We start from the raw sequence: 94,047 nt of genomic DNA on the forward strand, positions 1-94,047 counted from the left end.
CCATCGCCGAAGAACACGGGTGAACGCCCCCGCGCCACCCTGAACTACCTCACCCCACGAGAAGCCTTCGAACGCCTCCTCGTTGCTTCCACCCCTTGACACCAAGCACCGCCCAACACGGATATCATTAGTACTCGAACCGCCTCCTTCACTTCACCCCGGGGCCCGGCGGTTCAACGTTGACTCCATTACGGTGGACGCCGGTCTTCTTGATGCTGCTGATCTTCTGCCCGGTGAGCGTGTCGATGTCTGTGACTGTACTAATGGCAACCGTTTGTCCACCTATGTGATCCCCGGTGAGCGGGGCGGGGGTGGGATCTGTGTCAATGGGGCGGCCGCTCACCTGGTGAGCCCTGGCGACATTGTCATTCTCATTGGCTACTCCCAGATGAGCGACGAGGAGGCCCGCACTTACCTGCCGAGTGTCGTCTTCGTCGATGAGTGCAACCGGGTCGTCGAGCGCGGCCGCGAGCCGGGGGACATTCCTGTCGACTCTGACGCCGCCCGGCTCCAGGGGCTTGTGCCGTCTGGGATCCCCCTGACGCGCGCCCGGGTGTGAGCGTTGCACATTCTTTCCTCCCCCAAGGAGCGAAGAAGCGCGGAATCCTGCGGATCTGTCCGGAATCCGGGCGCCCAGGAACGGGATGAATGTGCGAACGGGGACGCCATTGCACATTCATCCTTGCCGAACCGACCCCCTGCAACGAGGAATCGTTGAAATACCAACGATCCCCCACAGGCCGGCGCAAGAAGAATGTGCAACACCACCAAGAACCGGGCCAATGAGACCTCAGGACGCCAGGGCCACAAGCAACAACCAGCTCAGGAGGCCTTGGCCGCACATGGTGTGGGTTCAGGCGGTAATGATGTGGAAGCAACGTGGGGTCGGCCGGCGAGTAATCGGGCGAATGATTCAGTGAGGACAACGGCCGCCAGGGAGGTGGGGCGCCCGTGCGGCCCGGTCCCCTAGGCGATAGCCCAACCCTTCGACCTGGCAGTAGCGGGGGCGCCCGTGCGGCCCGGTCCTGTAGACCACCATGGCGGGCAGGTCCTCGGCGAGGAGTCTGCGCAGCCGCGCCTCCGGCTGCCCTGCGGCTTCGCGCATGAGATCGAGTGCCTCACGGCCGGCCAAGTCCCTGCCGGCAAATCGCCGTACTGCCGCATCCGCCATCCTGTCCACGACCCACCCTACGGAGCACCCCGAAGAAGGAGGGTGGGCGCGGGAGATAAGGAGGCGGTGCGGCGCAGGCGGGTGGCGGAATGGACGCCCGGCTCATTGCCCGCCGCGGGCGGTCTGGCGCAGGCGGTCAATGACGCGGCGCTGAATGAGGGCGATGAGGTAGGCCTGGAAGCCGACGCCAATGAGCACCATGAACCAGATCAGCCCCGTCCAAACCCCCGGCAGGAACCAAACCAGGGCCAGCGGGGCGAGAACGACGAGCAGGCACAGCCCGGTCAGGCCCAGTGCTCCGACGGCCAGTCGGGCGGCGTTGGCTATGTGGCGGCCCAGGGGGGCGGAGAAGAAGGCCGTTAGGGGCACCAGCCACACAACCACGCCCAAAAGGACGACACCACCGGCCAGCACCAGCCCGGACAGCGCCCCGCCACCTGCGTCGGCCAGCAGCAGGTACTCCCACAGGCCCAGGGCCGCCAAGGCGAGCACCAACGGCCACCACAGGAGGGACTGGCCCAGGGCGCTGCGCCAGGCGCGCCACCAGGAGCGCACTATGTAGGTCTCCTCGTCGCGGGCCATCTCCATGGTCACTCGCGCGCAGGCGCTCAGGGCGGCGCCGGCTGTGAGCACCGGCAGACAGGCCAGGAGGGTGAGGGCGTTAACAATGACCAGGTCGGCGGCGGCGTTCCAGGCCCGGTAGACCGGGGAGTCGATCCTGAGCAGACCAGCCATGAGGGCTCCTTTGGCGTGGATAGTGCGGTTTGCGCGCCGGGCGCGGGTGAGACGCGGCCCGGTGCGGGTGAGACGCGGTTAGAGGTCGAGGCTGCCCGCGCCTGCGCGCCCCCGAGTCCCCGGCGTGGTGCCGGGCTCCGGGATGCCGGCGTGGGCAGCCTCTTGTCGGAACTGCGGGTACTGCTCAGCCCTTGACGGCGCCGGCGGCCACGCCCTCGATAATGTGTCTCTGCCCGAAAAGGTAGAAAGTGACAATCGGGACGATCGCCAGCACCAGCATAGCCATCTGGGCGCCCATGTCACGGTTCCCATTGGAGCCGATGAGCATCTGGATAACAATGGGGATGGTCTTGTACCGCTCATCTTGGCCAATGACGAGGTTGGGCAGAAGGAAGTCGTTCCACACCCACATGGCGTTGAGGATGGCCACGGTTACGGCGGTGGGCCTGAGCAGCGGCATGACCACCCTAATGTAGGTCTGCAACGGTGAGCAGCCATCGATGTAGGCGGCCTCCTCAATCTCGACGGGGACTGACCTGACGAAGCCGGCGAACAGGAATACCGACAGTCCACCCCCGAACCCCAGGTAGAGCACGATCATGCCCCATGGGGTGGCCAGGCCCAGCATGTCAGCGATCTTGACCGTGGGGAACATGACCATCTGGAAAGGCGCGATCATGGAGAAGGCGAAGGCGTAGTAGATCAGGGAGGTCCACCAGGTCTTGACCCGGGTCAGGTAGTAGGCGGTCATGGCGGTGAGCAGGACGATCACCAGGACCGAGCCGACCGTAATGAACAAAGACCAGCCGAGGGCCGGGGCGAAACCGGAGAGATTGAGGCCGGTGACATAGTTGTCGATCCCGGCGAAGGTATCACGCGTGGGCAGGGCGAAAGGATCGGTGGAGATGAAGGCCCTGCCCTTGAAGGAGTTAATGAGGATGAACGCCAGCGGCACCACCCAGATCAGGGACAGCAGTGCCAGCAGGGCGACGATTATGGAGCGTCCAGCACTGAGCGGGGCTTTGCGCGGCGCGCTGGGGGCTTCTGCGGGCGCGGTCTGAACGGCGGCGCTCATGCGTCGACCTCCTTGGAACGGGTTGCGGTCAGCTGAAGCAGCGCAATGGTGGAAACAATAATGAAGAAGATGACGGCCTCGGCTTGAGCAGTGCCCTCGTGGCCGACCTTGACATACATGGTGTCCACAATATTGAGCGCCGCCATCTGCGTCTGCTTGAGTGGTGCTCCGTTGGTCAATGCAAGGTTCTGGTCGTACATCTTGAAGGTGCTGGCCAACGTCAAGAACAGGCAGATCGTGATTGAGGGCATGATCATGGGCAGGGTCACGTGCCGCAGCGTGGCCCATTTTCCGGCGCCGTCGATCTGAGCGGCCTCAATGAGCTCTGGGGGCACGTTCTGCAGGCCGGCGATGTAGATGACCATCATGTAGCCCACCAACTGCCAGTTGATGAGGAGGATGAGGCCGGCCAGGCCCAGGCGCCAGTCGTTGACAATGGTCTGACCCCAGCGCTGGAGGATCGAGTTGAGCATGACCTGCCAGGTGTAGCCCAAGACAATGCCGCCAATGAGGTTGGGCATGAAGAACACCGAGCGGAAGAGGTTGGTGCCCCGCAGCTTGCGGGTCAGCAGGTAGGCCAGGGCGAAGGCGGCAATATTGACGGTAATAATGGAGATCGCCGACACCAGGGCGGTGAACACCAGCGCCGAGACGAAGCCGGATCCTTTATCGAAGGCGTCAACGTAGTTCTGGGCGCCGACGAACTTGGCGTCGGTCAGGGTGGTGAATTCGGTGAAGGACAGGTACAGCCCCATGAAGAAGGGGATGACGAAGGCTATGAGAAACGCCAGGAGCGTGGGCCCGGCGAACACTGGGAAGTATTTTTTAAGTGAAGTGGTCATTGTTGTCTCTGCTTGAGCTCCGCGTGGTCAGTGCGCACGATGGCGCCCGGCCCGGTACCGGGCCGGGCGCCATCGTCGGTGCGAGACTGGGATACTGGAATCAGGCCTTCTCGGCGGCCCACTGGGTGACGAAGTAGTCCTTGACCGCGGCCCAGTCCTCGTTCCCGGAGGCGTACTGGGCCAGGTGCTGGCCGAGCTGGTTCTTGAACTCCTGGCTCGGGAAGGTGGGGAACACCCAGTTGATGGTGTACAGGTCGTCGTTGTTCATGAAGGTGACGACCTCCTTACCCAGCGGGTCGCTGGGAGCCAGGTCAACGAAGGTGTCGTAGGGGGCGATAAAACCAAGCTTCTCCGCGGCGAGCTTGGTGCCCTCGGGGTCGGTGAACAGCCAGGTGAGGAAGTCCGCCGACGCCTTCTGCCTCTCCTCGGAGGCCTTGGAGTTAATGGTCAGATAGTTCTCCGTGCCGATCGCAATGCCGGAGTTCTCCTCGCCCTCAACGCCGATGTAGATCGGCAGGAAGTGGATGTCCTCCTCCTTGACCGTGTTGCCCTGGACTTCGGCGATCTGGGACCAGGCCCAGTTGCCGTTCTGGACGAAAGCGGCCTTACCCAGGGCGAACTCGCTCATGGAGTCGGTGACGAGCTTGGCGCTCGTGGCGGAGGGGGCCACCGTGGAGTTGGCCAGATACAGGTCGAAGATCTGCTTGTAATTGTCCGAGTAGGTGAGCTTGACATCCTTGGAGTCCTGGACGCCGGCGTCGCGGTACTCGTAGAAGAGCGGGTAGTTGGCCAGGTGGGTCTGCCAGCGCCAGTCCTCGCCGGGGGACAGGGAGGTGGAGGCGAAGGCGCCGTCAATGCCCAGCTCCCCCTTCTTGGCCTGCATGTCCTCGGCGACTTCCTTGAGCTTGGCGAAGCTGTTGATCTCCTCGACAGAGGTGATCTTGGCGCCGTCGGTGGCAATGTAGGCGTTGAGGATGGCGGCGTTGTAGATCAGGCCGTAGCCCTCGTTGGCCAGCGGCAGGCCGTAGACCTTGCCGTCCTCGCCCTTGAGGGCCATGGTCGGGTCGGAAAGGTGCCCGGTGAGCTCCAGGTCGGTCATGTCCGAGGCGTAGGCCTCCCAGGTGGCCAGGCCGACGGGGCCGTTGAGGTTGAACAGGGTGGGCGGGTTGGACTTGGCGAGCTCGGACTTCAGGGTCTGGGCGTAGGTGCCGGAGGCGGCCGTCACGACCTTGACCTCCACACCGGTCTTCTCCTTGTAGGTGGCGGCGACCTCCTTGAAGGCGGCATCCGACTCGGGCTTGAAATTCAGGAAGTAGACACTGGCCGCGTCCGAACCGCTTGAGCAGGCAGCCAGGGTCGCGGCGGTCGCCAGGGCGAGCGAGCCGCTGAGCATGGTGCGGCGGGAGATAAGTGGCATACGGGAAGTCCTCCTTTGGACGCGAGAGGTGGCGGGGCTCTCGCCCACCGGTGGGAGTTGCCGCGGGGGCATCGGATCCACGGGTAGGTCCGGGCCTCGACGGCGACGCCCAATCATTGCACAAAGTACATGTCCGTTGCTGCAAGGCAATACAGAACTGCGTCCTCAGTCACACGCGGCTGCGCCTCGGCCTACCACCACGGCGCCTGGACCGCCAATACCCCAGACCCTGGGCCCTGCGCCGTCGTCCCGGTCGGATGCCGGCAGGCCGGCGGAATCAAGAGATCGAGATCGTGGAGCCAATGACGCACTCGACCCCCGGCACCGTTCCCGGACCGGGGGTCGAGTATTGCTCGGGCGGCCCGCACCGCCTCCGGTGTGGGGCGAAGCGACCGCCTGCCCTCTCGAACAGGTAGCCGCGCGCCGCTCCTGGCGGGGGCGGTCAGGGGCCTGACCGGCGGTGAGGCTCAGCGCTTGGCCGAGCCGACGGAGCCCAGGCGCTCGCAGGCCTCGACCACGCGGGCGGCCATGCCCTCCTCGGCGGCCTTGCCCCAAGCGCGCGGGTCGTACTTCTTCTTGGAGCCGACCTCGCCGTCGATCTTGAGGACGCCGTCGTAGTTCTTCAGCATCCAGTCGGCGACCGGACGGGTGTAGGCGTACTGGGTGTCGGTGTCAACGTTCATCTTAATGACGCCGTTGCGCACCGCGGTGGCGATCTCCTCATCGGTGGAGCCGGAGCCGCCGTGCATGACCAGGTCGAAGGGGGAGTCCTTGACGCCGACCTTGGTGGCGAGGCGGTCGCCAATGCGCTTGGCGCACTCGACCTGGATCTCACCGAGGATCTCCGGACGGAGCTTGACGTGGCCGGGCTTGTAGGAGCCGTGCACGTTGCCGAAGGTCAGAGCCGTAATGTAGCGGCCGTTCTCGCCCAGGCCCAGGGCCTCGATGGCGCGCATGGCGTCGTCGGCGGTGGTGTAGAGGTTGGCGTTCTCCTCACCCTTAATGCCGTCCTCCTCGCCGCCGACGGCGCCGATCTCGATCTCGAGGACGGTGTTGGCGGCCTTGGAGCGCTTGAGCATGTCCACGGCAATGTCAATGTTGTCGTCCAGGGACTCCGCCGAGCCGTCCCACATGTGGGACTGGAACATTGGCAGCTCGCCGTTCTTGACCTGCTCGGCCTCGATCTCCAGCAGGGGGTGGATCCAGCCCTCAAGGAGCTTCTTGGGGCAGTGGTCGGTGTGGAGGCCGACCACACCGGGGTAGAGGTCGCCGACCACACGGGCGTAGGCGGCAAAGGCCATTGAGCCCTTGACGCGGTCCAGGCGGGAGGAGCCGGACCAGTAGGCGGCACCACCGTTGGAGATCTGGACGATGCCGTCGGACTCGGCGTCCGCGAAGCCCTTGAGGGCGGCGGAGAGGGTCTGGGACGAGGTGACGTTAATCGCGGGGACCGCGTACTTACCGGCCTTGGCGCGGTCAAGCATGTCCGCGTAGGACTCCGGAGTTGCAATGGCCACTGGGTGCCTCCTGTGTCAGTGATAAGACAGTGGTGCGTGGCCGATTGTCCCACGAAATCGGCTCGCTGTGGATCGAATCACGATCCCAGCTCACATCTCCCAATAGCCGGTCCTTCCCGTTTCGCCGCCCTGAGTCACCGGCTGCCGGCCGGTTCACCCTGGGCGATGCCTCTTAGCACTCTCGGAGCGAGAGTGCCAGAATCGAGGCGTCGGGGTAGAGAGGCGACAGGCGCCTTCGCCCACTCGGCCTCCGGAGGCTCCGGGGCCGTGACCACAGGAGGTGGTTGACATGGCAACATCTTCCTTCGATCCCTTCCACGACCTTGACCGCTGGCTCACTCACGGCCTGGTGCGCACTCCCGCGTCCGTGGGCATGCCTCTGGACCTCTACCGCAAGGATGAGTCCTTCGTGGCCCAGATCGACCTGCCCGGCGTTGATCCGGCAACGATCGACGTCGATGTCGAGGACCGCACCCTGACCATTCGCGCCGAGCGTCCCGCCCACGACGACGAGGGCGTCCAGTGGCTCGCCCACGAGCGCCCCTCGGGCACCTTCGCCCGCCAGCTCACGCTGGGCTACGGTCTGGCCCTGGACCGCATTTCAGCGACCTACACCGACGGCGTACTGACACTGACGATCCCGGTGGCCGAGGAGGCCAAGCCCCGCAAGATCGAGGTCATGCACTCCAAGACCGACCAGCCCATTATTGAGGCCGAGTCGCAGGCGTAATCCGCCGGCTCCCGCCGGCCGGCCCCAGCCGGGCCCGCGGAGTACGGAGTACTGGGTGCGCGGAGTGCTGCCGGATTCGAATCCGACAGCACTCCGCGCCGGGCATTGGGCGGGAGGGCCGGCGCCGGTCGAGCACCGGACGGGCCGCCCCCGCCGGAGCGGGCCACACAGCGGGCCCGCTCCGGCGGGGGCGGCCTGCCGCATTACCCGCGCCAAGCTCAGTCCGGTGCGGGCCCACCGTGCTGGAGGATCCAGGCGTGCATGGCGACGGCGGCCGCCGCGGCCACATTAATGGAGCGCGTCGAGCCGTATTGGCCTATGCGCAGCAACCGGGTGCAGCCGGAAAGGAGATCGGCGCTAACCCCCTGCGCCTCAGAGCCGAAGATCATGAGACAGCGCTCAGGCAGTGGCTCACCCTCCAGCAGGCGAGATCCCGGGCCATTGTCTATGGCCACCGGCTCGTAGCCGGCGTCGCGCGCCCAGTCCAGGAGTTCGCCGGGCCCGGGGTGGTGGCGCACGTCGAGGTAGCGGTTGGTGACCATGGCGCCGCGCTTGTTCCAGCGGCGTCGTCCAACAATGTGGACCCCGGCAACATTGAAGGCGTTGGCGCTGCGCACAATGGAACCGATATTGAGATCCTGGCTGACGTTCTCAATGGCCACATGCAGCCGGTGGGCGCGGGCGGCCAGGTCGGCGCGAATCGCCTCAATACTCCAGTAGCGGTAGCGGTCCACCACATTGCGCCGATCCCCCTGGGCCAGGAGGACGGGGTCGTAGCGCGGATCGGTGGGCCAGGCGGTCTCCCCGCCGGGCCACGGCCCCACCCCCACCTCGCGGTGATCAGCCGGGGCGTCACGGTCCAGTGGGCTGGGCCGGGCCCGGTACTCGCCCTCGGGCAGGTCCTGGCCCCCGGTTCGGTGTTCGCCCTCGGGCAGGTCCTGGCCCCCGGGCCGGCCGGCAATGCCAGGGCCGCAGGCCTCCTTCTGCGGCGCATGGGCGGCGTCGGCCTGCGGGGCGGGGACTGGGTGGCTGGCGTCCTGGTTCACAGGGGCATTCTTGCGCCTCCCGGTGCGGCCCCTGACCCGCGCGAGCGAGGGCCGTTCCCACCGCGTCTACCGCGCCGCCCGCCCCACGACCCTGGCCCGCGCGTGCGAGGGCCGTTCGGGATCATCCCCGCTCGCGCGGGGTCGACGCTCCCCTGGCCCGCGCGAGCGCGGGCCGTTCCGGTCGAAGGCACGTGGACACCGCCGGCGAGCGGCCCCCACCGAATCGGTGGGGGCCGCTCCCATTGGTTCCCCTCAGGGGCGCTCGATCATGGCCCGCAGCTGCTCGACGTAGTCCTCGAAGGCGCGCCGCCCCTGGGCGGTGAGACCGAGGTAGGTGGCAGGACTGCGGCCCTTGAAGGTCTTGTTGACCTTGATGTAGTTCACTTCCTCCAGCTTGCTCAGGTGGGTGGAGAGGTTGCCGGCGGTCATGTCCAGGGCGCCCCGCAGCCGGGGGAAGGAGATCTCGTCGCCCTCGGCGAGTCCGGAGAGGGTGGCCATGATTCGCAACCTGGCTTGGGCGTGAATAACCGGGTCGAGCATTAGCGCACCGCCTTGCGCTGCCAGAGTTGGACCAGCCCCATCACCAGGAGGCCGCCACCGCCCAGAATGGCCATAATCCACCAGGCGGCGGGCAGGCCCACGATGGTGGCCGCGGCCGTCACCACGAGGATCCAGCCGCCCAACCAGGCCATGGAGGTCTCCTCCCAGAGCATGGCGCTGGCCATGTAGATGGTTCCGACAACGAGGCAGGGGATGCCCGAACTGAGGAGCGACGTGAGCTCATTGACCTCCTCGGAAGGAAGGTCTGCGAGGACGACGCCGATGCGGCTCAGGAGGATGACGGCCAGTCCCATGGCGGCGATCCAGGTCAGTCCGTAAACCGTGCCAATGCGAGAGGTGGTGCCGCGCACGCCGCGTGAGCCGCGGCTCACGACGACGGCGGTCACGACGATGGCGGCGGCGAGGCCGGCGGCCAGGATGAAGGGACTGCCCGCCAAGGCGAGGCCGGTGTAGCCCACTGCCCAGGCCAGGCCCCAGGCGATGAGAATGAGGTCAACGCGCACCGTGACGGCCTGGCGCTGTGTCTTGATGGCGGCAAGGGCGGCGGCCGGGTCGAGCGACTCGGCCTCAGGGACATGCGTGGAGGATGACATGATCGAGCTCCTTGGTCTCTAGTTAACACTAGTTTGTTCAACAAACCACTACTAGAGTACACCAACTAGTTTGCTTTGCAAAGTGTACGACGGGCCGGAGCCACTCAGGCCAGATCGAGGTCCGTCAGCCCCAGGGCGGCGTAGTAGGGCAGGCCGGCGGCCTCGATCCGCTCACGCGCACCGGTGTCCCGGTCCACAATGACGGCCACGGCGAGTACATTCGCGCCCGCCTCCCGTAGCGCCGCTACCGCCTCCAAAGGGGAGCCGCCGGTGGTGGAGGTGTCCTCCAGGACCACCACCGACCGGCCGGCGACGTCGGGGCCCTCAACGCGACGCCGCATGCCATGGCTCTTGACGGCCTTGCGCACCACGAAGGCGTCCAAGTCCAGGCCGCGGGAGGCGGCGGCGTGGAGCATGGCCGTGGCCACCGGGTCCGCACCCATGGTCAGCCCGCCGACGGCGTCGACCTCGTCGGCGCCCAGCCCGGCCTCCTCAAGCATGTCGAGCATGACGTGGCCGACCAGCGGGGCGGCCTCGTGGTGGAGGGTGGCGCGGCGCATGTCCACGTAGAAATCGGACTCCAGGCCCGAGGCCAGAGTGACCTTGCCGCGCACCACCGCGAGCTCGCCGACGAGCTCAGCCAGGCGGGCACGCTGGGAATCATTGGTGCTCATGGGCACGATGGTAGTGCCGCCACAACCCGGGGCGTGCGGGCCCAGGGCGGCCCGTCCTCAGCGGCGGTGGGAGGCCCTCGGGCTCGTCACCCGGCGGACCAGCCAGCGTGGAGCCACGCGCAGCAGGGCGTTCACGCTCATGTAGCGCAAGGAGGGCGTGCAAATGACCTGCCCGCGACGCACCGCCGTCAGCGCGGCGCGAGCGACGTCGTCGGCCTCCAACCAGACGACCCCAGACCAGTCAGCGGTGGCCATGTCGGCGCGCTCATGGAACTCGGTGCGGGTCAGGCCCGGGCACAACACGGTGGCGCTCACCCCCGTGCCGGCCAGTTCACCGGCCAGGCCCTCAGTGAAGGTGCGCACCCAGGCCTTGTGAGCGGCGTAGGTGCCCATGGCGGTCAAGGCCGTCATGGAGGAGACATTGAGGATGGCGCCGCGCCCGCGCGCCACCATCCCGGGCACGGCCGCATGGGTGAGTTCCATGACGGCAGTGACCATGACCGCCAGAGCGCGGCGCTCCTGCTCAATATCCCCGCCCACGAAGTCCTGCCCCAGGCCGAAACCGGCGTTGTTGACCAGCAGATCCACGGGCCGGGCGGGATGCCGCCCACTGGTGCGCGCAGCGGAGTCTGAGGGGTGCGCGGCGGAGCCGTCCGCCCACGGCTCTCCGGGTGGACGCAGACGCTGGGCCACACGTTCGCGGCCCTCGGCGGTCGACAGGTCCGCGGGCAGGACTTCGACGCCAACGCCGGCAATCTGGCGAAGCTCCTCGGCCAGGCCCTCCAGGCGGAGGGTGTCGCGGGCGACGAGAATCAAGTCGTGATGGGCTTCAGCCAGCTGCCAGGCGAACTCGCGGCCAATGCCGGCGGTCGCTCCAGTAATAAGTGCAGTTCCCATGCCTCCAGGCTACTGGGAAGCTCCCCGGAGTATGCGGCGGCGCCCGTCACCCCCCATGTAATCGGTGACGGGCGTCGCCGGGGTCCCCACCCCAACAACCTTCAGCTATCGGCGGCCCGACGGCGACACCGGGCCGATGATGGCACTGAAGGAAGACTATGGACGGGCTCGACTGGAATCCTCGCAGCCCCATGAGGGAACCGGCGCCGTGGTGGCGCGCGCAGACCCAGCCCCATTGCCCGGTTGTGCTCAGCCAGTGGACTTCTAAGCCTGGCTGCGCAACCACCATACTGTATGACGTCTGATGTCGCCATTGGCGAGAAGTGCAGGCCGTGTGATGTCTGACATATCGGGCGAGATGTCGGGGGAGGCGGTCGGCTGGTCATGCTGAAGACGCTCTTGCGCTCAGCGTCGAGCTATTGCGCTCAGCCGGGAGGCGCTTCATCGCCGGCTTGGACTCGACTTGGACTCGGCCTGGACAGGGCGCGCCCTCCTGCGGGACGCAGCACCCGGCAGCCGATACCCTGCCGCCATGCGCCTGGCTACGTGGAATGTCAACTCCATCCGCACTCGCGTCGATCGCGTCCTCGCCTTCCTCCAGCGCGAGGAGATTGACGCTCTGGCTATGCAAGAGATCAAGTGCCGCCCCGACCAGTTCCCTCACGACGCCTTTGCGCACGCCGGCTATGAACTTGCCGTTCACGGCCTCGATCAGTGGAATGGGGTGGCCATCGCCTCCCGGGTGGGGATCGACGACGTCGCCACCTCCTTCCCGGGTCAGCCCACCTGGACGTCCAAAGAGGGCCGGGCCCCGGTGGTGGAGGCGCGGGCGCTGGGGGCGACGGTCGGCGCCGGCACGAGGACTCCAGTGCGACTGTGGAGCCTGTACGTCCCCAATGGCCGCGAGCTCACCCACCCGCACTACACCTACAAACTGGAATGGCTGGGGGCACTGCGCCGGGCCGCCACCTCCTGGCTGGAGACCGAGCCGGACCTGGACCTGGCACTGGCGGGCGACTGGAACGTGGCGCCCCGCGACGAGGACGTGTGGGACATGGCCGCCTTTGAAGGGGCCACGCATGTCTCGGCCCTGGAGCGGGAGGCCTTCGCCGCCTTCCAGGAGACGGGGATGCGGGAAGTGACCCGCAAGCACGTCACCAACTACACCTACTGGGACTACCAGAAGCTGCGATTCCCGCGCAATGAGGGCATGCGCATTGACTTCGTCTACGCCTCGCCGACCCTGGCCGCGCGCGTGACGGGGGCGGCCATTGACCGCAACGAGCGCAAGGGCAAGGGTGCCTCAGACCATGTACCTGTCATTGTCAAAGTGGATGAGGGACGGCGCCGGCAGAGTTAGTCGCGGATGAGGGGCCGGGCCAACAGGGCGGCCCGCGGTTGAGGGCCGCCGGCGGGGCGGCCACAAAAGCGCCCCCGGGGGCCATTGCCGGCAGGACCTATGGCCAGTCGGCAATGGCCGGCCGGCAGTCGGCCCCCTGGTGCGGTCGGCGCCGTGCGCGGGCGCCTGGTCGTTCCGTGGCCGGCACCGGCGTGTGATACTCCAGGCCATGACGACTTCTCCCCCTGGAGAGCCCCTCCCTAGCGACGCCGTGACAAACCCTGCAACAAGCGCCGCCGTGCTTGAGCGGATCGCGGCCGGTCACCCTGAGTTGCATGTGGCCATCCTGCGTCACCCCAATGCCCCGGCGAGCCTGACAAAGTGGATTAGCCAACTCAACCCCGAGGCCGCCCAGGAGGCGGCTCAAGCAGCGCAAGCAGCCGCGGCCCAAGCAGCCCAGGCGGCGCAAGCGGCCCAGGCGGCGCAAGCGGCCCAGGCGGCCCAAGCAGCCCAGGCGGCGCAGGCAGCCCAGGCGGCTCAAGCAGTGCAAGCAGCCGCGGCCCAGGCAGCCCAAGCGGCGCAAGCAGCCCAAGCCGCGCAAGCAGCCCAGGCGGCTCAAGTAGCCCAAGCGGCACAAGCAGCGCAAGCAGCCGCGGCCCAGGCAGCCCAAGCGGCGCAAGCAGCCCAGGCGGCTCAAGTAGCCCAGGCGGCTCAAGTAGCCCAGGCGGCGCAAGCGGCTCAGGCAGCGCAAGCTTTTCCAATGGCCGCCCCAGGCCCCATGCCATCGGCGGCGTCGGCACCCTCACTTGCGCCCACGGAAAACCAGGCGTGGGCTCCAGTAGCACCACCACCCGGGGTCTCCGGCACGGCACCGATGCCCCCCGGCGCGGCACCGATGCAGGGCCCCTTCCCAGGCCCCCGACACAAAAAGGGCAGGACAGCAGCCGTCATAGCCGTATTGCTCGTCGTCGTGCTCGCGGCCACCGGCGGGACCTTCTGGTTCCTGCATTCACGGGGCGACGACAACCCGTGGATCGGTTCCTGGTCCAGTACCTGGGCCGGGGGCACTCGAAAGCTGTGGAGTGTCGAGGCGCGGCGAGTATGGATCTCTCAAGACGGCAGATGGATGGTCGCCGCCAGGGCATCAGGGTCCCGCTCATCCGAGGTCTCCTACGAGGCCTACCGCCTGGAGGGCGAGAAGCTCGGGGAGCCGATCAGCATGGACACGGATGAAACATTCTCATTCTCAGAGGTAGAAGAGGTTGTGTTCCTGGCCGACGGCAGGGCGGTCATTGGCGATGAGACCTGCCAGCTCGCCAGCGGCAAGTGCCAGGAGGCTCCCTGGGACACCAACAAGTTCGGTATTGTCCTGGAGTTCCCGAACAAGAACCTTCTGGCCTACGACAGCTCGTGCTTTCTGCGCAGTACGACCAGTTCTACGACCAGTTCTTGCCGATTCTTCCTTCTCGCCCCCAATGGCCAAGAAATCTCCTCCCTGAAGGGTCGCTACAGCGACATCCAGGCGCCGATGACGTGGAACCACGGGCCGGGCGACCGTTTCATTGCAATTGCCGCGGACACCATCGACATTGTGGACGCCAACGATGGTCACGTCGTCGCGCACCTGGACGCCAGCGAGGGATTAACGCACGCAGCCTCCGACGGCATTGTCGTTGACAACAACAACAAGCTGACGGCCTACACCTGGAACGGCGACGAGATGTGGCAGGAGAGGCATGGTGACGATAACCTCCTAAGCGTCTGGCGCGTGGAGTCCGTCGCCGAACTCCACAGCTTCCTGAAAGAGGATCTCCCTGAACTCTCCCCGGACGACTCATATTACGCGCTTGACAAAGACTCCAGGTACACGTTGAGGAACGGACGCGTGACAAGCCTTGTGACCGGTCAGACCATAAAGATCAGCTCCAGCTACGAGTATATTTTTCCTTTCGCCGGCGGTCAGGGCATCGCGGCGGCCACGCTGACGTCCGAAAAGCCTAAGATCTCGTTCTGGGAGACAAGCGGCGGCAGCGAGGTCGACGTCGTCAAGGGAATGTCGTGGGTGTTCGGCTCCCAACGCCTCCTAGTCGAAGAAGAAGGCACTGGTAAGAATTCAACGTACACCGTCTACGCCCCCAAGTAACCCCGTCCGGCTCTCCGCCGTCGGGCACCATGCCGCCGGGCGGCGGGCGGTAGCACCAGGTCAGCACCGGGCCACCTGGGGCATGGCCATCCCCTCGCGGCGTGATCCCTCAGCGGTCGGGCCCCGGCACCGAATCCGGTCCTGCTCGGCATGTGACTGAGATCAATGTGTGACACTACACAGTATGGAAACTCCTCCTTGGGGATCCTCCCTCCCGGCCGATGCCGTGACGAACCCGGCGACCAGCACCGCTGAACTCGCACAGATCGCGCAGAACCATCCGCAGTTGCATGGGGCTATCCTGCGTCATCCCAATGCCTCCCCGGAGCTGGTGGCCTGGATTAACGAGTTCACCGCGCAAGCAACTCAAGCGACCCAGGCGCTTCCAACGGCCGCCCAGGCCCCTGCCGCCCCAGGCGCGGCGCCACCATCTGCGCCGTTCCCCGCAGCGCCGCCCGCGGCGCCCTGGGCCCCGGGGCCAATGCCGGCCGGAGGCCGGCCGCCGATTGGAGGGCCGGCGCCGACTTTTGCCGCTGCCCCGGCCGGAGCACCGAACCCCCTACCGTCGCCCCAGGGCCAGCAGCCATGGCCCACCGTCCCCGTTGGAGGCCCTTGGGCCGTGCCCGCGCCGACGCCGCGGCGCAAGAAGGGACCGCTCATCGCCTCGCTGGCGGCGGTCCTGGTCGTCGTGCTCGTAGTGGCGGGCGGACTCGTCTGGTTCCTGCGCTCCAAGAACAGCACCAACGCGTGGGTGGGCACAATGAGCGCGGACTGGGCGAAGGGAACCCGGGAGCTGTGGAGCGTTGACGCCGACGACGCCTGGATCTCCCCTGACGGGAGATGGATGATCACCGTCGAGGACTCGGGATCGGACTACTCCTACACCGCCTACGCCCTGAAAGGCGAAGAACTGGGGGATCCCGTGCTCCTGGACGGCACGAGAAACGCCTCAACGATGACAGACCCCATGTTCATGGCGGGGGACAAGGCGATGGTCGCCGGAAGGATCTGCGAGCTCGCCAACGGCAAATGTCAGGACGCCCCCTGGGACGCGAACGACCTGACCGCCTACCAGGAGACACCGAGTGGAACGATCTTGGCCTACGACGCCGACTGCACGCCGGATGGGACCACCATCACCTGCCCGTTCACCCTGCTCACCGCCGAGGGGCAGGAGATCGCGTCCCTGGGTAAGAGTTATACACGGGTCACGGCCCGCGGGCTGTGGGATCTTGCTCCAGACGACTATCTTGTTGGGGTCTCGAATGACTCCGTTGACATTCTCAACGCCGACACCGGCCAGGTTGTGGCCCACTTGGATGCCGATGCCAGCTATGTGCTGACAACACTGGACGGCATTGTGGTCAACAATGAGGACACGCTGGTCGCCTACACCTGGGACGGCACCAAGCTGTGGCAGGAGAAGCACGACGGCGTCGGCTTCGACCACGTCTGGACAGTGAAGTCGGTCAACGACTTCCATGACTTCGTGAAAGCGGATATGCCGCAACTCTCCTCAGGGGATCTCTATAACGCCGCTGATAAGGATTCACGCTTCGTCCTGAAGGACGACGGGAAGGTGATCAACCTGGTGACCGGCGAGACCCGCAGTGTCAGCACCCGCTCCCTCATCATCCCCCTGGCTGAAGGAGCCGGGTTCGCAGTGGTGAGCGGGACCTCCACCAAACAGGAGGTCTCGTTCTGGGCGTCGGGCCGCGGCAGCAGTTCCAGCACCCTTGAGGGTTTCGTCTGGTACCACAGCTCCCAGCGCCTGCTGCTCAAGAATGACAGCAGCACCAGCAGCGAGAAACCAAGATTCACCGCCTACGCCCCCAAATAGTCCGCCGCCGGCAAGGCAAGATCGAGGAGTTCACAGAGCCAAGATCTGGTCATTGAGCACCGGCCACACGGCCCTGTGCACCGAACTGAAGGGCTGCTCCCCCAGGAACACCGCCTGCCGGCCGGCCACCGGATCCACCCAGATAAAGGAGCCCGCCTGACCAAAATGGCCGAAGGTTGCCGGACTGTTCCCCCGGCCCGTCCAATGCGGCGACTTCGAGCCGCGAACCTCCACCCCCAGGCCGAAGTCGTTGGGCGTCTGACGTCCATAACCCGGCAGCACTCCGGCCAAGCCTGAGAACACTGGAGCACACGCCTGCTTCGCCAGCCCCGCCGACACCAGGCGCGGTGCAGCCAGCTCCTGGGCGAAGAGCGCCAGGTCGCGGGCGCTGCCCTCGCCGGAGTAAGCGGGGGACCCGGGCACCAGAACGCTGGCCATCCCCAGGGGCTCCAGCACACTGGTCTCCACCCATGTCTCCAGGGCAGTACCCGTGGCCTCCTCCAGGAGTTCCCCCACGATCTCAATGCCCCGGTTGGAGTAGATGCGCCTGGTCCCCGGCTCAGCGAGCACGGCGTCGGAGTCGAAGGCCACCCCCGAGGCGTGCGCCAAGAGGTGGCGCACACTCGCCCCCGGCAGGCGAGCCGGGTCGGCGGGCGCCCCCAGGCCCAGCAGGCCCCGCTCAACAGCCACCAGCACCGACCAGGCCACAATCGGCTTGGTCACTGAGGCGAGGGGAAGAACCTCCATCACCGCCCCCGCCTCGGCGATGACCCGCCCGCCCTGGCAGACCACCAGCGCCGTGGGAAAGTCAAAACCGGCCAGGGCGGGAAGAGCCGCCAGTGCGGCATCCCCAGTCAAAGGGCGCAAAACGGTCATGGGGTCCTTCTGTCCTTCCACGTGGTGCAGAACACGGGCTGGCGGCGCAGCGAATCCGGATCGGGAGACGGCCCCTATCGCGCACGCGCGCCGCCGGCAACTGCACGCGAGTACTCCGGCCCTGGGCGTCGTCGTCCCCGCCCATCCGCCACGGGCCCAGCCGGCCCTTCTGGTCAGTGCAGGGCCAGGCGCTGATCGTGGAGGACCGGGAGAGCCGGGACGACGGCGGCCGGCCCCATGCCCAGGGCGCGCACCATCTGTGCGCTGAAGGAGTCGACGCGGTTGTTGGTGTCGCGCAGGTCGTAGTACTCCTCAACAACGGCGTCGTAGTCGGCCAGGGCCTCCAGATGCTCCTCCACATCGGGGTAGGAGTCGACTCCGGTGGTGATCTCCCGGGGCAGGCGCGGCTTGTACTGGGGCTCCTGGGCGGCATGCCCCACGAGCAGGCCCAGCAGCGGGAAGGTGCGCTCGGGCAGCTTGAGGGCTTCAATGACGCGGCGGGGGTCGCCCAGGATCGATCCCAGGTAGGTGGTGCCCAGGCCCAGGGACTCGGCGGCCACGACAACGTTCTGCGCCGCGATCACCGCGTCCTCCACCCCCTGGAGGAAAAGGTTGACGCGCTCGAGGGGCTCCAAGGAGACCCCGGCGCGCTCGCGGATGACCGCATTGCGGTGCAGATCGACGACGAACACGAAGAGCTCGCCGCGGTCCCCGCCCACATAGGGCTGCCCGGAGGCCAAGTAGACCTGTTCGCGCACCACCGGGTCCAGAATGCGGATAATGGTGACCTGCTGCTGGAAAGCGGAGGTGGCGGCGTGCCGGGCGACATCGAGAAGGGTGGTGACTGTGTCCTCCCCCAGCGGCTCATCGGTGTAGGCGCGAATAGTGCGGTGGGCCATCTGGGCGGCGATAGTCGTATTGGTCACCGGGGTGGTGGCCGGGGTGTTGAGAGCGTCGGTGGGGGCGTCGGTACTGTGTGCGGTCGTGCTCATGCCTGCTGTCCGTCCGGTGGATCGTGTTTACCCTGATGCTAGCCGCAGGGGTCGGGGCCGAGCCCGCAGGAGTCGAGCCGGCGTCGCCCCATGCCGCTCAAGGGATGACGCGGCCATCAGGCATGCGGGGCAGGGGCGGCGGGCGCCCGCGAGTGTGTCCGCACAGGTCGCTAGCATCATTGGCGATGCCTTTTTATCACCGCGCCCCGCACGACCGCGGCCCTCTGCGCCCCGTCTCCACACCCCGGCTTCGGGCGACCGACCCCACCTCGGCGGCCGGCCGGGCATTGGTGCCCGACCCAGCGCTGGAGCGCGCGGTGGCCGGCGTGGGCTACGCGATCATTGACCTGGAAACCACGGGCCTGTCCCCGACCACCGACTCCATCCTGGAAATCGGGGTAGTCCTGACCGACGCCTGCGGGAGGGTCGAGCGGAGCTGGTCCACCCTGGTGGATCCTGGCGCCGGCATTGACGTGGGCCCCACCTTTATTCACGGGATTGTCGCCGCCGACCTGGCGGGCGCCCCCGCCCTGGATGACGTCGCCGACCTGCTCGTGCGCGACCTCGCGGGCCGGGCGGTGGTGGCCCACAACGCGCGTTTCGACGTCGGTTTCCTCGTTCAGGCCTTAGGCAGGCGGCGCATGCTCGACCGGGGTGCGCGCGTGCCGCGGGTGTGCACCATGGAGTGGGCGCGTCACTTCATCACCACACCCTCGCGGCGCCTGGTCACCTGTTGTCGCAGCGCCGGCGTCGACATTGGGCAGCACCACAGCGCGCTTGACGATGCCGTGGCAGCCGCGGGCCTGCTGCGCCACTACTTGAATGTAGGTCGCGAGCGCGGCGAGGAGCCGGTGGCGTGGGCGCGGGCCCTGGTCGCTGCGCAGGCCTTTACCGGCTGGCACTGGGACGACGAGCGCGCCAGGAGGGCCGAGGCCCTGCTGGTGCCGCGCTCCCGGCCCGGCGCCCCGCGCTAGCCCCCGCCCCCTCCTCCCCCCTTCCAACAAAATCCTCACAGCACAACGTCCACGGCTGCCGTGCTGTGAGGATTTTGTTGGAGAGAGGGAGGGGAGGGGTTCAGCTTTCCAGCGCCACCAGGAAGCCGTCGTCGTCCACCGCCACGCCACCGACGGCGCGCACCAGCGCCGCGGCCATCGCCTCAACCCGCTCGCGGGCCGCGGTGCGCTCACGACGCCGACTGCGCGAGAGCACTAGGGCGAAGGCGTCGGCCGGGTCCCGGGGAATCCAAGCCAGCGAGTACATGACGACGCCGTCGCGCGCCCACTCTTCACCGCGGATGCACAGGGGCAGGTGCTCGGCGCCCTGGACGCGGACCTCTAGGCGCCCCCAATCCTCGCGCTGGTTCTCAACATCGACGGGGGCGACGACGCCGTAACCGGTGCGGATCTCGTCAATGGTCTGCCCGGCGGCGGCAACCCGGTCGTCCTCACGCCCCCGCTCCTGCCGGGAACGCTCAGCGGTGCGCCACGCCTCATCAAGGACCTCGGCGCCAAAACGCTCCACCAGGCTCTCCAGTTGCTGACTCGACAGGGCCGCCAGGCCCGTGGCACCCCGCACCTGGATGGCGTCCAGGTGCAGGCGAACCCCTGGGGCGACCGGTGACAAGGCCGCCACGGCACCGTCGGGCGAGAGCCACACCGGCGAGAAGACAGTCAACCCCACCGAGGACATGGGATCGGGCACCACCAGGGTCACCATTGGCTTCTTCTGGCCCTCGGGGGGGTCGGCAACCAGGCGCAGGCCGCCGGCCAGCCTGCGGGCAATAGCTCGCAGCCTCTGCAATGCAAGGAGTTCGTCACCGGCGGGCTGACGCTGGGGGAAGGCGTCAGCCAGGGGATCGGCCCCCACCAGCTCAGGCGGCAACGGTCCAGAGCGTTGGGGGGCGCAGTCCAGCAGCATGACCTGCGTGGCCCACTCGGGCAGGTCCAGCATGGCGCGCATCTGCGCGTCCAAGCTCCACGGGCCGTGGAGCTCGGCCCCGGGAGAGAGCTGAAGGCGGGAGGCCCCCACCCACCCGGCGTGCGCGTCAAGGGACAGGGCCAGGGCCTCGACCTCGTCAGGGGCGACATCATCGGCCAGGACCAGCAGGTGGCGGGTGTCCACCAGGCCCACCGGCAGCATCCCGGTCACCGAGAAACTCATAGTGTCCGAGGGCAGGGAAACTGCAAAATCACCGAAACTGCTCACCGCTGTACCTCCGCGCTCGTGCCCTGTACTTGATCCCGACCGGCATCCTGGGCCAGGGGGCCGGGGTCGGTAATGCGCCTGCGATCGAAGCCCCTATAGGAGCGCGAGGCGGTCGGGCCGCGCTGCCCTTGGTAGCGCGAGCCCGAGGCCCCCTGCCCGTAGGGCGCCTCGGCGGGGCTGGAGAGGCGGAAGAAGCACAACTGGCCGACCTTCATCCCCGGCCATAGCTTGATCGGCATAGTCGCCGTGTTGGACAGCTCCAGGGTGACGTGCCCGGTGAAGCCGGGGTCGATGAACCCGGCCGTGGAGTGGGTGAGCAGGCCCAAGCGCCCCAGGGACGACTTGCCTTCCAGGCGGGCGGCAATGTCGTCGGGCAGGGTGATCCGCTCGAAGGAGGACCCGAGGACGAATTCGCCGGGGTGGAGCACGAAGGGCTCATCGGGGCCGACATCCACCAAGTGGGTCAAGTCCCCCTGCGGCTGGGCCGGATCGATCACCGGGTAGCGGTGGTTATCGAAAAGACGGAACCAACGGTCCAGGCGCACGTCAATGGAGGCGGGTTGAATCATCTCCGAGTCAAGAGGGTCCAACACCACGCGGCCGGCCTGGAGTTCGGCGCGGATGTCACGGTCGGAAAGTAGCACAGGGCGATTGTGCCAGGTCATGGCCTGCGCTACGCACACCGGCCGCACGCCCGCCGCAGGGCGGGCATGCGGCCAGTGCCGGTGTATGTGCCGCTGACCGGTTCACTCCTTGAGGGGGACGCCATTGGCGTCCACGCCCCACGGCTGGGCGCCGGGCTGGGCGGTGAGGATGAGGATGCCCTCGATCAGGCCCCACAGGGCCCCCGCACCGCAGGTCACAATGGTGACAATGATCTGGATGATGCCCTTGTTGGTGTTGCCCAGGTAGAAGTTGTGGATGCCCCACCCGCCCAGGAAGATGCCGAGCAGGCCCGCGGCCATCTTCGACTTCTGCTCCGTGACGTAGCCCTGCTGCTGGTAGCCGGCCTGAGGATAGGCCTGCTGGGCCGACTGGCCGTAAGCGTCCTGGGTGTAACCGGTCTGACCGTAAGCGTCCTGGGTGTAACCGGTCTGGCCGGAGGCGTCCTGGGTGTAGCCGGTCTGGCCGGAGGCGTCCTGGGTGTAGCCGGTCTGACCGTAAGCCTGCTGGCCCGCCTGAGCGGCGTAGGGGTCGGCGCTTCCGTAGGCCCCGGAAGCGGACTGGGTTCCGGGGGCCGACTGGGCGCCGTCAGCAGAGTTGGACCACTGCGGGCTGGTACCTTCGGGAGACGGCGTCGTCATACGATCTGCTCCTGTTTCAAACCGGCGCCGCTGGGATACGGCGCGTGCATCGGACACCATACCCAGATTCGGAGGCTTGCGCGTACCTGACCGCCGGAGACAGATCTCCCCCTTGACACGGTTTTCGCCTTGACGCCCTGGTGGGGTATGCTGCTCCAGCGCGCCCCGAGGGCGAGCACGCGGGTGTAGTTCAATGGTAGAACTTCAGCTTCCCAAGCTGACAGCGCGGGTTCGATTCCCGTCACCCGCTCCACTGCCGGGGCGGCCCGGCCGCCGAGCCGCCGCCAGCCATTCAAAAGGCCGCCAGTAACGCCTTAACCGCCACAGCGCTGGCGGCCGCATCGACAAGGAACCACGTCACCAGCCAGAACCAGGCAGGCAGGACAGTGAGTTGGGCCAGGGTTCGGTGGTCCTGGCCGGCGTCCCGTGAGGAGGCAACGTCTCGCAGAGAGTCCCACGCACCCACGAGCAGCGCCAGTCCGACTCCAACCAGCACGCCGTCGCGCCAATGCCAGCCCCACCACCACAGGGCGCCAGTCGCAATAATGGCGCACACCACGAGCACGGCGGTGCGCAGCGATCGCGACATGAGCAGCAGGACCACGAAGGCCACCGCGGCGAGGATCAGGAGGGCGCCGCTCCACCCCCGCATGGCGACGGCCACCGTCACCGCCCCGAGCAGGGCCGGCGCCGGGTAGCCCGCCCACGTGGTGAGCACCCGCCCCGGCCCCCGGGTTTTGCCCGCGGTAATGGCGTGCCCGCCCAGTTCCCGGGAGACCACGAACCCCTCGAACCTGCGCCCCACCAGAATGCCGACGAAACCGTGCCCGGCCTCGTGAACAATGGTGACCAGGGCCCGTCCCCAGCGCCTGGCCGTGGGCCAGGCCACCACCAGCACCCCCATGGCCAGGGCGGGCCACAGCTCGAACACCGAGGGCGCACCGGTACCGGAGACGCGCACAACAAGCTCATGCCACAGGTTCATTCCGTCAGAACTCACGTCCGGCAGTGTGCCAGGAGCGCCTGTGGACTCGCTATGTAGGGTCACTCCATGTCCACACCCTCCCCCACCCCCCGCCTGGTCGTGGCCGCCGCCGTCCTGGACAGCCTGTCGCATCCGACGGCGATGCTGTGCGCCGCCCGCTCCTACCCGCCTGAGCACGCGGGCCTCTACGAGCTGCCCGGCGGCAAGGTCGACCCCGGCGAGACACCGCCGGTGGCCCTGCGCCGCGAGCTGCGCGAGGAGATCAGCCTGGAGGTGCGCCTGGGGGCTGAGCTGCCCCCGCCGGCCCGCCTGGCGGTGGCGCCGCCCGCCCCGGGCCAACGCCGGGGGCCGGGCGACGACGCCCCGGCCTGGCCGGTACTCAACGGCTATCGAATGCGGGTGTGGCTGGCCGAGCCCGCCGTCCCCGGGCATGGTCCCCGGCGGGGCGGTGACCATGAGGACATGCGCTGGGTTGGCCTGGAGGGGCTGGGGGAGCTGGGATGGTTGTCCGCCGACGAGCCGATTGTGCGAGCCCTCCGCGCCCTGCTCACCTCGGTTTTCTGACGCTTCTCGCGCATTCGTCACCTTGTCGACTAGGCTGACCGCCGTGCCGAAGATCATGGGTAACTCACTGTCCGAGCATCGTCAGCGCACGCGCGCAGCCCTCTTCGAGGCCTTGTCCACGCTTATGAGCGAACGCGCCTTCGACAAGATCACTCTCTCCGATGTCGCCGCCCAGGCGGGTGTGGGCCGCACAGCCGTCTACAACCATTTCGCCGACAAGGAGGATCTTCTTCTGGCCTTTATGGAGTACGAGAGCAGGCGCTTCGGCGCCGAACTCACCCGCTGCCTGATCGACACCGAGGACCCCGTCGATCAGCTGCGCATCTACGTGCGCCAGCAGGCCCTGATCAAGAGCCACTACCACTTCCCCACCACCGGCCCCCTGTCCACCACGGTCTCCCAGGGGACCGCCGGGCGGCTGCGCGCCCACGCCGGACAGGTCACGCACATGCTCGCCCAGATCCTCACTGAGGCCATGGAGGCCGGGGCCATCCCCCGACAGGACCCGGCCCAGCTCATCCCCTTGATCCACGCCTGCGTCATGGGCGGGCGCCCAACCCCCACCGACCCGCAGGCGCGGGCCGCCTACCTGCAGGCGCTGGACACCTTCGTGCTGCGCGGGGTGGGAGCGGTCGTTCCCGACCACCCCGTGCCCACCCCGATTTGAGCCGCGGCGCCCCATTATCACAGCTTCAGACAGGCGCGGACGTGCGCCTGCGGCTCACCAGCGGCGGCCGTCCGTGACGGAATCCGTCCCGTCCGACTCATTGGCCTCCCTATTGCGCCGCTCCAGTTCCTCGCGCTTGGCGTCAGTCGGCGTTGGGCTCGGTGAGGGGGAGGTTGATGCGCTCGGTGATGGGCTCGCGGAGGGACTGGGCGATGGGCTCGCGGAGGGACTGGGCGACGGGCTGGTCGAGGGGGTGGGTGGCGTCGGGTCCGGATTCTGCTGGGCGGGAGGGACCTCGCAGGTGTCGGCGGCCTCGGTGGCCGCGGCGGTCTGCGCCTCGGCGCCGGCGGTGTCCCCGGCGTCCCGGGCCTTGGAGGCCAGGACCAGGTGGGTGGCGAAAAGGTTGGTGCGCACCATGCACTCCGGCGAGGAGGGGTCCTTGACCCGGTCTGTGCTGCCGTCGCCCCTGTCGACCGTCACCATGGAGGCCGGTGGGGCGGCGGCCAGGGCCGTCGTCAGGTCGGTCAGGGCGTCGTCAAGCCGGTCGGCCGCCAATTCGGCGGTGCCCAGGTTGAAGTACACCCGCCACTGCTCCAGCCACGGGTTGACCCGGGCCACCGTGCGGTAGCGGCTCACCGCGGTGGGGTAATCCTTGTGGACGAAGGCCTGGTTGCCGCCCATAGTCCACAGGCTCACAAAACCCAGCCACCCGGCCGCGGCCAACGCCAGTAGTGCCGGCAGGCCGCCAATGAGCAGGAGGCGGCGCCGGCGCGCCAGCCTCGCGGCACGCCAGCGGGGGTCTTCCTCGGCGCTCGGGGGGTCCGCCCTCCCCTCGCCGGCATCCGGTGAGTTGGAGGCCCGGGGGGTCTGCGGGCTCGCGGCGGTGCCGGTCGCCGGCGCCCCGCCGGCGACCGGCACCGGCGCCGCGGGGGTGTCCTTCTCTTCGCGTCCGCGGCTGTCCCTCATCGCATCCCCCTCAAGGCCGGGACCATCCGCCGCAGGGCGCGATCGGCGCGGATGAGCGCCACCGCCTCCCAGGCGAGCAGGCCAACGGCGACCAGGCCCAGTGGCCACACCACGTATTGGCGGTCGCGCTTGCGCTCCCGCCCATCGGTCAGGGCGGCCTGGACGTCCACGCTGGTGAAATCGCTAGTGGGGGCGTCATCGGCCCCGGTGCGCTGGATGTAGGGCAGGCCCAGGGCCGCCGCCACATTGGTAAGTTCCTCGGTGTCGGGCACGGAGACGGCGGCCTCACCGGTGGCCGGGTCCTCAATGTAGTTGGCATTGGGGTCGGCGCTGCCGTCGAACTCGCGCATGGAGCCGCCCTCGGGGGTGCCGTAGCCCAGCACCGCCCCGCCGTCGACCAGCTCGGCGAGCATCTGCCAGCTCAGCCCCTGGGCGGCGACCTCCTGGGCCGCCTTGCCGTCATCAGTGGCTTCGCCGTCGGAGAGGATGTAGACCAGCCGGACATCCTCGGGGTCCTCCTCAGCGGCGTTGGCCAGGGTCTGGGCCAGCAGGGGCAGGGCGCGCTCCAGGGAGGAGCCCGAGGAGCGCTGCGTGATCTCCTGGTGCAGGGAGCCGATCCAGGAGTCGACGGCGTCCACGTCGCTGGTCAGCGGCAGCTCGCGGGCGGCGGTGGAGTCCAGGGCCAGGATGGAGAAGCGGGCGTCGGGGAAGGCCTCGCGGACGGCCGCCAGGTCCGAGCGCACGCCGTCGAGTCGGGTTCCACCGCCCCCGGCCCAGTCCTCGGCGCCCATGGAGCCGGTGCGGTCCACCACCAGGTAGATCTCCACATTGGAGACCTGGGTGGCCCAGGAGGCGTTGACACTGGGCCCGGCCAGAATGAGCAGCACCGTCAGGCTCAGCGCCACCCGCCGCCACAGGCTCATCCTCGCGCCCGGATCGGAGCCGCGGCGCCACAGCCACTGGGCGCTGACCCACAGCAGGGCCCCCAGGACCAGGGCCAGGAGCACCAGCAGGGGCCAGGGGATCATGGGGTGCAGGCTCATGCGCGCCTCCATGCGGTCAGTCCCAGCAGGGTCAGAACCCCTAGGGCCAGGGCAGTCACCCACCGCTGGGGGGTGTCGGTAATGCGTACCTCGGAGTCGGCGGTGAGTTCATTGGCCTGATCCTGCTCCAGCTCCTTGACGATTGAGCTGGTGGCGTCGACGTCAGTAATCTCATAGAAGCGGCCGTTGTGCGCAGTGGTCACCGACTCCAGTTCGGCGCGGGCCCCTTCCACGTCAATGCCCGACACCCAGGGGTCGGACTCGAGGTCGGCGGCGGCGAAGAGGGAGAAAAGCCGGATGTTCTGCTCGGCGAGCAGGTCGGCGGCTTCGGACAGGGAGTAGACCTGCGTGTGGCCTAGGTCCACGACCTGGTTGTCGGTGGCCAGGATAATGGAGCGGGAGCGCTCCTCCACGGGCTGGTCGAAGGCCAGGGTGCAGGAGGCCAGGCCATCGCCGGCCAGGGAGGAGCCGGAGACGCTGTCGGACAGCGCCCCGGGGAAGGTTTCGAAATAGCGGTCCAGGTCGGGGTTGCCGTAGTAGGGCGAGAAGTCGAGGACTTCGCTGAGTTCGTCGAACTGGTCCTGGAGGAGGTCGTAGTCGTCGGTGAGCGGCACCATGGTCTGGGCGGTGGAGTTCCAGACCACCAGCGCCACGCGCTCGCCGTCGAACTCCTTGATCAGTGTGCTGAAGGTATTGAGCACCTCGGCGTCCACGGTCACCATGGAGGTGGACACATCCAGGCACAGGACGATATCGCGGCTGGCCAGGGCCTCGGAGTGGACCGAGCGGGCCACTGGGCGCCCCGCAATCCCGGCGGCGCCCACCAGGCAGACCATGATCATGACCCCCAGGAGCACATGCAGGCCGCGGCGCAGTGCCAGGCGGCGACGCACCAGGGGGGAGGCGAGCAGGGGGCCGGAGTTGGCGACTTTGCGCGCAACCCGATCCTCGCCGCGCCGGGCCCCACCGGGCAGGGCGCCGCCGAGTGCCAGCAATACGAGAATGAGGACCAGGACCAGGACCAGTCCTGTGAGCCAGGGCATCACCATTGGGTCACCACCTCCTGGGCGTGCTTAATGGCCGCCTCCGCTGCGGCGTCGGGCTCCCGGTCGAAGGAGGGCTGCTCCCAGATGGCCAACAGCTCACCGACTCGCCCCAGGGGGTTGGTGTCCAGGGGGCGGCCGTCGTGGCGCACCCGGCGCAGGCGCTCCTGGACCGAGCGCGGGCCGGAGGTCTGCGCCATGTCAAGGATCTCGGTGACAGTGGCCGACTCAATGTCCGCCCCGGAGCGGGCGGTGGCGAAACCACGCATAATCTCGGCCAGCTCCAGGTGCAGGCCGCGCAGGTCGGTCTCACCGGCATGGAAGCGGGCGGCGGCCTTCTTCACCCGCGCACCCCACTTGCGCCGGTCCCTGGGGGCCATGGGGATGTCGCCAACCTCTAAGGCGGTGTCCCGGCGGGTGACCAGGAAGGTCCGCAGCAGCCAGGTCAAGGCCGTCAGCAGGCACACGACGGCAACCACCAGCATCCACACGGGCATGAGGACGGGGTCGACGTAGGAGATCGTCATGGTCGTCTCACCTCCGGCCCCGGGACATGGCCAAGCGCTGGCGCCCCAGGATCTGGGCAATGGAGTCCACAAGGGTCTCCTCAGAGCCAATGGCGGTGTGCTCCAGGTGGCGGGCGTCGAGCAGGGCGGTGATGGCGGCGCGGCGAGCGGATTCGACCTGGGCGAGCCGGGCGGCCAGATCGGCGTCCTCGCGCAGGAAGGCGGGCAGTTCCCCATCAACCTCAACATCACGGGTGCGACCGGCGCCCGGGCGCAGCGGCAGATCATCAGCGATCTGGATGACAATGAGCTCGTGCTGGGCGGAGAGGCGACGCAACCAGTCGGTGGCGTCGGGTCCGGGGTGGGCGGTGTCGGTAATGAGGACCACGAGGCTGCGGCGCCGGTGCCAGGTGCTCACGCGCTCCAGGAGCACCGGCACGGCTGAGGGCGGGGCCTGCCCCGACTCGGCCCCCATTGCATCCAGGGCGTCGTACTGGCGGGCGAGTCGGGCCAGAAGGGTTTCGGCGTGCTCGGCGCCGGCGCGCGGAGGGCGGGTGACAATACGACCGGCGTCGGCCGCCACCAGGGCAATGGAGTCCCCCCGCATACGGGCCAGGTAGGCCATGATCTCAGCCACCGCCATGGCCAGGAAGCGCTTGTCCTCACCGCTGGGCGCCTGGGCCGCCATGGTGCGCCCGGTGTCCGCGGCCAGGACCAGCGGCAGATTGGATTCACGCTGGTAACGCTTAATGACGGGCAGGCCCAGGCGGGCCGAGGCCTTCCAGTCAATGTCGGAGACGTCGTCGCCGGGCCGATACTCGCTGAGGTCGTCGAAGTCCTGGCCGTGCCCGATGAACACGGATTTGTGGCGCCCATCGAGCATGCCGGTGGCCCGCCGCAGGGTCGGCAGGGCTATGCGTCCGCGCGCACGCGCCAGCCGCGAGCCGCGCGAGGACGGCACGTCGGGCAGGGGCGAGGCTGAGGCGGTCATGGCGGTGGGTTCACGGGGTGGGGACGGCGGCGAAGATCGCGTCAATGATCGACTCCGGGGCGACGTCGTCGGCCAAGGCGTCATAGGTGAGCACCAGCCGGTGGCGCAAGATGGCGTGGCGCAGCAGGCCGACGTCGTCGGGGGTGACATAGGTGCGCCCGGCCTGCAGAGCAATGGCCTGGGAGACCTTCATGAGGGCAATACCGCCGCGCGGGGAGGCCCCCACCCGCACGTGCCGCTCAATGCCGGGAACCGGGCGCGGGCCGCCACCGCGGGAGGTGTTGACCAGGGCCACAATGTACTGCTTAATGACCGGATCGACGTAGACGCGTTCAACAGCGCCCTGAAGCCACTCCACGTCCCGGGTGCTAATGGGCTCGGTGGTGATCGGTTGATCGAAGGCCCCCTGGCTAATGCGGTCCAGGATGTCGGCCTCCTCGGCCGGACGCGGGTAGGTCAGGACCTCCTTCATGAGGAAGCGGTCCATTTGCGCCTCGGGCAAGACGTAGGTGCCCTCCTCCTCAATGGGGTTCTGGGTGGCCAGAACCATGAAGGGGTGGGGCAGGGCGTAGACGACGCCGCCAATGGAGGTCTGCCGCTCCTGCATGGCTTCCAGCATTGCGGATTGAGTCTTGGCGCTGGAGCGGTTGATCTCATCGAGCAGGACAATATTGGCGTGGACCGGCCCCAGCTGGGTGGTCATCTCCCCGGTCTGGTAGTTCAGGACCTGGGTGCCCACAATGTCGTTGGGCATGAGGTCAGGGGTGCACTGGATGCGGTGGAAGGAGCCGGAGACGGCTGCCGCCAGGGTCTGGGCGGCGGTGGTCTTGGCCAGGCCGGGCACGGATTCCAGCAGGACGTGCCCGCTGGCAATGAGGGCTGAGACCATGGCGATGCGCAGGCGCTCCTGGCCCACGACCCGTTCAGAGAAGATGCGCCTGACCCGTTTGAGCAGGTCGCCAGCGCGCGCCACGTCCTCCTCCGGGGAGGCGGTGGACCGGGAGGTGCGCTCCGCCTCGCGGCGCAGCTCGCTGCGCGCGGGCAGGGGGCCGGTGTCGGGGTAGGACGAGCCCCGTGGCGGCGATGCCGGCGGCGCCACCGAGGGGGGCAGCTCACTGAGCACGGGGGGCGCCGTGCTCGGGCTCGAGGTGCCGTAGTGCTGCTCAGGCTGGGTGCTCATCGTCCTCCTCGTATGGGCCGGGCCGGGTCAACCGGCGCCAACCGCAGGCTATTACGTCGGCCGGCCCACCCCCAGCCCATGACCATGGGGATAAGTGCCCCTTGGTCAGGAGCCGGTCAGGAGCCGAGCGACACGTTGGTACCCGACAGCGTCAGCGCAAGCCCCTTCTGAGTCACCTTCACGGCGGTGATTTTCAAACCGGCGGGCAGGAGCTCGGGGCCGATCTCCACTGACTCATTGCCGGTCAGCCCGGTGAGGGCGCCGACGGCGAAGTCGGGGATATCGACGCTCAAACCAGAGCCTGCCACCGTGATCGAGGACACGGACAACAGGAGCCCGCCCTCGGCCGTCACCGAGGGGGTAATGCCGACTTGCAGTTCGACGCCGAAGGAGGACTCGGCCAGGATGGTGCCGGGATCGGTGTCGGTGCTCAGAGTATCGGGCTTCAGCGTCAGAGGTGGCAGGTTGGTGGAGATGCCCGCGGCCAGGGAGGTGGCATCATCCCAGCTAATGGTCCCAGTGCCGGAGAACTCCTGGGCGGTGTAGGGCGCCTTCAAGCTCAAGTCGGTGACGTGGACGCTGAACTCTGAGAGCGTGATCGACGAACCGCCGGTGGCTGGGGCGCTCCCGCCCCCGGATTCCAGAGTCAGCGAGTCGGCGTCAATGCTCAGGGTCTCCAGGGTGCCGCGCAGGATCTGGGGAGTGATCAGCCCCTCGGTGGTGATCTGGGCGTCCTGGGAGAGCCCGGGCAGGCCCTGGCGAATGGTGGCGGACACCTGGGAGCGCAGATACATCTCCAGGCCCCACCCGGCCCCGGCGAGCGCCAGGATGAGGACCAGGACCACGGCCAGCGCAATCCTCCCGCGCCGCCGGCGGCGCCTGGGCGCGACCTTCAAGCGCTTCTTGGACGCGGCGCCCCGGCCGCTCCCCTCGTCAGCCTCGTCCTCGTCAGCCTCCTCGTCGAAGTAAGCCCCTTCATCCTCCTCTTCGTCCCTCTCGGCACTCGCAGGGCTCACAGGGGAGGACTCGCCCGCAGCGGCGAAGTCCACGGCGGCGGCGTCCAGCCAGGCGGTCTCCATGAGGGCGGACGACTGGGCGGCGGTGGGCTCATCTGGAGCCTTGAGCGGGGGTGCGGGCACTGTCAGCTGCTCCATGGCGGCCGCGAAGGCCGACCCCCCGGCCGGGGCCAAGGGCCCGCCCCCGGTGGGGTCTTCCGGCACGGCCCCAGCGGGGTCGCCGGGCCGGGCCCAAGTGGGGTCTCCCGGCCCGCCCCCGGCGGGGTCTTCCGGCACGGCCCCGGCGGGGTCACCGGGGCGGGCCCAAGTGGAGTCTTCCGGCACGCCCCCGGTGGGAACCGCGGCAAGATCCTGGGCCGGATCCCCGGCCGACTCCTGCTCAGGACTGTGGGCCGGGGCCTGGAGCGGCGCAGGCACCGGCTCGGTCCGGGCCCGGTTCAGGTGCTGGCTCTCCTCAGGCTCGCGCGGCGTCGTCGAACTCACGACTACTTCTCCTCAACTACTTCTCCTCACCGCGTCGCGCCGGCGTCGTCCCCGCCGAGGCGGCCGCGGCCTGATTGGCGGCGAACTCCTCATCAAGCATGGGCAGGTCCTCAGCGGTGACCATGAGGGTGGACACGGCGTGCTCCACCAAGGCGGTGCGCCGGTTCGAGGCGGCCCCCGCCGCGCGCCCGCCGCGCAGTCCCCGCACCCCCACCCGGTCGAGCTTCTCGCAGACGTTGTCCAGTTTGCGGTTGAACTTCGTCAACGGCCAGCCCAGGCGCGCTGCTGCTGCGGCGGAGGAGGGGATCTCGGCGGCGCCCGTCCCGGCGCGCCGCAGCACCGGCTCGGCCAGCGCCAGCACGAGCAGCAGCTGGGTGCGAGTCATGGGGGTCACCCCAATGGTGGTCTGCCCGCTGGACTGCTGGGTGCCGGTGATCCCTGCGAAGTGGTCCTCACCGCTGGTAATGAGGTTGATCTCATAGGTGGTGGGGCCCGCGGAGAACGTCAGGATGACGCGCGGGAAGACCAGGGGTATGCGGGCCCCCGGCGCCAACCGGGACTGGACCAGGCCGTCGCCGTCGGTGAGTGTCGCCGACAGGCGGCTTCCCTCGTTGGACACCCACCACAGCCCATTGTCACGTGAGAGCGCCAGGAACCGCCGGTGCAGGTAGGGATTGTCGTCAATATCGAGGTCGCCGCCGCGCCCAATGACGAAGCTCTTATCGGGGGGGATGCGGTGAACCTCGCCGGAGAAGTCGAGGACGAGCTCGTCGGGGCTCTCCGGGTCAACCGATGGCAGGTCGGTCCACGTCAGGTCGCTCAAGGGTGGTCTCCTTCCCAGGCATGGGCCTTGACGGCGCGGATGTATGGGCTTGGGCCTCATAGTGGGGCCTCGATCCTCACAGTGACACCGTCGCCCAGGTCCAGAAAGTCTCCCACGAGCAGCGGTGTCGGCAGAGCCGAAGCGAGGAGCACTGGCGCGTTGCCCGGTCGCACCAAGACCGTCCCATTGTTCGATCCCAGATCCCGTGCTAACAGGTTCCAGCCCTTGGTGGTCACCACCAGGTGGGAGCGGGAGACCAGGTGCGTGGGGCTGGGCACGGGCACCAGGGCCTGGGTTCCGGGCTCGCTGCCGGGCATCTGTTGGGGGGCCCGCCCAATGACGACGTCGCCGCGCACCGCCACCGCCTCCCCTGTGGACAGGGCCAGCGTGGCCAGCATAGGGCAGGGAACCTTGCGGATCTCGCCGGTCAGGGGCGCTCGGCAGCTCTGGCAGGCGGTGGCGCCGGGCGGGTTGGCGTGCCCGGCGGTGCACAAGACGGCCGCCACGAGGGGGCCGGTGTCAATAGGGGTGAAGGGCGCCGTGGCCCCCTCGGGCGGGGTAACGGATCCGGGTGAGCCGGCGGTGACGGACTGGGCCTGGGTGGCGGGCATGACCTGGGTCGGATGGGCGCCACTATCCATGCTCGTAGCACTCGATGCGTCCGAGGAGTGAGACGACGGCGGTGAGGCGACCTTGCCGCTGTCCGGCCCGCCGTTCCCGTCGGCCGACCGGACCGCCTTACGGCGCCGTCGCCCTGAGCCGGGCCTGGGCTGGGGGTGGGGGCGCGGGGCGGGCGGGCCGGGAGGGTCGGGGAGTTCGACGACAGACGCATTGGCCTGGGCCTCGTCCTCCTCGCCCCAGGTCAGAGTGGCCCCGGCGGGGGTCCCAAGCACCTGCGCAATGAGGTCGCCGCTGAGAAGCTCGGTGACGCGCGCGCCGTCCTGGGCGGCCTGGAGGGGGGAAGCGGTCTGGGGCAGCGGTCCCCCCAGGGCGTCGAGCACCTGCTGAGCCGTGTGCGGAGGCGCCAGGGCACTGAGCTCGGCGGTGCCGTAGAGTCCCACCACCCGAATGACGCCGTCGTCACCCTCCGTCGGTGTCGCGCCGCTGGAGCCCGTCACCGCTGGTGCCCCGTGCCGTTCTCAGGATTCTCAGGAGCACGGCGCCCCCCGGTGCGGGACTCCTCGCCGCCCGCCCCCGCGGTATCAGTCGCCTCAAAGCCGGCCTCCTCGGGCTCGGCGGGGGCGTCGACCACCAGGGCGGTGACATTGTCGTGCCCACCGGCCTCCAGGGCGGCGGCAACGGCGTGCTCAGCAGTGCGCTGGGCGTCCGCCCCGGCCGAGAGTATTGTGTCCAAAGTCTCATCATCGAGTTCGTCGCTGAGCCCGTCGGAGCAGACGAGCAGGCGGTCCCCGGCCTCAATCGGCAGGAGGTGGATATCGGGGACCGCTGGCCCTGAGATTCCCGCCCCCAGGGCGCGGGTGACCACGTTGCGCCGCGGGTCCCGGCGCGCCTCGGCCGGGGTGAGGAGACGGGCGTCGATGAGGGCCTGGACTTGGGAGTGGTCGCGGGTGACCTGTCGAAGCGCACCCGAGCGCCGCAGGTAGACGCGGGCGTCCCCAATGTTGAGCACAATCCAGGTGCGGCCCTCGGGCAGGTCCGCCGCAACCACACCGGCAATGGTGGCGCCGGGCCGGTGCGAGGACTCCGAGGGGATTGCCGCGACCGCCTCTCCGGCGGCGACAACAGCGTCGACCACCGTGCCCTGGTCGGTAATGCAGGTGCCGGACAGCGGGGCGAGGGCGTCCAGGGCCTTCTGGGTGGCGGCGCGGCCCAGGGCGTGCCCGCCCATGCCGTCCACGACAATGAAGGCGGGAGCGGCGGCGAGGTAGCCGTCCTCATTGACGGAGCGGAAGCGTCCCACGTCGGTGGCCGCCCCGGCCGCGGGTGCGAGCAGCACGACCTGCTCCCGGGATGATGTCGCTTCGCTCATCGCCATATCCTGTCTGCTCGGGGCGGCGGGGCCTGAGAGGTGAGCCACCAAACGTGACGATACCGGCACAAGCCCCGGATTGAAGCCCTCAGGTAGGCTCGTAGCGGGCGGCACCCGCGACCCGCCACCCGATGTCCTTCCCCGGCGACCCGACGGCGTGGAGGGGCATGCTCTCCCCAGACCATTCCGAAGGATCCAGCATGTCTCAGGCACCGGATGACCTCGTTGCACGAGCTCAGGACCCGCAGGCCCCACTCGAGACTCTTCACGAACTCGCCCAGGACTACCCCGGCCTGCGGCCCTACATCGCTGCAAATCCGCGCACCTACCCCGATCTTCTCGACTGGCTCGGCTCCCTGGGGGATCCCGCAGTCGACGCGGCGCTGGCAGCGCGCGGCAGCGAACAGATCTCCAGCACGGCCCCCCTCCCGGCAGTGGACGCACCGACACAGCCGCAGGCCGCCGTTGGCGCCGACACCCAGGCCCTGCCCCCCGGCGCCGCCCCCACGGCGGGCGCACCCACCCAGGCCCTGCCCCCCGGCGCCGCCCCCACGGAGATGGGATCGCCCACACAAGCCCTCGCCGGTCTTCCTCAACCGAACCAGGCCTGGCAGGGCGTCCCGCCGTCGGCGCCAACCGCTGTTCAGGCCCCCGACGCCGCAGCCCAGGCGTGGGCCCCGTCAGGCGCCGAGGCCGGCATCTTCGGTCTGGGCGGCGAGCCCCCGGCCGAGCCCGAGCGCCACCGCGGTGGGGCGATTTTGTGGGTGCTCTCCTGCGTGGTCCTGTTCCTGGTGGTGGCCGTGGCCACCTGGTTCTTCACCTCCGGCTCCTCCGACCCGGCCCCCTCCGCCAACTCCGCCAAGCCCTCCCAGAGCCAGGAGAGCAAGCCGTCCGCCTCCACGCGGACCCCTTCGCAGACCCCCTCATCCACCCCGACCCCCAGCCCCACCCCGAGCCCCACTCCGGAGCTGCGCTACCCGGCCCCGGCCGGGGCCGTTGAGATGACCAGTTTCACCTCTCCCAGCGGCAATATCACCTGCACCCTGGGGGAGAGCTCAGTGAGCTGCACCATTAACGAGCACAGCTTCACCTCGACCGACGCCTCCTGTTCTCAGGGAATCTCTCAACCCTTCACGGCGTCTGTGGGCACCAATGGCCAAGCCACCGGCACCTGCGGCACGCCCTTCTCCCCCTCGGGTGCGACCTTGAACTACGGCTCGTCCGCCACCCACGGCACCTTCGCCTGCACCTCGACCGAGACCGGTGTTGAGTGCTGGAGTCAGGTCAGCGGACAGGGATTCACGATCGCCCGCAGCGGGGCCCAGGGCACCTCCCGCTAGGGGGCGGGCGCACACATCGAGCATGCCCAGCCCCTACAGCCGTATCCTGCGCCAGCGCGGCGCCTGGACCTTCTCCCTGGCGGGCCTTCTGGCCCGCTTCCCCATGTCCATGGTGGGCATCTCCACAATTCTGGCCATCCAGGACCTCTACCAGAACTACTCCGACGCCGGCGCTGTCAGCGCCGCCCATATTGTGGCCGCCGCCATTGGCTCCCCCATCCTGGCCCGGTTCGTCGACACCCACGGTCAGGCCCGCATTATGCGCCCGGCGCTGGTGGTCTCGGGGCTGGCCCTGGTTGGCCTGATCCTGGCCGCCGGCGCCCGCGCCCCCCTATGGGCCCTCATGGCCCTGGCCGCCACATCCGGGGGCCTGGGCGGGTCCATGGGCTCCCTGGTGCGCTCGCGCTGGACGGCATTGCTGTCCACTCCTGAGGACATCCACATTGCCTTCTCCCTGGAGGCCGCCCTGGACGAGGTCGCCTTCATCGTTGGCCCGGTGCTGGCCACCGCCCTGTGCACCGCACCCTTCCTGCCGGTGACCGCCGGGTGGACGGCCACCTTGATCCTCCAAGTGGGCGGGGGTCTGTGGTTCCTGGCCCAGCGCGCCACCGAGCCGCCGGCTCACCCGCGCCCCTCCCGACCGGCGCGCCGTCAGGCCGGAGAGGTGGAGGACCTGCTCGCCCTGGTTCCCCAGCGCTCCAAGCCCGTCCTGTTCCACGGGGCGGTGCTGGCCATTGTCGCCGTGTTCATGTTCTCCGGGGCCCTGTTCGGGGTCAACGACGTCACCGCCGTCGCCTTCGCCACCGAGATGGGGCGCAAGTCCGCCGCCGGGGTGGTGCTGGCGGCATGGGCGGTGGGCTCCCTCATGGCGGCCCTGGTCTACGGCTCGCGCTCCTGGGGGTGGCCCTTGTGGAAGCAGCTGCTCACTGGCGTCGTTGTCATGGCCGTGGGGTCGTCGACCTTTGTTCTTGCACCCAACCTGCTGGTTCTTTCGGCACTCATGGTGCTCACCGGCATGGCGATCGCACCGACAGTCACCGCCGGGAACAGTATTGTCCAGGTCACCGTGGCCCCCTCTCAACTCACCGAGGGCCTGGCCTGGATCGGCACCGCCCTCAATATCGGGGTGTCCCTGGGGTCCATGGCGGGGGGTCGCGTCATTGACGCCGCCGGTTCGCACGGCGGCTACCTCCTGATGGCGCTGTGCGGCTGGCTGGCGGTGCTGGCCGCGCTCGTGGGGCTGCGCACCATTCGGCGTGCTCACACCCGCCATACCCTGTGAGGCGCCCCTCGGAGGATCTAGGATCGGGCAGTGCCCTTCTCTGACATCGCCCGCGCCGCCGAGGACCGGTTTCACGCTGACATAATCCCTGCGCTGCGCCGGCGCGGGTGGCGTCCGCGTGTCATCCCCTTCGAGGGCTACGGCTCGGCCGCCGGTCCCCCGGAGGGTGCCGGGCCGCAGAAGGGCAACGAGATGGCCCGCGTGCTGGGCCGTATGGTGATGCGCCCCAAGGACGCCCCCAGCGAGGGCCCCCTGTTCCGCTCCCTGCCGGAGAAGCTGCCCGGCTCCGCCGCTGACGCCCGCGACCTGGCCATGACCAGCATTCTGGAGGCCCAGCGCGGCTGGCGCCTTTTCGTGGACGTCCCGGTGCCCTACCTGCCAGTGACCGTCACCGTGGGCGGTTCGCGGGTGCGCACGCGCGCCGACCGCGGCGGATACGTCAATGTGGTGGTGCGCGGCCACGGCCTGGCGCCGGGATGGCACCAGGCGAAGATTGACGCCGCGGGAGCCGGGGCCGTCAGTGCCCGGGTACTCGTCGTGGCGCCCGGCCCCCGCCTGGGCATTGTCTCCGACATTGACGACACGGCCATGGTCTCCCACGTGCCGCGCGTGCTCGTGGCCGCCTGGAACCAACTGGTCAAGCACTCCCTGGCCCGCGAGCCGGTGCCCGGCATGGCTGAGCTCCTGACCCGGATCCAGCAGACGCATCCGGGCACCCCCATGGTGTACCTGTCAACGGGGGCGTGGAATGTTGTGCCGACCCTGCGCTCCTTCTTCAAGCGCAATGGCTTCCCCGACGGCCCCAAGCTCATGACCGACTGGGGGCCGACCAATACCGGCTGGTTCCGCTCGGGGATTGAGCACAAGCGCACCGAGTTGCGCCGGCTCATGATCGACCTGCCGGAGGTCCGCTGGCTACTCGTGGGCGACTCCGGTCAGCACGACCCCCTCATCTATGGGGAGGCGGCGCGCGAGCACTCCGACCGAATCGCGGCCATTGCCATTAGGCGCCTGACACCCGCTCAGCAGGTTCTGGCCGGGGGCATCACCGTGCACCCCATGGGTCTGGGTCCTGAAGCCCGCACCCTGGCGGAGGCCGACGTGCCCGTGGTGGTGGGCGGCGATGGCTACGAACTGGCCAGGCTCCTCCCCCGTGACATTATGACGCCCCCCAGCCACTGAGGGTTCCCGCCCCTACCGGGGCGGACGGCTCAGACGGTGACGCCTATGAGGTGGCCAATACCCCAGGTCACCGCCATGGCGACCGCGCCGCCCAGGACCACCCGGACAACCGCCGGACGCACCGGCGCCCCACCCAGCTTGGCGCTGACTCCGCCGGTGAGGGCCAGGCCCACGACGACGGCGGCGAAGGTCAGCGGGATCTTGAAGGGCACCGGTAGCAGCACAATGGCGAGCATGGGCAGCAGGGAGCCCAGGGTGAAGGCGATGGCTGAGGACAGCGCCGCATGCCAGGGGTTGGTGTACTCGTCCTCGCTCAGGCCCAGCCCGACCTCCAGATGGGCGGCCACGGCGTCGTGCTCGCTCAGTTCCCTGGCGACGGCGCCGGCAGTGACCGCCGACAGCCCCTTGGCCCGATAGTGGGCGGCCAGGCGGGCGACGCCGGCGGCGGGGTCGGTGGTCAGCAGGGCTTTCTCCTTGACCACCAGGGCGCGCTCGGTATCCGATTGGGTGGACACCGACACGTACTCTCCGGCGGCCATGGACACCGCGCCGGCGAGAATGCCGGCGACGCCGGCGGTGAAGATGGCGCCGGTGGCGGTGGGGGCGGCGGCGGCCACCCCAATGACCAGACCGGCAATGGACACAATGCCGTCGTTGGCCCCCAGGACGCCCGCGCGCAACCAGTTAAGACGGGAGGCCAGCGAGGAGGCGTCGCCGTGGCGGGCGACCCCGTCCGGCTCATCCCAAGCCCGTGGCGAGCCCGGCCCGGCGGGAGCCTCAGCAGCCGCCGGCCCGGCGGGAGCCTCAGCAGCCGCCGGCCCGGCGGGAGCCTCAGCAGCCGGAGCGGCGGGAGCCCCAGCCGCCGGAGCGGGCACTGACGCACTGACGGTCGGGGCGGCGGACGGCTGCTCAAGGTGGGCTCCCAGAACGGCGGTGTTCACCGTCCGGCGCAGACCGGTCGCCCCTTCTTGGGTCGCCCCTTCTTGGGGGGCCAGCCAGCGGGCGGTGGGACACGCTGCGACCCTCGGGCGGTGCTGGTCGGCCGGCGCGTCGAGCGTGTCGTCGGGGCTGACACGAGAAGTGCTGCGGGGGGTATCGACGACCGTCATACCAACGATGGTAGATCCAATTAATAAACCTGTATAGCATAGAAAGTCTTACCTAACGAAGGTGCGCCTGCCCTTGACACACCTCGACTCACTGAAGCCTCCCGGCACGAGGCCGCTGAAAAACCCGTAGGGCGCACCCGCCTCGCCCTGAATCCGGCCCCCGACGCGAGTCACCCGGAAACGGGCGTTAGAGTGGCCCGCAAGCGCCGTCGTCGTCCCCGTGCCGACGCGGCACAAGGCCAGGCCGCGACCAGCTCCAGGAGGCACCCATGTCCGGAAAGATCCCCTTCATCCTCGGACTCGGCGCCGGTTACCTGCTCGGAACCCGCGCCGGGCGCGCCCAGTACGAGCGGATCAAGGCCACCGCGGTCAAGATTGTTGAGCAGCCCTTCGTGCGCACTCGGGTCGACGCCGCCGCCTCCAAGGTCTCCAAGATCGTGCGCGAGCAGGGCGAGGCGGTGACGGACAAGGTCGCGGACGCCGTCAAGGAACGCCTTTTCGGGGCGCAGGCCACCAGCCCCACTGAGACGGCGGTCGTCAAGGTCGACGACGCCCAGGTGAGCCCCCTGCACTGAGCACCCGGGCCGTCAAGCCCCTGCTCACAGGTCCTCGGGGTCCAGGGGCTTGCGGCGGCGGCGCACCGGCGCACCGGCCGACAACCTGGAGGTGGTCATGACCAGAGTGCGCCAGGAGCCGCGCACCACCCCCGGTGTGCGGGCGGCCCGACGCTGGACCCGGCGGCGCTCGCGATCGGAGATCACCGGAAGCCGCCAGGACCGCCAGTACGCCAGCAGGCAGGTTCCGGCCCCGACCAAGGTTGCTGCCAGCATGGCGGCGCCATCGGGCAGGCCCAACCGCACCATGGCCACCTCCGTGGCCGCCGAGCACAGGGCGGGGACGGCGTAGAGCTTATTGCCGCCGAACACCGAAGGCCTCTCCCCCACCGAGACATCCCGGATCATGGAGCCGCCGACCGCGGTCAAGCACCCCAGGAGGAGGGCCGGCATGACCCCCAGGCCGTTGCTCAAGGCCTTCGCGGCCCCAGTGGCCGCCCAAGTGCCCAGAACGACGGCGTCGGCGACGACCAGGAAGCGGTGCGCCAGGCTGGAGGTGAAGGGGACGAACCAGGCGATCAGTGCACCGGCGCAGGCGGTGCCCAGGTAGTAGGGGTCGGTGAGGGCGAAGGGCGGGCCGGCCTGGATCATGACGTCACGCAGGATGCCGCCACCAGTGGCGGTCAAGATCGCCAGCACCACGAAGCCGACCATGTCGAAGTTCATGCGCCGGGCGATGAGTCCACCGAGGATGCCATTGAGCAGGACGCCGGACAGGTCCAGGACCCGGAAGGTCTGGGAGAGAGTCGTGGCGTCAGCAATGGAGGCGGGCAGCACGTCGGCCGAAGTGGAGGCGGAGGCGAGCGCCCCACAGGCTGCGGGCCCCTGCCCCAGCAGGCCTGCGACGGCGCCGGCCGCCACGGCCCCCAGAGGGCCCGCCCCCGCTCCGGCCGCTGCGCCCGCATCCGCCATCCCTGGAAAACCTGCGGCCGCCCCCGCAGCCATCGCCTCGCCGAACAACACGGCGCCACCCTAGCGGTTGTGCGCCGAGACAAGCGCCGTCATCGGAATCCCCACGCCTTCGGGGGCCCGAAGGTATTGCGGCGCCCCGGAATACTGGGTTCACCTGGCGGCTTGGGGCCGGGGAGGATGTGAAGGTGTCTTCTCCGCGCTACGCCCCGCCCAAGGATCTGAGCGGTTACGCCTGGTTGTCCATTGCGGCGGCCCTGGCCACGATCCTGTTGAAAGGCGGTGCCGCCTGGATTACCGACTCGGTGGGCCTGCTCTCGGATGCCGCGGAGTCGGTGGTCAACCTGGTGGCCGCCGTCGTGGCCCTGGTGACCCTGAAGATCGCCATTAAACCGGCGGATGACGACCATCCCTTCGGTCACTCCAAGGCCGAGTACTTCTCAGCGGCAGTCGAAGGCTCCATGGTGTTCGTAGCCGCCGCCTTCATTATTGTCTCGGCCGTTGAACGCATCCTGACCCCGGTCATGCCCGAGCAGCTCGGGCTGGGCCTGTTCATTAGCGTGTGCGCCGCCGTCCTCAACGGCTCGGTGGCCCTGGTGCTGCTCCGCAAGGGCCGGCAGGAGGGCTCAGCCGTCCTGGTGGCCGACGCCAAGCACCTGCTGACCGACGTCGTCACCTCCGTGGCGGTGCTTGTGGGGATCGGTCTGGTGGCGCTCTTCCAGGCCCCGATCCTGGACGCCATTGTGGCCCTGCTGGCGGGCCTGAACATTATGTGGACCGGGTTCGGGATCCTGCGCGGTGCGGTGGGCGGGCTCATGGACATTGCCCCGTCTGACGAGCTCATGGGCCCCATTGAGGCAGTGCTGGAGCGCCACCGCGAGCCGGGTCGGATCGACTTCCATGCGGTGCGCGTGCGAGAGGCGGGCAACCGTCGTTTTATGCACCTGCACGTCCTGGTGCCCGGGACCTGGAGCGTGAAGGAGGGGCACGACTTCACCGAGTCGCTCATAGACGACTTCGTGGCCACCGACCCCAGCCTGCGGGTCTCGGCGCATCTTGAACCCATTGAGGACCCCAAGAGCTACGAGGACATTGAGGACGTCTGAACCGCGCGCTGCATTGGCCCGGTGGCGATCATGGGAAATGATGGGCCACCCCCGCGCCCGCCGGCACTGCTGGCCCGCCGGGGCGGGCACTGCTGGTCTGCCGGAGCGGGCGGGTCCGGGCCGCCCCCGCGCCCGCCGGCCCCGCCCGAGGCGCGCGTCGGCACCGGCATGCGCATCGGAGCGCTCCCATGCCCGCCGGCCCCGCACTCACAGGCCGGACACAGCGCGGCTGGGCGCGATGAACAGCTCGGGCCGCTTAGCTGATAGGGCAAGGCCGGAAGAGACCACCGGCACCACACGAGCACACGGAGGCAACCATGACCACTGGCACCATCCGCACCAACTCCCTGGCGGGCCTGTCACTCCTGCAGGTACTCACCATGGTGGGCACAGCGATCCTGCTCCTGCTCGGTGTCATGCTGGGCGGGCGCGCCTTCATTACCGGCGTTGACTCCACGAACCTGGTCACCGTCCCGGCCAACACGGTGTCGGCGCCCCTGGCCGAGCAGCGCGAGCCCTCCAATCGAAGCCGGAACCTCTGAGCGGGGCGAGGAGCGGGTCGGGGCGCCATGGGAGACTGCTGGCCGCGAATGCAATGGCGCACCCCCGGAACCTGATTGCACATTCTTTCCCTCACCGCAGCCGAGAGGCCGGCGCCATTCCAACGATTCACCGAGGCAAGAGCGCCCAGACAAGGAAAGAATGTGCATCGGAGCGCTCCGTTGCACATTCATCCCCTCCCAGACCTCTGACACAACCCGCCAGAACCGCATGATTCCGCGGTTCATAGATTCAAGATCGCGGAAAGAATGTGCAAGTCGCAGCATCAACGCACGGCGAGCGGGTAGCGGCCCCGACCAGTGAGGCCCACCCCGGTGCATACCCTCGCAAACCCGGCCCTGAACGCCGTTCAACACCGCGCCTTCGCCTGACCGGGATCATGCTCCACAACCAGAACCCCACCCTCCCGTCGAGATCGGCGTGGAGGAGGTAATCCGTGCGCGCCGCGGCGCACACCGGGGCCGACCGCGCCGAGCTGTGCGGGAACTGGCCGGGCCGCGGAATGTGCACCCGGATCGGGCCGCGGAATGCGCGCCCCGGCCCGGGCGGGCAGGAGCCCGGCCCGGGCGGGAGAGCGATGTCGGGAGACGGTTCAGGCCCGCCGCGCGCCAGTGGCCCGGGCCCGCCCGGCCCGGGCGGCGGCTACGAGGTTGCGCAGGCTCGCGTCGGTTTCGGCGTAGCCGCGGGTCTTGAGCCCGCAGTCGGGGTTGACCCACACCTTCTCCACGCCCAGCGCGGCCACCGCCCGCTCCACCAGTTCGGTGCACTCCTCGACGCTGGGCACGCGCGGGGAGTGGATGTCCCACACGCCCGGGCCCAGCTGGCGCTCAAAACCGTGCTCGGCGACGGCCGGCAGGATGTCCATGCGGGAGCGGGAGGCCTCAATGGAGGTCACGTCGGCGTCCAAATGGTCGACGGCGTCAATGACAACGTCGAACTCCGAGTAGCACAGGTGGGTGTGAACCTGCGTGGCCGGTGCCGCCCCGCCAGTGGCCAGGCGGAAGGAGCCCACCGACCAGTCCAGGTAGTCGGGGCGGTCGGCCCGCCTCAGCGGCAAAGTCTCGCGGATGGCGGGCTCATCGACCTGAATGACACCGATTCCGGCCGCCTCCAGGTCAGCGACCTCGGCGCGCAGCGCCAGGCCCAACTGATCGGCGACCTGGGCGCGGGGGATGTCCTCGCGCACGAAGGACCAGGCCATAATGGTCACCGGCCCGGTGAGCATGCCCTTGAGGGGCTTGTCGGTCAGTGACTGGGCGTAGGCGGACCAGGCCACGGTCATGGGCGCGGGGCGCTCAACATCGCCCCACAGAATAGAAGGACGGGTGCAGCGCGAGCCGTAGGACTGGACCCAGCCGTGCTGGGTGGTCACGAAGCCGTCGAGCAGCTCGGCGAAGTACTGGACCATGTCATTGCGCTCGGCCTCCCCGTGGACCAGGACATCGAGGCCGATCTCCTCCTGGAGGGCCACCACCCGCCCAATCTCCTCGCGCATGGCCTGCTCGTAGCCGGCCTCGGAAAGCTCGCCCCGGCGATGGGCGGCGCGCGCGGCCCGAATCTGACCGGTCTGGGGGAAGGAGCCGATCGTCGTCGTCGGCAGCAATGGCAGGCCCAGGCGCTGGGCCTGAGCGGCCCGGCGCTCGGCGTAGGGGGCGCGGGTACGGGCGGCGTCGGTGACCGCGGCAACGGCGGCGCGCACCTCGGCGCGCTTCACCCCCGGGTGGGTGGCGTGCTTGGCACGTACCGCCGAGTCAATGGCCAGCTCAGAGGCAATGGCCTCCCGCCCCTGGGCCAGGCCCCTGGCCAGGATCTGGACTTCGGTGACCTTCTGGTCGGCGAAGGCCAGCCAGGAGCGAATGTCCGCGTCAATGGCGGTCTCCCGCTCGGCGTCGTGGGGGACGTGCTGTAGAGAGGTGGACGTGCCCACGGTTATGGGGGTGCCGGCGGGCAGGCGATCGGCCAGCGCCTCCAGGGCGGTCAAGGACACAGAGAGGTCGTTGCGCCAAATATTGCGGCCCGAGACAATGCCGGCCACCACGGTCTTGCCGGCCAGGCCGGCCAGGTCCTCCGCCGGCGGGATGGCGCCGGCCACCAGGTCCAGGGCCACGCCCTCCACGCCGGTGGAGGCCAGGGCGGGCAGGGCATCGCCCAGGGCGCCGTAAGAGCCGGCCACCAGGATCTGGGGGCGCTCGGCGATGGCCGACAGCCAGGTGTAGGCCTCGCCCACCGCCTGAAGAACTCTCTCGCGCGGCGCATCCCAGGAGTCGGAGACCAGGGCGGGCTCGTCGAGCTGAACCCACTGGGCCCCGGCGGCCCACAGGTCGGCCAGGAGGTGGCCGTAGGCGTTGAGCAGGTCACCCAGGCGGTCAAGGGGGTGGAAGCCCTCGGCGGCGGCGTCAGAGGCCTTGGCCAGCAGCAGGTAGGTGACCGGGCCGACGACGACGGGGCGCGGCGCCTCCTCGCCGGCGCCCAGGGCCTCAAGGACCTGGGCGACAGGGCCGTCGGTGGGGTCCACGGCGCCGAACCCGGGAACGTAGTCCAAAGGAGTGGTCTCGTCGAGCTCGGGCACCAGGTAGTGGTAGTTGGAGTCCAGCCACTTGGTCATCTCCAGGGCGGCACGCTCCCCCTCGCCGCGGGCGGCGGTGAAGTAGCCGGGCAGGTCCAGGCCCGGGAAGGACTCACCGGTCCCCTGGACGGCACCGCGCAGGTGGGTGAAGCGCTCAGGGACAGCGCCCAGCGCACTGGTGACCTGGAGGACCTGGTCGTAGTAGGTGAAGTCGGCGGGCACGGCGCTGGCGCCGGCCAGTCCCAGGTCCCGCAGATGGCGGCGGGCCTCGGTGCGCACGGCGGCGGCGCGCTCCCGCAGCTGGGACTCGTCAATCCGGCCGGCCCAGAATGCCTCCACGGCGCGCTTGAGCTCGCGGTTGGGGCCAATGCGGGGGTAGCCGAGAATGGTGGCGGCGGGCAGGGCGGTGGTCGGGACACTCATGGTGGTTAGGACTCGTTTCTTGTTGTGGAGTGCGTCGTTCAGGGCGAGCCGGCGGGCGCTGGGCGCCGCGCGGCCGGTGCCCGGCCGGGGTCCAACCGGAGCCCGGCCAGGGCCTGCGGTCGCGCCTAGTGGGCGGCGGTTGCGGTGCGGCTCGGCACGGCAACCGCCTCGTGCATTCGCCGGCCCCCGCCGGGGATGGCGTTGAGGAAGGCCTGGCGCACCTCCTGCTGGACCGCCAGGTCCGGGGACTGGCCGGCGAGGATTCCACCCAAGCGCAGCTGGGAGACGACGTCGAGGGCGGGCCGGGTGCGGTTGAAGGTGTAGAGGTGCAGTCCGGGGGCGCCGCCGTCAAGGACCTCGGTGGCCAGGCGCAAGGTGGCGTCAATGCCGCGGGTGAAGGTGCCCATGGCCCCGCCGCGGCCGTGGTCGCGCAGGGCGTCGTGAAGACGCTCGGGGACACGGACCCCGGTCAGGGGCTCCAAGCGGGTCAGGCGGCGCAGGTCGGTCAGGGGGATGATGCCGGGCAGGATCGGCAGGCTGACTCCGGAATACAGGCAGGCGCGGGTGAGGGCCAGGTAGTCCTCGGCGTCGTAGAAGACCTGGGTAATGGCCAGGTCAGCGCCCGCAGCCTGCTTGGCGGCCAGAATCTCCACGCCCAGGCCGTGGTCAATGGCGGCGGGGTAGGCGGCCACCGCGATCTGGAGGTGGCGCTCACCGTCGTCGAAGAACTCGGCCTCGACCTCGCGAATGACGCGCACAAGGTCCTCGGCGCGCCGCAGTTCGCCGCCGACCTCCTCGGGGGCGACCCCGCGGGGCGGGTCCCCGCGCAGGGCGAGGAAACGGCGCACCCCCATGCGCAGGAAGCGGCCAACGATCTCCACCACGTCGCGCTTGCGGTAGCCGATGCAGGTCAGGTGCGCCATGAGCGGCACCTGGGAGCCGGCCAAGACGCGGGCGATGACGTCCTCGGCCGGGTTGCGCACGGCGGGGTCGCGCTCGGTGGTGACCCGCACGCGGCGGCCGGCCGGCTTGGCGGACTGCTCGGGGACCTGCGCGGCGGCCCCGTCGGAGGCCGGGGCGGGAACTGTGGCGGCCCCGTCGGAGGCCGGGGCGGAGCCTGTGCTGGAGGCCGGGGCGGGAACCGTGCTGGAGGCCGGGGCGGGGCCTGGGTCGGCGGCGCCGGCCGAGCCCTCCGCCGGCGCCGCTGCTGGGCTCGCGGTGGATGCCGGTGTCGGAACCGCGGCGGACGGCGCGCCGGAGGTGACCGCGCTGGAGGTGACGAAGGAGGGCCGGTAGGTGACGGAGACGAAGTCGGGGCACAGGCCCAGCAGACGGTTGAGCGCCCCCCAGGTTTGGGAGGAGGAGGGGCCGGGGCGGGGCGGAAAGAGCTCAAGCGACAGGCTCGGCCTGTGAGTCTCAGGGCTAGCGGTGGCGTTCATAGAGCACTCCATCGGTCCTGGCGGAAGCACCCACCGGTTCGGGGTTGCTGCGGCGTCGCGGAGCCAGGTCTCTCAGCCGCTCTGGATGGACTGGACTCACCGTATCCCGGGCCAGTGCGGCCGACGACCATGCATCCACAGACCAAGAAACCGACTACACGGTTAACTTTTGCCTCGATCACGCTGGCAGCGCAATCGAGTGCGCTGCCCAAAGCGGCCCGTGACCCGCGACGACGCCTGCCTTAGGTTACCTCCATGACAGATGTCCGCATCGACACTGCCCGCGGCGTCACCCTGGCAGGCACCCTGATGCTACCCGCGGACGCCGACCCACTTGACCTGCAATCCCTTGAAACCGCCCTCGACCACAACCCCGACCGCGCCCCCGCCCGACTTGAGGGCATGGTCATCTTGGCCCACGACTTCCTCACCGACCGCCACGGGCTGGAGGGCCGCTTGGACGCCCTGGCCACCCGCTATCAGGAGGCGGGCCTGGCCACATTCAGTTTTGACTTCTCCGGCCTGGGCGAGTCCGACGACGACGTCATCACCCTGGCCGGGGAGGTCGAGGACCTTCAAGCCGTCTCCGGCTGGCTCGCCAGGCACGGGTTCACCCGCCAGGGCATTCACGCCAACGGCTTCGGGGCGACTGCAGCGCTGCTGGCACGCCCCGATACCGTGCGCACCGCGGTGGTGGTCGGTGCCGTCGTCGGCCCCCAGTCCATCTTGTGGGAGGAGGTTTTCTCCCCCGAACAGCTCGATGAGCTCGACCGCCACGGCCTGACCCGCTTAATGGACGACAATCCGAATCGGCGCAAGTGGGACGTGCTGAGCAAGGAGACCCTCGCCGATGTCTCCTTGCAGACCCCGGAGAAGACCATGGCCGACCTCCCCTGGCCGGTCCTCATGCTCAACGGGGCGCTGACCAACGAGTTCCCCGACACTGTCCAGACGGCCTCCTACGGCTTCAAGTTCCTACCCGAGGGGTCTCAACTGGTGGAGGTGCACGGGGACCGGGGGGCGGAGGCCCTCGATGAGATCGCGGAGCACTCCATCGCCTGGATGAGGCGCTTCCTGAGTTGATCGGGCAATCGGTGCATCGCCGGTGCGGTGCGTCATCGCCTCACCGCACCGGGCCGGCTGGTTCTCAGGCGGACGTCGTTTCTCAGGCGGACGTCGTCGTTCTCACGTGGTCGAGCCATGCTCGGGTGCCCAGGGTGGTCGTGGAGACTGCGGCGATCCGGCAGGCGCGACGCACCGCCGCCTCCAGCGCCCCCGCCCCCAACGCCATCCCCAACGCCACTGTCTTCGGGCCGCTCCGCGCCCTGCTCTCAACGTCCTCAACGTGCTCACCATTCTCAACTGCGGTTCTCGCACCGGGGCCGGGCTCATAAGAGCAGGGCTCCCCCGCTTCGCCCCCTGCCGGCCCGCCCGCCCCAGTGGCGAGGACGTAGGCGAGGGCGCCGTGGAAGGCGTCCCCGGCTCCCAGGGTGTCGACGACGGCGACTGCGGGGGCCTCCACCGAGCCGTGAGCCACGGGCGCTCCAGTCGACCCTGTCGAACCAGTGGGCGCTCCATCTCCTGCATTGTCGGCGGGCCCTGCGCTTCCAGTGGCCCCGGCCCGCCACCACAGGGCGCCCTGCTGTCCACGGGTTATCACCACGGCGGGCACGCCACGGCCCAGGAGCCAGGCGGCGACCTCGTCAGGACGGTCCGCGGCGCCGGGCGGGCGGAAGCGGGCCGAGGCGGCCACGACGTCGCAGCGCCCCAGGAGATCGGCGGCATCGTCCTTCCAGGAGCCCGCATCCATGACCCGCCTGGCCCCGGTGGCCTCAGCCATATTGAGGGCAACGCGGGCCAGGGCCGGATTGTGGCCGTCCACCAGGACGACGTCGGGGGCCGGCGCCCGACCGGCGGCAACCGCCCGTCCGAAACCAACCAGCGGGGCCGGGTCCACCGGCAGACGGGCATTGGTGGACACCACCGAGCGTTGACCGGTGCCGGCGGAGACAATGCAGGAGGAGACCGATAGGGCGCCCGGAGCGCCACCCGCGGCCGGGGCGGAGCCGCCGCCGACGCCGCCGGCCCGGCCCGAGCCGCCGACCGGCCTCCGATCGCGGGGGCGGGTCGGGGAGGCGGCGGGCCGACTCCCCGACGCCGAGGCGGTGCAGTCAATGAGTTCCACGCCCTGTGCGGCCAGATCGGCCCGCACCAGGGCGGCCAGTGGCCCCTTCCCCACCGGGGCGGCCAGCAGGGCCCGGCCCCCCAGAGCGGCGAAGGTGACGGCGGCGTTCGTGGCGGGCCCGCCCGCGGCCACCACCTGGTCCAGGGCCGTGGTCTTCTCGTCGGGCCCGGGCGGTTCGTCCACCAGCTGGACGACGTCGAGAACAGCCAGCCCGCAGAACAAGCCCACCGGCTCACCACTCCTTGACTGCGCGTTGCCCATGGGCGCTCTCCTCCTTGCTTCCTTGCTCGCACTTGCTCGCGCGGGCGCCCGGCCCGGTACGACCCCATCCCGGGCACCCGGTTACAACCCCATCCCCGGGGCGGGAGAACCAAGCCGCCCGAGCCCCGCGCCCCAGAGCGATTCAGTATGCCCCAAAGCGCCTCAGTGCCCGGGGGTATCCGGGGCGCTGCGCGGTCGCCCCGGATCAATCCCGGGCCGGTCCAGGCCATTCCGGGCCATTCCGGGCCAGTCCAGGCCATTGAGGACCTCACTCCGGCCGCCGGCCCAGGGGCCCGGGGAGTCGTGGCCGGCTCCGCCTCATGGTGCCCCGACGTGCCGCCCGCCACGCCGCAATAGCGCCGACAATGTCTTCCTCCATTGCCGCGCCTCGCGGAAGGAACCGTGTTGGCCCGAAGTGAGACATCGCCCACATACTCGATATGCGGCAGGGAGATTCCCGGCCGCCGGCAAGGAAGCCACACGGAGAGGCCCGCCGGACTCGAGTTGGACTGATCCACCCAGCCAGTCCGGTAAGCCCTCTCGCCGGTCGGCCACCCGTCCAGGGCGGTGGCCGACCGGCTTCGGAGGGGACCGCGCCGCAATGACGGGACAGGACCATGGACAGTGCGCTGACCAACCTCATTACCGACGATCGAGTCATGATCCGCAGGCGAGTACGCGACTGGCGGCAGGCTATTGCCGCCGCGGCGGAGCCGCTTGTGGCCGACGGCTCGATAACGCCGGACTATGTGCGCTCCATGATCCGCTCCGTTGAGAAGTACGGCCCTTACATTGTCCTGACCCCCCACATGGCGCTGGCCCACGCCCGGCCCGAGGGCGGCGTCAACCGGGAGGCCATGAGCGTCATGACCCTGGCTGAGCCGGTGGAGTTCGGTCACGAGGAGAACGACCCGGTCTCCATTGTGTTCTGCCTGGCGGCGGTGGACAACGACTCCCACCTCCAGGCCCTCCGGCAGTTCGTCGTCGTGGCCAAGGACGCGCCTCGCTTGGAGCGCCTGGTTCAGGCGTCCAGTGTTCGACAGTTCCAACAGGTTCTTCACGAGAGCGGCTGAGCCGCAGGGCCGGCCCAGGGGCCGCCCGCCCGGCCCCGACGGCCGCGCCCCGGCAGGCGCCCCAACCGGATCCTGGCAGCTGCACCGCCCCGGCGACCGCCCCACTCCGGCGGCTCCGGTTGCCGGCCCCGACCCGGCTCCACCCGACCCCGGGGCCCACATTCCCAACCCCGTCATCCGCCACGTTATTAATAAAGGAGTGCCCGACATGGCAAAGCGACCCGACATTTACTTCATCTGCGGAGCGGGCCTGGGCTCCAGCCTGGCCTGCCAGATGGAAGCCGAGGACGTGCTCCGGGAGGCCGGCATCCAGGCCAACCTGCACCACGACGGCATCTCGGGTATTCCCGGGCTGCGCGCCGACATTATTGTCTCGGCGGAGAACTTCAAGCCCACCATTGAGAAGTACGAGCTCGACCCAACCATTAGCCTGGTGTTCCTCAAGAACATTGTGGACAAGCAGGAGATCGCCGACAAGCTCGTGCCCGCGGCTCAGGAGAGGGCGGCCCGGCCATGAGCGTGTTGAACTGGATTATCAGCAACGTCCTGACTCAGGCCGGAATTGTCGTCGCGCTGATTGCGATGCTCGGCCTCATCTTGCAGAAGAAGGGGGTCGGGGGCACGATTATCGGGACTTTCAAGACCCTCCTGGGCTTCTACGTCCTGTCCGCCGGCTCGGCCATTCTAGTGGCCACCCTGACCTACTTCGGCACTATGTTCCAGGCGGCCTTCAATATGACCGGCATTGTGCCGAGCATTGAGGCGGTCAACGGCTACGCCACCAATAACCTGGCCCTCGGCGGCCAGATCGCGATGACCTTCCTGGGCATCTTCATCGTCAATATTATCCTGGCGCGCTTCACGCCCTTGAAGTACATTTTCCTCACCGGTCAGGCCCTGCTGTGGATGTCCACCATGACAGTGGTCTTCGGTTATACCGCCGGACTGCGCGGCTTCTGGCTGGTGCTGGCGGCCAGCATTGTCGGCGGCCTGTTCGCGGTGGGAATGCCCGCCGCCGCCCAGCCGATCGTCCGCAAGATCACCGGCAACGACGCCATCGCCCTGGGTCACTTCTGCACCATCGGCTACCTGGTGGAGGCCGGGGTGGCCTGGCTGGTGCGCAAGCGCGGCGTGGACAAGCAGCCCTCCACCGAGGAGATCGCGCTGCCCCGCGCCATGGAGTTCCTTCAGGACACCTACATGTCCTTGGCCGTGGTCATGATCCCCCTCTACCTCATTACGGCGGCCTTCGCCGGCCCCGCCCCGGTGGCGGAGACGACCGGGGGCATGAACTACCTGATGTACGCCTTCCTCCAGGCCATCCAGTTCGTCGTCGGCGTCTACGTCCTCATGGCCGGTGTCCGGCTCCTGCTGGGTGAGATCGTGCCGGCCTTCCGCGGAATCTCCATGAAACTGGTGCCCGACTCCAAGCCGGCCCTGGACTGCCCGGTGCTCTTCCCCTACGCCCCCAACGCTGTCATCGTCGGTTTCATTACGACGACGATCGGCACGGTGATCGCCATGTTCACCCTGCCGCTGGTCGGCTTCGCGGTCATTGTGCCGGGCATGCTCACCAACTTCTTCGCCGGCGGCACCGCGGGCATCTTCGGCAATGCGGTGGGCGGTCGGCGCGGTGCCATTGTCGGCGGCGTCGTCCACGGCCTCTTCATCACCCTGCTGCCGGCGCTGCTGGTCACCACCTTCCTCAACCTGGGGTTCCCCAACCTGTCGGCCACAGATGTGGACACCATTGCGGCGGGCCTGTTCTTCGCCTACCTCGTGGGCCCGATCCTCAAGGCAGTTTGAGGCGGAGGGCAGGCAGTTATGGGACTCTTCCGCCGCCGGAAACCGCCGGCCAAGCCCGACGACGACGCCCCCCTGAGCGCCGAGCGCCGCGCCGACCTGGAGCACAGGGCCACGGCCCTCACCGGGACCCTGGACCAGGAACAAGACCCGGAGCGGCGCATTGCGCTCCTCAACGAGCTGGCGGCGACCTGCTGCGAGCTCGGCGACACTGACGCCGCAATCGCCCACTACGAGGCCTCCATGGGTATCCGTGAGCAGTTCGGGCCGGCTTACAACGGCTTGCTCAGCCTCTACAACGACAAACTCAAGACGGCCGCGCAGGCTCAAGACGACGCCGGCATCCAGCGCTGGACCACCCGGCTCGACGATCTCCTGGCCCTGTCCAAGCGCGTCATGCGCTCACGCTACTGACGCCGCGCCGTCGCCACCTCCAATCAGCCACCAGCAAGGACAGACGCAATGTACGTTTCCATGACCCCACTGCTCGCCGAGGCGACCCGGGTGGGCTACACGGTGGGCGCCTTTAACGCCCACAACCTTGAAATGGTGCCACCCATGATCCGGGCGGCCCGCGACCTCGGGGCACCGATCATTATCCAGACCTCACCGGGCACGGCCCGCTATGTGGGGATGAGGAATTTCGTCGCCGTGTGCCGCTCCATGGCCTCCGACGAGATCGTCGACGTCGCCCTCCACCTCGACCACGCCACGAACCTGACCGATATTCGCGACGCCATTGAGGCGGGGTACTCCTCGGTCATGTTCGATGGCTCCCAGCTGCCCTTCACACGGAATGTGGCCACCTCGCGCCGCGTCATCGAGTACGCCCGCGACCACGGCGCGTCGGTGGAGACCGAGATCGGCACCATTGGCGGCACCGAGGAGGGCATTCGTAACAAGGTCGGCGTGTACACCCAGCCCGAGGAGGCCGTGCGCCTCCTCCAAGAGGTGGATACCGACGCGCTGGCGGTGAGCATTGGCACCAACCACGGCCAGTTCAAGGCCAAGACCCGGCTGGACCTGGACCTGCTCTCGCGGATCCACCGGGCTGTCGACGTTCCCCTGGTCATTCACGGGGGCACGGGCGTGGACGAGGCCGACTACCCCCAACTCACCGCCGACGGAATCCGGAAGTTCAATGTCGGCACCGAGTTGCTGGTGGGCTGGACCCGCACCGCCCAGGAGAGATTCGCCGCCACGAAGGTCAACTCTTCCCTGCGCAACAACATTGTGCCCTGCAACGACGTCGTCCACGACATTGTCGCCCACAAGATCAGTCTTTTCATGGGCGCCGACCGCTCCCAGTGACACCGGTCGAGGGCGGTTCGGGCCGCATGACGGGACTCGATGTCCTGATCCCCGGCCCGAACCCCCAGCCGGGCCGGGCCCGGTGCCCTGGCCCGCGCAGGCCCGGCTCCGGGCGCCCGTCCCCGGACGACCCGCCTGGGCGAGCGGGGGCGGCCCAGGCCCTCACCGTCAGCATTTCACCACCCGCCCGATCCCACGGTCCGGGCGCCCAGAGCGCCACCACCGGAAGGAGAACCAGCCTGTGGCACCACCTACCCTCATCCTCGTGGCCGGCCTGCCCGGCACCGGCAAGACCCACTTGAGCAGGCTCATTGCCGACCACGTCGGCAACTGCGAGCAGGTCTGCCTGGACCAGATCAAGGAGCGCCTGTGGGACCAAGTCGGCTTCCAGGGCCCGCAGGAGAAGGCCGCCATTGACCAACGGGCGCTGAAGGTCTTCTTCCAGGAGGTCGGCGCCGCCATGGGCCGCAGCCGGGTGGTGCTCTCGGACTACCCCTTCAGCTCCAAACAGGGTCCCGCCCTGGCGGCCCTGTGCGCTCGGCACGGGTTCACTCCCCTGACTGTGCGGCTCGTGGCCGACCTCGACGTCCTCTACGAGCGCCAGCGCCTACGAGATCTCAACAGCTCACGTCATCTGGGTCACATCCTGACCAGCTACCGCCCGGGGGATCAGCTCACCGAGCGCCAGGAGGCCGACGGGCTGCTCACCCGCGAGGAGTTGCGCCGTCGTTGCACCACCCGCGGCTACGGCTCTTTCGCGTTAGGGGAGGTGCTTGAGGTAGATATGAGCGACTTCGACGCCGTTGACCATCCCGCGATCCTCGCCTGGCTGGATGAGCACATGCGCGATTGACCCACCACCCGGGCCCGGCCGCACCCGCCCATGGAGCCGGGGCACCACCAGCGGGCGTCACAAAGGAGACGACAAGACCCCATGGCACGGTTCACCGACATTATCCCGATCCTGGACCAGGATCCCGAGCGTCGTGTGCCCGCCGCCGAGATCGCGCGCCACCTGGGCGTGTCCACGCGCACGGTCCGCAACTACGTCACCGCCACCAACCGCCACTACGGGCGCCGCGTGGTGACGTCCTCGCGCGCCGGATACCGCCTGGACACCGAGGCCCTGGAGAGGGCGGTGGTCATGCGCAACGCCTCCCCTCACCCGGCCGAGGGCCCGAACGAACGCCTCATCCACATGCTGCGTGAACTCATAGCCACCGGCACCCCCCTGGACGTGTTCGACCTGGCGGAGTCCTTCCACGTCTCGGAGTCCACCGTCGAGTCGGACCTGACCCGGGCCCGGGTCCTGGTCACGCAGTTCGGACTGAGCATTGTGCGCTCCGGGCATCGGGTTCACCTGGAAGGCGACGAGGTGGCCCAGCGTCGTCTCATGCGCCGTCTCCTCATTGAGGCGGCGGTGAGCCGCCGCCAGTTCATTGACGTCGAGGAGCTGGCGCGCCAACTCGGCGAACCCGCCCTGCTCGACTTCAAACGGCGGATGCTCGCGGTTCTGACCTCCGCCGATCTTATTGTCAACGACCGCACTGCTGACGAGCTGGTCGCCCACATTGCCATTATGGTGGGGCGGGTGCGCACCGGCCACGCCATTTCCTGGCTGTCCGGGGCCCAGGACCGTGACGTGCTGAAGCCAATCTCGCAGGCCCTGGGGGGCCTGGTCGACGAGGTCTTCCATATTGAGCTGTCCGACCAGGAGCTCGCCTACCTGGCGCTGCTCCTCTTGGACAAGGCGGTCCCCGCCCGGCCCGAAGACCCCGCCCGCCCTGAACTGGAGGTCTTCCTGGACGCCCAGTACGTCGAACTCGTCACCGACATTGTGCATAAACTCAATGAGAACTATCTCATTGACCTCAGCGATGAGCGGTTCACCGCCTTCCTCGCCCTCCACATTCGCCACCTGGTCGACCGGGCCTCGCACCACGAGGTCGCCCAAGTGCCCGCGGGCCAGTCGGTGAAGAACACCCACCCCCTGGTCCACGAGCTCGCCGTATTCATCGCCCAACAGATTGAACGGGGCACGGGCATTAAGGTGGCTGAAGACGAGATCGGTTTTATCGCCTTCCACGTCGGTGGGCGCCTGCAATCCATGCACGAGCACGACGACCAGGTGGATGTCACCGTGGTGGTCCCCCGCTATTACGACACCCACCTGCCCTTCAGTGAAGCGGTGGGGCGGGCCGTGGCCGGGACCGGCCGGGTGGAGCGGGTGGTCACGAATCTGGAGGAAGTCACCCCCGAGCTGGACACCGACCTCATTGTCACCACGGTGCCGTTGCACGACGTCCCCGACGTGCCGGTCATCCGCACCGGACTCCTGCTCTCCCAGGAGGACCTGGGCCGAATCGGCACAATGGCGCAGAGAATCGCCGCCGGTCAGAAGCGCTTCAAGGCGGCGGCCTGGTTGACCACGGTCATGGACCCGCACCTCTTCATACGGATCCCCGGCGGGGGCTCGCGGGAGGCGGTGCTCTCAACCATGACGGAGGCGCTGGCCGGCCAGGGGGCGGTGGGGCCCGACTTCCTGGCCCAGGTCATGGAGCGCGAGCGCCTGTCGACCACGGCACTGCCCTCGGGCGCCGCTATCCCGCACACCATTGAGATGACGGCGATCAGGTCGGCGATCGCCGTGTGCCTGGCGCACGAGCCGGTGGACTGGGCGGGCACACCGGTCAGACTGGTGGCCATGCTCTGTCTGTCCGAGGCCAGCCGGGACGCCTTCGGGGATGTGTTCGACGCTTTCATCCGCACTCTGGTCAACGACGAGAAGACCGCCCGCCTGGCGGCGGCCACCTCATACGACGACTTCATTCAAACAATGCTCGCCATCCTCTAAAGGACTGCGCCGAGGGGCGGTGAAGATCGCCTCCTGTACTTGAGTTGCGCCGCGAGCCCCGGCACTCCGCACACCATCTGGGCCCCTGGGCGCGCGGGCTTGGAGGCCGCCAAACGGATCCCCTTCGCCACGTCATCCTGGGCCCCTGGACGTGCGGGCTTGGAGGCCGCCAAACGGATCCCCTTCGCCACGTCATCCTGGGCCCCCTGGGCGTGCGGGCTTGGAGGTTGCACATTCTTTCTTCCCTCAAGGAGTGGGGAGCCGCGGAATCCTGCGGATCTGCTCGGGGCTTGAGGGTTCGGGAATGGGATGAATGTGCAACGGCGTCGCCGTTGCACATTCATCCTTGTCGAACCAACCTTCTGCGACGAGGGATCGTTGAAATACCAACGATCCCTCACGGGCCGAGGCAAGAAGAATGTGCAACACCGCCAACCCTTCGGACCACCCGCCCATCGGCGCAGCCGCCGCACGGCTTGATGTGGCCCGGCAGCCTCTCGATCGGAGGCGGCCAGGCCGGGACCGGGATCGGGACCAAGGGACCGGGACCAGGAGGGACGGGCCGAGGGCGAGCACCCAGGTGACGGCGCCGAGGGGGCGGAGGCTCCGGGGCCGGGGAACATTCACGCCTTGTTAGTATGCGGCAGCATGGATAGGAGTTCTTCGGCCACCTGGTTCAAGGACAACCGCGCCAACTGGGATGACCGGGCCGCTCTTCACGAGGCCTCCGGCTACGGCATTCAGCACCTCGTGTCCGACCCCAATGCGATCAGCAACGAGGTCGCCCAGGACCGCGAGCGCCTGGGCGACCTCACTGGCAAGGACGTCATCCACCTCCAGTGCCACTTGGGCACCGACACGGTGGGCCTGGCCCGTCTGGGTGCGCGGCGCGTCGTCGGCGTCGACCTGTCCGGGGAGTCGCTGCGGCGGGCGCGGGACATCGCCCGGCGCTGCGGGGCGCCCGCCACGGGGATCGAGTACGTGGAGGCCAACGTCTACGACGCCCGCCAGGCGGTGACCGGGGACTTCGACCTCGTCTACACCTCGCTGGGCGTGCTGTGCTGGCTGCCGAACATCGCCGCCTGGGGCCGCGTAGTCGCCTCGCTGCTGCGCCCCGGCGGGCGCCTCCTGCTGCGCGACGACCACCCCATGTTCATGACCCTGGGCGAGGACGTCTCTGACGGCCTGCGCGTGGAACAGCCCTACTTCGAGCAGGCTGAGCCCCTGACCTGGGACGACCCCGGGAGCTACGTCACCGGCCCCGAGGACGGCCCGGTGGTCTCCCACAGCGTCAACCACCAGTGGAACCACTCCGTGGGCGAGATCCTCACCGCGCTGCTGAGTGCCGGGCTGGTGCTGGACTCCTTTGAGGAGACCCAGCACGCCGCGTGGTGCCCGTGGCCCGACCTCATGGTCCTCGACGAGCAGAGCTGGCGGCTGCGGGAGGCCCCCGAGCGCCTCCCCCTCCAGTTCGTCCTCACCGCCCACCGGCCCGCCTGAGGCTGGGCCGGCGGGCGCGGCCAGCAGGCGGCCACCAGCAGGCGGCCGGGCATGCGCGGCCGCCGGACGGCCGGGCGCACCCATTAGGATCACCGGCCAGCAGTCGGCCCGGCCTTGGGCCGGCAGCCGCCTACCGCTGTCAGGCGGCGCACGCACCCCCGTTCGGGGACCGCGCCGCTCCTGGGGGACAATGAGGCACCTATGGAGAGTCAGACGCAGCGCAACGACGACGCCACCACGCCAGCAGCCGCGAGCGCCACCGGCACCATCTCCCCGGAGACGCGGGACGCCACCGGCCCCGGTCGGCCGCGCAGGAGCATCCCCGGCCCTGACCAGCACCGTAGTCAGGACCTGCAGGACCGCAGTCGAGAAGACCGGGCCCCCCGCAGTCAGGAGGACCAGGGAGGCGGGGGCGATCGGGGCGGGACCCGAGGCAGCCAGGACCAGCGAACACGGCACCACGGGCAGGAGGACCGGGCCCCTCACAGGCAGGACGGGCACGGGCAGGACGGGAAGGACCCGCACCCCAGCCGGCAGGAGCAGGGCCGCGAGCGAGGCGGCCAGGGCCGGCCCAGCGCCCCCATCGGGGCCACCCAGGGTAATCGTGAGACCTGTAACCGGCAGATTGCTGCCAGCGCCCCGGTCGGGACCACCCAGGAGGGCCAGTCGCTCACCCCCGACCGTCGCGAGCGCCCACCGCGCCCCCAACGCCGCGGCGGCCGGAACAACCGTCACCGCCCAGACCGCTCCCGCGACGGCCACCCGGACCGCTCCCGCGGCGGCGGGCGCCGCCGCTCCTGGCCAGGCTTCACCCCCGAGCAGCTGGCTGAGCGCGCCGCCTCCGTCCCCGCCCTCGTCTACCCCGACGAACTGCCGGTCAGCGCGCGCCGCGAGGAGATCTCCGCCGCCATCCGCGACCACCAGGTGGTCATCGTGGCCGGGGAGACCGGGTCCGGCAAGACCACCCAGATCCCCAAGATCTGCCTGGGGCTGGGCCGCGGCGTCACCGGCATGATCGGCCACACCCAGCCCCGGCGCATTGCCGCCCGGACCGTGGCCGAGCGCATTGCGAGCGAGCTGGATACCCCGATCGGGCGCGACGGCGTGGTGGGCTACCAGGTGCGCTTCACAGAGGAGGTGGGCGAGCGCACCCTGGTCAAGCTCATGACCGACGGCATCCTCCTGGCGGAGATCCAGTCCGACCCCATGCTGGCCCGCTACGACACCATCATTGTGGATGAGGCCCACGAGCGCAGTCTCAACATCGACTTCATCCTGGGCTACCTGTCCCGCCTCCTGCCCTCCCGCCCCGATCTCAAGGTCATCATCACTTCGGCCACCATTGACTCGGCGCGCTTCGCCGAGCACTTCGGGCGCCACGAGGTGGGCGACCGCGGCCGCCCCTTCACCGTCCCCGCCCCCGTCATCGAGGTCTCCGGGCGCACCTACCCCGTGGAGATCCGCTACCGTCCCCTGGTCCCCGACGCCGTCGAGGACCAGGGGCCCGACGGCGCTCCCGCCGCTCCCGGCGGCCCCGGCCAGGCCTCCGGCGCTCCCGGCGGTCCCGGCCAGGCCTCCGCCGCTCCCGGCGGTCCCGACGCTCCCGACAGCGCCTCCCGGCAGCCCTCCCCCGCCGCCCCCGGGGAGCTGACCGACGCCGAGCTGGAGGCCCTGACCTCCCCCGACCCGGCCGTCCGGGCCGCCGCCCGGGCGCGCCGCGAGGCCGCCCGTTCCGCCGCCCAGGCCGCCGGCCACTTCCCGCGAGGTCGGGGCGGCTCCCGCGGCAGGGGCCGGGACGGGGGGCGCACAGGCCCCGGAGGTCGAGCGGGCAGCAGGGGGCAGGCGGGCGCCGGCGGTTCCGACGAGCCCCGGGATCAGGTCACCGGCATCCTCGACGCCGTCGACGAGCTCATGGCCGAGCCCAGCGGCGACATTCTCGTTTTCCTGGCCGGTGAGCGGGATATCCGTGACACCGAGTCGGCCCTCATTGACCACCTGGGCCCCCGCTACACGGCCGACGGCCGCTCACGCACCCCGGGGGCGGTGGAGGTGGTCCCCCTGTACTCGCGCTTGAGCGCCGCCGAGCAGCACCGGGTCTTCGAGGCGCACTCGTGCCGCCGGATCGTCCTGGCCACGAACGTGGCCGAGACCTCCCTGACCGTGCCCGGCATCCGCTACGTCATCGACCCGGGCCTGGCCCGCATCTCCCGCTACTCCAACCGCACCAAGGTTCAGCGCCTGCCCATTGAGCCGGTCAGCCGGGCCAGCGCCGACCAGCGCTCGGGCCGCTGCGGGCGCCTGGCCGACGGCATCGCCATCCGCCTGTACTCCCGGGCCGACTTCGACTCCCGCCCGGAGTACACCGAGCCGGAGATCCTGCGCACCTCCCTGGCCAGCGTCATCCTCCAGATGGCGGCCCTGGGGCTGGGGGCGGTGGAGGACTTCCCCTTCCTGGACGCCCCCGACCCCCGCCAGGTTCGCAGCGGCATCCAGCTGCTCACCGAGATCGGCGCCATTAAGACCGACGGCGGGGCCCGCGGGGACCGTGCTGGCGGCAAGACTCGTGAAGACCGCGGGGATCGCGGGCCCCTCACCGGCGGCTCCCGCCGGGGCCCGCGCCTGACCGCCGTCGGACGCCGCCTGGCCCGCCTGCCCATTGACCCGCGCCTGGGGCGCATGCTCCTGGAAGCCGGGGAGCGCGGCTGCACCGGGGAGGTGCTCGTCATCGTCGCGGCCCTGTCCATCCAGGACGTGCGCGAGCGCCCTGCGGACCGCCAGGAGGCCTCCGACGCCCTGCATCGGCGCTTCGCCGACCCCACCAGTGACTTCCTCACCTACCTCAACCTGTGGCGCTACCTGCGCACCCAGGCCCGCGAGCTGTCCGGCTCCGCTTTCCGCCGCATGTGCCGCACCGAGTTCCTCCACTACCTGCGGGTGCGCGAGTGGATTGATGTTCATGCCCAACTGCGGCAGATGGCCCGGCCCCTGGGGCTGGATGCCGCCCCGGTCGAGCTGCCCACCGCCCGTGCCATTCGAGCCGCCGGCCGCGCCCTGGAGGCGGGAACCCAGGCGGCCACTATTGCCAATGGGGACGTGGCGGCCGCCGTCGTCGCCCTGGGGCGCGGCGCAGACACCCCCGACGCCGACGCCATTCACCGCTCCCTGCTGGTGGGGCTGCTGTCGAATGTGGGCAGTTGGGACGAGCGGCGCCGGGAGTACGCCGGGGCGCGCGGGACCCGCTTCATCATTTGGCCCGGCTCCGGCCTGCGCCGCAAGACCTACGAGTGGGTCATGACCGCCGAGCTGGTGGAGACCTCCCGCCTTTTCGCCCGCACTGTGGCCAAGGTGGATCCCCGCTGGGTGGAGGAGGCCGCCGAGCGGGCCGGGCTGCTGCGCCGCGTCCACGGCGAACCCTACTGGTCCACGAAGCACGGGGCGGCCATGGTCCATGAGAAGGTGCTGCTGTACGGGATGACGCTGGTCGCTGACCGTCCCGCCACCCTGGTGTCGGTGGGCACGCCCTCGGCCCGCGAGGTGGCCCGGGAGATGTTCATCCGCTCCGGGCTGGTGGAGGGCGACTGGCACGCCCGCCACGCCTTCGTGGAGCGCAACCGGGACCTTCTCGAGGAGCTGGGGGACGTAGAGCGGCGCCGTCGTGAGCATGGGCTGCTGGCCGACGACGAGGCGCTGGTGAGCTTCTACGACGACCGTCTCCCCGAGGAGGTCACCGGCGCGGCCGCCTTCGACGCCTGGTGGAAGAGCGAGCGGCGACGCCACCCCGATTTGTTGGACTTCACCCGCGAGCTGCTACTGCCCGGCGGCGACGACGCCTCGGGCTACCCCGACACCTGGGTGCAGGGGGACCTGACCCTGGGGTTGGAGTACGTCTTCGACCCCGGCAGCGCCAACGACGGCGTGAGCGTGCTGGTGCCCGTGGAGGTGCTGGGGCGGCTGCGCCCCGACGGTTTCGACTGGCTCGTGCCGGGCCTGCGCCCCGAGCTGGTGGTGGCCACCATCCGGGCCCTGCCCAAGCGGGTGCGACGCCAGTTAGTGCCGGCCCCCGATGTGGGCGCTCAGGTGTGGGCCGCCATGGAGCGGGATTACCCGACGCCGCCGGGCGCCAGTGCCCCACGAGTCCCCTTCGAGGAGGCCTTTGCGGCGACGACGGCGCGCCTGCGCGGCGTGGAACTCACTGAGGCGGACTGGGCGGAGGCCGCCCAGCGACTGCCCGACCACTTGAAGATGGCCTTCACCGCCCTGGACGCCGCCGGGCGGGTGCTGGGGCGGGACACGGACCTGGTGGCGCTGCAGCAGCGCCTGTCGGGGCGCACCGAGGCCGCGGTGCGCCAGGTGGTGCGCGGGGCCCTGGCTCAGGCCATGGCCGAGGCCACCGAGCGGGAGGCCTCACGGGGCCGCCGGGGCCCTGGGGGGAGCGGATCGTCCCGCCCGGGCGGCTCATCCCAGGGCGGCGCGTCCTCCGGGGGGCGCCGGGGCCGCGGGGGTGCCTCCCCCGGTCGTGCTCCCGGCGCCGGGGCGCCCGGGCGGCCCCCGGCCCCGGGGGTGGAGCCAGGGGCGGCCCCGGGTGCCGGCGGGCCGGGGGCGGGCGGAGGGGACGCGGGCGCCTCAAGGCGCAGGAGCGCCCTTCGCGCCGGGCTCGCCGAACGCACGGGCCTGACCGACTGGCCCCAGCATGTGCCCGGCCTGGGGGACCCGCAGGCCTCCACCATTCCGGCGACCGTGGAGTCCACGGGCGCAGCGGGTCTGATTGTGCGCGGCTACCCCACGCTCCTGGCCGCGGGAGGGGCGGCGCCGCTGCGGCCCAGCGCCGGCGGGCAGCGGGCCGGGGCGGATTCGGCGGGGACTCCGAGCCGGGCCGGTGCGGCGGGCGCACAGGATTCTTCACGCCGAGCCGGCGGAGCATTGGGGCCGAGCGCGGACCTGATGATCCTGTCGGACGCCGTCGGCCAGGCCCGCGAGCACGGAGCCGGGGTAACGGCCCTGGCCCTGGCCCGCACGATGCTGCCGACGGGCCGGGTCTCCAGCCGGTGGAGCGGATCGGAGGCGTTAACGCTGGCGGCCTCCCCCTACCGCAGCACCGAGGAGTTGGTGGCCGACCTGCAGCTGGCGGCAGCGCGCGGCGTGGCGGACCGGTGGGCCACTGCGACCGGGCGGCCCTTGGCCCAGGTGCGCGAGCGGGCCGTCTTCACTGCTCTGGTGGGGGTCATGCGCCAGGAGTTGGAGGACGAGGTTCACCGGCTCGCACAGATCGTGGTGCGCACGCTCTCAGCGCAGCGGGACGTGGAGCGGGCCGTGGGGGCGCACACCTCGATGGCGCTGCTGCCGGTTTTGCAGCAGGTGCGCAAGCACGCCGCCGAGCTGGTCTTCGACGGCTTCATCACGGTCACACCGGCCACCGAGCTGGCGCACCTGCCCCGCTTCCTGACGGCTCTGGCCATGCGCGTGGACAGGGCGGCCTCCTCGCCGTCCGCGGCCGCCCAGGATGCGGCGCTGGCCTACCAGGTCGGCGAGGCCCTGGAACTGGTGTCTCAAGCGAGGGCGCGGGCGGCGGCGCTGCCCCCCAACGCCGAGCGCGAGGCGGTGCTGGTGGAGGCCACGTGGATGGTTGAGGAACTGCGGGTGAGCCTGTTCGCCCAGAGACTGGGCACGAGCCGTAAGGTCAGTATGAAGCGTTTGAGCAAGCTCCTGGCCGCGGTCTGAGAGGCCGCGGCTCAATGCCCGCGCGACCGTAGGCGCGCCCCAGGACGGTGGCGTCCTGTGGTGCCGCCGGGCGCAGTCCGGGCAGGCGGGCGGCAGTACCCTGGCTCACCCCTGGCCCCGCCCGACGACGGCGCCCAGGACCAGGCCGTGCACGGGGTTCAGCTGGCGCGCCCGCGCCGCCCCGCCGGCCCGTTCGGGGCCTTAAAGCACGGCGGACATGAGGCGGCAGACGTTGTCAATGTAGCGGCGGTACCAGGGCTCGGCCGCCCACTCGGCGACGGTGAGCTCGGAGGATACGCCCCGGTAGTACTCGTCGTTGTGGCGCAGCAGGTCGTCGAGGTCCCCGCCGAAGGCCAGCAGCATCATCTCGTAGTTCAGGGCGAAGGAGCGGAAGTCCATGTTGGATGAGCCAATGACCCCGACCTCCCCGTCGACCGTCATGTACTTGGCGTGCAGCACCGCCGGCGCCGGGTAGCGGTAGATGCGCACCCCGGCGGACAGCAGCGCTGAGTAGTAGGAGCGCTGGGCGTGGTTGACAATGAACTGGTCGGACTCCTGGCCGACGAAGAGTTCGACGTCAACCCCCCGGTAGGACGCGGAGGTCATTGCCGCTAGCAGCGCCTCGTCGGGGATGAAGTAGGGGCTGGTAATGGACACGCGCTCCTTCGCCCCGTGGATGAGGGACAGGAACATCCGCAGGTTGGGCTGGGTGGGGTATCCGGGCCCGGAGGGAATGATCTGCATGGCGTTGAGGACGGCGTCGGGGCGTCCGGGCTGGGGCGCAGGATCCCCGACGGCGGGGGGGCGCCCGCCGCTGGCCTGCATCTGCAGCCAGGCCGACTGCCGGGCGGACAGGTCGACGACGTCGAGCTGCTCACCGGATTCGAAGAACCAGTCCATGGCGAACACGGCCTGGGCCTCGGCCACGATTTCCCCGGTGACTTCTACGGACAGGTCTTCCCAGACGCGTCCGGCCCTCTGGTTGGAGCGCAGCCGGTAGGTGGGGTCAATAATGTTGTGGCTGCCGATGAAGGCGCGGGCGGAGTCAACGATCAGGACCTTGCGATGGTTGCGCAGGTCGGGGCGGCGCCAGCGCCGCTTGTGCGGCAGTAGCGGCATCATGAGGTGCCACTCAATGCCGGCGGCGGTCAAGCGCGCCCCCAGGCTTCTCCATCCGGGGTACTTGCGTGAGCCCAGATGGTCCAGGAGGAGGCGCACTTTGACGCCGCGGGCGGCGGCGCGGGCCAGTGCCGAGTAGAAGATGTCAGTGACCTCGTCCCAGCTTTGAATGTAGAACTCAATGTGGACATGGTCGGTGGCGGCGTCAATGGCGCGCGCCATGACCTGGTAGGTGGACACGGAATCCGAGTGCAGGGCAATGACCTCGCCGGTGACGCAGGGAAGACCGGTTAGCCGCCGGTTCATGCGCAGCACCGAATCCAGGGAGGACGAGGGCCTGGCACCGGGCGGGGTGTCGGCCATGTCGCGCGTATAGGCCAAGGTGGTTTCGTTGACGGCTAGTTGCTGCTCGTAGCGCTTCCCGCTGACCCAGGGGCTGCCCAGGAGCAGATAAAGGGGCAGGCCGACGACCGGCAGTAGGAAAATGAGCAGGAGCCACGCCGTGGACGAGGAGGGCCTGCGGTTCTCCGGAACAGTTCCCAGGGCCACAATCTTGATGAAGTACTCCGCCACGACCCACAGGGTGGTGAGAACCGGCGGCAAGGTCATATGCGCATAATGCCACGCCGGTGGCGGCCGGACCCGCATGAGGCCCCGGTCAGGTCGCGGACCGCGCTTAAGCATGGCGATGGCCCGCCCCGGTATGGATCAACCGGGCCGGGCCTATCGCATCGAAGTCGCTAGCCGGTTCCCACGCCGGAAGCGGTACTCCCTTCACCGAGCGACAGAACCGCATTCCCTTGGCTACGGCCCCGCCTCCAGGGCGACCCTTCAACAGCACTCCCCAGTACCTCGTGGCCGCCTCTGGTCGGTGGCAGTAACTACTATGCGGGTCCCGCCTGAGAAAACACCCCAGATCGCCCTGAAAAACCCCTGGGAATCAAGGGGGCGGTGGCGAACCAATACACCCGGGACCGGCAGTGCGCCCGGCTCGTCCCGGCCCCGGCGCCCTCAGGTCGAAGGGGTCGGATCGCCGAAGAAGCGACGGAAGTAGCCGTAGAAATTCCAGTTCCCCCAGCTGGTGCACTCATCCCCGCCCGCGGCGGCGGCGGCGTTGGGCTGGTAGGGCGTGTAGGCGTACAGGCCGGCAGTGGCCTGGTTGGCGGCGGTGAACGCGGAGCTGCCGCAGGCGGCGTCCGGGGAGTAGGCCACCTGCGTCGTCTTGCCCGCCACCACCTGAAAATCCTCGGGGATGAGCCGGTAGCGCTGGAACTGGGAGGCCGCCCCGTAGATCTGGGCGAAGAATCCGGCCCACTCCTCATTGCAGGACCGCCCGTCCGGGCAGCCGTAGCCGGCGGCGGCCTCATAGGCCCAGGCGCTCAGAGTGGGGCCGGAGGCGGTGAGCAGCCCCTGCTCCTTCTGGATGAGGACCAGCAGGACCTGAGGGTTAATGTCACAGGCGAGGGCCACCTTAGAGATAATGTCGGCGGCGGTCTCCCCCCTGGCCCCTTTGTAGCCGCCGGGGCAGGTAATGGAGGCGTCGCGGTCCTCGGTGTCGAAAACGGCCTCAGCCAGGCAGACGGTGCCGTCCTCCCCCGGCTGACACCCCTCGTTAATATTCTCGATGAAGGCCGCGATCTCATCACGGCTCATCGCGGTCTCATCGTAGAAGATCTCGTCGTCAATAATGTGCTCGGGATCAAAGCCGGTCATGTCGAGGTAGACGGGGGCGGGGGCGGTGGCGTCGGGGCTCTGAGAGGCCACCACCTGCCTGTTGAGGCGCATGGTGTTGACCGCCATGGCACCGGCAAGGACGACGGCCACCAGCACCGCGAGCAGCACCGCTGTGTGCAGCGCCCTCAGCCAGCGACGGCGCCGTCGCAGCCTCAATGTTGCGTTCAACCGCTTTCGGTTGGAACGACGGCGGGAGGGGCGGTTGTGGGCGGAGCCGGCGCCCCGGTGGGTCTTTCTACTGCCGGCGGCTCCTGCGGCCCTGCCGGTGTGCGTCGCGCGCTGGTTTGAAGCCCGGCTCGTCGTGGTGCGGGTCTGCGCCTGCCGGTCTGCGGCGCCTCGAGTGCCGCGCCGTTTGCCCTTCTGGCCGCGCCCTGCGCCTTTCTGGCCGTGCCTTGCTCCAACGCTGCGGCTGACGGCGGTGGCGCGCTTGGCGTCGTACCTGCGGTGGCTGGCGGACTGCCGGGCGGTGCTCTTCGACCCGCGACCGGAGGCGCGAGGAGTCCGCCCCACGGCGTGCGAGCCCTTGTCGGGCTGCCGCGAGGCGCTCGCAGCCTTATTGGTCTTATTGGTCTTATTGACCCGATTGACCCGCCCCGGGGTGCGCGCGGCCCTGTCGGCCCGCCCCGAGGAGCGCACAGCCCTGTCAGTCCGCGCGGCTTTGCCGGGCTGCCGCGAGGCGCGCGCGGCTTTGCCGGGCTGCCGCGAGGCGCGCGCGGCTTTGCCGGGCTGCCGGGAGGCGCGTACGGCGCTACCAGTCCGCCGAGTACTGCGATGACGCCCGGCTGCACCGCCCTTCTTGCTGGCGGTACCCATGCGGCCGCCACTAGCCCGCCGCCCGTTGACAGGGCGGCGTCCAGGGCGAGGCTTCAAGGAGGAACGCATCGCCGCCATGCTCCCACACCCGCGTCACGACCTGGCCCCGGCGTGCCTCACGCCACTGTGATTCGTGTCCGAAGCCGCCGCTAGGCTGTCGATGTGGACCTGTCCAATGTTCTCAGCCTCGCCCGCGCACTCATGGAGGAGCACGGGGTGGGCGCCTGGGGCCTGGAATTCGACCGGGCCCGCAGGCGCGCGGGCCAGACGGACCACGCCCGCAGGCGCATCACCCTGTCACGTCACCTCATGGCCCTGTACAAGGAGACGGAGGTGCGCGAAACCATCCTGCATGAGATCGCTCATGCCCGCGTCGGCGCCGCCCATGGGCACGACGCCGTCTGGGCCGCTGAGGCCCGCAGGATCGGTTCCAGCGGACAACGGCTCGTGGCCGAGCACGCTCCGCGAATCGAGGGCAGGTGGGTGGGCACCTGCCCGGCCGGTCACACCATCAACCGCATGCGCAGGCCCGCCGCGCCCATGGCCTGCGCCCGCTGCGGACAGTCCTTCCGCCTGGATCACCTGCTGTCCTGGACATACGACGGCGCACCCATGACTCCTGAGAGGATCGGCGAGCGCTACGCCCGGATCCTGGCCCGGGTGCGCCGGAGCCAGGCGTGACCCCGCCGGGCCGTGAGGGCATTAGCACCGGCCCGGCGTTAACGCCGGGCCGGGCGGGCCTCAGTAACCGTAGGAAGAAGAAGACGTGCCTTGGAAAAGGGTAAGGCCCCCCAGCACCAAGAAAATGATCGAGAGAACGACGCCAATGAGCATCCAGATGAACTGCGCCCGCGCCCAGTTCTTGCGCGACTCCGAGGCGCTCCCGCCGAAAGCGACCACAAGCAGGTAGATGAACCCCACCAGGGGAATCGCGCAGATGAACAACGTGAGCATCCAAGCACCCACGGAGTCTGCTGGATTAGTCGTCTGGGGGGCGTAGTGGACGGTCTGGGCCGGGGCCTGCTGGGCGGGAGGCTGAGCCGGATAGTAGGATGACACGACTGTTTCCTCTCAGATGCGATGTCGCCACGCGACGCGGGAAGATTCCTGGCCCCCAGCCTAGGCCCTGCGGGCCAGGTGCGACGAGGAGCAGGAGGGGGGAGAAGAGCCCGTTGCGTTTCCTCCTGTCGGCGGATCCGCTGGGCGACTGGAACTCGGGAAGATAAGCCATGTAGCTCATAGAACTCATGGCAGCACCGCCAGTGTACAGCCGCTCCCAACCAGAAAGGGCCGCATTATGCTCGTCACCACCACCCCCACCGTCGAGGGCTACCCCATCACCCAATACCTGCGCATCGTGTGCGGTGAGACCATTGCTGGAGTCAATGTGTTCAAGGACCTCGCCGCGGGCATCCGCAATGTGGTGGGCGGCCGTTCCGAGGCCTACGAGCGGGAGCTCACTCAGGCCCGCGAGACCGCCCTGGCGGAGATGGTTCAGCGCGCCCAGGAGCTCGGCGCTGAGGGCGTTGTCGGTGTGGACATCGACTACGAGACGCTGGGCACCGACAATGGCATGCTCATGGTGACCGCCTCGGGGACCGCCGTGCGCTTCTCCGCCGTCAGGAACTGAACCTGGCGGCGCGCCATCCCTCACCGCTCAGGCCCGCCCCTCGCGGGGCGGGCAGCCATAGGACGGGCAGCGCGCAGCTTCATCGGCACCCGACTCACCCATAGCGCCCGCCCCCTTGAGGGGCGGGCCGCGCAGTTTTACGGGGCCCTGGTTCTACAGCGCCCTGAGGGCGCTCAGGGGTGCCCGGCCCCACCAGCCGCAGATCTCGCCCGCCCGCGCCCTCTCCTCGGCTCCTAGGCGTGCCGGCTGCGCCCGAGCGTGGATTCGCGCACCACCAGCTCCGGGGTGAAGACCACATTGCGCACCTCATCCCCCGCCGTCAACAGCAGGTCGGCCGCGGCCCCGCCGAGTTTGCGCATGGGTTGGTGGACGCTGGTCAGCGGGATAATGAGCTCGGAGGCCACTGAAATGTCGTCGTAGCCGACAATGGCGACGTCGTCGGGGATCCTCAGGCCCTGGCGACGAACCTCCCGCATGGCCCCAATGGCCATGAGGTCATTGGCGCAGAACAGGGCGGACGGCGGGTTGGGCCTCCGCAGCAGACTGGCCGCCCCCGCCGCGCCGGCGTCGGCGCTAAAGGCCCTGCCCTCGACAACGACCTCAACCTCCTCCAGCACCTCGGCCACGTCGAGCCCCGCCTCGACAATGGCGGCCAGAACGCCCTCGCGCCGATCAGCGGCCTGGCGCACGGACAGGGGGCCATTGACCAGGCCAATCCGGCGGTGCCCCAAGTCCACGAGGTGGTCAATGGCCGCGCGGGCCCCGGCGACGTCGTCGCCTGAGACAGTGGACAGAGCCCTGGAGATGGGCGGGTGGTCCATGAGGACCACGGGGATGGAACGGTCGATGAGCACACCCAGGTTGTCCAGAGTGGAGGCCGAGGGGGTAATGATGACGCCGCGGGCGTCCAGCCCGGCGAGAATCCCCATGAGATCGCGCTCTCGAGCGGCGTCGGAGTCGGTGGAGCCGACCAGGGGGATGCTCTCGTCTTCGCGCAGCCGATCCTCGATACCGCGGGCCGCCTCGGTGAAGAAGGGGTTGGCGATGTCGTGGACGAGGACCCCCACCAGGGAGGAGCCGCCGCGGCGCAATCGGCGGGCCGTCTCCGAGCGCACGAAGCCGAGCTTTTCAATGGCGGCCTCGACACGTTCACGGGTGGCCTGGGCGACGCGGTCGGGGTGGTTGAGGACGTGGGAGACAGTGCCCACCGACACACCGGCCAGGGCGGCGACATCGCGCACTGAGGGGCGTCCGCTCTGGGGGCGGACGGGGGCGGAAGGCATGATTTCTCCTCTCAGGCGGGGCCGGCCGCATCCTGATCGCTGTCCAAGCATAGGGGCCAGGTCGGATCCCGGCCCTCAAACCTCTTGATGAAACGCTTCAAAGCGCGCTACGCTCACTCTCACTGAAACGATTCACATCAGTTCGTCCCCTCGGGTCCGCCCGCCGCAACGAAGCGCCGCAAGCACGGCACCACCCCATCCAGCCCACCAGTACCGAACCGCAGCGAACCGCCCCGCCCGACGAAACGGAGAACCGCCATGCCCAGCCCCGCACTGTCCGACCTCACCGCGCAGGCCCGCAGCCTGCTCCGAACCCAGACCATTGAGTTGCCGAGTTGGGCCTTCGGCAACTCCGGCACCCGCTTCCGCGTGTTCACTACTGCCGGCGTGCCCCGCGACCCCTTCGAGAAGATCGACGACGTCGCCGAGGTCAACCGGCTCACCGGCATCACCCCGCGCGTCTCCCTCCACATCCCCTGGGACGCCGTGGACGACTACGAGGCCCTGCGCCGCCACGCGGAGCAGCAGGGAGTGTCCATCGGCACCATTAACTCCAACGTCTTCCAGGACGAGGACTACAAACTCGGCTCCCTGACCAACCCGGACGCCGCGGTGCGCCGCAAGGCCATTGACCATCACAAGGAGTGCATTGAGGTCATGCGCGCCACTGGCGCCCCGGCCCTCCACCCGGCCAAATGACGAGCTTCAACCACTATGCCCTTGGCGCAGTCACCCAGTGGCTGCTCGACGACGTCGCCGGCCTGGCGCTGGACAGCCCGGGGGGCGGCGCCCTGCGCGTGGCTCCGCAGGTGGGGCACGGATTCACCCGCGCCTCGGTGGTGCGCCGCCTGCCTGATGGCGTAGCACGGGCGGCCTGGGAGCTCGACGGCGACCGGCTGCACCTGAGCGTCCAGGTGCCGGTGGGGTCCACGGCGCGGATTGTGCTGCCCGGCACCGAGCCGGAGACGGTGGGGCACGGCCTGCACGAGCGCACGGTGGGCGCGCCGGCCGAGTCGGCGGGTGCCGCCATCGGCACAGTGCGCGACCTTATTGATGACGAGGAGGCGTGGAGGCGGACCTGTGAGGCGGTCGCCGCCAGCGGACATCCGGCCTACGCTGACGACCCGTCCGGCGCGCTGACGAAGCTCCTCACCCACGAGCTGGATTCGCCCGTCGCCGTTGTCCCCAGTGCGGCCACTATGTACGGCTTCATCCCCGGTCTGGAGGGCGTGCACAAGGCGCTCTCCCAGGTGGTGGCAACCCTGGACTGAGGCCGCATTCTCACCCTCGCGGCCCCCGCCCCCTCGCTCCTCCCCTCCCGCCCTCGCCCTCCCGCTCCTCCCCTCCAACGAAATCCTCACAGCGCGACGTCCCGGGACGTTGTGCTGTGAGGATTTCGTTGGAGGAGGTTGGGGGCGAGGGGCCGACTCTTGACGGGACGGACCACCGCAACCTATTTTTGAGTCGTTTCAATGACGAGCATCCGGAGTCACCGTGACCATCCGCCGCAGCGCCCAGCGCACCCCCCTCACACCCACCCGCCCCACCACGCCTGAGCCCACGATCACCGCCGCCGCCCTGCCCGACCCCATTGGCCCGCTGGCCGCCCCCCGCCACCTGCGCATCGAGCACCACCTGAGCGGCGATGTCCTGGGCGGCGCCTGGCCGGCCCCCCGCCTGAGCTGGGAGGTGCCCACGGCCCCCGCGCTGTGGACCCCCACCCGCGCCGAACTCGAGATCACTCGCACCGCCCTGAACGGCACTCCCCTGCCCGGCACCGGCACCACCGGCCACCCCGGCACCAACACCGGCGCCACCACCCGCCCCGACACCGGCACCACCGTCCGCCCCAACCCCGAGGTCGTCCCCCTGGAGGTCGCCGACGGCGTCCTGGCGCCCTGGCCCGCCGCGCCTTTGGGCTCCCGCGAGCGCGTCGTCCTGCGGGTGCGCGTGGCCGGCGCCCCGAGCGCGCAGGGCCCGGCCGGCGCCCCCTGGTCGCCATGGTCCGCCCCCCTGGTCTACGAGACCGGACTACTGAGCCCCCAGGACTGGCGGGCCCTGCCCGTGGGTCCCGCCTGGCCCGAGAACCCGACCTCCCGGCGTCGCCCGCCCCGGGTTCGCGGCGAGATCACCGTGGATCGCCCGGTGGCGGCCGCCCGCGTCTACCTCAGCGCTCACGGCCTCATCCGCGCCGAACTCGACGGGGTGCGCATTGGCGCTGACGAGCTGGTCCCCGGCTGGACCGTCTACGACGAGCGCCTCGCCGCCCGCGCCTATGACGTCACCGCCGCGCTGTTGGCCGCCAGTGCCCGGGGCGACGGCGTGGGCCCCCACGCCGTCGGCGCCCAGCTCGCCGACGGCTGGTACCGGGGCCACATCGGTTTCGACGGCGGCTACCACAATCTCTACGGGGAGGACGTCGCCGCCATTGTTCAGCTCGAGCTCACCCACACCGATGGCAGCCGCACCCTCCATGCCACGGACGCCACCTGGAGCGCCGGGGCCGGGGAGATCCTTTTCACCGGCCTGTACGAGGGTGAGACCGTGGACGCACGCCTGGCCGACCCCGCCTGGTCCCGCCCCGGCTATGAGGCCACGCCGGACAGGGGCTGGAGCCCGGTGCGCGTGGGCGACCCCCAGGGGCGGCGTCTGGTCATGGCCACTGACGCGCCCGTGCGCGCCATTGAGACTCTGGAGCCGGTCAGCGTCACCCGCCACGGGGCCGAGCACCTCACCCTGGGCGATGTCGACCTGCCCGCCGCCCCAGAGCGCTACATCCTGGACTTCGGGCAGAACATCTCCGGGCGCCTGCGCCTGAGCGTGGCCGGTCCGGCCGGCACCGTTATCCGCCTGCGGCACGCCGAGGTCCTGGAGGGCAACTCTCCCGGCGGGGAGCTCGGCACCCGCCCCCTGCGCGAGGCCGCCGCCACCGACACCTACACCCTGCGCGGTCGGGGGCTCGACGGAGGGGTGCGCGAGGAGTGGGAACCGGCCTTCACCATCCATGGCTTCCGCTACGCCGAGGTCGTCGGCTGGCCGGGAGGCGCCGACCCGGAGGCGGTCACGCGCGACATTGCCTCAAGCGTGCGGGCCGTCGTCGTCCACACCGACATGGAGCGCCTGGGGGCTTTCACCTGCTCCCACGAGCTGGTCACCCGCCTGCACGAGAACTCGCGTTGGTCTATGCGCGGCAACTTCGTGGCCATCCCCACCGATTGCCCTCAGCGCGACGAGCGCCTGGGCTGGACCGGGGACATCCAGGCCTTCACCCCGACCGCGGCCTTCCACTACCGCTGCTCGGGCCTGCTGGCGTCCTGGTTGACCGACCTGGCTATTGAGCAGCGCAGGCACGGCACCGTGCCCTGGTATGTGCCGGTCATCCCCGGCGGCTTCTGGACCCCGCCGCGCCCGGCGGCGGTGTGGGGCGACGCCGCCACACTGGTGCCCTGGGAGCTCTACCGGGCGACCGGGGACACGGGGCTCTTGGAGCAGCAGTACGAGTCGGCGAAGCAGTGGGTGGATCTTGTGGACCGCCTGGCGGGCCCCAGTCACATCTGGGACACCGGCTTGCAGCTGGGCGACTGGCTCGACCCGGCCGCCCCACCGGATGATCCCATGCGGGCCCTGACGGACCGCTACCTGGTGGCTACCGCCTTCTTCGCCCATTCCGCCCGGGTCATGTCCCAATGGGCCACTGTCCTGGGGCGCGGCCGGGATGCGGCCCACTATGGGGAGTTGGCCGACGACGTCGCCGCGGCCTTCCGGGGCCGCTACGGGGCCGACGGCGGGCGCCTGAGCTCGCACTCCCAGACCGCCTACGCCCTGGCGATCGCCTTCGACCTGTGCGGGGGCGAGCAGGAGCGGGCTCGCGCCGGGGAGCACCTGGCGGCCCTGGTCGCCGACGCCGACGATCATGTGGCCACCGGCTTCGCCGGTACGCCGGTGGTGACCGCGGCCCTGTCGGACACCGGCCAGATTGAGGCCGCCTACCGTCTCCTGGAGCAGACCACCTGCCCCTCCTGGCTTTACGCGGTCACCATGGGGGCGACCACCACCTGGGAGCGGTGGGACTCCCTGCTGCCGGACGGCTCCATTAACCCCGGGGGCATGACGAGTTTCAACCACTATGCGCTGGGCGCGGTGGCCGCTTGGCTTCAGCGCACCGTGGGCGGCCTGGCGCCCGCCGAGCCCGGCTACCGGGTGATGGAGGTGGCCCCGCAGCCCGGCGGCTCCTTGACCTCCGGCGAGTCGGTGCACCGCACCCCCTACGGGTGGGCCGCGTCCTCTTGGCGACTGGAGGCCGGTTCCTCATTCCGCCTGGAGGTGGTGGTGCCGGTGGGCGCCAGGGCCCGGGTGCGCTTGCCGGGCGTCAATGGCGAGGTGATTGAGCTTGGGCACGGGCGCCACCGCCTGAGCGCACCTCTGTGACGCGGCCCGCACCATACACTCGTGTCTTCCAGATAAACTGACCAACGAGCCGATAGATAGGCAGTCTCTTGAGCGAAGGAGCTCACCCCATGACAACCACCACCCCCGCGTCTCCGTTCTCCCCCGACCTTCAGCGCCGCGCCACCGAGCTCGTCGCCCAGATGACCCTGGAGGAGAAGGCCGGCCTGACCTCCGGATCCGACTTCTGGCACACCAAGGGGGTGGAGCGCCTGGACCTGGAGCCGGTCATGGTCACCGACGGCCCCCACGGGCTGCGCAAGCAGGCGGGCGACACCGACCACCTGGGCCTCAACGCTTCGGTGCCCGCCACCTGCTTCCCGACCGCCGCGGCGCTGGGCTCCACCTGGGACCCCGAGCTCGTCGAGCGCGTGGGCCGGGCCCTGGGTGAGGAGACCGCCGCCAACGACGTCGCTGTCATCCTGGGCCCGGGCGTCAATATGAAGCGCTCCCCCCTGTGCGGGCGCAACTTCGAGTACGTCAGCGAGGATCCGCTGCTGGCCGGCCGTATTGCCGCCGCCCTGGTGGCCGGCATCCAGTCCCAGGGCGTGGGCACCTCCCTGAAGCACTTCGCCGCCAACAACCAGGAGACCGACCGCCTGCGCGTGGACGCCCAGGTCGACGAGCGCACCCTGCGCGAGGTCTACCTGCCCGCCTTCGAGCAGGTGGTCCGCCGCTGCCAGCCCTGGACCGTCATGTGCTCCTACAACAGGATCAACGGCACCTACGCCTCCGAGGACCCCTGGCTGCTCACCGAGGTCCTGCGCGAGCAGTGGGGTTATGAGGGGCTGGTGGTCTCGGACTGGGGCGCCGTCAACGAGCGCGTCCCGGGCCTGGCCGCCGGCCTGGACCTGGAGATGCCCGCCTCCGGCGGCCGCACCGACGCCCAGGTGGTCGCCGCCGTGCGCTCCGGTGAGCTCGACGAATCCGTCCTGGACGCGGCCGCCACCCGCGTGACCGCCATGATCCTGGCCGGCCACGCCACCCTGGGGGCGCGCACCGGCGTCGGCTCCGACGGCGCCACCGCCTTCGACGCCGACGCCCACCACGCCATTGCCCGTCAGGCAGCCGCGGCCGGCACGGTGCTGCTGCGCAATGACAAGGTCCCGGGGCCCGACGGCGCTGCCCCGGTCCTGCCCCTGAGCGCCGCCGGCCTCACTGCCGAGGCGCCCCTGGCGCTCATTGGCGAGTTCGCCCGCACCCCCCGCTACCAGGGGGCCGGCTCCTCCCAGATCAACCCCACCCGGCTGGACACCGCCCTAGAGGCCTTCGAGGCCGCCCTGGGGGCCCGGGCCGTGCGCTTCGCCCCCGGCTACCGCCTAGCGGAGGCCGCGGGCAAGCCCGGCCAGGAGCTGGGCGCAGCCGAATTGCGTCAGCAGGCCGTTGAGGCCGCCCGCGGCGCCACCGCCGTCATTGTCGCCGGCCTGCCCCAGGCCTCCGAGTCCGAGGGCTACGACCGCACCCACATGGACATCCCCACCGACCAAGTCGACCTCATTCGCGCCGTGGGCGAGGCGGCCGCCCGCACTGTGGTGGTGCTCGTGGGCGGCTCGGCCATGGAAGTGGCCAGCTGGCAGGAGGCCGCCGACGCCCTGCTGGTGGCCTGGCTGGGCGGCCAGGCCGGCGGCAGCGCCATCGCCGACGTGGTCCTGGGGGCCGTGGCCCCCACCGGTCACCTGGCCGAGACCCTGCCGGTGGCCCTGAGCGACGTCCCCGCCCAACTCAACTTCCCCGGGGCCGACTCGCAGGTGCGCTACGGGGAGGGGGTCTTCATCGGCTACCGCGCCTTCGACGCCATGAGCCGGGAGGTGGCCTACCCCTTCGGGCACGGCCTGACCTACACGAGCTTCGCGCTGAGCGACCTGGTGGTCGCCCCCGCCGCCGGCTCGGGGGCGGTTGTGGCCGGCGGGGCCATGAGCCCGGCTGACACCGCCGCCCAGGACACGGTCCTGGCCACCGTGCGCGCCACCGTGACCAACACCGGTGCCCGTGAGGGCGCCCAGGTGGTCCAGCTCTACGTGGGCCGCGAGGGCACCGGTCACGTCCAGCGCGCCGCCCGGGAGCTGGCGGGCTTCGCCAAGGTGAGCCTGGCCCCCGGCGAGAGCCGGGAGGTGGAGCTGCCGGTCACCCAGCGCGACCTCGCCTTCTGGGACGCCCCCACGGGCGCCTGGGTGGTGGAGGCCGGGCGGTACACGGTGAACGTGGGCTTCTCCAGCCGCGACCTGCCCCTGGCGGAGAGCATTGAGGTCCAGGCGCCGCCCCTTGTCCGCCCGCTCAAGATGGACTCCAGTGTCAAGGAGTGGTTGGACCACCCGGTGGGCGGCCCGCTCATGCGCGCCGAGCTGCCCGAGTTCGTGGCCGGCCTGGAGGCGGACCCGAGCACCTACGAGCTCATGACCCCCATGCCCGCCAACCGGCTGGCCGTCTTCCCGGGCGGTTTCGGCTGGGAGCGCTACCTGGCGTTGCTCGCCCGGGCCCAGCGGGCTGAGCCGCCGGCCTGAGCCGGCGCACGCCCGCCGGCGCTGGGGTCGAGCATTGGCCTTGACCTCAGCGCCGGGTCGCGCCTTCGGCACCGGGCCACAATCGCAGACCGCCCGTCCGGGCCGAGCCGGCGCACACCCACCAACGGGGCGGCGCGGCCCCGCATACTCACACGGTCGCGGACGACGCGCCCAGGTACTCCAACCAGCGCTCGTAGTGGTCCAGGACATCGTGGGCCACCTGGTCGGTCGACCAATCCATGACGTCGTAGCCCTGGCCGCCCCCGCGCGGACGTACTTCCAGGCGCACGGTGAGGTCGTCGGCCTCGTGGACGACGGCGCCGTAGGCCGGTACTGGCGCCTGGACCATGCGCACCACGTAGCGGAAGGAGTCCCGGCCGAAGGAGCGTTCGACCGCCGTCGGCGAGCCCTCCTCCTTGGGGGGCTCCGCCCCCGGCGAGGTCACCACCAGGGTGGCCCGCCCCAGGAAGTTGCGGTCGTCGTCGGGGTCCTGGGCGCTGTCGCCCTCCACATAAACCTCGGCCAGCAGGTCCTCCTTGCGCAGCTCGACGGCCACCGCCTCCAGCGCCGGCACGATCCGGTTGTCCAGGGCCCGCTTGGCGCGGGCCGGGGAGACCGAGTCGAAGGTGTGGGAGAGGCGGTCCCGCCACGAGGAGCGGCCCAGTCCCGCGGCGCTCCCGGTGAAGCCCAGGGCGCGGTTGCGGTAGGCCTGAGAGCGGGCCTCATTGCGGCTGGCCTCCGACCTCAGAGCCTTCCACAGGCAGGCCATGACGATAATGAGCACGAAGGAGAAGGGCAGGGCCATGACGATCGTGGCCTGCTGAAGGATGGGGATGCCGCCGGCCACGAGCATGGCGATGGTCAACACCCCGGTTAACGAGGCCCAGAAGATCCGCAGCCAGGCGGGGGCGTCCTGGTGCTCGCCGCGCTGGCGAACACACAGATTGGACATGACCAGGGCGCCGGAGTCGGCAGATGTCACGTAGAAGAGGATGCCGACGAACAGGGCGATGGCAATGACGATGGTGCCTCCCGGCAGGGAGCCCAGGAGCATGTAGAGGCCCTGCTCGGGCTGAGCCTGGGTGGTTTCGGCGAAGTGGGTGTTCCCGGAGCGGATCATATCCAGGGCGTGGTTGCCGAAGATCGACACCCACATGACCACGTAGCTGAAGGGCAGGACCAGGGAGCCCAGGACGAACTGGCGGATGGTGCGCCCCCGGGAGATGCGGGCCAGGAACATGCCGACGAAGGCGGCCCAGGTAATCCACCAGGCCCAGAAGAACAGCGTCCACCCGTTCATCCAGGCGTCGGGCCGGTCGTAGGCGTAGGTCTCCAGCGTCAGCAGCGGGAACTGGGTGAGGAAGTCGCCAATGGACCCCACCAGGGCGTCGAGAAGGAAAGCGGTGTTGCCTGTGACCAGGACCCACAGGGCCAGGCCGATCGCCAACAGCACATTGATATTGGACAGCATGCGCACCCCCCGGTCGACGCCGGAGACTGCTGAGACGGTCGCCATGACCACTGACAGGGTGATGAGCCCAATCTGGGTGCTGATGCCCTGCGGCAGCCCGAAGAGGATGGTCAGGGCGACATTGAGTTGGACGACGCCGACCCCCAGGGAGGCGGCAATGCCGAAGACCCCTCCCACGAGCGCGGCGGTGTCCACAATGTCGCCGGCCACCCCCTCAACGCGGTCCCCCAGCAGGGGGCGCAGGGTGGAGCGCACCGCCAGGGTGTCGCGGCGCCGGTAGGCGAAGTAGGCCATGGCGACGCCCACCAGTGAGTACAGGCCCCAGCCGGAAATGCCGTAGTGGAAGAGCGTGAGCACAATGGCCTGGCGGGCCGCCGCAATGGTCTCCGCCTCACCGGTGGGAGGGCTCGCGTACTGGGCCACGGGCTCGGCGACGGCGAAGAACATGATCCCGGTACCAATGCCCGCGGCGAAGAGCATGGCCGCCCAGGAGAAGGTGGAGAAATCCGGGGTGGAGTTCGATGGCCCCAGGCGTACGGTGCCGAAGCGGGACAGCGCCAGGACCACCATGAACACGAGGACCACGGAGATAAGCAGAATATAGAAGGAGCCGAACCAGCGGCCGGCCCAGTCCACCGCCGCGTCGAAGGCGCCCTGAACGCTTTGCGGCGCAATAATGGCGGCGCCCGCAACCACCCCGATGACCAGCGCGGAGGCGGCGAAGACCGGCAGGTTGAGACTGCGCGACTCCACTGCAGGGGCGGGGGAGGGGGAGCGCGACTCCTGGCTCCGGGTTTGCTCGGTCACCGAGTTCTCCGTTCGTCAGTGGTGAAACACATCCGTGACCTTCTCAGCGATCGGGTCCGCCTGCAAACGAAAGCCACAAAATCGCGCCAGTTTCCACCAGTTGGCGCCGCGTGTTGTCGGGCCTGAGGGGGGACGGAGGAGACCCTGGACACATTTTGGTCGGCGCCTGAGAGCCTGGGGCTAACGGCGGCGCGCATTTTAAGACCTCGACCGCGCGCTCCTCGGGCGACCCGGCCGACCCTCCCGGTTAGCTCGCCCGGTGGGCGAGGGCGGCGACCGCCCCGGCCGGGATGCTCAATCTGCGGCGCCGTGTCTCACACGTCCAGTTCGCTGATCATCTTGGGGTACTCGCGCAGCTCCTGCGGGTCGTGCAGGGGCGTCCAGACCTGGGCGAAGAAGGGGTCCACTTGGGCGCGGCGCCCATAGTTCCAGCTCTGCCGCTCACAGACCTCGCACCAATGCCCGCCTTCCAGGATCAGCCGGGGCGAGCCGGTGAACTCGTGCCCGAAGGCGCACCGGTAGCGCAACGGCGTGCGCCAGTCCCCCGTGACCATGTTCTGGCTCAACAGCTCCCCGCCCCGAAAGCGCGCGGCGCCGGCCACGGCGGCACGGTCCAGGGCCGACTCGGGCGCGGACTCGTCATAGCCGTGGTCAATGGGGACCACCGTGTCCCAGTCCTTGAAGCGCCTCATGTCGCGGCCGCGCTCGGGCAGGGCCTCCCAGGCCGCCCGGCTGCCCCAGTAGGCGTCGATCTCCTCCTGGGCGCCGTGCTCGAGGATATGCAGCGTCCCCCGCTCGCGTCGGGCCAGGTGGCGCAGGCCGCCGCTGACGGCCGCGCCTACGAGTCGCTGGCCCCCGGGCAGGGCGCACACGGCCCGCGCCACACGGGCAGCCGCGCCCAGACGCCGGCTACAGCTCGTAGAAGTACTCGATCGAGTCCCGCCGGAAGCGCAGGTACCCCTCCAGGCGGTTGGAGTCCAGGTAGTAATGGCCGTGGAAGTTCCGTGTGGCCTCCATTCGCGGGTGGAGCACCAGGTCCGGGTCCCTGATCCCCAGGTCCCGGTAGACCCGCCCGTACAGCTCGTGGGCGGGGGCTCGGCAGCTCGCCCCTCCCCCGACGTTGTAGACGTGCCCCCAGAACTGCGCGGGCAGCTCGCCACGGACCTCGGCGCGCACCAGGTTGCGCAGCATCCGCCCCGAGTCGCGGTCGGAGACGTACTCCAGCGCATTGTCGAAGGGGTTGTGGAACATAATGGGGTCCACGATGCGCACCATGGCGGGGCTCATTATGCCGGTCTGCCGCAGGGACACCCACCGGGTCAGGCCCGAGTCAATGACCGCCCGCTCGGCGGCCACCTTGGAGACGGCGTAGTAGTCGAAGATCGAGGGCTTGATCGGGTCCCCGACGCGCCCCCAGTGGATTGGGGGCATGCGGTCGCCGGTCTGCGCCACCGTCCCGATCCATACCAGGCGGACGGCGTCGGCGCGCCCCTGGAGGTGGATGGCGTCCAGGAGGGCGCGCGTGGAACCGTAGTTGACCTCCATGGCCAGGCGCGGGAGCTTGTCGGCGGCCGGCGGGACCAGGGCCGCCAGGTGGCAGATAATGTCCGCGGCCGCCACGCACCGCTCGACGACCCCGGTGTCAGACAGGTCTCCGCGCAGCACCCTGAGCCCGGGCGCCCCGCGGTACCTGGAGAGCACCTCACGATCCCGGGGCGTGCCCTGAGCCAGGACGAGAAGGTGGTAGTCCTCCTGGTCCGCCAGCATCCGCTGCAGGGCCCGGCGCCCCATGGCGCCGGTAGCGCCGGTGAGAAGAACGGTGGGTGGCGAACTCGTGGTCAGCCGGCTCATGGCGATCCCCTCCCTCCTCAGAGTAGGACGCCGCGACTCACCTGGTCCAGGTGACTGCACGCCGGCCCGCCCGGTGGGCGAGGGCGGCGACCGCCCCGACCGGGTGGGGGTCGACCGCCCCGGGGCCCGGGGGCGTCCAGCGCAGACCAGCCCGACCGCCCCGGAGCCCGGGGCGCCCTCGGCGGTGAGCGGGGCCGCCCCGGCACTCCCCGGGCATGGAGGAGGCCCCGGTGGTGCCGCGGGCCTGTGGGGCCCGGGAGACCCCCCGGCAGGTCAAAGGCGACAGCGCAGCGGGCCAGTGGGATCGGTCAGGGAGTCCGCCCGGCTAATGAGGCGCACCGGGCGGGCCGGGGCTCCCAGGGCGAGCCAGCCGGCGGGGACGTCGCGGGTGACGAGACTGCCGGCGCCGACGACGGCGTGCCGCCCAATAGTGACCCCGGGCAGGACGGTGACATTGGCCCCCAGCCAGACGCCGTCGCCAATGGTGACCGGGTCGGCGTACTCGGCGGATCCAGTGTGCCCGTCGGGGTAGGTCAGGTGCTTGCGCTCCTCGAAAAGGAGGGGGTGAGTGCCGGCGACAATGGTGACCCCGGGGCCGAGCTGGACGTCGTCGCCAATGGTGACGGCGACGTCGTCGAGGATGGTGAGGTTGAAGTTGGCGAAGAAGCGCTCACCAATGCGGGTGTGAGTGCCGCAGTTGACCTGGAGGGGGCCGCGCACGTAGGCGCCCTCACCCAGGGAGGCGAAGATCTGCCGCAGGACCCGCCCACGGGCGGGGTCGAGTTCGGGCAGGGAGTTGTAGCGGCGGCACAGGTCGTGGGCGCGGGCCTTCATGTCGCGGTACCCGGGCCAGGCGGCGTCGAATAGGAGGCCCGCCAGGGCGCGCTGGTCCTGGTCGTCCATCCCGGTCGCGGTGCCCGCACCCGGGACGGCGGTCCTCGCGTTCGCCGTCGACCCCTGGGTCATGGCCCGCCGCTGTTGGATGCCGGGTTCGCTGTCGCCGCGGACCGTCTGCCCCTGGGTCATGGCCCGCCTCCTGCCCAACTACTGCTCGCCGTGCCGGTCTTGACCCCACCGTATCGGCGGGGCGAAGGCCCATGGCAGCCTCCACCGCCCGTCTTTCCCCCGGCCCGGGCAGAAGCCGGCCGGGGCACGGTACCGCCGCCCCGGCGTCGTCCCTAACCTGGCGGCAGCCGATCACCGGCGGGTGAGGACGCCCGCCCGACCACCACAGGCACCACGCAGGCGCGCTGACGCGCAGGAGGACTGACCGCCCATGAGCACCATCGACCGCCACTTCGACGCCATTGTCATTGGGTCCGGCCCGGCCGGGTCGACGGCCGTGCGCGAGCTGACCGCGGCCGGCATGGACGTCCTCCTGCTGGAGGCCGGCCGCGAACTCACCGAGGAGGACTTCATCCCGCCGGCCCATGGCAAGCCCAAGCCCATGGGCATGGACGTGATGACCCGGGCCAGGCGCATGCTCGGCGGGCAGTTCAACCAGGCGCGCCGCTCCTTCTTCACCGACTCCTCCTCACGCTTCCTGATCAACGATCTGGACAACCCCTACACCTACCCGCCCAATGCCCCCTACCTATGGGTGCGCTCGCGCCTGCTGGGAGGGCGCATGCACGCCTACGGGCGGGTGCTCCAACGCATGAGCGACGTCGACTTCAAGGCCGCCAGCCTCGACGGCGTCGGCATTGACTGGCCCTTCGAGTACGCGGACCTGGCCCCCTACTACGACCGTGTCGAGGAACTCGTGGGCCTCTACGGGGACGCCGACCCCGGTGTGGAGCACCCGCCGGCCGGCAGGTACGTGGGGCCGGGCCACCTCAATGAGATGGAGCAGGACTTCAAGCGCGTCGTCGAGGAGACCTGGCCCGAGCGGCACGTCATCTCCTGGCGCTTCCAGGCCCCCTTCCTGGACCGCACGCCCCCCGGGATCCGTCAGGCCCGCGCCACCGGACGCTTGACCATCCGCACCGGCGCGGTGGTCAGCCGCATCACCACCAGCGCCCGCACGGGACTGGCCACCGGGGCCGTCTTCGTCGACGCCGCCACCAAGCGCGAGCACAAGGTGGTCGGCGACGTCGTCCTCCTGTGCGCCTCGGCGATCGAGTCGGTGCGCCTGCTGCTCAACTCCGCCGGGCCGCGCCACCCGCAGGGCCTGGGGAACTCCGGCGGCCTGGTGGGCCACTACCTCATGGAGCAGTCCATGACCCTGGGATTCGGCGACGACCCTCGGCGGCCGGGGTACTTCGAGCCCTCCACGCAGTGCGAGCCCGATCCCTTCTACGGCAACTCCGGGGGGTTCCTCATCCCCCGCTACCAGAACCTGGGGGGCCAGCGCGAGGCATACAAGCGCGGCTACTCCTTCCAGGGCCTGGCGGGCCGCGTCCCGGTGCCGGCGGACTCCCCGGCCATGTTCGGTTTCGGCGCCGGCGGGGAGATGCTGCCCCAGTACAGCAACCACGTCTCGCTCTCACCCCGGGTGCGGGACAAGTGGGGGATCCCGGCGGCGCACATTGTGTGCCGCCCCGATGACAACGACCGGGTCATGGTGCGCGCCGCGGTGCGCGACGTCACCGAGATGATGCGCTCCGGCGGCTACCGCACCAACTTCGTCGCCTCGACCTTCGGAGTGCACTCCAAGACGGTGTGGCCGGACTTCAACCCGGTGCAGCGGGCCGTCTTCAGAATCGGCATCCGCATGAGCCTCATGATGGGGGTGTCCATCCACGAGGCGGGCGGGGCGCGCATGGGCCGCGATCCGTCACTGTCGGTCCTCAACGGCGTGTGCCAGAGCTGGGACGTGCCCAACCTCTTCGTCACTGACGCCGCCTCCTTCCCGAGCGGCTCGACCGAGGGCCCGGCGCTGACGATCATGGCGGTCACGGCCCGTGCCTGCGACTACATTGCCCAGGCCCACGCCGCCGGCGAGCTGGCCCGCCCCACCCAGGACGTCACCCTGTAAAGACCCCGTAAAGACCTCGTAAAGGTGGTGGTGCCCCCGGGCGTCGCCGGCGCAGCGCGCCGAAACCGGCGCACGCAACGCACCCCCGCGGCAGGCGGGACGGGCGAGAAAGTCGTCCAGCTCAACTCCCTGGCAACGCACCCCCGCGGCAGGCGGGATGGGACGAATACAACCGGGCCGGGGACGGCTGAGATCTCCGGCCCTCGTTGTAGGCTTGAACGGCCCTGCCTCCCCGCCGGCCGCCGCGCCTCGCGCGCTCCACTCCGGCGCCTGCAGCTTCGCGGCGGAGCCGCTGCCCATTTCTCGGAGAAGCCGGTAGGAGACGCCTGTGAAGACCGTACGCACGCTCATGCGCAGCCTGCGCGAATATCGCAAGCCATCGCTGCAGGCACCACTGTTCATGGTGGGTGAGGCCGGGCTCGAGTGCCTGCTGCCCTTCCTAATGGCCGAGCTCATCGACACCCTGAACGGCGACTCCATGAGCCCGATCCTGCGCATCGGCTTGGCGCTGGTGGTCATGGCGATGGTCTCCCTCGTGTGCGGCGTCATGTCCGGCGTGCGCGCCGCCACCGCCTCGGCCGGTCTGGCCCGCAACCTGCGCGAGGACCTGTTCTTCCAGGTGCAGGAGTTCTCCTTCGCGGACATTGACCGCTTCTCGACCTCCTCGTTGGTCACCCGCATGACCACCGACGTCACCAACGTCCAGAACGCCTACCAGATGATTATCCGCGTGGCCGTGCGGGTGCCGCTCATGGTCGTCTTCTCGATCATCATGACGCTGACGATCAACCCGCGCCTGGCCCTCATCTTCGTGGCCATACTGCCGCTCCTCGGCGGCGCGCTCCTCGGCCTGGCCGCCTACGTCTTCCCCATCTTCCGGCGGATCTTCAAGAAGTACGACGCCCTGAACAACTCCGTGCAGGAGAACGTCTCCGCGATCCGGGTGGTGAAGTCCTTCGTCACCGAGGAGCACGAGAAGACCAAGTTCCGCGCCGCCTCCCAACAGGTCCGCAAGGACTTCACCTACGCGGAGAAGATTCTCGCGCTCAACGGCCCGATCATGGTCTTCTTCATCTACGTGGCGCTCATGCTGGTCAACTACCTGGGCGCGCGGGTCGTCGTCTCCTCCGGCGCCACGGAGCTGACCACCGGCGAGTTCTCCTCGCTCATGACCTACGGCGTGCAGATCCTCGCCTCAATGATGATGCTCGCCTTCATCTTCGTCATGGTGTCAATGTCCACGGAGTCCGCCCACCGTATCGCCGAGGTCATTAACCACCGCCCCACCCTCACCTCCCCGGAGAACGGCCGCACCCAGGTGGCCGACGGCGAGGTCCGCTTCGAGAACGTCTCCTTCCGCTACTCCGTCGAGGCCAACGCCGACGCCCTGTCCACCATCGACTTGACCATTCCCTCCGGCACCACCCTCGGCATTGTGGGCGGCACCGGCTCGGCGAAGACCACGCTCATCCAGCTCATCCCCCGCCTGTACGACGTGACCGAGGGGCGGGTGAGCGTCGGCGGCGTCGACGTGCGCGAGTACGACCTGGAGCAGCTTCGCGACGCCGTCGCCGTCGTCCTGCAGCGCAACGTCCTGTTCGCCGGCACCATTAAGGAGAACCTGCGCTGGGGCGACCCCGACGCCACCGACGATGAACTCGTTCACGCATGCCGACTCGCCCAGGCCGACGAGTTCATCCGCCAGTTCCCCGACGGCTACGACACCCGCATCGAACAGGGCGGCACCAACGTCTCCGGCGGGCAGAAGCAGCGCCTGTGCATCGCCCGCGCCCTGCTGAAGAAGCCCAAGATCCTCATCCTGGACGACTCGACCTCCGCCGTCGACACCCGCACCGACGCCCTCATCCGCCGGGCCTTCGCCCAGGAGATCCCGGACACCACCAAGATCATTATCGCCCAGCGGCTGAGCTCCGTGGAGGACGCCGACCAGATCATCGTCCTCGACAACGGCCGCATCCTGGAGCGCGGCACGCACGCCGAGCTCATGGCGGCCGGCGGGGAGTACCAGCAGATCTACGCCTCCCAGAACCGCACCAGCCAGGAACAGGAGGTGGCGTGACCGTGGCGCGCACCCGCACCGAGCAGGCGGACGCCGTCGTCGACCGGCAGACGACCGGGGCGGACGAGCAGGCCGACCAGCACGCCCTGCCGCACATCGAGCACCCCGCCCGCCGACTGCTGGCCTACGTCTTCCACTACTACTCGTGGCAGCTGATCGTCGTCGCCGTCAGCATTATCATCGCCTCCGTCGCCTCGACGATCGCCTCGATCTTCATGCAGCGCATTGTGGACGAGGTCATCACCCCCGGCCTGAGCACGGGCCTGGACGCCGTCATGCCCACGCTCGTGCGCATTATCACCATGATGGGCACGGTCTACGCCCTCGGCGTGGCCACCAGCTTCCTGTACTCGCGGATCATGGCCGTGGTCACGCAGGGGTCGCTCAAGCACATGCGCGACGACATGTTCGACCGCATGCAGTCCCTGCCGATCAAGTACTTCGACACCCACGCCCACGGCGCGATCATGTCGACCTACACCAATGACACCGACGCCATCCGCCAGCTCATCGGCCAGTCCGTGCCGACCCTCATCCAGTCCGGGCTGACCCTGGGCGCCATGCTCGCCATGATGCTCTACTACAGCCTCTGGTTGACCATCCTGGTGCTGGCCGTGGTCGCGGTCATGGTCGGCGCCACCCGGCGGCTCGGCGGGGCGTCCTCGCGCTACATGGTGGCCCAGCAGCAGTCGCTCGCCACCGAGGAGGGGTTCGTCGAGGAGATCATGGGCGGGCAGAAGGTCGTCCAGGTCTTCAACCACGAGGAGGCCGCCAAGGCCGACTTCGCCGCCCTCAACCAACAGTTGTTCTCCGATTCGGAGAAGGCCAACCAGTACGGCAACATCCTCGGCCCGGTCATGGGCAATATGGGCAACCTGCTCTACGTGCTCATCGCCATGGTCGGCGGCCTGCTCATCCAGTTGGAGGTCAGCAACATCGGCTTCGCCGGCATGGGCACGATCACTGTCGGCATTATCGTCTCCTACCTGACCATGGTCCGGCAGTTGTCCCAGACCATCAACCAGGCCTCCCAGCAGGTCGCCCTCATCGCCATGGGGCTGGCGGGCGCCGGCCGCGTCTTCGCCCTCATCGACGAGCAGCCCGAGCAGGACACCGGCTATGTGGGGCTGGTCACCGCCGTCGAGACGGCCGACGGCGGCGTGGAGCCCGCCGACCACAAGACCGATGTGTGGGCCTGGCGCCACCCCCACCAGGCCGACGGCACGGTCACCTACACGCGTCTGCGCGGCGAGATCGTCATGAAGCACGTCGACTTCTCCTACGACGGCGTCAAGGAGGTCCTCCACGACGTCTCCCTGTGGGCCAAGCCGGGGCAGAAGATCGCCTTCGTCGGCGCCACCGGCGCCGGGAAGACCACCATCACCAACCTCATCAACCGCTTCTACGACATCGACGACGGCAAGATCCGCTACGACGGGATCAATATCAACAAGATCGCCAAAGCGGATCTGCGCCGCTCGCTCGGCGTCGTCCTCCAGGACGTCAGGCTCTTCACCGGCACCGTCATGGACAACATCCGCTACGGGCGGCTGGACGCCACCGACGAGGAGTGCATTGAGGCGGCGCGGCTGGCCAACGCCGACGGCTTCATCCGCCGCCTGCCCCACGGCTATCAGACGGTCATTGCGGGCAATGACTCCAACCTGTCCCAGGGGCAGGCGCAGCTGCTGTCGATCGCCCGCGCCGCCGTCGCCGACCCGCCGGTCATGATCCTCGACGAGGCGACCAGCTCCATTGACACGCGCACCGAGGCCCTCGTTCAGGCCGGCATGGACAACCTCATGGCCGGGCGGACGGTCTTCGTCATCGCCCACCGCCTATCCACGGTGCGCAACTCCGACGCGATCATGGTCCTGGACCACGGCCGCATCATTGAACGCGGCAGCCACGACCAGCTCATTGAGCAGCGCGGCACCTACTACCAGCTCTACACCGGCGCCTTCGAGTTGGAGTAGGCCTGGCGCGTCGGGGCACGATGCCGGCGGCTGCCCCGGGGCTCAGCCCCGGACGGAATAAGGCTAGGCGGGCCCCACGACAACCGCTAAGCCACCTGCTCGGGGCACCCGGCGCCTGCGGCCAGGGGCGCACGGAACTCCTGGTGCCAGACCGCCGGGTCCCCAGCAGTGCTCGTGGCTTACGCGTGAGGATGAGCTCATGAGCACGTCAACCATCCCTCCCCTGCCCTGCACCTCGGTCGCCCGCGTGAGCACGACCAGGCCGGCCCGCTATGGCCACCAGCTGGCCTCGCACATGGGCCGCACGCTGACGGCGCAATGGGACGAGGAAGCGCAGGCGGGGCGCCTGATCTTCGACCGCGATGGCACGGTCAGCGGCGTCCTCGAGCTGGCCTGCGAGTCCGGTGCCCTGGTCATGACCCTGCGCTCCACGCCCGGCAACCTGGGGCGCTTGGAACAGGTCGCGGGCATCCACCTGGCCCGCTTCGGACACAAGGACCAGCTGGCCGTATCCTGGGTTCGCGAGGACGGCGCGGCGGGCTCCTCCCAGGGGCCCCTGTCCGCCGAGGACATGGCGCGCATGCGCCGTGAGCACCAGGAGCGCCAGGCCCGGCACTCGAGGGGACGTGCCACCGAGATGAGTTCGGGCGACGACACGGTTGAGGCAGGTCATGAGACCCACGTCAAGGGCGATCACGATCCCCTTCAGTGACTTAGCGCCCGCCCGCATCGCCCCTGGTTCACCGCTCTACTTCCCGCACGCCACAGCGCCCGCCGATCAACCAACTACCGTAGCGATCGGTCGGGGAGACCTCCTCATCGTTGACGAATTGGACGCCAGCCTTCATCCCGCACTCACGGCGGCTCTCGTCACGATGTTCAAGAGCCCGGACATCAACACCACCGGCGCCCAAATCCTCTTCTCCACCCATGACGCGACGCCTCTGGGCAACTCGCCGAGCAAGCTACTGGATCCCGAGGAGGTGTGGTTCTGCGAGAAGCGCGGCTCATCGCTTCAAACGTCTCGGACTCCTGTGACCGGGCGAAGATAATGGAACCTCCTGCGGTTTGTCCACCGTGATCTCAGGCCCGCCGCCCGGATGGGAGTCGGCTGTACCGGGGGATGCGATCCAGCGGCGTCGCCGCAGTAATGACGGCCGGCCCCGTCAGCAGCTCGCCTCGATCATCGCGCCACGTGCCATCTGGCAGGCGCACCTGGCGCGTGCGCGCTCCTTGCTCGAGGGCGGGGGCCACGAGCAGGTCGGGTCCGAGCAGGAACTGATCGGCGACATCCTCCATCCCCGGGTAGTGGTAGGCCATGTGCCGCACCACCGGCTCCCCGGTCACGGCCGCCTGATCCACCAGGTCGAGGATGAGCGGCAGCAGCTGCTCGCGCACTGCCAGCGCGCCGTGGACGGCGCCTCGATGCACCGCGTCCAGGACGCGCGCGGGCGACAGGGAGAACTGCATCATTGGGGCGAGCGCGGCCACCTGGGCGTATCGCACGAAGAACTCCTGGTCGATGCCCGCGGCCCCGCTCATGGCGTCGATCTCGCCGCCGCCGATCATGTCGGGGCACGTGAACGGGTGCCCGCCGAGCCCCTGGACGACCAGCCCGGGGATCAGCGATCCGATGCCGTCCTCGCCCCAGGACGGCGGCTTGTCCGCGAGCCGCTGCGCCAGCGGCTGGCCGCCCATCTTCCAGCAGGCCCGGTACTCATTGAACGGATAGTTGAGCCCGATCCGTGCCCACGCCTCGCACAGGTCGACCGGCTCCGCCAAGGGCTCTGCGGTTCGGTCGTCCGCCCGGTAGTCGTGGACGTCGCCGGCGTCGAACTTGAACCCGTCGACACCGGTCGTCTCGACCAGCGCGTCCAGCTCGCCGCGCACCCAGGCGACGGCGGCGGGGTTGGTCAGGTCGAGGAGGGCGCTGTAGCCGTTCCACCAGCGGCGGATCGCGGTCTCGCCCGTGCCGTCGCGCAGCAGCAGCCCCTCGTGTTCTAGTGAGCGGAACACGGCCGAGTCGGGGCTGACGAACGGCACCACCCACAGCATGATGCAGCAGTCCCAGTCGTGGAGTCGGCGCACCATGGCGGCGGGGTCCGGGAAGCGGGTTGGGTCGAAGCGCCAGGTGCCGTAGTCCGGCGACCAGGAGTCGTCGATCATGACGACTCCCGGCGGCATCCCCTCGTCCAGCAGACGGCGCACATAGGTGAGTACGGCCTCCTGCGTCGGGGTGTACGGCATCTCGATCCAGCAGTTGTACTGCGGGCCGGTGAACAGCTCACGGGCGGGGGTGGTGCCGGCCGGAGGGAAGTACCGGGCAGATGCTTCCCGGAAGGCCTCGCGCAGCGTTGACCCTCCCCGCGAGAGCCGTACGTCGCTGCCCCGCACCTCCAGCCGACCCTGCGCGATCGAAAAGGCGAACGGCCGGTCGGACCACACGATGCGCCCGGTGCTCGACAGCAGCAGCGGTGCGCTCTGGTTCGCGCCGCGCATGCTTGCGGCCCGCCCGGTGTGGAAAGCCAGGTCGCGGCGGAACGGGCGAAGCCCGTATGGCATGTGCCGGCTGTCGGCCACCGCGCCGCCCCACCACCGCTCGCCGGGCTCAAGCCGCGTCGACCAAGCGCTGCCCGTGCCGCTACTCATCTCGTCCACATGCCTCCGGCCGCGATCCTAGATGACGACCATGGACAAGGACAGCCGGATCGAGCCGACCATGATCAGATTGCACGGCGGGGTCTGCAGAGCGTTGATCCAGGTGTCCTCCGCGGTGAAGTGCGCGCGGTCGTAGGTCCGCGTGCGTCCTGTCACCGTGGTGAAGCTGGGTCAAAGCGGTGATGTTCAGGAGGTTCCTCTGTCGGCAATCCTGTCAGGTGCTCGCTCCGGGATGCGCGGCTCAGGGATGCGCGCGATCGCAGAGTCCCGCGCGGTAGCGTGACCAGTGCTCGGCGGTGGCTGTCAGGAGAGTGGTGGGGATTCGGCGATCCTTCGGATCGGCGGTGTCAAGCCGGTCGACGTAGTAGAGGCTCGGTACTCCGAGCGTGCCCTGGTGCGCTGTCCACGCCTCGTACGACGCGATGTTGGGCAGCGCCCAGCCGTCAGTGTCGATCAGAGTGCGCGGGTTGGCGCTGGCGACCACGTTGGCGCGGAACGCCATCATCTCGACGAGCCCCTGGCCCGGGCTGGAATCGCACGGGCTCGAGAGCGCCGCCGGGCTGGTCGAGCATCAGTGCGTCGTTCAGCCGCAGCATGTCGGTGACGTCGTTGAACCCGGGGTCGGGGGTGTGGGTGATGACCAGCGCGTCGGACTTGATCTCTTTGATCGCCTCGTACAGCACGCGCAGCAGCTCGTGGAGTAGGTCGGCCTGGCGTGACCAGGACGGCGCGGTGGAAGGATCGTCGGCCGCGACGGCATCCGCGTTCTGTGCGCCCCAGCCGCAGAACATGGGCTCCCGCCACCCAGGTGAGGGCTCCGGCCACGCGCGGGTCGGGACGAGGCCGCGCGCCTCGAGCAGCTCGCGGCCAGCCGGAGGCGGGCAAGCCTCCTGGCGGAGCTGGTCAGCTCGACGATGCCGCGGGACGGGTCGATCGTCGCTTCGAGTCCTCCTACGCGCAGGGTGGGGTGGGGCTGGGGATCGGTGTACAAGGGTGGTGCTTCGTTCGAGACGATGAGGATGGGGAAAGGGCGTGGCGCGCGGGCAGTTCAGTTCCGTCGGTCTCGACAATGGTGTGCCTTCCTCGCCCGCACCGATGACTCGTTGCCTACCTTTTGCCGCCGCCAGATGTAGGTCCAGCACGGAATCTCGACCGCATTGCCATTCATGGCGAGGGGTCAGCGATCACTTCAACCCGCACACCGACGGCTTCATAGGTGGGGCGGGCGCGCGCATCCCGCGTCGCGAGCACGAGGTTGTGTTGATGAGCGGCTAATGCGACCAGTCCGTCGTACGTCGCCCCACCCGAGATGCCAAGACGAGCGAGGTCTCGATGAGCCCCAGAAGCCGCACCGGGCGGAAGCAAGACGTCCCCGGAAAAGTTCTCGTCGATCAGCATGACCGCATCCGAGGGGCTCACACGCGCATCCCCGGGAAGACGAGTCAGCACGGCATAGGTCTCCGCGAGGGCGTGCCCACTCAGAGCGAGGGAACGGCCGCGCGCCCACAGCCTGACCGCCTGATGCGCCTCATGCGATGCGACCAGTAGCGGTACGGCCACACTCGTGTCGACGGCATAACGCGAATCGTCGGTCAACGTCGCCCCGAATCGATCAGCGCGAACATCTGTGCGTCCGTGACGACGGTTTCAGCGCGAGAGACCAGCCGACCATCGGCACCGCGTTCTAGTCGTGCGGTTCGACCGCCCGGCGTGATCTGAACACCGCTGCCATAGGGCGAGACATCCACTTTCGAACCAGGGACGAGCCCCAACGCTTCACGAATGCTCTTGGGCAGCAGCAGCCGCCCTCCAGAATCGATCGTCGCCTCCATGGGATTACTCTACCATCTCAATCCCATTCACTGCGCGAGGCACACCTACTTCTTCCCGCCACCAGATGTAGGTCCAGCACGGAACTCCACGGGCATGGAGCTCGGCAAGGGGCTCTATGAGACTGCCGTGTCGAACACGCACATCCTGTCTCAAAGCTGGACTGTCACTATCTGGCCGGCCGGCGCTGCGTACATGCCCCGGCGGGATGACGTCTTCCAGTGCGAGGGCATCTTCACTATGTGTTCCACCGACCTGGACGTGTACCTGTTGGCGGCGCTGGCCAGGTTGCGGGTGCGGACGTTGTCGAAGAACCTGGCGCGTGTGGCCCAGGACCTGCGCGCGGCCATCACTGCACGCGAGCAAGCGGACCAGGAGTCGGTGAGCGGTGCGTATGAGGACCTCATCCGTGAGGCGATCGCCTTGGATGCCGACGCGGTGGCCTTCCTGGCATCTGAATGGTGGACGGACATCACCGATCGCCTGCGCGCTGACACAGAATACCCACCCGCCTTAGTGCCCCAGGGACACTAAGCCACCACGCCATTGCAACGAAAAACCACCCTCACCAACCAGAACCCCCAAAAATGGCACGAGTCAGGTCGAGCGTTCCTCGGCTTCCCGAGGCGGGACCACCCCGCTGCGGGTTTCGGTGAGCTACGACGTGAGCTGGACGGCCACGGACGGGCAATCGGGTGCACTCGACTCGGTGACGACCTCAACCACCATCGCCCTGCCCGTCGGCGAGATTCAAGCCGTCAACATCACCAACCCCGAGAACTGAACCAAGCCACAACACCCCCGGGCGGGTCTGTCCGATGAACGGTCGAGGCGGCGGATCGCATAGGCCATCGTCTTTTGGGATGACCGGGAACCAGAACCGCAATCGTCAACAGCGTCACGAAGGTCATAGAGCAGTTTCCGTAACGTCGATCCGGCATCAAAGCAGACTTCTGGGATGTGCCGGCCCTGCACAACGTAGATCCAGCTAGGGGGTGGTGGATCGGGGTGTCGCGGGGCGGCCGAGGTCGGTGGTGATGGCGGTAGGGTCAAGGGTCGCATCGGCGCGCTCGAGGGCGGCGTCGAGGAGATCCAGGGGCGCGGGAGTACCAGGTTGGTCGTTGTTGGACATGGTGGTCAGGACGATAATGCCGGGTTCTTCACCGTTATTGGTGGTCACGGCGGCGTAGATGCGTTCGACGGTGTGCTGGATACCATCGTCCCCGGTGGTAGTGATGGTGAAACCGGCCAGCGCCTCGGGCAGGTCCGCAGTAGCATAGAAGACACCGCCCCCGCTTGGTGTCAAGGGGTGGAAGCAACGAGGAGGCGTTCGAAGGCTTCTCGTGGGGTGAGGTAGTTCAGGGTGGCGCGGGGGCGTTCACCCGTGTTCTTCGGCGATGGCGGTCAGGTAGGGCTGGTGC

General features: G+C 69.4%; 81 protein-coding genes, 1 tRNA gene, 3 pseudogenes and 1 riboswitch. Of the genes and pseudogenes, 39 read left to right on the top strand and 46 right to left on the bottom strand.

All coding sequences use genetic code 11. The features are described 5' to 3' along the window. Positions 1–121: 121 nt before the first annotated feature. The gene (panD, locus tag EUC46_RS04680) at positions 122–559 is read left to right on the top strand and encodes an aspartate 1-decarboxylase (protein ID WP_128773105.1); all 438 of its coding nucleotides are present in this window, start codon (positions 122–124) and stop codon (positions 557–559) included. Positions 560–1,273: 714 nt separating this feature from the next. Here the strand turns inward: panD and EUC46_RS04685 are convergent. The 5 genes from EUC46_RS04685 to fbaA form a co-directional block, all read right to left on the bottom strand. Continuing rightward, a complete protein-coding gene (locus EUC46_RS04685) occupies positions 1,274–1,906 on the bottom strand; it encodes a MusI family membrane protein (protein WP_128773036.1) in 633 nt (210 codons plus the stop codon). A 184-nt stretch (positions 1,907–2,090) separates the two neighbouring features. Further along, positions 2,091–2,981 (bottom strand): carbohydrate ABC transporter permease, encoded by an 891-nt coding sequence (locus EUC46_RS04690; RefSeq protein WP_128773037.1) that lies wholly within the window; start codon positions 2,979–2,981, stop codon positions 2,091–2,093. Further along, a complete protein-coding gene (locus EUC46_RS04695; protein ID WP_128773038.1) occupies positions 2,978–3,823 on the bottom strand; it encodes a carbohydrate ABC transporter permease in 846 nt (281 codons plus the stop codon). The genes EUC46_RS04690 and EUC46_RS04695 overlap by 4 nt, the downstream gene beginning before the upstream one ends. Positions 3,824–3,923: 100 nt before the next feature. After that, positions 3,924–5,240, bottom strand: a complete 1,317-nt coding sequence (locus EUC46_RS04700; RefSeq protein ID WP_128773039.1) for an ABC transporter substrate-binding protein — start codon at positions 5,238–5,240, stop codon at positions 3,924–3,926. A 467-nt stretch (positions 5,241–5,707) separates the two neighbouring features. Next, positions 5,708–6,757: a class II fructose-bisphosphate aldolase gene (gene fbaA, locus EUC46_RS04705; RefSeq protein WP_128773040.1), complete on the bottom strand. Its 1,050-nt coding sequence runs from the start codon at positions 6,755–6,757 to the stop codon at positions 5,708–5,710. A gap of 289 nt (positions 6,758–7,046) precedes the next feature. Between fbaA and EUC46_RS04710 the strand changes: the two genes are divergently transcribed. After that, complete coding sequence (locus EUC46_RS04710; protein WP_128773041.1) at positions 7,047–7,487, top strand: Hsp20/alpha crystallin family protein; 441 nt, start codon at positions 7,047–7,049, stop codon at positions 7,485–7,487. 218 nt (positions 7,488–7,705) lie between these two features. On the opposite strand, the gene EUC46_RS04715 is transcribed toward EUC46_RS04710, so the two are convergent. From EUC46_RS04715 to EUC46_RS04735, 5 genes are all read right to left on the bottom strand, one after another. Beyond that, positions 7,706–8,386, bottom strand: coding sequence for a TrmH family RNA methyltransferase (locus EUC46_RS04715; RefSeq protein WP_241655403.1), 681 nt, complete (start codon positions 8,384–8,386; stop codon positions 7,706–7,708). Between the two features lie 399 nt (positions 8,387–8,785). Beyond that, entirely contained in the window at positions 8,786–9,031 is a 246-nt protein-coding gene (locus EUC46_RS04720) for a transcriptional regulator (protein ID WP_338324463.1), read from the bottom strand. A gap of 41 nt (positions 9,032–9,072) precedes the next feature. After that, positions 9,073–9,687 (bottom strand): hypothetical protein, encoded by a 615-nt coding sequence (locus tag EUC46_RS04725; protein ID WP_128773043.1) that lies wholly within the window; start codon positions 9,685–9,687, stop codon positions 9,073–9,075. 104 nt (positions 9,688–9,791) lie between these two features. Beyond that, a complete protein-coding gene (gene pyrE / locus EUC46_RS04730; RefSeq protein ID WP_128773044.1) occupies positions 9,792–10,361 on the bottom strand; it encodes an orotate phosphoribosyltransferase in 570 nt (189 codons plus the stop codon). A 57-nt stretch (positions 10,362–10,418) separates the two neighbouring features. Then, positions 10,419–11,258, bottom strand: a complete 840-nt coding sequence (locus tag EUC46_RS04735) for an SDR family NAD(P)-dependent oxidoreductase (protein WP_128773045.1) — start codon at positions 11,256–11,258, stop codon at positions 10,419–10,421. A 532-nt stretch (positions 11,259–11,790) separates the two neighbouring features. Here EUC46_RS04735 and EUC46_RS04740 point away from each other — a divergent pair. From EUC46_RS04740 to EUC46_RS04750, 4 genes and pseudogenes are all read left to right on the top strand, one after another. After that, the gene (locus EUC46_RS04740) at positions 11,791–12,618 is read left to right on the top strand and encodes an exodeoxyribonuclease III (protein WP_128773046.1); all 828 of its coding nucleotides are present in this window, start codon (positions 11,791–11,793) and stop codon (positions 12,616–12,618) included. Positions 12,619–13,555: 937 nt separating this feature from the next. Next, complete coding sequence (locus EUC46_RS04745; protein ID WP_128773047.1) at positions 13,556–14,740, top strand: hypothetical protein; 1,185 nt, start codon at positions 13,556–13,558, stop codon at positions 14,738–14,740. Positions 14,741–14,924: 184 nt separating this feature from the next. Beyond that, positions 14,925–15,110, top strand: a pseudogene (locus EUC46_RS13510) (variant leucine-rich repeat-containing protein); the annotation flags it as partial. A gap of 249 nt (positions 15,111–15,359) precedes the next feature. After that, a complete protein-coding gene (locus EUC46_RS04750) occupies positions 15,360–16,580 on the top strand; it encodes a hypothetical protein (protein WP_128773048.1) in 1,221 nt (406 codons plus the stop codon). Between the two features lie 30 nt (positions 16,581–16,610). Here EUC46_RS04750 and EUC46_RS04755 read toward each other — a convergent pair whose 3' ends face one another. Both EUC46_RS04755 and EUC46_RS04760 read right to left on the bottom strand, forming a co-directional pair. Continuing rightward, entirely contained in the window at positions 16,611–17,456 is an 846-nt protein-coding gene (locus EUC46_RS04755; RefSeq protein ID WP_128773049.1) for a serine hydrolase domain-containing protein, read from the bottom strand. 173 nt (positions 17,457–17,629) lie between these two features. Beyond that, entirely contained in the window at positions 17,630–18,382 is a 753-nt protein-coding gene (locus EUC46_RS04760; protein ID WP_241655404.1) for an NADPH-dependent oxidoreductase, read from the bottom strand. A 251-nt stretch (positions 18,383–18,633) separates the two neighbouring features. Here EUC46_RS04760 and EUC46_RS04765 point away from each other — a divergent pair, with 251 nt between their 5' ends. Beyond that, positions 18,634–19,422 (top strand): 3'-5' exonuclease, encoded by a 789-nt coding sequence (locus tag EUC46_RS04765; RefSeq protein ID WP_128773051.1) that lies wholly within the window; start codon positions 18,634–18,636, stop codon positions 19,420–19,422. A 100-nt stretch (positions 19,423–19,522) separates the two neighbouring features. On the opposite strand, the gene EUC46_RS04770 is transcribed toward EUC46_RS04765, so the two are convergent. From EUC46_RS04770 to EUC46_RS04780, 3 genes are all read right to left on the bottom strand, one after another. Further along, positions 19,523–20,608, bottom strand: a complete 1,086-nt coding sequence (locus EUC46_RS04770; RefSeq protein ID WP_241655400.1) for a hypothetical protein — start codon at positions 20,606–20,608, stop codon at positions 19,523–19,525. Between the two features lie 41 nt (positions 20,609–20,649). Next, positions 20,650–21,297: a dCTP deaminase gene (gene dcd / locus EUC46_RS04775; RefSeq protein ID WP_128773053.1), complete on the bottom strand. Its 648-nt coding sequence runs from the start codon at positions 21,295–21,297 to the stop codon at positions 20,650–20,652. Between the two features lie 102 nt (positions 21,298–21,399). Next, positions 21,400–21,957, bottom strand: a complete 558-nt coding sequence (locus tag EUC46_RS04780; RefSeq protein ID WP_164918751.1) for a TM2 domain-containing protein — start codon at positions 21,955–21,957, stop codon at positions 21,400–21,402. A gap of 179 nt (positions 21,958–22,136) precedes the next feature. Here EUC46_RS04780 and EUC46_RS04785 point away from each other — a divergent pair. Next, positions 22,137–22,210, top strand: a tRNA-Gly gene (locus EUC46_RS04785). Positions 22,211–22,249: 39 nt separating this feature from the next. On the opposite strand, the gene EUC46_RS04790 is transcribed toward EUC46_RS04785, so the two are convergent. Beyond that, on the bottom strand, positions 22,250–22,942 hold the full coding sequence (locus EUC46_RS04790; protein ID WP_128773107.1) for a M50 family metallopeptidase: 693 nt from the start codon (positions 22,940–22,942) through the stop codon (positions 22,250–22,252). 66 nt (positions 22,943–23,008) lie between these two features. Between EUC46_RS04790 and EUC46_RS04795 the strand changes: the two genes are divergently transcribed. After that, positions 23,009–23,506, top strand: a complete 498-nt coding sequence (locus EUC46_RS04795; protein WP_128773055.1) for an NUDIX domain-containing protein — start codon at positions 23,009–23,011, stop codon at positions 23,504–23,506. A gap of 43 nt (positions 23,507–23,549) precedes the next feature. Continuing rightward, positions 23,550–24,173 (top strand): TetR/AcrR family transcriptional regulator, encoded by a 624-nt coding sequence (locus EUC46_RS04800; RefSeq protein ID WP_128773056.1) that lies wholly within the window; start codon positions 23,550–23,552, stop codon positions 24,171–24,173. Between the two features lie 54 nt (positions 24,174–24,227). On the opposite strand, the gene EUC46_RS04805 is transcribed toward EUC46_RS04800, so the two are convergent. From EUC46_RS04805 to EUC46_RS04850, 10 genes are all read right to left on the bottom strand, one after another. Further along, positions 24,228–25,139, bottom strand: a complete 912-nt coding sequence (locus EUC46_RS04805; protein ID WP_128773057.1) for a hypothetical protein — start codon at positions 25,137–25,139, stop codon at positions 24,228–24,230. Beyond that, entirely contained in the window at positions 25,136–26,182 is a 1,047-nt protein-coding gene (locus EUC46_RS04810; RefSeq protein WP_128773058.1) for a vWA domain-containing protein, read from the bottom strand. The genes EUC46_RS04805 and EUC46_RS04810 overlap by 4 nt, the downstream gene beginning before the upstream one ends. Beyond that, positions 26,179–27,231 (bottom strand): VWA domain-containing protein, encoded by a 1,053-nt coding sequence (locus EUC46_RS04815; RefSeq protein ID WP_128773059.1) that lies wholly within the window; start codon positions 27,229–27,231, stop codon positions 26,179–26,181. The genes EUC46_RS04810 and EUC46_RS04815 overlap by 4 nt, the downstream gene beginning before the upstream one ends. Continuing rightward, on the bottom strand, positions 27,225–27,752 hold the full coding sequence (locus EUC46_RS04820) for an alpha-amylase (RefSeq protein WP_128773060.1): 528 nt from the start codon (positions 27,750–27,752) through the stop codon (positions 27,225–27,227). The genes EUC46_RS04815 and EUC46_RS04820 overlap by 7 nt, the downstream gene beginning before the upstream one ends. A 7-nt stretch (positions 27,753–27,759) precedes the next feature. Further along, positions 27,760–28,722, bottom strand: coding sequence for a DUF58 domain-containing protein (locus tag EUC46_RS04825; RefSeq protein WP_128773061.1), 963 nt, complete (start codon positions 28,720–28,722; stop codon positions 27,760–27,762). A gap of 10 nt (positions 28,723–28,732) precedes the next feature. Next, positions 28,733–29,902, bottom strand: a complete 1,170-nt coding sequence (locus EUC46_RS04830; protein ID WP_128773062.1) for an AAA family ATPase — start codon at positions 29,900–29,902, stop codon at positions 28,733–28,735. A 116-nt stretch (positions 29,903–30,018) separates the two neighbouring features. After that, positions 30,019–31,401: a DUF2993 domain-containing protein gene (locus EUC46_RS04835; protein WP_128773063.1), complete on the bottom strand. Its 1,383-nt coding sequence runs from the start codon at positions 31,399–31,401 to the stop codon at positions 30,019–30,021. A 16-nt stretch (positions 31,402–31,417) separates the two neighbouring features. Next, positions 31,418–32,224, bottom strand: a complete 807-nt coding sequence (locus EUC46_RS04840; protein ID WP_128773064.1) for an FHA domain-containing protein — start codon at positions 32,222–32,224, stop codon at positions 31,418–31,420. 56 nt (positions 32,225–32,280) lie between these two features. Further along, entirely contained in the window at positions 32,281–33,342 is a 1,062-nt protein-coding gene (locus tag EUC46_RS04845) for an FHA domain-containing protein (RefSeq protein ID WP_128773065.1), read from the bottom strand. Further along, positions 33,339–34,214, bottom strand: coding sequence for a PP2C family protein-serine/threonine phosphatase (locus EUC46_RS04850; RefSeq protein ID WP_128773066.1), 876 nt, complete (start codon positions 34,212–34,214; stop codon positions 33,339–33,341). The genes EUC46_RS04845 and EUC46_RS04850 overlap by 4 nt, the downstream gene beginning before the upstream one ends. Positions 34,215–34,414: 200 nt before the next feature. On the opposite strand from EUC46_RS04850, the gene EUC46_RS04855 reads away from it, so the two are divergent. Genes EUC46_RS04855 through EUC46_RS04865 form a run of 3 tightly spaced genes read left to right on the top strand, consistent with a single transcriptional unit; the run spans position 34,415 to position 38,018 of the window. Next, entirely contained in the window at positions 34,415–35,554 is a 1,140-nt protein-coding gene (locus tag EUC46_RS04855; protein ID WP_128773067.1) for a variant leucine-rich repeat-containing protein, read from the top strand. A gap of 22 nt (positions 35,555–35,576) precedes the next feature. After that, positions 35,577–36,836 carry an MFS transporter gene (locus EUC46_RS04860; RefSeq protein ID WP_128773068.1) on the top strand — a complete coding sequence of 420 codons (1,260 nt, stop codon included), beginning with the start codon at positions 35,577–35,579 and terminating at the stop codon, positions 36,834–36,836. A gap of 30 nt (positions 36,837–36,866) precedes the next feature. After that, entirely contained in the window at positions 36,867–38,018 is a 1,152-nt protein-coding gene (locus EUC46_RS04865) for an App1 family protein (protein ID WP_128773069.1), read from the top strand. 29 nt (positions 38,019–38,047) lie between these two features. Here EUC46_RS04865 and EUC46_RS04870 read toward each other — a convergent pair whose 3' ends face one another. After that, positions 38,048–39,127, bottom strand: a complete 1,080-nt coding sequence (locus EUC46_RS04870; RefSeq protein WP_128773070.1) for a VIT1/CCC1 transporter family protein — start codon at positions 39,125–39,127, stop codon at positions 38,048–38,050. Positions 39,128–39,396: 269 nt separating this feature from the next. Between EUC46_RS04870 and EUC46_RS04875 the strand changes: the two genes are divergently transcribed. Continuing rightward, entirely contained in the window at positions 39,397–39,702 is a 306-nt protein-coding gene (locus tag EUC46_RS04875) for a YtxH domain-containing protein (protein ID WP_128773071.1), read from the top strand. Positions 39,703–39,726: 24 nt separating this feature from the next. On the opposite strand, the gene EUC46_RS04880 is transcribed toward EUC46_RS04875, so the two are convergent. Further along, on the bottom strand, positions 39,727–40,515 hold the full coding sequence (locus EUC46_RS04880) for a trimeric intracellular cation channel family protein (RefSeq protein ID WP_421701308.1): 789 nt from the start codon (positions 40,513–40,515) through the stop codon (positions 39,727–39,729). A gap of 323 nt (positions 40,516–40,838) precedes the next feature. Here EUC46_RS04880 and EUC46_RS04885 point away from each other — a divergent pair, with 323 nt between their 5' ends. Together EUC46_RS04885 and EUC46_RS04890 are read left to right on the top strand one after the other, a co-directional pair. Next, positions 40,839–41,756 (top strand): cation diffusion facilitator family transporter, encoded by a 918-nt coding sequence (locus tag EUC46_RS04885; RefSeq protein WP_128773073.1) that lies wholly within the window; start codon positions 40,839–40,841, stop codon positions 41,754–41,756. Between the two features lie 317 nt (positions 41,757–42,073). Then, a complete protein-coding gene (locus EUC46_RS04890) occupies positions 42,074–42,298 on the top strand; it encodes a hypothetical protein (protein ID WP_128773074.1) in 225 nt (74 codons plus the stop codon). Positions 42,299–42,909: 611 nt separating this feature from the next. On the opposite strand, the gene metE is transcribed toward EUC46_RS04890, so the two are convergent. After that, positions 42,910–45,306, bottom strand: a complete 2,397-nt coding sequence (metE, locus tag EUC46_RS04895) for a 5-methyltetrahydropteroyltriglutamate--homocysteine S-methyltransferase (RefSeq protein WP_128773075.1) — start codon at positions 45,304–45,306, stop codon at positions 42,910–42,912. Between the two features lie 125 nt (positions 45,307–45,431). Further along, the gene (locus EUC46_RS04900; protein WP_128773076.1) at positions 45,432–46,745 is read right to left on the bottom strand and encodes a methylenetetrahydrofolate reductase; all 1,314 of its coding nucleotides are present in this window, start codon (positions 46,743–46,745) and stop codon (positions 45,432–45,434) included. Between the two features lie 5 nt (positions 46,746–46,750). Continuing rightward, positions 46,751–46,837, bottom strand: a riboswitch (SAM riboswitch). Positions 46,838–47,000: 163 nt separating this feature from the next. Here EUC46_RS04900 and EUC46_RS04905 point away from each other — a divergent pair. Then, positions 47,001–47,828, top strand: coding sequence for an alpha/beta hydrolase family protein (locus tag EUC46_RS04905; RefSeq protein ID WP_128773077.1), 828 nt, complete (start codon positions 47,001–47,003; stop codon positions 47,826–47,828). An 82-nt stretch (positions 47,829–47,910) separates the two neighbouring features. On the opposite strand, the gene EUC46_RS04910 is transcribed toward EUC46_RS04905, so the two are convergent. Then, positions 47,911–49,191 carry a PfkB family carbohydrate kinase gene (locus tag EUC46_RS04910; protein WP_128773078.1) on the bottom strand — a complete coding sequence of 427 codons (1,281 nt, stop codon included), beginning with the start codon at positions 49,189–49,191 and terminating at the stop codon, positions 47,911–47,913. Between the two features lie 617 nt (positions 49,192–49,808). On the opposite strand from EUC46_RS04910, the gene EUC46_RS04915 reads away from it, so the two are divergent. The 9 genes from EUC46_RS04915 (at position 49,809) to EUC46_RS04955 (ending at position 63,450) form a co-directional block, all read left to right on the top strand. Then, positions 49,809–50,264, top strand: coding sequence for a PTS sugar transporter subunit IIA (locus EUC46_RS04915; RefSeq protein ID WP_128773079.1), 456 nt, complete (start codon positions 49,809–49,811; stop codon positions 50,262–50,264). A gap of 208 nt (positions 50,265–50,472) precedes the next feature. Beyond that, positions 50,473–50,781, top strand: a complete 309-nt coding sequence (locus EUC46_RS04920) for a PTS sugar transporter subunit IIB (protein ID WP_128773080.1) — start codon at positions 50,473–50,475, stop codon at positions 50,779–50,781. Then, on the top strand, positions 50,778–52,070 hold the full coding sequence (locus EUC46_RS04925) for a PTS sugar transporter subunit IIC (RefSeq protein ID WP_128773081.1): 1,293 nt from the start codon (positions 50,778–50,780) through the stop codon (positions 52,068–52,070). The genes EUC46_RS04920 and EUC46_RS04925 overlap by 4 nt, the downstream gene beginning before the upstream one ends. An 18-nt stretch (positions 52,071–52,088) precedes the next feature. Further along, entirely contained in the window at positions 52,089–52,481 is a 393-nt protein-coding gene (locus EUC46_RS04930; protein ID WP_128773082.1) for a hypothetical protein, read from the top strand. A 48-nt stretch (positions 52,482–52,529) separates the two neighbouring features. After that, on the top strand, positions 52,530–53,378 hold the full coding sequence (locus EUC46_RS04935; protein WP_128773083.1) for a class II fructose-bisphosphate aldolase: 849 nt from the start codon (positions 52,530–52,532) through the stop codon (positions 53,376–53,378). A gap of 241 nt (positions 53,379–53,619) precedes the next feature. Continuing rightward, positions 53,620–54,231, top strand: coding sequence for a P-loop nucleotide/nucleoside kinase family protein (locus EUC46_RS04940; protein WP_164918752.1), 612 nt, complete (start codon positions 53,620–53,622; stop codon positions 54,229–54,231). 81 nt (positions 54,232–54,312) lie between these two features. Next, a complete protein-coding gene (locus tag EUC46_RS04945) occupies positions 54,313–56,232 on the top strand; it encodes a BglG family transcription antiterminator (protein WP_164918753.1) in 1,920 nt (639 codons plus the stop codon). Between the two features lie 648 nt (positions 56,233–56,880). Continuing rightward, positions 56,881–57,732 carry a class I SAM-dependent methyltransferase gene (locus EUC46_RS04950; protein ID WP_128773086.1) on the top strand — a complete coding sequence of 284 codons (852 nt, stop codon included), beginning with the start codon at positions 56,881–56,883 and terminating at the stop codon, positions 57,730–57,732. 201 nt (positions 57,733–57,933) lie between these two features. After that, on the top strand, positions 57,934–63,450 hold the full coding sequence (locus EUC46_RS04955; protein WP_241655401.1) for a DUF3418 domain-containing protein: 5,517 nt from the start codon (positions 57,934–57,936) through the stop codon (positions 63,448–63,450). 201 nt (positions 63,451–63,651) lie between these two features. On the opposite strand, the gene EUC46_RS04960 is transcribed toward EUC46_RS04955, so the two are convergent. Both EUC46_RS04960 and EUC46_RS12940 read right to left on the bottom strand, forming a co-directional pair. Next, positions 63,652–65,178, bottom strand: coding sequence for a phospholipase D-like domain-containing protein (locus EUC46_RS04960; RefSeq protein WP_128773087.1), 1,527 nt, complete (start codon positions 65,176–65,178; stop codon positions 63,652–63,654). Between the two features lie 402 nt (positions 65,179–65,580). Further along, complete coding sequence (locus EUC46_RS12940) at positions 65,581–67,116, bottom strand: hypothetical protein (protein ID WP_241655402.1); 1,536 nt, start codon at positions 67,114–67,116, stop codon at positions 65,581–65,583. 162 nt (positions 67,117–67,278) lie between these two features. Here EUC46_RS12940 and EUC46_RS04970 point away from each other — a divergent pair, with 162 nt between their 5' ends. After that, a complete protein-coding gene (locus EUC46_RS04970) occupies positions 67,279–67,797 on the top strand; it encodes a SprT-like domain-containing protein (protein ID WP_128773088.1) in 519 nt (172 codons plus the stop codon). A 60-nt stretch (positions 67,798–67,857) separates the two neighbouring features. Here EUC46_RS04970 and EUC46_RS04975 read toward each other — a convergent pair whose 3' ends face one another. Continuing rightward, positions 67,858–68,175, bottom strand: coding sequence for a hypothetical protein (locus EUC46_RS04975; RefSeq protein ID WP_338324464.1), 318 nt, complete (start codon positions 68,173–68,175; stop codon positions 67,858–67,860). A 238-nt stretch (positions 68,176–68,413) separates the two neighbouring features. Between EUC46_RS04975 and EUC46_RS04980 the strand changes: the two genes are divergently transcribed. Next, positions 68,414–68,746: a heavy metal-binding domain-containing protein gene (locus EUC46_RS04980; RefSeq protein WP_128773089.1), complete on the top strand. Its 333-nt coding sequence runs from the start codon at positions 68,414–68,416 to the stop codon at positions 68,744–68,746. Positions 68,747–68,979: 233 nt separating this feature from the next. Here EUC46_RS04980 and EUC46_RS04985 read toward each other — a convergent pair whose 3' ends face one another. Continuing rightward, entirely contained in the window at positions 68,980–70,029 is a 1,050-nt protein-coding gene (locus EUC46_RS04985) for a LacI family DNA-binding transcriptional regulator (RefSeq protein ID WP_128773090.1), read from the bottom strand. 258 nt (positions 70,030–70,287) lie between these two features. Here EUC46_RS04985 and EUC46_RS04990 point away from each other — a divergent pair. The 4 genes and pseudogenes from EUC46_RS04990 to EUC46_RS05005 form a co-directional block, all read left to right on the top strand. Continuing rightward, a pseudogene (locus EUC46_RS04990) lies at positions 70,288–70,713 on the top strand (L-rhamnose isomerase); the annotation flags it as partial. Positions 70,714–70,724: 11 nt separating this feature from the next. Next, positions 70,725–71,300 (top strand): alpha-L-rhamnosidase C-terminal domain-containing protein, encoded by a 576-nt coding sequence (locus EUC46_RS04995; protein ID WP_128773091.1) that lies wholly within the window; start codon positions 70,725–70,727, stop codon positions 71,298–71,300. Positions 71,301–71,523: 223 nt separating this feature from the next. Beyond that, positions 71,524–74,457, top strand: coding sequence for an alpha-L-rhamnosidase (locus EUC46_RS05000; RefSeq protein ID WP_277750473.1), 2,934 nt, complete (start codon positions 71,524–71,526; stop codon positions 74,455–74,457). Between the two features lie 89 nt (positions 74,458–74,546). Then, a complete protein-coding gene (locus tag EUC46_RS05005) occupies positions 74,547–76,976 on the top strand; it encodes a beta-glucosidase (RefSeq protein ID WP_128773092.1) in 2,430 nt (809 codons plus the stop codon). Between the two features lie 148 nt (positions 76,977–77,124). Here EUC46_RS05005 and betT read toward each other — a convergent pair whose 3' ends face one another. From betT to EUC46_RS13265, 4 genes are all read right to left on the bottom strand, one after another. Beyond that, on the bottom strand, positions 77,125–79,200 hold the full coding sequence (gene betT / locus EUC46_RS05010) for a choline BCCT transporter BetT (protein WP_241655408.1): 2,076 nt from the start codon (positions 79,198–79,200) through the stop codon (positions 77,125–77,127). Positions 79,201–79,568: 368 nt separating this feature from the next. Then, positions 79,569–80,138, bottom strand: coding sequence for a hypothetical protein (locus tag EUC46_RS12680; RefSeq protein WP_206645898.1), 570 nt, complete (start codon positions 80,136–80,138; stop codon positions 79,569–79,571). Positions 80,139–80,163: 25 nt separating this feature from the next. Next, positions 80,164–81,105 (bottom strand): NAD-dependent epimerase/dehydratase family protein, encoded by a 942-nt coding sequence (locus tag EUC46_RS12685; RefSeq protein WP_206645899.1) that lies wholly within the window; start codon positions 81,103–81,105, stop codon positions 80,164–80,166. Between the two features lie 273 nt (positions 81,106–81,378). Then, entirely contained in the window at positions 81,379–82,131 is a 753-nt protein-coding gene (locus EUC46_RS13265; RefSeq protein WP_277750474.1) for a sugar O-acetyltransferase, read from the bottom strand. 250 nt (positions 82,132–82,381) lie between these two features. Between EUC46_RS13265 and EUC46_RS05025 the strand changes: the two genes are divergently transcribed. The 5 genes and pseudogenes from EUC46_RS05025 to EUC46_RS12960 all read left to right on the top strand — a co-directional run. Beyond that, the gene (locus EUC46_RS05025; RefSeq protein ID WP_128773094.1) at positions 82,382–84,082 is read left to right on the top strand and encodes a GMC oxidoreductase; all 1,701 of its coding nucleotides are present in this window, start codon (positions 82,382–82,384) and stop codon (positions 84,080–84,082) included. Positions 84,083–84,410: 328 nt separating this feature from the next. Continuing rightward, the gene (locus EUC46_RS05030; protein ID WP_128773095.1) at positions 84,411–86,162 is read left to right on the top strand and encodes an ABC transporter ATP-binding protein; all 1,752 of its coding nucleotides are present in this window, start codon (positions 84,411–84,413) and stop codon (positions 86,160–86,162) included. A gap of 86 nt (positions 86,163–86,248) precedes the next feature. Then, the gene (locus tag EUC46_RS05035) at positions 86,249–88,138 is read left to right on the top strand and encodes an ABC transporter ATP-binding protein (protein WP_241655409.1); all 1,890 of its coding nucleotides are present in this window, start codon (positions 86,249–86,251) and stop codon (positions 88,136–88,138) included. Positions 88,139–88,337: 199 nt separating this feature from the next. Next, positions 88,338–88,850: a DUF2218 domain-containing protein gene (locus tag EUC46_RS05040; protein ID WP_128773097.1), complete on the top strand. Its 513-nt coding sequence runs from the start codon at positions 88,338–88,340 to the stop codon at positions 88,848–88,850. A gap of 91 nt (positions 88,851–88,941) precedes the next feature. Next, positions 88,942–89,148, top strand: a pseudogene (locus EUC46_RS12960) (AAA family ATPase); the annotation flags it as partial. A gap of 73 nt (positions 89,149–89,221) precedes the next feature. On the opposite strand, the gene EUC46_RS05050 reads toward EUC46_RS12960, so the two are convergent. The 6 genes from EUC46_RS05050 to EUC46_RS05070 all read right to left on the bottom strand — a co-directional run bounded on the left by EUC46_RS05050 (position 89,222) and on the right by EUC46_RS05070 (position 92,628). After that, positions 89,222–90,787, bottom strand: a complete 1,566-nt coding sequence (locus EUC46_RS05050) for a glycoside hydrolase family 31 protein (protein ID WP_128773113.1) — start codon at positions 90,785–90,787, stop codon at positions 89,222–89,224. Between the two features lie 27 nt (positions 90,788–90,814). Beyond that, on the bottom strand, positions 90,815–90,952 hold the full coding sequence (locus EUC46_RS12505; RefSeq protein WP_164918754.1) for a hypothetical protein: 138 nt from the start codon (positions 90,950–90,952) through the stop codon (positions 90,815–90,817). Between the two features lie 85 nt (positions 90,953–91,037). After that, positions 91,038–91,301, bottom strand: coding sequence for a hypothetical protein (locus EUC46_RS05055; RefSeq protein WP_128773099.1), 264 nt, complete (start codon positions 91,299–91,301; stop codon positions 91,038–91,040). After that, positions 91,240–91,587 (bottom strand): hypothetical protein, encoded by a 348-nt coding sequence (locus EUC46_RS05060; protein ID WP_128773100.1) that lies wholly within the window; start codon positions 91,585–91,587, stop codon positions 91,240–91,242. The genes EUC46_RS05055 and EUC46_RS05060 overlap by 62 nt, the downstream gene beginning before the upstream one ends. A 373-nt stretch (positions 91,588–91,960) precedes the next feature. Next, complete coding sequence (locus EUC46_RS05065) at positions 91,961–92,392, bottom strand: type II toxin-antitoxin system VapC family toxin (RefSeq protein WP_128773101.1); 432 nt, start codon at positions 92,390–92,392, stop codon at positions 91,961–91,963. Then, positions 92,389–92,628: an AbrB/MazE/SpoVT family DNA-binding domain-containing protein gene (locus EUC46_RS05070; protein ID WP_128773102.1), complete on the bottom strand. Its 240-nt coding sequence runs from the start codon at positions 92,626–92,628 to the stop codon at positions 92,389–92,391. The genes EUC46_RS05065 and EUC46_RS05070 overlap by 4 nt, the downstream gene beginning before the upstream one ends. Before the next feature lie 94 nt (positions 92,629–92,722). Here EUC46_RS05070 and EUC46_RS05075 point away from each other — a divergent pair, with 94 nt between their 5' ends. Continuing rightward, positions 92,723–93,160, top strand: a complete 438-nt coding sequence (locus EUC46_RS05075) for a hypothetical protein (RefSeq protein ID WP_128773103.1) — start codon at positions 92,723–92,725, stop codon at positions 93,158–93,160. A gap of 118 nt (positions 93,161–93,278) precedes the next feature. Then, complete coding sequence (locus tag EUC46_RS13270; RefSeq protein ID WP_277750475.1) at positions 93,279–93,410, top strand: hypothetical protein; 132 nt, start codon at positions 93,279–93,281, stop codon at positions 93,408–93,410. Between the two features lie 204 nt (positions 93,411–93,614). Here the strand turns inward: EUC46_RS13270 and EUC46_RS05080 are convergent, their stop codons facing one another. Further along, positions 93,615–93,932, bottom strand: a complete 318-nt coding sequence (locus tag EUC46_RS05080) for a hypothetical protein (RefSeq protein ID WP_128773104.1) — start codon at positions 93,930–93,932, stop codon at positions 93,615–93,617. Positions 93,933–94,047: the final 115 nt, after the last annotated feature.

Origin of the sequence: Actinomyces oricola (assembly GCF_004104015.1) — a bacterium.
Classification (GTDB): domain Bacteria; phylum Actinomycetota; class Actinomycetes; order Actinomycetales; family Actinomycetaceae; genus Actinomyces; species Actinomyces oricola.

Excerpts from the sequence above, each read along its gene's own strand:
- EUC46_RS04890 (WP_128773074.1), top strand. The coding sequence starts at position 42,074 with ATGACCACTGGCACCATCCGCACCAACTCCCTGGCGGGCCTGTCACTC.
- EUC46_RS04755 (WP_128773049.1), bottom strand. The coding sequence starts at position 17,456 with ATGACCGTTTTGCGCCCTTTGACTGGGGATGCCGCACTGGCGGCTCTT.
- EUC46_RS04985 (WP_128773090.1), bottom strand. The coding sequence starts at position 70,029 with ATGCCTTCCGCCCCCGTCCGCCCCCAGAGCGGACGCCCCTCAGTGCGC.
- EUC46_RS05070 (WP_128773102.1), bottom strand. The coding sequence starts at position 92,628 with ATGGAGGCGACGATCGATTCTGGAGGGCGGCTGCTGCTGCCCAAGAGC.
- EUC46_RS04995 (WP_128773091.1), top strand. The coding sequence starts at position 70,725 with ATGACGAGCTTCAACCACTATGCCCTTGGCGCAGTCACCCAGTGGCTG.
- EUC46_RS04720 (WP_338324463.1), bottom strand. The coding sequence starts at position 9,031 with ATGGCCACCCTCTCCGGACTCGCCGAGGGCGACGAGATCTCCTTCCCC.
- EUC46_RS04875 (WP_128773071.1), top strand. The coding sequence starts at position 39,397 with ATGTCCGGAAAGATCCCCTTCATCCTCGGACTCGGCGCCGGTTACCTG.
- EUC46_RS04935 (WP_128773083.1), top strand. The coding sequence starts at position 52,530 with ATGTACGTTTCCATGACCCCACTGCTCGCCGAGGCGACCCGGGTGGGC.
- EUC46_RS05060 (WP_128773100.1), bottom strand. The coding sequence starts at position 91,587 with ATGTTCTGCGGCTGGGGCGCACAGAACGCGGATGCCGTCGCGGCCGAC.
- EUC46_RS04820 (WP_128773060.1), bottom strand. The coding sequence starts at position 27,752 with ATGACGATCTCCTACGTCGACCCCGTCCTCATGCCCGTGTGGATGCTG.
- EUC46_RS04900 (WP_128773076.1), bottom strand. The coding sequence starts at position 46,745 with ATGAACGCCACCGCTAGCCCTGAGACTCACAGGCCGAGCCTGTCGCTT.
- EUC46_RS04695 (WP_128773038.1), bottom strand. The coding sequence starts at position 3,823 with ATGACCACTTCACTTAAAAAATACTTCCCAGTGTTCGCCGGGCCCACG.
- EUC46_RS04925 (WP_128773081.1), top strand. The coding sequence starts at position 50,778 with ATGAGCGTGTTGAACTGGATTATCAGCAACGTCCTGACTCAGGCCGGA.
- EUC46_RS12940 (WP_241655402.1), bottom strand. The coding sequence starts at position 67,116 with ATGGGTACCGCCAGCAAGAAGGGCGGTGCAGCCGGGCGTCATCGCAGT.
- EUC46_RS05075 (WP_128773103.1), top strand. The coding sequence starts at position 92,723 with ATGGAGCTCGGCAAGGGGCTCTATGAGACTGCCGTGTCGAACACGCAC.
- EUC46_RS04930 (WP_128773082.1), top strand. The coding sequence starts at position 52,089 with ATGGGACTCTTCCGCCGCCGGAAACCGCCGGCCAAGCCCGACGACGAC.
- EUC46_RS04735 (WP_128773045.1), bottom strand. The coding sequence starts at position 11,258 with ATGGGAACTGCACTTATTACTGGAGCGACCGCCGGCATTGGCCGCGAG.
- EUC46_RS04830 (WP_128773062.1), bottom strand. The coding sequence starts at position 29,902 with ATGAGCACCCAGCCTGAGCAGCACTACGGCACCTCGAGCCCGAGCACG.
- EUC46_RS04910 (WP_128773078.1), bottom strand. The coding sequence starts at position 49,191 with ATGGGCAACGCGCAGTCAAGGAGTGGTGAGCCGGTGGGCTTGTTCTGC.
- EUC46_RS04915 (WP_128773079.1), top strand. The coding sequence starts at position 49,809 with ATGGACAGTGCGCTGACCAACCTCATTACCGACGATCGAGTCATGATC.
- EUC46_RS05025 (WP_128773094.1), top strand. The coding sequence starts at position 82,382 with ATGAGCACCATCGACCGCCACTTCGACGCCATTGTCATTGGGTCCGGC.
- EUC46_RS12685 (WP_206645899.1), bottom strand. The coding sequence starts at position 81,105 with ATGAGCCGGCTGACCACGAGTTCGCCACCCACCGTTCTTCTCACCGGC.
- EUC46_RS04825 (WP_128773061.1), bottom strand. The coding sequence starts at position 28,722 with ATGACCGCCTCAGCCTCGCCCCTGCCCGACGTGCCGTCCTCGCGCGGC.
- EUC46_RS04955 (WP_241655401.1), top strand. The coding sequence starts at position 57,934 with ATGGAGAGTCAGACGCAGCGCAACGACGACGCCACCACGCCAGCAGCC.
- EUC46_RS04790 (WP_128773107.1), bottom strand. The coding sequence starts at position 22,942 with ATGAACCTGTGGCATGAGCTTGTTGTGCGCGTCTCCGGTACCGGTGCG.
- pyrE (WP_128773044.1), bottom strand. The coding sequence starts at position 10,361 with ATGAGCACCAATGATTCCCAGCGTGCCCGCCTGGCTGAGCTCGTCGGC.
- EUC46_RS04740 (WP_128773046.1), top strand. The coding sequence starts at position 11,791 with ATGCGCCTGGCTACGTGGAATGTCAACTCCATCCGCACTCGCGTCGAT.
- EUC46_RS05040 (WP_128773097.1), top strand. The coding sequence starts at position 88,338 with ATGAGCACGTCAACCATCCCTCCCCTGCCCTGCACCTCGGTCGCCCGC.
- EUC46_RS05055 (WP_128773099.1), bottom strand. The coding sequence starts at position 91,301 with ATGATGGCGTTCCGCGCCAACGTGGTCGCCAGCGCCAACCCGCGCACT.
- EUC46_RS04725 (WP_128773043.1), bottom strand. The coding sequence starts at position 9,687 with ATGTCATCCTCCACGCATGTCCCTGAGGCCGAGTCGCTCGACCCGGCC.
- EUC46_RS04860 (WP_128773068.1), top strand. The coding sequence starts at position 35,577 with ATGCCCAGCCCCTACAGCCGTATCCTGCGCCAGCGCGGCGCCTGGACC.
- metE (WP_128773075.1), bottom strand. The coding sequence starts at position 45,306 with ATGAGTGTCCCGACCACCGCCCTGCCCGCCGCCACCATTCTCGGCTAC.
- EUC46_RS04815 (WP_128773059.1), bottom strand. The coding sequence starts at position 27,231 with ATGGTGATGCCCTGGCTCACAGGACTGGTCCTGGTCCTGGTCCTCATT.
- EUC46_RS05050 (WP_128773113.1), bottom strand. The coding sequence starts at position 90,787 with ATGAGTAGCGGCACGGGCAGCGCTTGGTCGACGCGGCTTGAGCCCGGC.
- EUC46_RS04780 (WP_164918751.1), bottom strand. The coding sequence starts at position 21,957 with ATGACGACGCCGTCTCCCGAAGGTACCAGCCCGCAGTGGTCCAACTCT.
- EUC46_RS04770 (WP_241655400.1), bottom strand. The coding sequence starts at position 20,608 with ATGAGTTTCTCGGTGACCGGGATGCTGCCGGTGGGCCTGGTGGACACC.
- EUC46_RS04870 (WP_128773070.1), bottom strand. The coding sequence starts at position 39,127 with ATGACGGTCGTCGATACCCCCCGCAGCACTTCTCGTGTCAGCCCCGAC.
- EUC46_RS04905 (WP_128773077.1), top strand. The coding sequence starts at position 47,001 with ATGACAGATGTCCGCATCGACACTGCCCGCGGCGTCACCCTGGCAGGC.
- EUC46_RS04960 (WP_128773087.1), bottom strand. The coding sequence starts at position 65,178 with ATGACCTTGCCGCCGGTTCTCACCACCCTGTGGGTCGTGGCGGAGTAC.
- EUC46_RS04685 (WP_128773036.1), bottom strand. The coding sequence starts at position 1,906 with ATGGCTGGTCTGCTCAGGATCGACTCCCCGGTCTACCGGGCCTGGAAC.
- EUC46_RS04765 (WP_128773051.1), top strand. The coding sequence starts at position 18,634 with ATGCCTTTTTATCACCGCGCCCCGCACGACCGCGGCCCTCTGCGCCCC.
- EUC46_RS04710 (WP_128773041.1), top strand. The coding sequence starts at position 7,047 with ATGGCAACATCTTCCTTCGATCCCTTCCACGACCTTGACCGCTGGCTC.
- EUC46_RS04855 (WP_128773067.1), top strand. The coding sequence starts at position 34,415 with ATGTCTCAGGCACCGGATGACCTCGTTGCACGAGCTCAGGACCCGCAG.
- EUC46_RS04920 (WP_128773080.1), top strand. The coding sequence starts at position 50,473 with ATGGCAAAGCGACCCGACATTTACTTCATCTGCGGAGCGGGCCTGGGC.
- EUC46_RS04945 (WP_164918753.1), top strand. The coding sequence starts at position 54,313 with ATGGCACGGTTCACCGACATTATCCCGATCCTGGACCAGGATCCCGAG.
- EUC46_RS04850 (WP_128773066.1), bottom strand. The coding sequence starts at position 34,214 with ATGAGCGAAGCGACATCATCCCGGGAGCAGGTCGTGCTGCTCGCACCC.
- EUC46_RS04795 (WP_128773055.1), top strand. The coding sequence starts at position 23,009 with ATGTCCACACCCTCCCCCACCCCCCGCCTGGTCGTGGCCGCCGCCGTC.
- EUC46_RS04805 (WP_128773057.1), bottom strand. The coding sequence starts at position 25,139 with ATGAGGGACAGCCGCGGACGCGAAGAGAAGGACACCCCCGCGGCGCCG.
- EUC46_RS13265 (WP_277750474.1), bottom strand. The coding sequence starts at position 82,131 with ATGACCCAGGGGCAGACGGTCCGCGGCGACAGCGAACCCGGCATCCAA.
- EUC46_RS05005 (WP_128773092.1), top strand. The coding sequence starts at position 74,547 with ATGACAACCACCACCCCCGCGTCTCCGTTCTCCCCCGACCTTCAGCGC.
- EUC46_RS04980 (WP_128773089.1), top strand. The coding sequence starts at position 68,414 with ATGCTCGTCACCACCACCCCCACCGTCGAGGGCTACCCCATCACCCAA.
- EUC46_RS04700 (WP_128773039.1), bottom strand. The coding sequence starts at position 5,240 with ATGCCACTTATCTCCCGCCGCACCATGCTCAGCGGCTCGCTCGCCCTG.
- EUC46_RS04690 (WP_128773037.1), bottom strand. The coding sequence starts at position 2,981 with ATGAGCGCCGCCGTTCAGACCGCGCCCGCAGAAGCCCCCAGCGCGCCG.
- EUC46_RS04950 (WP_128773086.1), top strand. The coding sequence starts at position 56,881 with ATGGATAGGAGTTCTTCGGCCACCTGGTTCAAGGACAACCGCGCCAAC.
- EUC46_RS04810 (WP_128773058.1), bottom strand. The coding sequence starts at position 26,182 with ATGAGCCTGCACCCCATGATCCCCTGGCCCCTGCTGGTGCTCCTGGCC.